Raw genomic sequence first — 87,327 nt, 5'->3', positions numbered from 1 at the left:
GCACCACCCCGTCAGTAGCTGAACAGGAGGGACAGCTGATAGAAACAGAAGCCACTGGAGCACCTCAAAAACACCATCATACACTAAATCAGTAAGTTGGCAGCATCACCTGTTTGTAAATTCATATTTCGTAATGCTTCTGAATTTTTCGTGTGATGGTTTTAAATACCATGTTGTTTACTCTTGGGGTTACTGCTTATTTGTAAAATACGGGCATTTCAATAGATGCCCGTATAAGCAGAGTATGATTCTGGCAGATTATTGAGTATCAATGTTGGACCGAATGTGAACGAATAAATAACTCGTTTATTTTACCACCCATTCTCTTTTCGATTCGTTGCTTGTACGCGTAGATGCTACGGATATCCATATCCAGAACTTCAGCAATCTGATATGGATTATAACCAGAAACCATATATCCCATTATGGTGAATTCCATCTGAGTTAATGTGTTCCCTCTGGTAAATGATAAATAACGACCAATAAATAGTTGTCTGATCTTTTCATTGGCAACATCAAGACCATCATCATTATATATGACAGCAGATATTGCAGAGTTGTGTTTTCGCCAGTAGTTAGCTAACGATTGCATATTGCGGTCGCTGACTAAAACAATCCCCATGTCAGTACTTGCAAGATAGTCAATCCAGTCTTTTTCAAGGAATAGACGTAAAAAACTTACTGAAAAATCGACAAAAATATATCCGCTTAATCTCGCATTGTGGTTTTTTGTTAAAATACCTTCCACCACACCACGATTAAAATATGAACTTTCTTCGGGCCACATACAAAAACACGAGTTTGCGCAATACTGCAAACGCGGTGACTCTTCTGGCATTATTTGGCAATGCATTGAGCAACTATTGCATGTAAGACTTTTATAACGACTACAAAGCCCCATGTTAAGAACCTCCCTATCCGTATATAATTGCATAATTTCATTGGTTATTGATGATGTCAATACACCATGATTTTGTAAATTTGCTGGGAAAAATTGCGATTAATCTGAATTTGCTATAATTCTGAGTAAAGCATTTAAAAATGCATTTCTCGTTATTAAATATGATTATGTTTCACTGATTTAATCTTACCTGGTTGATGGTGGTTCAGATAACTATCTCATGGTATGAGAATATCTATATCGCAAATTGTTTTTGAATGACCAGAAGATATCTTGCGAATCTAAGTTATGCATCTTAAATAGTCTTATTTAAGATGTTCAGATCTCTTTGTGTGTTTAACTAACTGATAATACTAGGATATGACGAGAGAAGTGATAGAGCGGAATTATAACAAATGAACATTATGAAAACTGGAATGGTTCAAAATTGTAGCAATTTTGAACCATTCACAATGGATATTAGCTAAAGAACATTACCGATACGCACAAGATACCCACGATCAGCGTAATCAGATTTCCGATGGAACGCCAGGGTTTAAGCGCCGGGATGAGATACGTTGACAGCGTAGGCATGATGAAAAGTATCATGGCAATGAGCGGGCCGCTGATCGCGTAAATCATCGAAATCGCGTTCGGGTTAATGCAACAAACAATGAAGGTAATCAGCGATACCAACATAATTGATAGTGCGCGGTTAAATGCACGACTTTTCTTTACACCAACCTGCTGTAGTGTTGTTTTGACGACCTCTGTGGCACCTTCAATAACGCCAAAGTACGTACCCAGGAATGATTTCGACATCGCAACTACTGCGACAATAATCCCGGAAATTGACAACCATGCTGGGGCGTTCGGCAGCATAGAAAGCGCCGATAAAATGGTAACCCCTTCTTCTTTAGCCGCTTCAATATACGAAGGTGGAATAGAAAGCAGGCAGCTAAAGACAAAGAACAGTACACTTATGCAGATGATGAGATAAGCGACTTTCATAATTTTTTTGCATTTATCCATAGCATGTTCGCCATATTTTTCACGTCTGTCTATGGCAAACGTAGAAATAATGGGCGTATGGCTAAAGGCGAAAACCATCACGGGAATCGATATCCATATCTGGTGAAGGGTATTCTGATTGAACTCTACCTGGGTAGTTAATAGATCAGGTTGCCAACTACCGACCAGGTAAATAGAAAGAAATAAGAAATAGGCAATCAATGGGAATACCAAAAATCCCATTACCCGAATAGTGGCATGGCGTCCCATCAGAAAAATGAGATTCAGGATTAATACAACACCCAGACTCACCAACATACGGATGCGAAGATCAATAACCATATGCTTTGCCAGCTGTTCCGTAAGTGAGTTGGTAATTGCCACGGCATATATCAACACGACGACAAAAAAGGCGATGAAGTACAGCGTGGTAATCAGATTACCAATCTTCTTGCCATAGTAGTGTGTTACCGCGCCCGTTATCCCTTCACCTGCTGATGTTTTTGATGAGAGGATGAACTGGCATAAGGCTTTATGTGGCCAATATGTTAAAGGCCAGGCGACCAGAGCAGTAATAAACAGGACCACAGCCCCTGCCGAACCTAACTGAATAGGAAGGAAGAGCGTGCCTGCACCAACGGCTGTGCCGTAGAGCGCGAAACTCCACAGAGTTTCTTCTTTTGACCAAATATTAGACATTATCTGAACGTATCATCTACAAATTAAACAAAATGGAGGGCAATTTACCATAAACCAGGTTAAGTATGGGAGATTAACGCCCTTTCTACCTCTCTATTGGTGGGTTAGTGGTTGCAAACCTTACGTGCCAGTTATGTCTCTGACCGCTGGTCAGGCGTATTTCCTTTGTGATAAAAATCACTTTTTTTTAAACAATTAAGATAACTGTTATTAACAATCATTTACTATTGCACTGTTAATTGGTGCGAGGTTGTGATGAAAGACGTTGTGATTGTCGGGGCGTTACGGACACCTATCGGCTGCTTTCGTGGTGCGTTAGCGGGTCATTCCGCCGTGGAACTTGGCAGCCTGGTCGTGAAAGCGTTAATAGAACGTACCGGTGTTCCTGCATATGCGGTGGATGAAGTGATTCTTGGTCAGGTGTTGACTGCAGGGGCAGGGCAGAATCCGGCAAGGCAATCGGCTATTAAAGGTGGTCTTCCTAACAGCGTTTCTGCAATCACTATTAATGACGTTTGCGGTTCCGGGCTTAAAGCACTGCATCTGGCTACTCAGGCGATACAGTGTGGCGAGGCTGATATTGTCATCGCCGGTGGCCAGGAAAACATGAGCCGCGCACCACATGTTCTGACTGATAGCCGCACCGGTGCACAGCTTGGCAATAGCCAGTTGGTTGATAGTCTTGTGCACGATGGGTTGTGGGATGCCTTCAATGATTATCATATTGGTGTCACCGCCGAAAATCTGGCTCGCGAATATGGCATCAGCCGTCAGTTGCAGGATGCTTACGCACTTAGCTCGCAACAAAAAGCGCGAGCGGCGATTGACGCCGGACGATTTAAAGATGAGATCGTCCCGGTAATGACCCAAAGTAACGGTCAGACGTTGGTTGTAGATACCGATGAACAGCCACGCACTGACGCCAGTGCAGAAGGCTTAGCCCGTTTAAATCCTTCATTTGATAGTCTCGGCTCTGTGACAGCGGGTAATGCATCATCCATAAACGATGGCGCAGCTGCAGTAATGATGATGAGCGAAGCCAAAGCACGAGCGTTGAATTTACCCGTGCTGGCCCGCATCCGCGCATTTGCCAGCGTTGGTGTAGATCCGGCATTGATGGGAATTGCGCCGGTGTATGCGACCCGCCGTTGCCTGGAGCGTGTTGGCTGGCAGTTGGCTGATGTCGATCTTATCGAGGCTAATGAAGCGTTTGCTGCACAGGCGCTTTCGGTTGGCAAGATGCTTGAATGGGATGAGCGTCGGGTCAATGTCAATGGTGGCGCGATCGCACTCGGTCATCCAATAGGCGCTTCCGGTTGCCGAATCCTCGTTTCTCTGGTTCATGAAATGGTGAAACGTAATGCCCGCAAAGGACTGGCTACGCTTTGTATCGGCGGGGGCCAGGGCGTGGCATTGACCATTGAACGTGACGAATAGCTCTGCATTTCCTCCTTACCGATAAATATCAGCCGTCATTAATCTGTTGAATAATGGTGGCTGGCGAGTCGACATACATTTTCAGGGCTCCCTGATTTTTCCATTCTCATGACATATTCGTGATCGACACTGCACTTTTTTCAGTCCTTAACTTAAAAATGAAACATTGTTTTATTTTTAATTGAAAACCCTATCCCGTGGGCATATCATCCCCTTATAGAGAAAACGAAACAGCGTTTCACTATCGTTTTCTATTTTCACGCTTCACTGATTATCGGAGGTTGATGTGGACGTAAGACAGAGCATCCACAGTGCGCATGCAAAAACGCTGGATACCCAGGGGCTGCGCAATGAATTTTTGGTTGAAAAGGTATTTGTCGCTGATGAGTACACCATGGTTTACAGCCACATTGACCGTATTATTGTTGGCGGCATTATGCCGGTAACTAAAACGGTTTCCGTTGGCGGGGAAGTTGGTAAACAACTCGGGGTAAGCTATTTCCTGGAACGTCGCGAGTTAGGTGTTATCAATATTGGCGGTGCCGGTACGATTACCGTCGATGGTCAATGCTATGAAATCGGTCACCGCGAAGCCCTGTATGTTGGTAAAGGCGCAAAAGAAGTTGTCTTTGCCAGTATTGATACCGCTACTCCGGCGAAGTTTTATTACAATTGCGCACCTGCGCATACGACGTATCCCACCAAAAAAGTCACACCGGACGAAGTATCTCCAGTCACGTTAGGCGATAACCTCACCAGTAACCGTCGCACGATTAACAAATATTTTGTCCCGGATGTACTGGAAACCTGCCAATTGAGTATGGGGCTGACGGAGCTGGCTCCGGGTAACTTGTGGAACACCATGCCGTGTCACACCCACGAGCGCCGGATGGAAGTTTATTTCTATTTCAATATGGATGATGACGCCTGCGTTTTCCACATGATGGGGCAGCCGCAAGAAACGCGTCATATTGTGATGCATAACGAGCAGGCGGTGATCTCCCCGAGCTGGTCGATTCATTCCGGTGTCGGAACCAAAGCTTATACCTTTATCTGGGGCATGGTCGGTGAAAACCAGGTCTTTGATGATATGGACCATGTGGCCGTTAAAGATTTGCGCTAGTTGTGGGCATAAACGAATAAGGTATTGTTATGATTTTAAGTGCATTTTCTCTCGAAGGTAAAGTTGCGGTCGTCACTGGTTGTGATACTGGACTGGGCCAGGGGATGGCGTTGGGGCTGGCGCAAGCGGGCTGTGACATTGTTGGCATTAACATCGTTGAACCGACTGAAACCATCAAGCAGGTCACGGCGCTGGGGCGTCGTTTTTTAAGCCTGACCGCCGATCTGCGAAAGATTGATGGCATTCCAGCACTGCTGGATCGCGCGGTAGCGGAGTTTGGTCATATTGATATCCTGGTGAATAACGCCGGATTGATTCGGCGCGAAGATGCTCTCGAGTTCAGCGAAAAAGACTGGGACGATGTCATGAACCTGAATATCAAGAGCGTATTCTTCATGTCTCAGGCAGCGGCGAAACACTTTATCGCGCAAGGCAATGGCGGCAAGATTATCAATATCGCGTCAATGCTCTCCTTCCAGGGCGGGATCCGTGTGCCTTCTTATACCGCATCAAAAAGCGGCGTGATGGGCGTGACACGATTGATGGCGAATGAATGGGCTAAACACAACATTAATGTTAATGCGATAGCTCCGGGTTACATGGCAACCAACAATACTCAACAACTACGGGCAGATGAACAACGTAGCGCGGAAATTCTCGACCGCATTCCAGCTGGCCGTTGGGGACTGCCGAGTGACCTGATGGGGCCGGTAGTGTTTCTTGCCTCCAGCGCTTCAGATTATGTAAATGGTTATACCATTGCTGTGGATGGTGGTTGGCTGGCGCGTTAATCCATTCTTCTTACTTTTATGACCCTGCCGCATGGCAGGGTTTTTTATACCTGTAGATCATCATAATCCATATCATGGTTATGAAATAATCCATATCAATTATCAATTAATGAACTTTATGAATTTTATCTGCTTTAAAATTAGGTGGTTAATAATAATCTCAATTATTCAACTTAATTTGAAAATTGGAATATCCATCACATAACGACATGTCGCAGCAATTTAATCCATATTTATGCTATTTCCGACCTGACACCTGTGTGAATTGTTCACGTATTTTTTCACTATGTCTTACTCTCTGCTGGCAGGAAAAAATGGTTACTATCAATACGGAATCTGCTTTAACGCCACGTTCTTTGCGGGATACGCGGCGTATGAATATGTTTGTTTCGGTAGCTGCTGCGGTCGCAGGATTGTTATTTGGTCTTGATATCGGCGTAATCGCCGGAGCCTTGCCGTTCATTACCGATCACTTTGTGCTGACCAGCCGTTTGCAGGAATGGGTGGTCAGTAGCATGATGCTCGGCGCAGCAATTGGTGCGCTGTTTAATGGTTGGCTGTCGTTCCGTCTGGGGCGTAAATACAGCCTAATGGCGGGGGCCATCCTGTTTGTGCTCGGCTCGATAGGGTCCGCTTTTGCGACCAGCGTAGAGATGTTAATCGCCGCTCGTGTGGTGCTGGGCATTGCTGTCGGGATCGCGTCTTACACCGCTCCTCTGTATCTTTCTGAAATGGCAAGTGAAAACGTTCGCGGTAAGATGATCAGTATGTACCAGTTGATGGTCACACTCGGCATCGTGCTGGCGTTTTTATCCGATACAGCGTTCAGTTATAGCGGTAACTGGCGCGCAATGTTGGGGGTTCTTGCTTTACCAGCAGTCCTGCTGATTATTCTGGTGGTCTTCCTGCCAAATAGCCCGCGCTGGCTCGCGGAAAAAGGGCGTCATATTGAGGCGGAAGAAGTGTTGCGTATGCTGCGCGATACGTCGGAAAAAGCGCGAGAAGAACTCAACGAAATTCGTGAAAGCCTGAAGTTAAAACAGGGCGGTTGGGCACTGTTTAAGATCAACCGTAACGTCCGTCGTGCTGTGTTTCTCGGTATGTTGTTGCAGGCGATGCAGCAGTTTACCGGTATGAACATCATCATGTACTACGCGCCGCGTATCTTCAAAATGGCGGGCTTTACGACCACAGAACAACAGATGATTGCGACTCTGGTCGTGGGGCTTACCTTTATGTTCGCCACCTTCATTGCGGTCTTTACGGTAGATAAAGCAGGGCGTAAACCGGCTCTGAAAATTGGTTTCAGCGTGATGGCGTTAGGCACTCTGGTGCTGGGCTATTGCCTGATGCAGTTTGATAACGGTACGGCTTCCAGTGGCTTGTCCTGGCTCTCTGTTGGCATGACGATGATGTGTATTGCCGGTTATGCGATGAGCGCCGCGCCAGTGGTGTGGATCCTGTGCTCTGAGATTCAGCCGCTGAAATGCCGCGATTTTGGCATCACCTGTTCGACGACGACAAACTGGGTGTCGAATATGATTATCGGCGCGACCTTCCTGACACTGCTTGATAGCATTGGCGCTGCCGGTACGTTCTGGCTCTACACTGGGCTGAACATTGCGTTTGTGGGCATTACTTTCTGGCTCATTCCGGAAACCAAAAATGTCACGCTGGAACATATCGAACGCAAACTGATGGCAGGCGAGAAGTTGAGAAATATCGGCGTCTGATTTCACGGGCCGGATGTGCTGTACATCCAGCCCTTTTTTCGTTAATAGAGATTGGGCACCTGGCCGTTGAGGCGTTTGTCTCGTTCCTTATTCAGCCTTGTTGCGGTAACACACATCAGGAGAGAGGAATGAAAACAATTGGTTTGCTGGGAGGAATGAGCTGGGAATCCACCATTCCTTACTATCGTTTGATAAATGAAGGTATTAAACAGCGGCTTGGTGGGCTTCACTCTGCGCAAGTGCTGCTACATAGCGTCGATTTTCATGAAATAGAAGAGTGCCAGCGTCGCGGTGAGTGGGACAAAACCGGGGATATTCTGGCTGAGGCGGCGCTTGGCTTACAGCGGGCGGGCGCAGAAGGTATTGTGTTATGTACCAATACGATGCACAAAGTGGCGGATGCCATTGAGTCTCGTTGCTCTCTGCCTTTCTTACACATAGCGGATGCCACTGGACGTGCAATTATCCGGGCTGGAATGACTCGTGTGGCGCTGCTGGGTACGCGTTACACCATGGAACAGGATTTTTATCGCGGGCGGCTGACGGAACAATTTTCCATCAACTGTCTCATTCCTGAAGCGGATGAACGGGCGAAAATTAATCAGATTATTTTTGAAGAACTGTGTCTGGGGCAATTTACCGAAGCGTCACGCACTTATTATGCGCAAGTGATTGCTCGCCTTGCAGAACAGGGCGCACAGGGCGTTATTTTTGGCTGCACAGAAATTGGTTTACTGGTGCCAGAAGAGCGCAGTGTTCTGCCTGTGTTTGATACCGCGGCGATCCATGCCGAGGATGCTGTCGCTTTTATGCTGTCGTAGCTGACGACAAAATAGCGTCAAGAGAAGTGACCAGTTTCGGTAATCCCGCTTGTAAATGCTCACTAAACGCCTGCACCAGCGCTGATGACGGGCGGTGCAGGGGGCGGATCAGGCTGACGGTGAACGGAACCGCAATACTGAACCGCCGCACCACTAAACCGCTTGCCGCATAATCCAGTGCGGTGAGCGGGTTAACCACCGAAACACCTACCCCCGCCCGTACCATTGCGCAGACTGACGCGGCGCTGTGGGTTTCTACGATCATGCGTCGTTTAACCTGATGTTCAGTAAACAATTGATCCAGCAACTGGCGATAGCTGTCAGTACGGGAAAGGCTGATGTAGTTCTCACTGTGAAAATCTTCTGGCGTTAATATCTCTTTTGCCGCCAGCGGATGACCCGGAGGTAACACACACACTTCATCTAAAGAGAGTAATTCGGTACGTTCTGTTCCCGCAGGCGTATGGAGTGTCTCAGTGAGTCCTAAATCATGACGCTGGGCCGAGAGCCACTCTTCAAGTAGCGGTGATTCCTGGGGCACGATATTTAAGCTGACATCGGGATAACGTGCCAGAAAGGGTTGCAGGAGCTGCGGTAAAAAAGATTGCGAAAAGACCGGCAGGCAGGCAATAGACAGTTCTCCCTGGCGAAACTCGCGCAGACTTTCTGCGGCGCTGACAATGCGATCCAGTCCGTACCAGGATCGTTGCACTTCTTCAAACAGACGCAGTCCTTGCACGGTAGGATGCAATCGTCCACGTACGCGCTCAAACAATTTCAGCCCGATCACCTTCTCAAAGCGCGCCAGTTCGCGGCTGACAGTTGGCTGTGAGGTGTGTAGCAGGTGTGCCGCCTCAGTCAGGCTTCCGGCGGTCATTACCGCATGAAAAATTTCAATATGACGTAAGTTAACGGCGGCCATTAGCGCTCTCTCGCAATCCGGTAATCCATATCATTTTTGCATAGACTCAACATAAATCGATATTTTTTATTCTTTTTATGATGTGGCGTAATCATAAAAAAGCACTTATCTGGAGTTTGTTATGCCACATTCACTGTTCAGCACTGATACCGATCTCACCGCCGAAAATCTGCTGCGTTTGCCCGCAGAATTTGGCTGCCCGGTGTGGGTCTACGATGCGCAAATTATTCGTCGGCAGATTGCAGCGCTGAAACAGTTTGATGTGGTGCGCTTCGCACAGAAAGCCTGTTCCAATATTCATATTTTGCGCTTAATGCGTGAGCAGGGCGTGAAAGTGGATTCCGTCTCGTTAGGCGAAATAGAGCGTGCGTTGGCGGCGGGTTACAATCCGCAAACGCACCCCGATGATATTGTTTTTACGGCAGATGTTATCGATCAGGCGACGCTTGAACGCGTCAGTGAATTGCAAATTCCGGTGAATGCGGGTTCTGTTGATATGCTCGACCAACTGGGTCAGGTTTCGCCAGGGCATCGGGTATGGCTGCGTGTTAATCCGGGGTTTGGTCACGGGCATAGCCAAAAAACCAATACTGGTGGCGAAAACAGCAAGCACGGTATCTGGTACACCGATCTGCCCGCCGCACTGGACGTGATACAACGTCATCATCTACAGCTGGTCGGCATTCACATGCACATTGGTTCTGGCGTTGATTATGCCCATCTGGAACAGGTATGTGGTGCTATGGTGCGTCAGGTCCTCGAATTCGGTCAGGATTTACAGGCTATTTCTGCGGGCGGTGGGCTTTCTATTCCTTATCAACAGGGTGAAGAGGCGGTTGATACCGAACATTATTATGGTCTGTGGAATGCCGCGCGTGAGCAAATCGCCCGCCATTTGGGCCACCCTGTGAAACTGGAAATTGAACCGGGTCGCTTCCTGGTAGCGCAGTCTGGCGTGTTAATTACTCAGGTGCGGAGCGTCAAACAAATGGGTAGCCGCCACTTTGTGCTGGTTGATGCCGGGTTCAACGATCTGATGCGTCCGGCAATGTACGGTAGTTACCACCATATCAGTGCCCTGGCAGCTGATGGTCGTTCACTGGAACACGCACCAACGGTGGAAACCGTCGTCGCCGGGCCGTTATGTGAATCGGGCGATGTCTTTACCCAGCAGGAAGGGGGAAATGTTGAAACCCGCGCCTTGCCGGAAGTGAAGGCAGGGGATTATCTGGTACTGCATGATACGGGGGCATATGGCGCGTCAATGTCATCCAACTACAATAGCCGTCCGCTGTTACCAGAAGTTCTGTTTGATAATGGTCAGGCGCGGTTAATTCGCCGTCGCCAGACCATCGAAGAATTACTGGCACTGGAATTGCTTTAACTGCGGTTAGTCGCTGGTTGCATGATGACTTGCCTCCAGCGACGGAGTTGACACTGAATGGCGACGTACCAGCGTCGGACTAAAGACATTAGTGATTTCCGGGAGAGGGCGATTATCCGCCAGTGCCAAAGCCAGTTCGGCAGCCTGCGTCGCCATCGTCACGATTGGGTAACGCACGGTGGTCAGGCGCGGACGCACATAGCGTGACACCAGCACATCATCAAAGCCAATTAACGAAATCTCACCCGGTACATCAATACCATTATCATTGAGAACGCCCATCGCACCCGCCGCCATTGAATCGTTATAACAGGCTACCGCAGTGAAATTTCTGCCTCGTCCCAAAAGCTCGGTCATTGCCTGTTCGCCGCCGCTTTCGTCTGGTTCGCCAAATGTCACCAGCCGGTCATTGGCCGCAATACCACTTTCAGCAAGGGCATCGTAATACCCTTGCAGACGATCTTCGGCGTCAGAAATAGAGTGGTTAGAACACAGATAACCAATGCGGGTATGACCTTGCTGAATTAAATGACGCGTTGCCAGCCAGGCACCGTAACGATCGTCCAGAGCAATACAACGGTTTTCAAAGCCAGGCAGGATACGGTTGATCAGCACCATACCGGGCATTTGTTTCATTAATGAGGCTAAATCGGCATCCGGTATCATTTTGGCATGGACGACCAACGCAGCACAGCGATGGCGGATCAGTTGCTCAATAGCCTGACGCTCTTTTTGTTCGTTGTGGTAACCGTTGCCAATCAATAAAAAATTACCAGTGTGATAAGCCACCTGTTCGACCGCTTTCACCATTGCACCGAAAAACGGATCGGAAACATCACCAACGACCAGACCGACCGTTTCAGTGGTCTGCTGCGCCAGCGCACGGGCGTTGGCGTTCGGGTGATAGCTAAGAGACTCCATTGCACTATGCACAGCAAGCCGTGAAGCTTCGCTGGCTTTGGGTGAATTATTAATGACGCGGGAAACGGTGGCGACTGAAACGCCTGCCAGTCGGGCTACATCCTTTATGGTCGCCATGAAAATACCTTAGTGGGTAAACGCTTACATTCTTTCAGTGTTACGGAAAACGCCCGTTGGTTCAAGGGGTGGCGTGTTTTCATCGTGGGAATGTGAGCCAAACGCAAATAAGTAAGACAAAAAAAGAGATTGCAAACCTTTGGTTACACTTTGCGAAACGCTGTTGCGATTGACCGCTGGTGGCGTTTGGCTTCAGGTTGCTAAAGTGGTGATCCCAGAGGTATTGATAGGTGAAGTCAACTTCGGGTTGAGCACATGAATTACACCAGCCTGCGCAGATGCGCAGGTTTTTTTTTGCCGGTCATCAATCTGTAACAGTAACCGACAATTTACACACCTCGTTGCATTTCCCTTCATTCCTTTGCGTTTTCTCACTGGCGAAGAGTCGTCGTGCAGACCACAATCAAGATCCCAGAGGTATTGATTGGTGAGATTATTCGGTACGCTCTTCGTACCCTGTCTCTTGCACCAACCTGCGCGGATGCGCAGGTTTTTTTTCGCACCTAATTTACTGTCGCTCGCGTTCTTTATCTCGTGTAATCTCCCTCCATTCGCTTTTACTGAATCAGAGCAAAGGGAGTTGGAATGCTTTTTAGCTTTTTTCGAAATTTGTGCCGTGTTTTGTATCGCGTTCGCGTTACGGGTGACACCCAGGCACTGAAGGGCGAGCGCGTTCTAATCACGCCTAATCACGTCTCTTTTATTGATGGCATACTGCTGGCATTGTTTTTACCCGTACGTCCGGTATTTGCCGTTTACACCTCAATAAGCCAACAGTGGTATATGCGTTGGCTGAAATCATTTATCGACTTTGTTCCTCTCGACCCGACGCAACCTATGGCGATTAAACATCTGGTACGTCTGGTGGAACAGGGCCGACCAGTGGTGATTTTCCCTGAAGGACGAATCACCACCACAGGCTCGCTGATGAAAATCTACGATGGTGCGGGTTTTGTCGCGGCGAAGTCTGGTGCAACGGTTATTCCTGTGCGTATTGAAGGGGCGGAACTTACGCACTTCAGCCGCCTGAAAGGCCTGGTTAAACGTCGCTTGTTCCCGCAAATTACTCTGCATATTTTGCCACCAACGCAGGTAGAGATGCCGGATGCGCCGCGTGCCCGTGACCGTCGCAAAATCGCTGGCGAAATGCTGCATCAAATAATGATGGAAGCGCGTATGGCGGTGCGCCCGCGTGAAACGCTGTACGAATCTTTACTGAGTGCAATGTACCGCTTCGGAGCCGGGAAGAAATGTGTCGAAGACGTCAACTTTACCCCAGACTCCTATCGCAAATTGCTTACGAAAACGCTGTTTGTTGGACGCATCCTTGAAAAATACAGTGTTGAAGGCGAACACATCGGCTTAATGCTGCCCAATGCAGGCATCAGTGCGGCAGTGATTTTTGGGGCCATCGCCCGTCGCCGCATTCCCGCAATGATGAACTACACCGCCGGGGTAAAAGGGCTGACCAGTGCTATTACGGCGGCTGAAATCAAAACCATCTTCACTTCCCGCCAGTTTCTCGATAAAGGCAAACTCTGGCATCTGCCGGAGCAACTTACTCAGGTGCGCTGGGTCTATCTGGAAGATTTAAAAGCAGATGTCACCACTGCCGACAAAGTGTGGATCTTCGCTCATTTGCTGATGCCGCGTCTGGCACAGGTAAAACAGCAGCCGGAAGAAGAGGCGCTGATCCTTTTTACCTCCGGTTCTGAAGGCCATCCGAAAGGCGTCGTCCATAGCCATAAAAGCATTCTGGCGAACGTCGAGCAGATTAAAACGATTGCCGACTTCACCACCAACGATCGCTTTATGTCGGCGTTACCGCTGTTTCACTCCTTTGGGCTGACGGTAGGCCTGTTTACGCCACTGCTCACAGGTGCAGAAGTGTTCCTTTATCCAAGCCCGCTGCATTACCGTATTGTGCCGGAGTTGGTGTATGACCGCAGTTGCACCGTGTTGTTCGGTACCTCCACTTTCCTCGGTCACTACGCGCGTTTCGCCAACCCGTATGACTTCTACCGTCTACGCTATGTGGTGGCAGGCGCAGAAAAACTACAAGAAAGTACCAAACAGCTTTGGCAGGATAAATTTGGCCTGCGGATCCTTGAAGGCTACGGTGTGACCGAGTGCGCGCCTGTCGTTTCCATCAACGTACCGATGGCGGCGAAACCCGGTACGGTAGGGCGTATTCTACCAGGAATGGATGCGCGCCTGTTGTCGGTTCCTGGTATCGAAGAGGGCGGACGCCTGCAACTGAAAGGGCCGAACATAATGAACGGCTATCTGCGGGTGGAGAAGCCAGGTGTACTGGAAGTGCCCACCGCCGAGAATGTTCGCGGCGAAATGGAGCGCGGCTGGTATGACACTGGCGATATTGTGCGTTTCGACGAGCAGGGCTTTGTGCAGATTCAGGGCCGCGCAAAACGCTTTGCCAAAATTGCAGGCGAAATGGTATCGCTGGAAATGGTGGAACAACTGGCACTTGGTGTTTCGCCAGATAAAGTCCATGCCACTGCGATTAAGAGCGATGCCAGCAAAGGCGAGGCGCTGGTGCTTTTCACCACAGATAACGAACTGACGCGCGATAAGTTGCAACAGTATGCCCGCGAGCACGGCGTGCCGGAGCTTGCTGTACCGCGCGATATTCGCTATCTGAAACAGATGCCATTACTTGGCAGCGGCAAACCTGACTTTGTCACGTTGAAAAGCTGGGTAGACGAAGCGGAACAACACGATGAGTGAGTCAGTGCACACTAACACTTCGTTGTGGTCGAAGGGGATGAAAGCGGTTATCGTGGCGCAGTTTCTCTCTGCGTTTGGCGATAATGCACTACTGTTTGCCACTCTAGCGCTACTGAAAGCGCAGTTCTATCCGGAGTGGAGCCAGCCCATCCTGCAAATGGTGTTTGTAGGTGCTTACATTCTTTTTGCGCCGTTTGTCGGGCAGGTGGCGGATAGCTTCGCCAAAGGCCGGGTGATGATGTTTGCCAACGGCCTGAAGCTGCTGGGCGCAGCCAGTATCTGCTTTGGTATCAATCCGTTTCTCGGCTATACGCTGGTGGGTGTTGGTGCTGCAGCCTATTCACCGGCGAAATACGGTATTCTCGGCGAATTAACCACGGGTAGTAAGTTAGTGAAAGCTAACGGTTTAATGGAAGCTTCTACCATAGCGGCGATTTTGCTCGGTTCCGTAGCCGGTGGTGTACTGGCTGACTGGCATGTCCTGGTCGCCCTGGCCGCATGCGCACTGGCCTACGGTGGTGCGGTCGTTGCCAATATCTACATTCCCAAACTGGCGGCGGCGCGTCCGGGGCAGTCCTGGAATCTCATCAACATGACCCGCAGTTTCCTGAATGCCTGCACCTCGCTATGGCGCAATGGTGAAACGCGTTTTTCGCTGGTGGGCACCAGTTTATTCTGGGGAGCAGGTGTCACGCTGCGTTTCCTGTTGGTGCTGTGGGTACCGGTGGCGCTGGGCATTACCGATAACGCTACGCCGACCTATCTCAACGCGATGGTAGCGATTGGTATCGTGGTTGGCGCTGGTGCGGCAGCGAAGTTAGTTACGCTGGAAACCGTGTCACGCTGTATGCCAGCCGGGATTTTGATTGGCGTGGTGGTACTGATTTTCTCCCTGCAACACGAGCTGCTGCCAGCCTATGCCTTGTTGATGCTGATTGGCGTGCTGGGGGGCTTTTTTGTCGTTCCGCTCAATGCGTTGCTACAGGAACGGGGTAAAAAAAGCGTCGGGGCGGGGAATGCAATTGCAGTACAAAACCTTGGCGAAAACAGCGCCATGTTGTTGATGCTGGGCATTTACTCGCTGGCGGTAATGGTAGGCATCCCGGTCGTGCCCATTGGCATTGGCTTCGGTGCGCTGTTTGCGCTGGCAATAACGGCGCTGTGGATCTGGCAGCGCCGTCATTAATATTTAACGCCGGTTTTAATCGGCGTTAATCTTATGGTGCCGGATAAGTATAAACCTGATGTACCGCTTCAATTTCAGCTAATACGTCTTCGCTTAACTCCAGATGCAAACTTTCGACGTTAGTTTTCAGCTGCTCCATCGTGGTTGCGCCCAGCAGAGTGCTGGCAACAAACGGTTGACGGCGTACAAAAGCGAGCGCCATCTGTGCAGGATCCAGGCCATGACGTCTGGCTATATCAACATACGCCGCGACGGCTTTTTGCGTTTGCTCACCGCTATAGCGTGTGAAGCGACTAAAGAGCGTATTACGTGCGCCAGCGGGTTTTGCACCGTTGAGATATTTCCCGGTCAGCGTGCCGAAACCCAGGCACGAATAGGCCAGCAGTTCGACCCCTTCATACTGGCTGACTTCTGCCAGACCTACTTCAAAACTGCGGTTTAACAGACTGTAAGGGTTCTGAATGGTGACAATACGCGGCAGATCGTGTTTGTCTGCCAGATGCAGGTAGCGCATTACGCCAAATGCAGTTTCGTTCGACACGCCGATATAACGAATTTTTCCCGCGCGTTGGTACTCTGCCAGTGCGTCCAGCGTATCCAGCAGCGAAACTGCAGGCGCAGAATCCGTCCAGCTATAACCGAGTTTGCCAAAGCAGTTGGTTGGGCGCTGCGGCCAGTGCACCTGATAAAGATCGAGGTAATCAGTCTGCAGACGCTTGAGGCTGTCATGCAACGCTTCGCGGATATTCTTCCGATCCAGCGCCTGATCCGGGCGGATGCCCTTGTCATTATTGCGCGACGGTCCGCTCACTTTGGAGGCGATAATTAACTTTTCGCGGCTGCCATGTTTCGCCAGCCAGTTGCCGACGTAGGTTTCGGTTAACCCTTGCGTTTCGGGGCGCGGAGGTACTGGGTACATTTCGGCAACGTCGATAAGGTTAATGCCCTGAGCGACGGCATAGTCGAGTTGTGCGTGGGCGTCGGCTTCGCTGTTCTGTTCACCAAACGTCATCGTGCCAAGCCCCAGCGTGCTGACTTCCAGCGAACTGTGGGGTATACGGTGATATTGCATAGCCGTTTCCTTTTTATAATCACGACATAAGGAATATAAAAATGGCAGAGGGAAGGGAAAAGGGAAAGAGAAAAATCTTAAGGCCAGCCGGATGCTGACCTTATTTGTTAACGTTCAATAATTTGCGAAACATCATCACGGTTAATTTGCATCGCGTTACCTTGCTGATCGTGATAACTCACCAGCCCGGTATCATCATCAATTTCAGGTTTTCCATCGGTCAAAATCATACGGCCATCTTTGGTCGCCATGACGTAATCACTGGAACACCCGGAAACAGCAAACGCCAGTCCGACTGCAGAAATTATTACTGCCCATTTTTTCATCCGGTTATCCTCATTTGGCCCACCCATGATAATAGTCTGTTTATAAACCGACGTTATATATCTTGAAAGCAGGAAAATCTTAAACTGTGAGGGTAACAGGAGCGAGTACGCCCTCCCGCAGGAGAGCGTACGGAGTATCAGAGCGGGTTCTTTTTGTTGCGAATCAGGTTGAGGCTTTCAACCGCAATAGAGAAGAACATCGCGAAGTAGATGTAACCTTTCGGTACGTGGATGTCGAAACTTTCCAGAATCAAGGTAAAGCCCACCAGAATCAGGAAAGAGAGCGCCAGCATTTTTACCGAAGGATGGCGTTCGACAAAATCACCAATCGAGCGTGCGGCGAACATCATCACGCCTACGGCAATCACCACGGCGGCCATCATAATAAACAGGTGATCTGACAGACCCACAGCGGTAATCACCGAGTCGAGGCTGAAGATAATATCCAGCAGCATAATCTGCACGATAGCGCCGAGGAATGATGAAACGCGTGTTTTCAGCCCTTCTTCTTCACCTTCAATGGATTCGTGGATTTCCTTGCTGGCTTTCCAGATAAGGAACAAGCCACCCAGAAGCAGAATCAAATCACGGGCGGAAATTTCCTGGCTGAATATTGTAAAAAGCGGATTTGTCAGGCGCGTAACCCAGGCGATGGATGCCAGCAGCGCCAGACGCATAACCATGGCTCCCGCCAACCCCAGACGGCGCGCATGAGCACGTTGTGCTGTGGGGAGCTTTGCCACCACCAGAGAAAGGAAAATAATATTGTCGATCCCAAGAACGATCTCCAGCAGCGTCAGCGTACCGAGCGCAAGCCAGGCGTTAGGATCGGTTATCCATGCAAATAACATCTAAAAAGCCCTGCCAAAAAAATGAAGCGGTAATTATATGCCCGGAAAGCGGCAGGTCAAAGCGATGGCTACTGGATCAGAAAATGACGGGCCAGTAGCGCACTGGTGAAATTCTTCTTCAAATAAAAGCCGCGCGGCAGCGTCAGAATCCGTTCGCCCCGGACACCAATGGCTTCGGTAAGCGCTTTCGCATTCGCTGCTTTCGGTCGTATCTGTAAATATTCCCCGTGACGAGCGGTGATCCGCTCAACCTGACCGAGAACAATCATATCCATTAATTCTTCCCAGTCTTCGCGCAGTTGCCGGTCTTCCTCTTCATTCGGGCTCCACAGTAACGGTGATCCTACGCGACGCTGCGCCAGCGGGATGCTGCGCTCGCCTTCAACCGGTATCCACAGTACGCGTTTGAGCTTGTGGCGCACGTGGCTGGTTTCCCAGGTCACCCCGCTATTACCCGTTAACGGGGCAACACAAACGAATGTTGTTTCCAGCGGACGACCAAGACTATCCACAGGGATAGTTTTAAGTTCCACGCCCAGAGCAGCAAAATCTTGCTCAGGTTTACTCCCTGCGCTGGCACCTAGCCAGATCTCCAGTAACACGCCAATCCAGCCCTTATCGCGTTTTAAATTCTCCGGCGTCACCAGCCCAGCAAGTGCCGCCAGTTCTCCCAATGTATAACCAGAAAGTTGTTGTGCTTGCGCTAACAATTGTTCTTCAGTTTCGGGAGGAGAGAGCAGTGGGCGAGGTTGGGACATGTCACGATACCTTGGTTAAAAAACAAACAGCAATTATGTGCCGAATATTCGCAGTGTAACTTTTTCCACAGGCGTTGTTCAATTCTCTGATTTATATTGCTTTTTAGGTTGCCGGTAATCGAGTTGCGCAACACTGCAATGGGTTTTCCAAATCTGGTCACTGAAAATAAACAGGATCTTACACCATGTTATCCACAGAAAGCTGGGATAACTGTGAAAAACCTCCACTACTGTTTCCATTTACAGCCTTGACGTGCGACGAAACTCCAGTTTTTAGTGGTTCAGTGCTTAACTTAGTGGCACATTCTGTGGATAAATACGGCATTGGTTGATCTTTCGCCAACCCGTAAATGAGAGGTGTGACCTGGGTCACGAATTACTCTTTTTTATTACTAAAATTACATGTAATGCATTGACTGATAATGAATATTTTAAAATGTCCATATCGGGCTTATTCAGAATGCTCCGGGTTTTCCCGTAGTAATTCCGTAGTTCTTCACAACTCTATCCACAGAAAAGGTGAATAAAAACGGCTATCCACCCCTTCCTCTGTTTATAACTCTGCACATAACTGTGAGTTATTCAATTGTTATTAGTGTGTAATGCCCTGCAGAGAGTGGTTTACCGTCTTCCTGGAGTATGAAACAATCATTCGTATATAAAGCTTTATTTTGAGGTAGTCCGGTGATTGATGACGATGGCTACCGCCCAAACGTAGGTATCGTGATTTGTAATCGCCAGGGGCAGGTAATGTGGGCCCGGCGATTTGGTCAGCACTCCTGGCAATTTCCGCAAGGCGGAATCAACCCCGGAGAATCCGCAGAGCAGGCGATGTACCGTGAATTGTTTGAAGAAGTAGGATTAAGCCGTAAAGACGTTCGAATCCTTGCTTCAACGCGTAACTGGTTGCGCTACAAATTACCGAAACGTTTGGTGCGTTGGGACACGAAGCCGGTTTGTATCGGCCAAAAACAAAAATGGTTTCTCTTGCAGCTGGTGAGCGGCGATGCAGAAATCAATATGCAAACCAGCAGTACACCAGAGTTTGACGGCTGGCGATGGGTAAGTTACTGGTATCCGGTCAGACAGGTGGTGTCATTTAAACGTGATGTCTACCGTAGAGTAATGAAAGAGTTCGCGAGTGTGGTGATGTCACTGCAGGAAAATACGCCAAAACCACAAAACGCATCTGCTTATCGACGTAAAAGAGGTTAAGTCACGCCAATTATGCTCACTCGCCTGCGCGAAATAGTCGAAAAGGTAGCCAGCGCACCACGCCTGAATGAGGCGTTAAATATTCTGGTTACCGACATCTGTCTTGCGATGGATACCGAGGTCTGTTCGGTTTACCTTGCCGATCATGATCGACGTTGTTACTACCTGATGGCGACCCGGGGGCTGAAAAAACCACGCGGTCGCACTGTAACGCTCGCGTTTGATGAAGGGATCGTCGGCCTGGTTGGCAGGCTGGCGGAACCGATAAACCTTGCAGATGCGCAAAAGCACCCCAGCTTCAAATACGTCCCCTCCGTAAAAGAAGAACGTTTCCGCGCATTTTTAGGCGTACCAATTATTCAACGTCGCCAGTTGCTTGGTGTACTGGTGGTACAGCAACGAGAGTTGCGCCAGTATGACGAAAGTGAAGAATCCTTCCTGGTGACGCTTGCCACCCAGATGGCAGCTATTCTTTCTCAGTCGCAGTTGACTGCCTTGTTTGGACAATATCGCCAGACGCGAATCCGCGCATTACCGGCAGCACCTGGTGTGGCGATTGCCGAAGGCTGGCAGGATGCCACGTTACCTTTAATGGAACAGGTGTATCAGGCATCAACGCTGGATCCAGCTCTGGAACGCGAACGACTGACCGGGGCGCTGGAAGAAGCGGCAAACGAGTTTCGCCGCTACAGCAAACGCTTTGCCGCCGGTGCACAAAAAGAAACGGCGGCTATTTTCGATCTTTACTCGCACCTGCTTTCGGACACCCGGCTGCGTCGCGAATTGTTTGCCGAGGTTGATAAAGGCTCGGTGGCAGAGTGGGCGGTAAAAACGGTCATTGAAAAATTTGCCGAACAGTTTGCCGCGCTAAGCGATAACTATCTCAAAGAGCGGGCTGGCGATTTACGTGCGCTGGGCCAGCGATTGCTGTTTCATCTTGATGACGCTAATCAAGGGCCGAACGCCTGGCCGGAACGTTTCATTCTGGTGGCAGATGAACTGTCAGCGACAACGCTTGCTGAGCTGCCCCAGGATCGCTTAGTCGGTGTTGTCGTGCGCGATGGCGCTGCCAACTCCCATGCTGCGATCATGGTACGTGCGCTGGGGATACCTACCGTGATGGGCGCGGATATTCAGCCTTCGGTACTGCATCGTCGGACGCTGATCGTCGATGGTTATCGCGGTGAATTGCTGGTCGATCCGGAGCCGGTACTGCTGCAAGAATATCAGCGGCTAATTAGTGAAGAGATCGAGCTTAGCCGTCTGGCGGAAGATGACGTCAATTTACCCGCCCAGTTAAAAAGCGGCGAACGCATTAAAGTCATGCTCAATGCCGGTTTAAGCCCGGAACATGAAGAAAAACTGGGCAGCCGTATTGATGGCATAGGACTTTATCGCACTGAAATCCCATTCATGCTGCAAAGTGGTTTTCCGTCGGAAGAAGAACAGGTGGCGCAGTATCAGGGGATGCTGCAAATGTTCAATGATAAACCCGTCACCTTGCGTACGCTGGATGTCGGAGCAGATAAGCAGCTGCCTTACATGCCGATCAGCGAAGAGAATCCATGCCTGGGTTGGCGTGGGATTCGCATTACGCTCGATCAGCCGGAGATCTTCTTGATCCAGGTGCGGGCGATGCTGCGTGCTAATGCCGCTACGGGCAACCTGAATATTCTGTTGCCGATGGTCACAAGCCTCGATGAAGTTGACGAAGCACGCCGCCTGATTGAACGTGCCGGACGTGAAGTCGAGGAGATGATCGGTTACGAAATTCCCAAACCACGTATCGGCATCATGCTGGAAGTGCCGTCAATGGTATTTATGCTGCCGCATCTGGCAAAGCGGGTCGATTTCATCTCTGTTGGCACCAACGATCTGACGCAATACATCCTGGCTGTTGATCGCAACAATACCCGGGTGGCGAACATTTATGACAGTCTTCATCCTGCAATGTTACGAGCTCTGGCGATGATCGCCCGGGAAGCGGAAATACATGGAATCGATCTCCGTTTGTGCGGTGAAATGGCGGGCGATCCCATGTGCGTGGCAATCCTCATTGGGCTTGGGTATCGCCATCTGTCTATGAACGGACGTTCTGTAGCGCGCGTAAAATACCTGCTGCGGCGCATTGATTTTGCTGAAGCAGAAAATCTTGCGCAGCGTAGTCTGGAAGCGCAACTGGCGACCGAAGTTCGCCATCAGGTTGCAGCCTTTATGGAGCGTCGCGGCATGGGCGGGCTGATTCGCGGAGGGTTATAGCGCGGATCATATACATATCTTTTAACGGTATCCGGCAACCAGCCTGGTCCCCTTGTGCTATTATTCGCACCTTTGGAGCGCCTGAAACCTGCGGCGCGCATTTCAATCGCTGTTCTCTTTCAGCGAAATAACAAGAACTTGTGGTGACAGATGACCAGTAGCTATCTGCATTTTCCGGAGTTTGATCCGGTCATTTTCTCAATAGGACCCGTAGCGCTTCACTGGTACGGCCTGATGTATCTGGTGGGTTTCATTTTTGCAATGTGGCTGGCAACACGTCGGGCGAATCGTCCGGGCAGCGGCTGGACCAAAAATGAAGTTGAAAACTTACTCTATGCGGGCTTCCTCGGCGTCTTCCTCGGTGGACGTATTGGTTATGTTCTGTTCTACAATTTCCCGCAGTTTATGGCCGATCCGCTGTATCTGTTCCGTGTCTGGGACGGCGGCATGTCCTTCCACGGCGGCCTGATTGGCGTTATCGTGGTGATGATTATCTTCGCCCGCCGTACTAAACGTTCCTTCTTCCAGGTTTCTGATTTTATCGCCCCACTCATTCCGTTTGGTCTTGGTGCCGGGCGTCTGGGCAACTTTATTAACGGTGAATTGTGGGGCCGCGTTGACCCAAACTTCCCGTTTGCCATGCTGTTCCCTGGCTCCCGTACAGAAGATATTTTGCTGCTGCAAACCAACCCGCAGTGGCAATCCATTTTCGACACTTACGGTGTGCTGCCGCGCCACCCATCACAGCTTTACGAGCTGCTGCTGGAAGGTGTGGTGCTGTTTATTATCCTCAACCTGTATATTCGTAAACCGCGCCCAATGGGAGCTGTCTCAGGTTTGTTCCTGATTGGTTACGGCGCGTTTCGCATCATTGTTGAGTTTTTCCGCCAGCCCGACGCGCAGTTTACCGGTGCCTGGGTGCAGTACATTAGCATGGGGCAAATTCTTTCCATCCCGATGATTGTCGCGGGTGTGATCATGATGGTCTGGGCATATCGTCGCAGCCCACAGCAACACGTTTCCTGAGGAACCATGAAACAGTATTTAGAACTGATGCAAAAAGTGCTCGACGAAGGCACACAGAAAAACGACCGTACCGGAACCGGAACGCTTTCCATTTTTGGTCATCAGATGCGTTTTAACCTGCAGGATGGATTCCCGCTGGTGACAACCAAACGTTGCCACCTGCGTTCCATCATCCACGAACTGCTGTGGTTCCTGCAGGGCGACACTAACATTGCTTATCTACACGAAAACAATGTCACCATCTGGGACGAATGGGCCGATGAAAACGGCGACCTCGGGCCAGTGTATGGTAAACAGTGGCGCGCCTGGCCAACGCCAGATGGTCGTCATATTGACCAGATCACTACGGTACTGAACCAGCTGAAAAACGACCCGGATTCGCGCCGCATTATTGTTTCAGCGTGGAACGTAGGCGAACTGGATAAAATGGCGCTGGCACCGTGCCATGCATTCTTCCAGTTCTATGTGGCAGACGGCAAACTCTCTTGCCAGCTTTATCAGCGCTCCTGTGACGTCTTCCTCGGCCTGCCGTTCAACATTGCCAGCTACGCGTTACTGGTGCATATGATGGCGCAGCAGTGCGATCTGGAAGTGGGTGATTTTGTCTGGACCGGTGGCGACACGCACCTGTACAGCAACCATATGGATCAAACTCATCTGCAATTAAGCCGCGAACCGCGTCCGCTGCCGAAGTTGATTATCAAACGTAAACCCGAATCCATCTTCGACTACCGTTTCGAAGACTTTGAGATTGAAGGCTACGATCCACATCCGGGCATTAAAGCGCCGGTGGCTATCTAATTACGAAACATCCTGCCAGAGCCGACGCCAGTGTGCGTCGGTTTTTTTTACCCTCCGTTAAATTCTTCGAGACGCCTTCCCGAAATTTTGCAATGTCCTGCAACGGCGTAAATAGTCCGGAAGATGCGCCGAAGAAATAGAAACTGGCCCTCGTCTTTTTTTCTCCTCGCTCCATACTGCCGGCATGAAAACACAACGTGGTTATACGCTGATTGAAACGCTGGTCGCGATGCTGATTCTGGTCATGCTAAGCGCAAGTGGGCTCTATGGCTGGCAATATTGGCAGCAGTCGCAACGGCTTTGGCAAACCGCCAGCCAGGCGCGGGACTATTTGCTCTATTTACGTGAAGATGCCAACTGGCATAACCGCGACCACAGTATCAGTGTTATCAGGGAGGGGACGTTATGGTGCCTTGTGAGTTCCGCTGCTGGGGCCAATACCTGTCATGGCAGTTCACCATTGGTCTTTGTGCCACGCTGGCCCGAAGTCGAAATGAGCGATCTGACACCTTCGCTTGCTTTCTTTGGCCTGCGCAATACCGCATGGGCCGGGCATATTCGCTTCAAAAACTCAACGGGCGAGTGGTGGCTGGTGGTTTCGCCGTGGGGAAGACTCCGGCTTTGTCAGCAAGGAGAAACAGAAGGATGCCTGTAAAAGAGCAAGGTTTTTCTCTGCTGGAAGTGTTGATTGCTATGGCGATCAGTAGCGTATTGTTGCTGGGGGCTGCACGCTTTCTGCCTGCGTTACAGCGTGAAAGTTTAACGAGCACCCGTAAGCTGGCGCTGGAAGATGAAATCTGGCTGCGGGTATTTACCGTCGCGAAGCATCTCCAGAGGGCGGGTTATTGTCATGGCAGCTGTACCGGCGAAGGGCTGGAAATTGTCGGACAGGGTGACTGTGTCATTGTGCAGTGGGATGCGAACAGTAACGGTATCTGGGATCGCGAACCGGTAAAAGAGTCCGACCAGATTGGATTTCGTCTGAAGGAGCATGTGCTGGAAACGCTACGCGGTGCGACATCCTGTGAAGGTAAGGGCTGGGATAAAGTGACTAATCCGGATGCCATCATTATCGACACTTTTCAGGTCGTACGTCAGGATGTCAGCGGCTTCTCGCCGGTGTTGACGGTTAATATGCGTGCTGCCAGTAAGTCTGAACCGCAAACCGTGGTGAATGCCAGCTATAGCGTGACAGGATTCAACCTGTGAACCGCGAAAAGGGGGGCTCGTCACTGGCTCTGGTCCTGATGCTGCTGATTTTGGGTAGCTTGCTATTACAAGGAATGAGTCAGCAGGATCGCAGTTTTGCCTCTCGCGTGAGCATGGAAAGTCAGTCATTGCGCCGCCAGGCCATCGTTCAGTCGACGCTGGAGTGGGGAAAAATGCACTCCTGGCAGACACAGCCCGCAGTTCAGTGCTTACTGTACGCTGCCACCGGTGCCCGGGTTTGTCTGCGTTTATTGGCAGATAATGAGGCTTTATTGATTGCCGGTTATGAAGGCGTTTCGTTGTGGCGAACAGGCGAAGTCATCGATGGAAACATTGTTTTTTCGCCACGCGGCTGGAGCGATTTTTGTCCGCTGAAAGAGAGGGCGTTATGTCAGCTTCCCTGAAGAATCAACAAGGCTTTAGTCTGCCGGAGGTAATGTTGGCGATGGTGTTGATGGTGATGATTGTCACTGCGTTATCGGGTTTCCAGCGAACATTAATGAACAGTCTTGCCAGCAGAAACCAGTACCAACAGCTCTGGCGGCATGGCTGGCAGCAAACGCAACTGCGTGCGATTTCGCCACCTGCCAACTGGCAGGTCAACCGAATGCAGACATCGCAGGCGGGATGTGTCAGCATCAACGTTACGCTAGTTTCACCCGGGGGCAGAGAAGGCGAGATGACCCGCCTGCATTGCCCGAATCGTCAGTAGTCAGGAGCCGCTATGTTAAGGGTCTACCATTCCAATCGTCTGGACGTGCTGGAAGCGTTGATGGAGTTTATTGTCGAACGCGAACGGCTGGACGATCCTTTCGAACCAGAGATGATTCTGGTGCAAAGTACCGGTATGGCGCAGTGGCTGCAAATGACCCTGTCGCAAAAGTTTGGTATTGCGGCAAACATTGATTTTCCGCTGCCAGCGAGCTTTATCTGGGATATGTTCGTCCGGGTGTTACCGGAAATCCCCAAAGAGAGCGCCTTTAACAAACAGAGCATGAGCTGGAAACTGATGACTCTGCTGCCGCAACTGTTGGAGCGCGAAGACTTTACCCTGTTGCGGCATTATCTGACTGACGATAGTGACAAGCGAAAACTGTTCCAGCTTTCTTCAAAAGCGGCGGACCTGTTTGACCAGTATCTGGTCTATCGTCTGGACTGGCTGGCACAGTGGGAAACAGGACATCTGGTAGAAGGGTTGGGAGAAGCACAGGCCTGGCAAGCGCCGTTGTGGAAGGCGTTGGTGGAATATACCGACGAACTCGGGCAACCGCGCTGGCACCGCGCCAATCTCTATCAGCGCTTTATCGAAACGCTGGAGTCCGCGACGACCTGCCCGCCGGGGCTACCTTCGCGCGTCTTTATATGCGGTATTTCCGCGTTACCGCCTGTTTATCTCCAGGCGCTACAGGCGCTGGGTAAACATATTGAAATCCATCTCCTGTTTACCAACCCCTGCCGTTATTACTGGGGCGACATTAAAGATCCTGCTTATCTGGCGAAACTGCTGACTCGCCAGCGCCGACACAGTTTTGAAGATCGCGAATTACCGTTATTTCGCGACAGCGAAAATGCCGGACAGCTCTTTAACAGCGATGGTGAACAGGATGTCGGTAACCCGCTGCTGGCCTCATGGGGCAAGCTTGGGCGCGACTACATTTATCTTCTTTCTGACCTGGAGGGCAGCCAGGAGCTGGACGCTTTTGTCGATGTGACGCCAGACAACCTGCTGCATAACATTCAGTCTGACATTCTGGAACTGGAAAACCGCGCCGTTGCGGGTGTGAACATCGAAGAGTTTTCCCGTAGCGATAACAAACGCCCGCTTGATCCACTGGATAGCAGTATCACCTTCCACGTTTGCCATAGCCCGCAGCGTGAAGTTGAAGTTTTACACGATCGCTTGCTGGCGATGCTGGAGGAAGACCCGACACTTACTCCGCGCGACATCATCGTGATGGTGGCCGACATCGACAGCTACAGTCCGTTTATTCAGGCAGTGTTTGGTAGCGCACCTGCGGATCGTTACCTGCCTTACGCCATTTCCGACCGTCGTGCGCGGCAGTCACATCCGGTACTGGAAGCGTTTATCAGCCTGTTATCACTGCCTGACAGTCGCTTTGTGTCAGAGGATGTGCTGGCGCTGCTGGATGTGCCGGTGCTGGCGGCGCGGTTTGACATCACCGAAGAAGGGCTGCGTTATTTACGTCAGTGGGTCAACGAATCTGGCATTCGTTGGGGGATAGATGACGACAACGTTCGCGAGCTGGAACTCCCCGCCACCGGACAACACACCTGGCGATTTGGCCTGACGCGTATGTTACTAGGCTACGCGATGGAGAGCGCGCAGGGCGAGTGGCAATCGGTTCTACCTTATGATGAATCGAGCGGCTTAATTGCAGAACTGGTGGGGCATCTGGCTTCACTGCTAATGCAGCTAAACATCTGGCGTCGCGGGCTGGCGCAGGAGCGTCCGCTGGAAGAGTGGTTGCCGGTTTGTCGCGATATGCTCAACGCCTTCTTCCTGCCGGATGCGGAAACCGAAGCGGCGATGACGCTGATCGAACAACAATGGCAGGCGATTATCGCCGAAGGTTTAGGTGCGCAGTATGGCGACGCGGTGCCGCTGTCACTATTGCGTGATGAACTGGCACAGCGCCTGGATCAGGAACGTATCAGCCAGCGTTTTCTCGCCGGACCGGTTAACATTTGTACTCTGATGCCAATGCGTTCCATCCCATTCAAAGTGGTTTGCCTGCTGGGAATGAACGACGGCGTTTATCCACGCCAGCTTGCGCCATTGGGCTTTGACCTGATGAGCCAGAAACCGAAGCGTGGCGACCGTAGCCGTCGCGATGACGACCGCTATCTGTTCCTGGAAGCGTTAATTTCCGCGCAGCAAAAACTCTATATCAGCTATATCGGGCGTTCTATTCAGGATAACAGTGAACGTTTCCCGTCGGTACTGGTGCAGGAACTGATCGACTACATCGGGCAAAGCCATTATCTACCGGGCGATGAAGCGCTCAACTGTGATGAAAGCGAGGCAAGGGTAAAAGCACATCTTACTTGCCTCCATACCCGAATGCCGTTTGATCCACAAAACTACCAGCCAGGCGAACGACAAAGCTATGCTCGTGAATGGCTACCCGCGGCCAGCCAGGCTGGTAAAGCACATTCTGAATTTGTTCAGCAGCTGCCGTTTACCTTACCGGAAACCGTGCCGCTGGAAACGCTACAACGATTCTGGGCACATCCGGTGCGGGCATTTTTCCAGATGCGTTTGCAGGTGAACTTCCGTACCGAAGACAGCGAAATCCCCGACACCGAGCCATTTATTCTGGAAGGACTTAGCCGTTATCAAATCAATCAGCAGTTATTGAATGCACTGGTTGAGCAGGATGATGCCGAACGCTTGTTCCGCCGCTTCCGGGCGGCAGGGGATTTACCGTATGGCGCTTTTGGTGAAATTTTCTGGGAAACACAGTGCCAGGAGATGCAGCAGCTTGCCGACAGAGTCATTGCCTGTCGCCAGCCGGGGCAGAGTATGGAAATTGACCTCGCCTGCAACGGTGTGCAGATAACTGGCTGGTTGCCGCAGGTGCAGTCGGATGGCCTGTTGCGCTGGCGTCCCTCTTTATTAAGTGTGGCGCAGGGAATGCAACTTTGGCTGGAACACCTTGTCTACTGTGCCAGCGGTGGTAATGGTGAAAGTCGCCTTTTTCTACGCAAAGACGGCGAGTGGCGTTTTCCGCCGCTTGCAGCCGAACAGGCTTTACATTACCTCTCACAGCTGATTGAAGGGTATCGTGAAGGAATGTCCGCGCCATTGCTGGTGTTACCTGAAAGTGGCGGCGCGTGGCTAAAAACCTGTTATGACGCGCAAAACGATGCCATGCTGGATGACGATTCCACGTTGCAAAAAGCCCGAACGAAATTCCTTCAGGCTTACGAAGGCAACATGATGGTGCGTGGCGAAGGTGATGATATCTGGTATCAACGGCTCTGGCGGCAATTAACACCAGAGACAATGGAGGCCATCGTTGAACAGTCGCAACGTTTCCTGTTACCGCTGTTTCGCTTTAATCAGTCATGAGTGCTGTATAAAAATTGCGCAATATATCTGCTTGCTTTATGATGCGCACCAGTCACGGACTGATGGATATATAGACATAGGCTGACTCGTGCAGCACAAGATTAAATTCTGGCAGATGATTTGCGTTAACCTGTTGAATCTGGCCAGAAAATAAAGTTGATTATGAGGTCCGTGAATGCCCCGCAGCATCTGGTTCAAAGCATTATTGTTGTTTGTTGCCCTTTGGGCACCCTTAAGTCAGGCAGAAACGGGATGGCAGCCGATTCAGGAAACCATCCGTAAAAGTGATAAAGATAACCGCCAGTATCAGGCTATACGTCTGGATAACGGTATGGTGGTCTTGCTGGTTTCTGATCCGCAGGCGGTTAAATCGCTCTCGGCGCTGGTGGTGCCCGTTGGGTCGCTGGAAGATCCCGAGGCGTATCAGGGGCTGGCGCATTACCTTGAACACATGAGTCTGATGGGGTCGAAAAAGTACCCGCAGGCTGACAGTCTGGCCGAATATCTCAAAATGCACGGCGGCAGTCACAATGCCAGCACGGCACCGTATCGCACGGCTTTCTATCTGGAAGTTGAGAACGACGCCTTGCCCGGTGCGGTAGACCGCCTGGCGGACGCTATTGCAGAACCCTTGCTCGACAAGAAATACGCCGAACGTGAACGTAATGCAGTGAATGCCGAATTAACCATGGCGCGTACGCGTGACGGGATGCGCATGGCACAGGTCAGCGCAGAAACCATTAACCCGGCACACCCCGGTTCAAAGTTTTCTGGTGGTAACCTCGAAACCTTAAGCGACAAACCAGGTAATCCGGTACAGCAGGCGCTGAAAGATTTCCACGAGAAGTACTATTCCGCCAATCTGATGAAGGCGGTTATTTACAGTAATAAACCGTTGCCGGAGTTGGCAAAAATGGCGGCGGACACCTTTGGTCGCGTGCCGAACAAAGAGAGCAAAAAACCGGAAATCACCGTGCCGGTAGTCACCGACGCGCAAAAGGGCATTATCATTCATTACGTCCCGGCGTTGCCGCGTAAAGTTCTGCGCGTTGAGTTTCGCATCGATAACAATTCAGCGAAGTTCCGTAGTAAAACGGATGAATTGATTACCTATCTGATTGGTAATCGCAGCCCAGGTACACTTTCTGACTGGCTGCAAAAGCAGGGATTAGTTGAGGGTATTAGCGCCAATTCCGATCCTATCGTCAACGGCAACAGCGGCGTATTAGCGATCTCTGCGTCTTTAACCGATAAAGGTCTGGCGAATCGCGATCAGGTTGTGGCGGCCATTTTTAGCTACCTCAATCTGTTACGCGAAAAAGGGATTGATAAACAATACTTCGATGAACTGGCGAATGTGCTGGATATCGACTTCCGTTATCCGTCAATCACCCGTGATATGGATTACGTCGAATGGCTGGCAGATACCATGATTCGCGTTCCTGTTGAGCATACGCTGGATGCAGTCAATATTGCCGATCGGTACGACGCTAAAGCAGTAAAAGAACGCCTGGCGATGATGACGCCGCAGAATGCGCGTATCTGGTATATCAGCCCGAAAGAGCCGCACAACAAAACGGCTTACTTTGTCGATGCGCCGTATCAGGTCGATAAAATTAGCGCACAAACTTTCGCTGACTGGCAGAAAAAAGCCGCCGACATTGCGCTCTCTTTGCCAGAGCTTAACCCCTATATTCCTGACGATTTCTCGCTGATTAAGTCAGAGAAGAAATATGACCATCCAGAGCTGATTGTTGATGAGTCGAATCTGCGTGTGGTGTATGCGCCAAGCCGTTATTTTTCCAGCGAACCCAAAGCTGATGTCAGCCTGATTTTGCGTAATCCAAAAGCCATGGATAGCGCCCGCAATCAGGTGATGTTTGCGCTCAATGATTATCTCGCAGGGCTGGCGCTTGATCAGTTAAGCAACCAGGCGTCGGTTGGTGGCATAAGTTTTTCCACCAATGCTAACAACGGCCTTATGGTTAATGCCAATGGTTACACCCAGCGCCTGCCGCAGCTGTTCCAGGCATTGCTCGAGGGGTACTTTAGCTATACCGCTACGGAAGATCAGCTTGAGCAGGCGAAGTCCTGGTATAACCAGATGATGGATTCTGCAGAAAAGGGCAAAGCGTTCGAGCAGGCGATTATGCCCGCGCAGATGCTCTCGCAAGTACCATACTTCTCGCGAGATGAACGGCGCAAAATTTTGCCCTCCATTACTTTGAAAGAGGTGATGGCCTATCGCGACGCCTTAAAATCAGGGGCTCGACCAGAGTTTATGGTTATCGGCAACATGACCGAGGCCCAGGCAACAACGCTGGCACGCGATGTGCAAAAACAGTTGGGCGCTGATGGTTCGGAGTGGTGTCGTAACAAAGATGTCGTGGTCGATAAAAAACAATCCGTCATCTTTGAAAAAGCCGGTAACAGCACCGACTCCGCACTGGCAGCGGTATTTGTACCGACTGGCTACGATGAATACACCAGTTCAGCGTATAGTTCTCTGTTGGGGCAGATCGTACAGCCGTGGTTCTACAATCAGTTGCGTACCGAAGAACAGTTGGGCTATGCCGTGTTTGCGTTTCCAATGAGCGTGGGGCGTCAGTGGGGCATGGGCTTCCTGTTGCAAAGCAATGATAAACAGCCTTCATTCTTGTGGGAGCGTTACAAGGCGTTTTTCCCGACCGCAGAAGCGAAACTGCGGGCGATGAAGCCAGAAGAGTTTGCGCAAATCCAGCAGGCGGTAATTACCCAGATGCTGCAGGCACCGCAAACGCTCGGCGAAGAAGCATCGAAGTTAAGTAAAGATTTCGATCGCGGCAATATGCGCTTCGATTCGCGTGATAAAATCGTGGCCCAGATAAAACTGCTGACGCCGCAAAAACTTGCTGATTTCTTCCATCAGGCGGTGGTCGAGCCGCAAGGTATGGCTATTCTGTCGCAGATTTCCGGCAGCCAGAACGGGAAAGCCGAATATGTGCATCCTGAAGGCTGGAAAGTGTGGGAGAACGTCAGCGCGTTGCAGCAAACAATGCCCCTGATGAGTGAAAAGAATGAGTGATGTCGCCGAGACACTAGATCCTTTGCGCTTGCCCTTACAGGGCGAGCGCCTGATTGAAGCCTCTGCCGGCACAGGCAAAACCTTTACGATTGCGGCGCTCTATTTGCGCCTGTTACTTGGACTAGGCGGTTCTGCCGCCTTTCCCCGCCCGCTGACCGTTGAAGAACTGCTGGTGGTCACCTTTACCGAGGCTGCCACGGCAGAATTGCGCGGTCGTATCCGTAGCAATATCCACGAGTTGCGCATCGCCTGTCTGCGTGAAACCACCGACAATCCACTGTACGAACGCCTGCTGGAAGAGATCGACGATAAAGCGCAAGCCGCGCAGTGGTTGTTGTTAGCCGAGCGGCAGATGGATGAAGCGGCAGTCTTTACTATTCACGGCTTTTGCCAGCGCATGCTCAACCTGAATGCCTTTGAATCCGGCATGCTGTTTGAGCAGCAGCTGATTGAAGATGAGTCTCTGCTACGCTACCAGGCCTGCGCCGATTTCTGGCGTCGCCACTGCTACCCGCTGCCGCGTGAAATTGCCCAGGTCGTCTTTGAAACCTGGAAAGGGCCGCAGGCGTTACTGCGCGATATTAATCGTTATCTGCAAGGCGAAGCGCCGGTTATCAAAGCGCCGCCGCCCGATGATGAAACGCTGGCTTCCCGCCACGCGCAAATTGTGGCGCGTATTGATACGGTAAAACAGCAGTGGCGCGACGCGGTGGGTGAACTGGATGCGCTGATCGAATCTTCTGGTATTGATCGACGCAAGTTTAACCGTAGCAATCAGGCTAAATGGATCGACAAGATCAGCGCCTGGGCAGAAGAAGAGACCAACAGCTATCAGTTGCCAGAGTCGCTGGAAAAATTCTCTCAGTGTTTCTTAGAAGATCGCACGAAAGCCGGGGGGGAAACCCCGCGACATCCACTGTTTGAGGCGATCGATCAACTGCTTGCAGAACCATTGTCGATCCGCGATCTGGTGATCACTCGCGCATTAGCTGAGATCCGCGAAACAGTAGCGCGTGAAAAACGCCGCCGTGGCGAATTGGGTTTTGATGACATGTTAAGTCGGCTCGATTCCGCGCTGCGTAGTGAAAGCGGCGAGGTATTGGCAGCGGCGATCCGTACGCGATTCCCGGTGGCAATGATCGATGAATTTCAGGATACCGACCCCCAGCAGTACCGAATTTTTCGCCGTATCTGGCACCATCAGCCGGAAACCGCATTGTTGCTGATTGGCGACCCGAAACAGGCCATTTATGCATTCCGGGGTGCGGATATCTTCACTTATATGAAGGCGCGTAGCGAAGTTCACGCCCACTACACCTTAGACACCAACTGGCGTTCCGCACCGGGAATGGTGAACAGCGTTAACAAACTTTTCAGCCAGACTGATGACGCGTTCATGTTTCGTGAAATACCGTTTATTCCTGTGAAATCTGCCGGGAAAAATCAGGCGTTACGTTTTGTGTTTAAAGGTGAAACGCAGCCTGCGATGAAAATGTGGCTGATGGAAGGCGAAAGCTGCGGCGTTGGCGACTATCAAAGTACCATGGCGCAGGTATGTGCTGCGCAAATCCGCGACTGGTTACAGGCTGGGCAGCGCGGGGAAGCGTTGCTGATGAACGGCGATGATGCACGTCCGGTACGTGCTTCGGACATCAGTGTGCTGGTGCGCAGCCGCCAGGAGGCCGCTCAGGTGCGCGATGCCTTAACGCTGCTGGAAATCCCTTCCGTTTACCTTTCGAACCGCGACAGTGTTTTTGAAACTCTGGAAGCACAGGAGATGCTTTGGCTGTTGCAGGCGGTGATGACACCCGAACGTGAGAACACCCTGCGCAGTGCGCTGGCAACGTCAATGATGGGGCTGAATGCGCTGGATATTGAAACGCTGAATAATGACGAACATGCGTGGGATGCGGTAGTCGAAGAGTTCGATGGTTATCGGCAAATCTGGCGCAAACGTGGCGTTATGCCGATGCTGCGGGCGCTGATGTCGGCGCGTAACATTGCAGAAAACTTGCTGGCAACAGCAGGCGGTGAGCGGCGTCTTACCGATATCTTGCATATCAGCGAATTGCTACAAGAAGCCGGCACGCAGCTGGAAAGTGAACATGCGCTGGTACGCTGGTTATCGCAACATATCCTCGAGCCAGACAGTAATGCCTCCAGCCAACAAATGCGTCTCGAAAGTGATAAACATCTCGTGCAGATTGTCACGATCCACAAATCGAAAGGGCTGGAATATCCATTGGTCTGGCTGCCGTTTATCACCAATTTCCGCGTCCAGGATCAGGCGTTTTATCACGATCGCCACTCGTTTGAGGCTGTTCTGGATCTTAATGCTGCGCCAGAAAGCGTCGACCTCGCGGAGGCCGAACGTCTGGCGGAAGATCTGCGTTTGCTTTACGTGGCGCTGACGCGTTCGGTTTGGCATTGCAGTCTCGGCGTTGCACCGCTGGTGCGCCGTCGTGGCGATAAAAAAGGTGATACCGACGTCCACCAAAGTGCGCTCGGGCGTTTGCTGCAAAAAGGGGAACCGCAAGATGCGGCAGGGCTTCGCACCTGTATTGAAGCGTTATGCGATGATGATATTGCCTGGCAAACGGCACAAACTGGTGATAACCAGCCCTGGCAGGTTAATGATGCATTAACTGCAGAACTGAATGCGAGGACGCTACAACGATTGCCCGGCGATAACTGGCGTGTCACCAGCTACTCCGGTTTGCAGCAGCGTGGTCACGGTATCGCTCAGGATCTGATGCCACGGTTGGATGTTGATGCCGCAGGCGTGGTCAGCGTCGTTGAAGAACCGACGTTAACACCGCATCAGTTCCCGCGCGGTGCGTCACCGGGGACATTCTTGCACAGTTTGTTTGAAGACCTCGATTTTACCCAGCCGGTTGACCCGAACTGGGTACAGGAAAAACTGGAGCTCGGTGGCTTTGAACCGCAGTGGGAACCGGTGTTGACTGAGTGGATCACGGCTGTCCTCCAGGCACCTCTCAATGAAACGGGTGTTAGCCTGAATCAGCTTTCCGATCGCGATAAACAGGTGGAGATGGAGTTTTACCTGCCGATTAGTGAACCGCTTATCGCCAGCCAGCTTGATGCACTAATTCGCCAGTTTGACCCGCTATCCGCTGGCTGCCCGCCGCTGGAGTTCATGCAGGTACGCGGCATGTTAAAAGGCTTTATCGACCTGGTATTCCGCCACGAAGGGCGTTATTACCTGCTCGACTATAAATCCAACTGGTTGGGTGAAGACAGTTCGGCTTACACCCAACAGGCTATGGCAGCGGCAATGCAGGCACACCGCTATGATCTGCAATATCAGCTTTATACCCTGGCGCTGCACCGTTATCTGCGCCATCGCATTGCTGATTATGACTATGAGCGCCACTTTGGCGGCGTTATTTATCTGTTCCTGCGTGGCGTTGATAAAGAACATCCGCAACAAGGGATCTACGCGACCCGACCCAACGCCGGGTTGATTGACCTGATGGATGAGATGTTTGCCGGTATGACCCTGGAGGAGGCGTAATGAAATTGCAAAAGCAATTACTGGAAGCTGTGGAGCACAAACAGCTACGCCCGCTGGACGTGCAGTTTGCCCTGACCGTGGCGGGAGATGAACATCCTGCCGTCACCCTCGCGGCGGCACTGTTAAGTCATGATGCCGGAGAGGGACACGTTTGTTTGCCGCTTTCACGACTGGAAAATAACGAGGCATCGCATCCGCTGTTGGCGACCTGTGTCAGTGAAATCGGTGAGCTACAAAATTGGGAAGAATGCTTGCTGGCTTCACAAGCGGTCAGCCGGGGAGATGAACCAACGCCGATGATCCTCTGTGGCGATCGTCTTTATTTGAATCGCATGTGGTGTAACGAGCGCACAGTGGCACGCTTTTTCAACGAAGTGAATCATGCCATTGAGGTTGATGAAGCTCTACTGGCGCAAACCCTGGACAAACTTTTTCCAGTAAGCGATGACATTAACTGGCAAAAAGTGGCGGCGGCAGTGGCGCTGACGCGGCGGATTTCGGTGATTTCCGGCGGTCCTGGCACCGGTAAAACGACCACCGTAGCGAAGTTGCTGGCAGCCTTAATTCAAATGGCCGACGGAGAACGCTGCCGTATCCGTCTGGCTGCACCAACGGGTAAAGCTGCCGCGCGCTTAACCGAATCTCTCGGCAAGGCTTTGCGCCAGTTACCGCTGACCGATGAACAAAAGAAACGCATTCCGGAAGATGCCAGTACTTTGCACCGATTGCTGGGCGCACAGCCGGGTAGCCAGCGTTTACGTCATCATGCCGGTAACCCGCTGCATCTTGATGTGCTGGTAGTAGATGAAGCGTCAATGATCGATCTGCCGATGATGTCGAGACTGATAGACGCCTTGCCCGATCATGCGCGAGTGATCTTTCTCGGCGATCGTGATCAACTGGCCTCGGTTGAGGCTGGGGCTGTGCTGGGCGATATTTGTGCTTATGCCAATGCCGGCTTTACCGCCGAGCGTGCCGGGCAGCTAAGCCGCCTGACGGGAACTCACATTCCGTCAGGAACTGGCACAGAAGCGGCATCTTTGCGCGACAGTCTCTGCCTGCTGCAAAAAAGCTATCGTTTCGGCAGCGATTCTGGCATTGGTCAGTTAGCTGCGGCGATTAACCGTGGTGATAAAATGGCAGTGAAAACCGTTTTTCAGCAGGATTTTACTGATATCGAAAAACGGCTTTTACAGAGCGGCGAAGATTATATTGCGATGCTTGAGGAAGCTCTTTCGGGTTACGGACGTTATCTGGATCTGCTGCAAGCGCGTGCCGAGCCGGATTTAATCATTCAGGCGTTCAATGAGTACCAGCTTTTGTGCGCCCTGCGGGAAGGGCCGTTTGGCGTGGCTGGACTGAATGAGCGAATTGAGCAGTTTATGCAACAGAAGCGCAAAATTCATCGTAATCCGCACTCTCGTTGGTACGAAGGCCGACCGGTGATGATTGCCCGTAATGACAGCGCGCTTGGGTTGTTTAATGGCGATATCGGTATTGCGCTGGATCGCGGGCAGGGGACGCGCGTCTGGTTTGCGATGCCGGACGGCAATATTAAGTCTGTGCAACCGAGTCGCTTGCCAGAGCACGAAACGACGTGGGCGATGACGGTACATAAATCGCAGGGATCGGAGTTCGACCATGCGGCGTTGATTTTACCGAGCCAACGCACGCCAGTAGTAACACGAGAGCTGGTTTACACTGCGGTGACCCGCGCGCGTCGCCGTCTGTCGCTGTATGCCGATGAGCGCATTTTAAGTGCGGCAATTGCCACGCGCACCGAGCGGCGCAGCGGTCTGGCGGCGTTGTTTAGTTCACGGGGATAAACGTAATTGCCGGATGCGACGCACGAGTGTTACGCATGTCGCATCCGGCGATTTTCATCGCTTACCCTAAATCCGCCATCAAAACTTTGGATTTACGCTGGTAGTTGTACAACTGCTTTTTGCTCTCGGGCAGTAAATCAATATCCACTGGGGTAAATCCACGTTCCTGGAACCAGTGAATACTGCGCGTGGTCAGCACAAACAATTTGCTTAAGCCGCTCTGCTTCGCCTGAGCGGCAATGCGTTCCAGCAGAACCTCGCCCCGTGATGAGCTGCGGTAATCCGGGTGAACTGCCACACAGGCCATTTCCCCAATCTTCTCTTCCGGGAACGGATAGAGCGCGGCGCAGGCAATAGTCGTGTTATCGCGCTGAATAATGGTGAATTTGTCGATTTCCATCTCCAGCTGCTCGCGAGAACGGCGTACCAGAATACCTTGCTGCTCCAGTGGGCGAATCAACTCCAGAATGCCGCCAATATCGTTGATTGTTGCGCGACGAATTTGCTCGGCGCTTTCCATCACAATCTGCGTACCGATACCGTCACGTGAGAACAACTCTTGCAACAGCGCGCCATCTTCCTGATAACTGATTAAATGACAGCGACGCACGCCGCTGCGGCAGGCTTTCACTGCGCCACGCAAAAAGCGCACCGTACCGGAGTTGTAATCGCCTTTCTCTTCCTGGGCTTCTACCCGCGCTTGCGCTTCGTTAGGGAAAAGTTCTGAGACAATATCACCGTCGTCATTAGTGACGCCCTGTGAAGAGCAAAAACCAATCATCTTCTCAGCTTTCAGTTTGATGGCCAGTTGAGTGGCAATCTCTTCCGAGGTCAGATTAAAGCTCTCGCCAGTGACTGAAACCGCGACCGGCCCCAGCAGCACTATCGCACCGCTGTCCAGTTGACGATGAATCGCATCTTCGTCAATCCGCCGGATACGCCCGCTATGGCAGTAATCCACACCGTCATCCACGCCCAGCGGCTGGGCAATAATAAAATTGCCACTGACGACGTTGATATGCGCGCCCTGCAGCGGCGTGTTATTGAGACTCATCGACAGGCGAGCAGTAATATCCAGTTGCAATGTTCCCGCAGCCTGCTTCACCAGTTCCAGTGTTTTGGCGTCGGTCACGCGTATATTTTTGTGATATAGCGGTTCGTGGTGATGCGCTGCCAGATTTGCATCGATCTGCGGGCGCGCTCCATAGACCACGACCAGACGGATGCCGAGGCTGTGCAGCAACCCGATATCATTAACGATACTGGAGAAATTCTCATGCTCAATGGCTTCACCGCCGAGCATTATGACAAACGTTTTTCCCCGGTGGGTATTGATATAGGGAACCGAATGGCGGAATCCCTCGACCAACTCGGTTTTACGTTCCTTTACCACGGCACACCTCTTTGCATGATTATTCGAAATTATTGTATTTTTATTCTGTTTTTTCGCAGGGTGCAAGTGTAAATTTTATGCGGGAGCGACTTTTTTATCAGTAATACCGTGAATATAAAAAGAATGTTTACCGTTTTATAGATGACAGATTATGCGTCTTTCGCTAAAGTTTCCGGTCAAATTGGTCGTTTACTTGTTACACAGCTTAGATTTCTTTTGCTCGGGAGAGGCATGTCAGGATCCAACACTGCAATCAGCCGTCGTCGTTTACTGCAAGGCGCGGGTGCCATGTGGCTATTGAGCGTAAGTCAGGTCAGCCTGGCTGCGGTCAGCCAGGTCGTGGCGGTGCGCGTCTGGCCTGCGTCCAGCTACACCCGCGTGACGGTAGAATCTAATCGTCAGCTGAAATATAAGCAGTTCGCGTTGAGTAATCCTGAACGCGTGGTGGTGGATATCGAAGATGTAAACCTGAACTCGGTGCTCAAGGGGATGGCTGCGCAAATCCGCGCTGACGACCCGTTCATCAAGTCGGCGCGCGTCGGGCAATTTGACCCGCAAACCGTACGTATGGTTTTTGAATTAAAGCAAAACGTAAAACCGCAGCTGTTTGCCCTTGCGCCGGTCGCCGGGTTTAAAGAGCGTCTGGTGATGGATCTCTATCCTGCCAATGCACAGGATATGCAGGACCCGCTGCTGGCGCTGCTGGAGGATTACAACAAAGGCGACCTCGAAAAGCAGGTGCCGCCAGCACAAAGTGGTCCACAACCGGGTAAAGCTGGGCGGGATCGTCCGATTGTCATTATGCTTGACCCTGGTCACGGTGGCGAAGACTCCGGTGCGGTGGGGAAATACAAAACACGCGAAAAAGACGTAGTATTGCAAATAGCTCGCCGTCTGCGCTCTCTGATCGAGAAAGAGGGCAATATGAAGGTGTACATGACGCGCAATGAAGACATCTTCATTCCGTTGCAAGTGCGCGTAGCAAAAGCCCAGAAACAGCGTGCTGACTTGTTTGTCTCTATCCATGCCGACGCCTTTACCAGTCGCCAGCCGAGCGGTTCCTCGGTGTTTGCGCTCTCAACCAAAGGCGCAACCAGTACTGCGGCAAAATATCTGGCACAAACCCAGAACGCCTCGGACTTGATTGGTGGCGTAAGCAAAAGCGGTGACCGCTATGTCGACCACACTATGTTCGATATGGTGCAGTCGCTGACCATTGCTGACAGCCTGAAGTTTGGTAAAGCGGTGCTGAATAAGCTCGGTAAAATCAACAAGCTGCATAAAAATCAAGTTGAACAGGCCGGGTTTGCCGTACTAAAGGCACCAGATATTCCCTCCATTCTGGTCGAAACGGCGTTTATCAGTAACGTTGAGGAAGAGCGTAAACTGAAAACGGCGACTTTCCAGCAGGAAGTTGCGGAGTCTATTCTTGCGGGAATTAAAGCGTATTTTGCCGATGGGGCGACGCTGGCGAGAAGGGGATAATGTTTTTATTTATTCAATGAATTTATATTTCGTTGAATAGATAACATTTACCTGAATATTAGACGCTGGTTTTGTGACTGATGTCGGATATTTGAATGTCGGCTTGAAAAATAAGCCGACCATCTCTTTAATTAAGCACAATTCCGTGTAATGTATACGCATTAGTTAATCATCTTGTAACTGTTAAATCAGGCAAGGCAATGTTTGAAGTAATCATTACTTCTGACGTGCCTTGCCTTTTTTTTTGGAGCCATGAAATGATCATCGAAAAAGTCATGAACAATAATTGTGTACAGGCATCGATGAATGGACAGGAGGTTATCATTTCTGGGCCTGGCGTCGGTTACAACAAAAAATATGGAATGTCGGTCCCTGAGCATCCGGCTAACCGGATTTTTTATGTCAGAAATGAACAAAAAAATAAACTCTACAAATTGATTGAACATGTGGATATTGAGTATGTTTTTGTTGCCGAAAAAATAGTGCAATATGCGGAGAACAATCTCGAAAAAAATCTCAATCCATCGCTACTATTGATTCTTGCTGATCACATTTCGAATGCAATATCCCGAGTCGCTTCAGGCATACAAATTAATAATGTTTTCCTTGATGAAATCAAAGCGTTGTACAAAGCAGAGTATGCGATAAGTCGCGATGCATTAACTATCATTAATGAGCAATTCAGCGTTCAACTTCCTGATGATGAGATTGGTTTTATAGCATTGCATATTTTAAATAATTATGAAAATTCAGTTGATTATGAATCAGTACGGATTATTGAGTTGTCGCAAATAATCACGGGGCTTATTGAAGTTGTTTATAACAGAAAGGTGGACAGAAGTTCATTTAATTATTCCAGGTTCATGATACACCTTAAATATTTTTCAAGTCGCGTATTATGTAATGAAAAGATAAAACAAAAAGATATTGGTGACATCTATGAGCAGTTTCTTGAGAAAGACATCCTGTTACAGCGCGCAATTCATGAAATTGAACGGTATCTGTATGCCACTTTTAAATATGAATTAATTTTAGAAGAAAAACTATATCTCTCAATTCGTACCAAAGTATTAATGGACTAATTATATATAACATTTATATGAGATAACCCACATGAAACAAAAGAAAGCCTGGAGTTTTTTTCAGAGCCTGGGAAAGGCATTCATGTATCCCATTGCTCTGCTAAGTGTATGTGGCATGATGCTAGGGCTGGGAAGTGGTTTAGCCAGTGATGATATGGCAAAGTTAATTCCATTTCTGGCTATTCCAATAATTAAAACCATACTTGATTTCATTGTTAGTCTTGGTTTGTTTGCCTTTGTTAATTTACCTGTATTGTTTGCGATAGCGATTCCCTTAGGATTATTAAAAGATAAAGAGGATAAAGCCTATGGTGCTTTTTCTGGCTTAATTGGTTTTATGGCGATGCATCTGGGAACGAACTTTTATCTTAAACAGCACGACTTATTGGTCGCTGCTGACCAAATGTCGACACATGGGCAAACCATCATTCTGGGGATCCAGTCCTACAATACCAGCGTGTTAGGGGGAATTGTTGCTGGGTTATTAGTCGCCAGCATGTATAAAAAGATCGTTAATTTACGCATTCCTGAATCATTAGGTTTTTATAGCGGCCCACGTCTGGTGCCTATCATTACACTGATTGTGATGAGTGGATTTGGTCTGATCATCCCTTTTATCTGGCCGCCGTTTTTCAATCTTTTCATGCTCATTGGCCACTGGATTTCAACTTCCGGTCCTGTTGGCTATTTTTTCTATGCAGTCGCCGAACGCGTGACGATACCTTTTGGTTTAAATCACCTGGTGACGTCAGTTTTCCGCTTTACCCCCATCGGCGGATCGGCAGTGATCGGCGGCGAAGAGTATTATGGCACCCTGAACATGTTTATGGCGTACGTCAAAGAGAATGCGGTCATTCCGCTGGATTTGGCGGGGAAAATGGAACAGGGCAAACTGATGATTCAGTATGGTCTGGCTGGTGCCGCGCTGGCGATGTATCGCACTGCTCATGCTCAAAACAGAAAAGCTATCAAAGCATTGCTTATTTCCGGGGTGCTTACAGTCATTATTGGCGGCGTCAGCGAACCGATTGAGTTTCTGTTCTTATTTGTCAGTCCACTGCTGTTTGTCTTCCATGCATTTATGAATGGATTCGCCAACATGGTCTTGCCATATATGGGCGTGAAGATGGGATTTACTGGCGATCTGATTCAATTTATTAGCTTTGGCGTATTGCGTGGCACAAGAACAGGTTGGCCAATAGCGGTGTGTGTCGAAGTGGCCTATTTCTTTATTTATTACTTTGTGTTCCGTTGGACTATTCTCAAATTTAACCTGATGACGGTAGGCCGTGAAGAGTCCAGTCCTGTCACGCTGAACGCTCATGAGGATACGGCTATAGCGGATATCCCAACTCCTGATAAATCAGAGCTGCAAGCGGCGGAGCAGATGGTTAAGGCACTTGGTGGTAAAGAGAATATTAAGTCACTGGATAATTGCGTAACTCGTTTACGTTTAACAATCGCAGATATGGGATTGCTTGACGAGGCTGCAATAAAAAGAGCCGGCGGAATTGCGGTTGTTAAACTTGATCAAAATACCCTACAAGTCATTATCGGTACTAAAGTCATCGCCTTGCGTCGGGATATGGATAACTACATGGGGATATGCTGATGGATGTTTTTAATACTCCTATTTCCCGCAAAGGAACATATTGTACCCAATGGGACTTTTGCGAGGACAGATTTGGTGTAAAAGATGTATTACCATTCTCTATTTCAGATATGGATCTTCCGATACCAGACGCTATCACCAGAGCATTAAAAAAACGTCTGGAACACCCGATTTTAGGGTACAGCCGTTGGCAGCATGATGACTATCTGAATGCGATAGTCAATTGGTATCATCAACAATATAAAACTGAAATCAAACCAGAATGGATCACCTATAGCCCAAGCGTGATGTACTCCATTGCTAAAGCAATAGAGTTATTGACATCGCATGGTGATAATATTCTCGTTTTTACACCTGTCTATAATGCATTTTTTGATATAATTAAACATAGCGAGAGAAATATTCTGACAGCCTCTTTGATTATAAAAAATGAGGGGGGCTACGCTATCAATTGGCAAGATTTTGATCTTAAGATTCAAAGCGCAAAGATGGTGTTATTATGTAATCCTCATAACCCGACAGGAACAGTCTGGTCGGAAGAAGAACTGCATAAAATCGCTGCAAGCTGTACAAGGCATAATGTCTGGTTATGTTCAGATGAAATCCATAGTGATTTTGTTTTTAATCGTAGCTTTACATCCGCGCTTAAAATAAAAAAAGAAAAAGTAGTAGTATTTAACTCGATATCGAAAACATTTAATGTTCCTGCACTAACAGGATCGTATATGATTTCAACTGACGATAATTTTAATCATAAGTTCAGAACGATATCGAGGTATCGCGATTTTGTAAACTCCCCATCAGTACTGAATATAATTGCAACTATTATTGCCTATAACGAATGTGAGGGATGGTTAAAGTCATTAAAGGCACATATTGCCTCTAACATTCAATTCACCCAGCAGTATCTGAACGAAAACACTCCAGAATTGATCGTAAGGCCAGCTGATGGTTGCTATTTTTCGTGGATAGATTGCTCTGCTATTGGTTATCCCTTTGATGAATTCTACAGTCGATTAATTCATGAAGGCAAAGTGGGCATTATGGCGGGGAATGTCTATGGAACGGAGGGGGAGGGCTACCTTCGTCTGAACCTGGCCTGCGGTCGAGAAAAATTATATATGGGGCTTACGCGTCTTGCGAGTGTAATTAAAAATATTAATCAAGGAAAATAAAAATGAACAGCACGGATCTTATCCATCTCATTAAACATTTTATGCGTAACGAACATAAAGCAGTTGAAGAAGTTATTGATTCCCCCCTTTCGGAGGTCGCAAATTTAATTAAAGTATTACAGTCTTGTCAGGGGAAAGTTGTTTTTATTGGTGTCGGTAAGTCCGGTATTATTGCCCGAAAACTCGCCGCAACATTTGCCAGCACTGGAACTCCCTCGTTTTTTGTTCACGGTACGGAAGCGGTACACGGCGACCTTGGAATGGTGGCGAAAGACGATGTTGTTATTCTTATTTCAAACAGTGGTGAGACGGCGGAAATCCTGGCGACACTGCCTAGTCTGAAAAAAATGGGTAATTATTTGATCTCTTTTACACGCAGTCATCACTCATCGCTTGCGATAAGTTGTGATTTATCCGTTGAAATTCCCGTAAAAAGTGAGGCGGATAATTTAGGTTTAGCGCCGTCATGCTCATCAACAGTCGTTCTGGTTGTTGGTGATGCGGTGGCGCTTGCGCTCTCCGAATTGAAAAAGTTTACTCGTGCTGATTTCGGCTTATATCATCCAGGAGGTGCGCTCGGTATTAAAGCAAACTCATAATTTCAAAATATAAATACAGTAACCGGTCACGCCATCTTTTGGGGTGGCGTTCTTTGAAGTGAGTGTCAGCTATGAAAAATGTTCTGGTCACCGTCCCCAGCTTTTCAGCACGCTGTGTTTCCGCCAGCAAGTTGCTAAGAGAGAATAATTTTAATCTTATTATTAAGAATAATGTGGAGCATCTGCTTAAATCAGAATCCACTGCATTACGAGAATCTATTTGCGCGGTCATCGCCGGAAAAGATTGTTATCAGGCGGACACGCTATCATTGCTGTCTGGTGTGAAAATAATATCGAGATTCGGGACGGGGATAGACAATATTGATCTTCGTGCGGCACAGCAATCCGGTATTGTTGTCAATAATGCGGTTGGGATTAATTCAAATGCGGTTGCGGAATTTATCATTGGACTTATCTTCGCGAGCATGAGAAATATCCCCGGTAGCTATCATGCGATGCAAAATGGTTATTGGGGCGAGTCGCATGGCTGCGAGTTACAAGGTAAACGTATTGGCCTGCTTGGCTACGGCAATATTGGCAAAACACTGGCGAAAAGGTTATCTGGTTTTGATGTTGAGCTTTTAGCTTTTGACAAACAACCCGATTTCCAGGCCGCAGGCAAAGATGGAGTTCAGTTCGTATCAATTGAAGATATCTTTATGCAGTCTCATGTCATCATCGTTCTTTTGCCATTTTCTCCGGAGCTGGAGAACTTCATTAGTCATAAATATTTGTCGATGATGCGCAATGGTGCTCTGATCATCAACGCCGCAAGGGGAAAGTTGCTGGATGAGGGTGCTTTACTTCAGGTAATTGAAGAACGAAATGTTTTTGCAGCACTGGATGTGTTTAGCTCTGAACCGCTAGCGCAATTTAGCCCATTGCTACATGCCAAGAATATCATTACAACGCCGCATATTGCGGCCGCCACCGTTGAGTCATACCAGCAAACCGGGATATACGTTGCCCAGTCGATAATTGATTACTTCGCAGGAAGGGAGATAAAAAACGTGCTGTGAGTTCAGCTAAGGAATATTTCAGGTACAAAAAAACCGCAATTTGTGAAACACATTGCGGTTTATCAGCATCATAAGTGTTGGTTGCGGGGGCCGGATTTGAACCGACGACCTTCGGGTTATGAGCCCGACGAGCTACCAGGCTGCTCCACCCCGCGTCACCGTACTGCTTTTACTTCATCAAATTTTGATTGGTTGCGGGGGCCGGATTTGAACCGACGACCTTCGGGTTATGAGCCCGACGAGCTACCAGGCTGCTCCACCCCGCGTCACCGTACTGCTTTACTTCATCAAATTTTAATTGGTTGCGGGGGCCGGATTTGAACCGACGACCTTCGGGTTATGAGCCCGACGAGCTACCAGGCTGCTCCACCCCGCGTCCGTGGATGCGCACTATACTCTGCTCGCGTTTTCATGCAACCTTTTTTTTACCCCGATCACGGATTTGGCATGATTTTGAACAAAAACAAATCACTAAAGCCTATTTTTTGTGCAAAATTTGCGTCGGGGAGAGGCTGCTCATTTCATTAAACGCGGCGGTTTGTTATCTTCGTTGCGCCTTATTTTTTAACCTGAAGAAGAGAACAATGAAAGGACGTTGGGTAAAGTACCTTCTTATGGGCACGGTTGTGGCAATGCTTGCCGCCTGCTCTTCCAAACCAACCGATCGCGGACAGCAATATAAAGACGGGAAATTTACCCAGCCTTTCTCTCTGGTGAACCAGCCAGATGCCGTTGGCGCGCCGATTAACGCCGGTGATTTTGCCGAGCAAATTAACCATATCCGTAATTCGTCACCGCGTCTGTATGGCAACCAGAGTAATGTTTATAACGCGGTGCAAGAGTGGCTGCGCGCAGGCGGTGATACCCGCAATATGCGCCAGTTCGGCATTGATGCCTGGCAGATGGAAGGTGCCGACAACTATGGTAACGTGCAGTTTACCGGTTATTACACGCCAGTAATTCAGGCGCGCCATACCCGCCAGGGCGAGTTTCAGTATCCGATTTACCGTATGCCGCCAAAACGTGGTCGTCTGCCGTCTCGTGCGGAGATCTACGCGGGGGCATTGAGCGATAAATACATCCTCGCTTACAGCAACTCTCTGATGGATAACTTCATTATGGATGTGCAGGGTAGTGGGTATATCGACTTTGGTGATGGCAGTCCGCTTAACTTTTTCAGCTATGCAGGGAAAAACGGTCATGCCTATCGCAGCATTGGTAAGGTGCTGATCGACCGTGGCGAAGTGAAAAAAGAAGATATGTCGATGCAGGCGATTCGTCACTGGGGTGAAACACACAGTGAAGCCGAGGTTCGCGAGCTGCTGGAACAGAACCCGTCTTTCGTCTTCTTTAAACCGCAATCTTTTGCTCCGGTGAAAGGGGCAAGTGCGGTGCCGCTGGTTGGTCGCGCTTCAGTTGCGTCCGATCGTTCCATTATCCCGCCTGGTACAACCTTACTGGCAGAAGTGCCGCTGCTGGATAATAACGGCAAATTTAACGGTCAGTACGAACTACGGCTGATGGTGGCGTTGGATGTCGGTGGTGCAATCAAAGGCCAACACTTCGATATTTATCAAGGTATCGGGCCGGAAGCCGGACACCGCGCAGGTTGGTACAACCACTATGGACGTGTTTGGGTGCTGAAAACCGCCCCGGGCGCAGGTAACGTCTTTAGCGGCTGATGTGTTATTCTGTATACCGTTTTGACGGATACGACAGGGTGAGGGATAACCTCGCCCTTTTTAATTCTGAGGTGCTATGTCTGTGGTAATTAGTGATGCATGGCGTCAGCGTTTTGGTGGCACAGCGCGTCTGTATGGTGAAAAAGCATTGCAACTGTTTGCTGACGCGCATATTTGTGTGGTTGGTATCGGTGGTGTCGGTTCCTGGGCGGCGGAAGCGCTGGCGCGCACGGGGATTGGCTCAATCACGCTTATCGATATGGATGATGTGTGCGTCACCAATACCAATCGGCAAATTCATGCCCTGCGCGATAACGTTGGGCTGGCAAAAGCGGAAGTTATGGCGGAGCGTATTCGCCAGATTAACCCGGAGTGCCGTGTAACGGTGGTGGATGATTTCGTGACGCCGGATAACGTAGCGCAGTATATGAGCGTGGGTTATTCGTACGTGATTGATGCCATTGATAGTGTACGGCCCAAAGCGGCGCTGATTGCTTATTGTCGGCGCAATAAAATCCCACTGGTCACAACCGGTGGCGCGGGTGGGCAGATTGACCCGACGCAGATTCAGGTTACCGATCTGGCGAAAACGATTCAGGACCCGCTGGCGGCGAAGTTGCGTGAGCGCCTGAAAAGCGATTTTGGCATAGTGAAAAACAGTAAAGGTAAGCTCGGCGTGGATTGCGTGTTCTCTACCGAAGCGCTGGTGTACCCGCAGTCAGATGGCACGGTCTGTGCAATGAAAGCTACGGCGGAAGGGCCAAAGCGGATGGATTGTGCATCTGGATTTGGTGCCGCGACGATGGTGACCGCCACCTTTGGTTTTGTTGCGGTTTCTCATGCGCTGAAGAAGATGATGGCGAAAGCGGCGCGTCAGGGGTAAACAATCAGGTCGGATGCGACGCAAACGTCCTTTCCGACCCGGTTCTGTGCTTAAACCTGCTTCGCCGCAGCGATAATCGCCTCGCTTAACGCATTCAACCCCTGGCTGCGTGAGGCGCTAAGTTGCGCACGCAATCCCAGCTCATCAAACAATGCCAGCGGCGACTGTGCCTGCAATTCGGCGGCGGTTTTGCCCTCAACGGCAGTCAACAACACCGCAAGCAGGCCGCGCACAATGCGTCCTTCGCTGTCGCCAAAGAAATGCATCTTGCCGTTTTCAGCCATGGTATATCCCAGCCAGACGCGGTTTTCGCATCCGGCAATCTCTTTAGCCTGCGCTTTTAACTCGTCTGGCAAAGCCGGCAGCTGTTTCCCCAGCATGATCAACTGGCGATATTTATCTTCCCATTGCGACAACGGTGCGAAGGTATTGCGTAACGTTTCTGCGGTTACGGTTGTGCCGAACGGATGTCCGGCGAATTGCGGGTTCGTCATTAATCCACCAATAATTCCAGCGCGCGGTCAACGGCATTCACCAGCGCATCCACATCACTCTTTGTATTATATGGCGCAAAAGAGGCGCGCAGTGTGCCGGTTACGCCTAATTCTGCCAGTAGCGGCTGAGCGCAATGCTGCCCGGCCCGCAGGGCAATACCGTACTCCGCCAGCAGTGTCACCATATCGCTGTGATGAACTCCAGCAAAATCAAAGGCCAGCAGGCTGGAATCCTGGCAGCGGAATGAACGAAAGCCTGGACGTTTCGCCAGCGCTTCTTCTGCAAGCGTTGCTAAGCTACGGCTCCAGCTTTCGGCCTGGTTGATATCGTAATCTGTCAGCCATTCCAGCGCCGCGCTTAATCCTATGACGCCAGCGACATTTGGCGTTCCTGCTTCCAGTTTCCACGGCGCAGATTGAGTCGTGAAGCCGTCAAAACTCACTTCGTGAACCATTTTGCCGCCGCCCAGCCAGGGCGACATCGCTTCCAGCAGTTCTGGTTTGCCATACAGCACGCCGATGCCTGTCGGGCCATACAGTTTGTGACCTGAAAAAGCATAGAAATCAATATCCAGTTGCTGAACATCCGCGGGGAAATGCACCGCCCCCTGAGCACCATCAACCATCACCACCATCCCGGCTGAATGAGCAAAAGTAATCGCTCTCGCCAGATCCGGGCAACCGCCAGTGACGTTCGACATCTGGCCCAACGCCAGAATCCGACTACGGGGAGTAATCAGTTCTGGCAACAAATCGACATCCGGCAGTCGCTGCGCATTAAGCGGCAATTTCACCACTTTGGCCCCCGTTTGTTGGGCGACCATCAGCCAGGGGACGAGGTTGGCGTGGTGTTCTGCCACACTGACAATAATTTCATCGCCCGGTTGCAGACGCGGACGCGCATAGCATTGTGCCACCATGTTGATGGATTCAGTGGTGCCGCGCGTCCAGACGATAGTTTTATCATCCGGTGCATTCAGTAATTGTGCCACTTTTTCCCGCGCAGCTTCGTAACGCGCGGTCAGGCGTTGGGCTTCGGCAAACTGGCTGCGATGGACGTTTCCGGCGCTCAGGCTATAAAACTGTCGGGTGGCTTCAACCACGGCTTCAGGTTTAAGCGCGGTCGCGGCGCTGTCGAGATAGACGCCCGCATCCTGTAGCGCGGGAAACTGGGCGCGAAACTGCGCGGGATTAAAAACGTTCATGGTACTCCTCGGCTTGATGCACCGATCGTGACGCAAAATTCACTTTGATACAAGGAGAGTGCTAACCATCAGAATTATCTGGATATCCTGGCGAAGCCGCGTCAGTAACATATGCTGAATAGTGTTAGGCGTTAATTTTAGCCTGTTAATCAATACTATTAAGATTTATTAATCGCTTTAAGGAGAAGATGATGAAAAAGACTGCCGCAATTATTTCTGCCTGTATGCTGACTTTTGCCCTGAGCGCCTGTTCCGGTTCGAACTATGTGATGCACACCAATGACGGACGTACCATCGTCTCTGACGGCAAACCACAGACTGATAACGATACCGGTATGATTTCGTATAAAGACGCTAATGGCAACAAACAGCAGATCAACCGTACTGACGTGAAAGAGATGGTCGAACTGGATCAGTAATTCGCGATCGCAAGGTAAAAAAAAAGCACCGCAATTAGGCGGTGCTACATTAATCACTATGGACAGACAGGGTAAATGTACAGGAAGTGAAAAAAGGTAGCTTTGCTACCATGGTCTGAATCGCAGACCAATTGCAAACACAACAACACAACATCACAACCGTAAGCCAAAAGTTCACCAGAACACGCATTCCGATAAAACTTTTCGTTCCGGCTCAGGAAGTGCCGCCACTATAGGTATTTGCTGGTAGAAGCTCAACGGACAATTTATAATGGCTCAGATTAAAAAAACTAATAGGTTACACAGTGTGATCTAATTGTTAAATTCATTTAACATCAAAGTTTAAAAGCCATGTCTAAACGATTACCACCGCTAAATGCCTTACGAGTTTTTGATGCCGCAGCACGCCATTTAAGTTTCACTCGCGCAGCAGAAGAGCTTTTTGTGACCCAGGCCGCAGTAAGTCATCAAATCAAGTCTCTTGAGGATTTTTTGGGGCTAAAACTGTTCCGCCGCCGTAATCGTTCACTCCTGCTGACCGAGGAAGGGCAAAGCTATTTCCTCGATATCAAAGAGATATTTTCGCAATTAACCGAAGCGACGCGTAAACTCCAGGCCCGTAGCGCTAAGGGGGCGTTGACGGTCAGTTTACTCCCCAGTTTCGCCATTCATTGGTTGGTTCCGCGACTTTCCAGCTTTAATTCAGCTTATCCGGGAATTGACGTTCGAATCCAGGCGGTTGATCGTCAGGAAGATAAGCTGGCGGATGATGTTGATGTGGCGATATTTTATGGTCGGGGCAACTGGCCGGGGCTACGGGTGGAAAAACTGTACGCCGAATATTTATTGCCGGTGTGCTCGCCGCTACTGCTGACTGGCGAAAAACCCTTGAAGACCCCGGAAGATCTGGCTAAACATACGTTATTACATGATGCGTCACGCCGTGACTGGCAGACATATACCCGACAGTTGGGGTTAAATCATATCAACGTTCAGCAAGGGCCAATTTTTAGCCATAGCGCCATGGTGCTGCAAGCGGCTATCCACGGGCAGGGAGTGGCGCTGGCAAATAACGTGATGGCGCAATCTGAAATTGAAGCCGGACGTCTTGTTTGCCCGTTTAATGATGTTCTGGTCAGTAAAAACGCTTTTTATCTGGTTTGTCATGACAGCCAGGCAGAACTGGGTAAAATAGCCGCCTTTCGCCAATGGATCCTGGCGAAAGCCGCTGCTGAACAAGAAAAATTCCGCTTTCGTTATGAACAATAATTTACGTAGGGTACGACCATGACCAGCCGTTTTATGCTGATTTTCGCCGCCATTAGCGGCTTCATTTTTGTGGCTCTGGGCGCTTTTGGCGCGCATGTGTTAAGTAAAACCATGGGGGCCGTTGAGATGGGCTGGATCCAGACCGGCCTCGAATACCAGGCGTTTCATACGCTGGCGATCTTAGGTCTGGCGGTGGCAATGCAGCGTCGCATCAGTATCTGGTTTTACTGGAGTAGCGTTTTCCTCGCGTTAGGCACGGTGCTGTTCAGCGGCAGCCTTTATTGCCTGGCGCTGTCCCATCTGCGTTTGTGGGCGTTTGTCACACCGGTTGGCGGTGTGAGCTTCCTTGCGGGCTGGGCGTTAATGTTAGTTGGTGCTATCCGTTTAAAGCGCAAGGGCGTAAGTCATGAATAAGGTTGTATTGCTGTGCCGTCCGGGCTTTGAAAAAGAGTGCGCCGCAGAAATTACCGATAAAGCCGGCCAGCGGGAAATTTTCGGTTTTGCCCGCGTGAAAGAGAATGCGGGTTATGTCATTTATGAATGTTATCAACCTGATGATGGCGATAAGTTAATCCGTGAGCTGCCGTTCAGTTCATTAATTTTTGCCCGCCAGTGGTTTGTGGTGGGGGAACTCCTGCAGCATTTGCCGCCTGAAGATCGTATTACCCCCATTGTCGGTATGTTACAGGGCGTAGTAGAGAAGGGCGGTGAACTGCGTGTTGAAGTTGCCGATACCAACGAAAGCAAAGAGTTGCTGAAATTCTGCCGTAAATTCACCGTGCCGCTACGCGCTGCCTTGCGTGATGCGGGTGTGCTGGCGAACTATGAAACGCCGAAGCGTCCGGTTGTGCATGTATTCTTTATTGCACCAGGCTGTTGCTATACCGGTTACTCATACAGCAACAATAATTCGCCGTTCTATATGGGCATTCCGCGCCTGAAATTTCCGGCAGATGCGCCGAGTCGTTCCACGCTCAAACTGGAAGAGGCATTTCATGTGTTTATTCCCGCGGATGAGTGGGATGAACGCCTGGCGAACGGGATGTGGGCGGTGGATTTGGGCGCTTGCCCAGGCGGCTGGACCTACCAACTGGTGAAGCGCAACATGTGGGTTTATTCCGTCGACAACGGCCCGATGGCGCAAAGTCTGATGGATACCGGGCAGGTAACGTGGCTGCGGGAAGACGGTTTCAAATTCCGTCCGACACGCAGCAATATCTCCTGGATGGTATGCGATATGGTTGAAAAACCGGCGAAAGTTGCGGCATTGATGGCGCAGTGGCTGGTTAATGGCTGGTGCCGTGAAACCATTTTCAACCTCAAACTGCCGATGAAAAAACGCTACGAAGAAGTGTCACACAATCTGGCGTATATTCAGGCACAGCTTGATGAACATGGCATAAATGCTCAGATCCAGGCGCGGCAGTTGTATCACGATCGCGAAGAAGTGACGGTGCACGTCCGCCGTATCTGGGCTGCGGTGGGTGGTCGTCGCGACGAGCGATAACAGGCAAGGCCGGGGCGTCGTCTCCGGCCTGCTACCCTTTCCGTCAGGCTGTTACCAAAGAAGCCGCAACCTGGCGCTCATCAGAAATAATGTGCGTGACCTCATCCAGATGCCCGATGCGGGCTTCCCCTGAACGATTAAATTTACTTTTATCAATCAATAACAACGATTGCGCGGCGCGTTTTAATAGCATTGATTTGTAATCAGCGTTGATGGCATTGGAGTCCCACAGTGCGCCGCTGCTATCGATCCCTTCACAAGAAAAAATAAACAGATCGATTTCCAGCGATTTAAGCTGGGAAATCAGCGAGGGATTGACGTAACAACCATATTTGCGCTCAAGTGTGCCGCCGGAACTGATCAGTTGAATGCGTTCACGTTTACCGAGTTCATGGCAAATCGGATGGCTATTGGTGAAGACCTGGATGTTGATGTCAGGCAACTGGCGTGCCAGATACCAGCAGGTTGAACTGGCGTCTAATGCTATTACCATCCCTTCTTCAATCCACGCGAGCGCCTCGCGCGCGATATCTGCTTTATGCGCATAATGGCTTTTCAACCGGATGTGAAAGGGATCGCCACTGTCTTGATTTTGACGGTGGATATATTTAGCGCGTCCATGATTGCGCAGAATTTTACCCTGCGTCTGTAATTCATTGAGATCGCGACGAATGGTTTCTTTACTGACCTTTAGCTGTTCAGAGAGAGCTTCCGTGGTCAGGCTGGTATGGTTCAGCAGCAGGTCGACTATCGCTTGCTGGCGTGCCGCTTTCATATTTTTCACCCCATCATTCGATAACCGCCCGCGTCATGCGGGCGTACCGGTATGAGATTACGGTGTTACCCCTTTTTTTAAAAGAATATTCCCGTACTTCGCTCGTTCGCCTGTGATAACGATCGCAAAGGCTTTTTGCGCCCGTTCATAAAACGCAAAACGATTGATGCGGATGATGTCAGGACAGGGGGCTTGTAGTGAAAGCGCATTACGATAACGTCGTTCTACTTCAGGATCGAGAGTGTCACCTTCTACCGCCGCCATCATCACCAGCGGCGGTGCATAACTGTCCAGTTCAAATAACGGGATAATCGCCTGGAGCAAGTCACTCACCAACAGGCCATCAGCGCGGATCACCTGCGGTCCCATCGAATGGGCGGGAAAGTGAGCATCGGAAAAAATAATTTCATCTCCATGTCCCATCTCTGCCAGCACTTTCAATAGTTCGGGAGAAATTAACGGCGAAATTGTTTTCAGCATTTCACACTTCCTCTATAAATTCAGGTTCAGTTTGCGGGTAGAAATAACGGTACTGATAATGAATCTGCGCGCGGGCTTCTTCCGGGCTGTTAAATTCCCCTACGCCATACCAACCGAACAGCGCAGCTCCTGCGACGGTCGTTTCTGCGTCGTCGAGAACTTTTACCGGAATATCAAGCATATTGGCTTTAATCTGATTCCACAATGTGTTGCGACTTCCTCCGCCAACTAACAATAATTCAGAGGCTTTAAAGTGCCCGATTTTTTCCAGCATCTGTAGATTGCGCTGTAATTGCGTGGTTAACCCTTCCAGCGCCGCGCGATAGAAATGCCCCCGCGTGGTATTAAGCGTCACTCCTTGCCAGCCAGCGTTCTGACACGACAATAAATCACACTGCATTTTCACTCCATCTGCGCCAGGAGCGATCAGACGAGCTTCTTCAATCAACATTTGCCAGGGAGTTTCAGCCGTCCAGAACAGTTTTCTCACCCATTCCAGCACGCCGGATGCCAGCCATTGCATACCTGGGTTATACAACCCTGCCTGGCTATCCAGTTCGCAGGTAGAACCGGCGTACTGACTTAACAGCGAAGTATCAACCTGGGCGCTGCGGACCATTAAAATTTCCCATGTACCGGAAGAGAGCACGGGTTCATTTTGTTCGGCACCAGCGCCAAAAAGGGCGAACTGGGTATCGTGACCTGCGGAAATCACCGGTATGCCAACGGGTAAGCCGAGCATTGCTGCGGCGCTGTTCTGTAGCGTACCAATCTGTTCACCCGCTTCCACCAGACGAGGGAAGAGTCGGCGTGGAATACCGGTGGCTTGTAAAATTTGCGGACTGAAATCGCGTTGCTGGATATCCAGCATCTGGCTGGTTCCGGCCATCGTAATATCAGTAGTGAATTCGCCGGTTAAACGGTGGTTAATCAGCGACGAAATAAAGAGCCAGGCGTGCGCGCGTTCCAGCAGTTGTGGATGATTTTCTTTCAACCACACCAACTTATATAACGTATTGAAACTAAAGGCTCCGACTCCAGAAATAGCCTGCAACTGCTGTGCGGAGATCAACCGTTCAATATTGTCCATTACCGCGGCTGTTCGCGGACATTTCCAGCTAATGATCGGATAGAGCAGATTGCCTTGCTTATCTACCAGAGCGCCATCCACACCAAAGGTGGTGACGGCGATACCGCGGATGTGGCAATCAGTCAGTTCACTATTGATTTGCCGACAGCAATCAGCAAAGCGTTGCAAAATGGCGTCTAAAGACCACTGGTGCCAGGTGTTGTTTTCCATCGCGATATCGCTGGCATTAGGCGTTGAGGCGCGGGCAACAATTTTTCCCTGCCGATTAACCGCGATGGCCCTGACATTGGTCGCGCCACAGTCGAGTACCAGGATAACTTCTTGTTTCATAATCGCTCCTGCAATATAGCCGGATAACATTGCTTATCCGGCTAACCACTCTTGCTTGTTCAGGCCCGGTAGCCGGAGCGACCGGGCATCACATCAGGGAGTAATGTATTAACGCTTGTACAACGGGCCGTAGTTCTGGCAAGCGCGGTAATCCTGGCCTTCAATATCCATGCCGTGCGCGGCCCAGGCAGAAGGACGATACACTTTGGTCTCTTCAACGTTGTGCATACATACCGGGATACGCAGCATGGAGGCAAGAGTGATAAAGTCTGCGCCAACGTGGCCGATGGTCAGAACCCCGTGGTTAGCGCCCCAGTTCGCCATTACCGAGTACACATCCGTAAACGGCCCTTTACCGGTGAGGCGCGGTGCAAACCAGGTGGTTGGCCAGGTTGAGTTGGTGCGTTTGTTGAGGATGTCATGCACATCCTTCGGCAATTCCACGCTCCAGCCTTCCGCGATTTGCAGTACCGGTCCCAGGCCTTTGATGATGTTGACACGAGTCATGGTGAACGGGACGCCGCCTTCGGTAAGGAAGCGGGAAGAGTAACCGCCGCCACGGAAGTATTCGTGGATCGCCGGGCACCATTCGGTAGCGGCGAGGCAAGCGTCAGCCTCTTGCTGAGAGATTTCCCAGTGCGGCTTCATCGTCGGGTTACCTTCGCTGTCGCGTTGTTTACAGGAACCGTCCAGCGCAGCAGAACCGGAGTTGATCAAATGGATGATGCCGTGTTCTGCCAGTCCATCGAGTTTATGCCCCGTTACACGCTCAATTGCTTCTGGTGACCAGTAGGTACGCACATCGGCAAATACCTGAGCGGTGCCGGTGAGTTGGTGACCCATTAGCATTGCCACGCCGTTAAGACTGTCGTTTTCGGTCGCCACGACAAAGGGTTCGCGCACGCCATTCCAGTCAAATGAACTGTTGAGGAGCGCTTCGGCGGTGTCACCATTGGGATATTGATCGGTCCAGTGGCGTTGTCCCTGGAAGCCCGCAGCGATGGCGTTGTAGCCAAGTGATTCTTCCACGCGACCAATATCGGCCAGTTTGCTGTTGCCTTGCATCATGTCGCGGATACACATCGCCATCAGTAAACTTTCGCGCAGAACTGCGCGGCTTTGCTCGGCATTGCGTTGATACTGTTTGTTATTTTCATCTTCGCCATAACGGAAGTTTTTATCAGCCCAGGCCAGCGCCATTTCCAGTTCGGCTTCGTCGTAAATCTTCTGATCGATACGGCGACGCAGTTCGGTCATATCCACCGCCTGGACTTTCATTCCCAGCCAGGATTCAAAGAAGTTGTGATCAACAATAGAACCGGCGATACCCATCGAAACGCCGCCCAGCGACAGATAGCTTTTACCTTTCATGCTGGCGACGGCCAAACCGGCGCGGGCAAAGCGCAGCAGTTTTTCTTCAACATCAGCAGGAATCGATGTGTCATCGGCATCCTGAACGTCATGACCGTAAATGGAGAATGCCGGGATGCCTTTCTGGCTGTGAGCTGCCAGAGCCGCTGCCAGGTAAACAGCGCCGGGACGTTCGGTGCCGTTAAAGCCCCAAATGGCTTTCGGGCGGGTTGGATCCATGTCGATGGTTTCACTGCCATAGCACCAGCAAGGGGTTACCGTAATGGTGAGGCCTACATTCTGACTGCTGAATTTTTCTTCGCAAGCAGCGGCTTCAGCCATACCCGCGATACAGGTATCGGAAATGACACACTCGACGGCAGCTCCACAGGCATGGCGCAGTTTCTCGGTCAGCAGTGCGGCCGTGGCTTTCGCCATATTCATTGTTTGTTCTTCAAGCGACTCACGAACACCCATGCGACGACCGTCAATAACCGGGCGGATACCAATTTTCGGTAAGCTGATTTTTTTCATTACAGATTCCTCACTTTATTCGGAAAATATGTTCAGTTAGTTGCCGTTTGAGAACGGAAACGGGCAAAGATAAAGATGACTGCGAAGCAGAGTGCGGGGATCAGTTCAGCTGTGGGGATGTTGCCCGCAGCGTCACTGACAAAACCCATGACCGGAGTGACAATACCGCCGCCAATAATGGTCATAACGATGAAGGACGAACCGTATTTGGTGTCCTGGCCGAGATTCTTAATGCCCAGCGAGAAGATTGTTGGGTACTGAATCGACATAAAGGCACTGCATAAAGTCAGGGCTATTAAACCCACATGACCGCCAGCGAAGGCTGAGATCAGGCACAGTGCCATAGCAATTAATGCGTAGGCTGCCAGGACTTTGTGTGGTGCGAAGCGACTGATGAGCCAGGTACCGGTGAAACGACCAATAAAGAAGCACACCATGGTTCCGGTTAAATAGTTAGCGGCAAAGCCTGCTGTCATACCTGGAATTTCTTCTACAGCGTAGCGAATTAAATAGCTCCAGCAGGCCGTTTGTGCGCCAACGTAGCAGAATTGCGCTAATACTGCCCAGCGCCAGTGGCGAATACGCGCCAGGCGAGAAAGCGATGCGGAGAACGATCCTTGTTTGGCGTCACTGTGATTATCACTCTGCAATGCCGGGAATTTCGTCAGCATGATCAGCAGGGCGACCAGTAACACGATAGCCACGATGATCATATAAGGTGTCTGTACCGATAATACCAGGCTGTGTTTATACGCACTCAATTGCTCTGGAGACATTTTATCGAGAACGTCTTGCGATTGATGTGGCACGTTAGACAAAATAAGACTTTGCCCAAAGACAACCGCGATAATTGCGCCAAATGAGTTAAATGTTTGCGCAAGATTTAAGCGGAAGTGACCACTGCTTTCCGGCCCTAATACCGTAACAAAAGGGTTTGCGGCAGTTTCCAGACAACCTAATCCGGCTGCAATAATAAATAGGCCAACTAAAAACAAGGTGTAGTTCATTATTTCTGCGGCGGGCCAGAATAATGCAGCGCCGAAGGCATATAAAAACAATCCGGTAATAATCCCTGCTTTATAACTGAGTTTTTTCATCAATATCCCGGCAGGGATTGGGATAATGAAATAACCAAAGTAAAAGGCCGATTGGATCAGGCCAGCCTGGAAATTTGTCAGCGTAAAAGCCTGCTGGAATTGAGGCAATAAAATGTCGTTAAGGTTATTGGCTACCGCCCAAAGAAAAAACAGTGAGCACAGCAGTGCAAATGGAATAATGTAACTTCTGCTTTGCCCTGCATCTTTATCTACCGCACGGTAACTCTGCGTTTGTATTGATGTGTTTCCCATAGCATCCTCTTAGGTTCAGAAGCTTAAGCACGTAATCGGTTATGTTTTCAAAAGTGCAAAACCAGCGAGTTCGGGCTTCATATCAGTAAATATTTGCCTGTCTGAAATGAACTCATGGATTCATTTTCAAATAAAAAACGCTCTGTAATATGACGGCGGTCACACTTATTAGCCGGAAGGTGACTTTATGTGACTACCATCACTTTAATAATCGAAATTTCATGCCCGTTTCAGAAAATAAATCATAAAAAACACAAACCAGATGACCGTATTAATTGTTTGTGCCGAAAACGGGCATTCCTGGCAGGGAAGAGTAGAAAAATGACCGTTTTGATAAATATTTTTAAGAGCGGTCATTTTTAATGGGGTTATAAAAAGAGAAATTGCAGTTATTTACTGTGATTAGTTGAACCAGGTCACAAAATATAAGCTTGTGAATTTCTTTCTGGTTAATCAGGAAGAATATGGTGAGTAATTAAACGGCTAATTCAATAGTGTGAAAGGAACAACATTATTGCCCTGTTTTGAATCAGAGAGAGGTAGCTAATGGAACGAAATAAACTTGCTCGTCAGATTATTGACACTTGCCTGGAAATGACTCGCCTGGGGCTGAACCAGGGGACAGCGGGTAACGTCAGTGTACGTTATCAGGATGGGATGCTGATTACGCCTACAGGTATTCCATATGAAAAACTGACGGAGTCGCATATTGTCTTTATTGATGGCAACGGCAAACATGAGGAAGGAAAACTCCCCTCAAGCGAGTGGCGTTTCCATATGGCGGCCTATCAAAGCAGACCGGATGCCAACGCGGTTGTTCACAATCATGCCGTTCATTGTACGGCAGTTTCCATTCTTAACCGACCGATCCCCGCTATTCACTACATGATTGCGGCGGCTGGCGGTAATTCTATTCCTTGCGCGCCTTATGCGACCTTTGGAACACGCGAACTTTCTGAACATGTTGCGCTGGCTCTCAAAATTCGTAAGGCAACTTTGTTACAACATCATGGGCTTATCGCTTGTGAGGCGAATCTGGAGAAAGCGTTATGGCTGGCGCATGAAGTTGAAGTGCTGGCACAACTTTACCTGACGACCCTGGCGATTACGGACCCGGTGCCAGTGCTGAGCGATGAAGAGATTGCCGTAGTGCTGGAGAAATTCAAAACCTACGGGTTACGGATTGAAGAGTAATTTCGTAAAGCAACAAGGAGAAGGATGATGGCTAACAGAATGATTCTGAACGAAACGGCATGGTTTGGTCGGGGTGCTGTTGGGGCTTTAACCGATGAGGTGAAACGCCGTGGTTATCAGAAGGCGCTGATCGTCACCGATAAAACGCTGGTGCAATGCGGCGTGGTGGCGAAAGTGACCGATAAGATGGATGCTGCAGGGCTGGCATGGGCGATTTACGACGGCGTAGTGCCCAACCCAACAATTACTGTCGTCAAAGAAGGGCTCGGTGTATTCCAGAATAGCGGCGCGGATTACCTGATCGCTATTGGTGGCGGTTCTCCACAGGATACGTGTAAAGCGATTGGCATTATCAGCAACAATCCGGAGTTTGCCGATGTGCGTAGCCTGGAAGGGCTTTCCCCGACCAATAAACCCAGTGTACCGATTCTGGCAATCCCCACCACAGCAGGTACTGCGGCAGAAGTGACCATTAACTACGTGATCACTGACGAAGAAAAACGGCGCAAGTTTGTTTGCGTTGATCCGCATGATATCCCGCAGGTGGCGTTTATTGACGCTGACATGATGGATGGTATGCCTCCAGCGCTGAAAGCCGCGACGGGTGTCGATGCGCTCACTCATGCTATTGAGGGGTATATTACCCGTGGCGCGTGGGCGCTAACCGATGCACTGCACATTAAAGCGATTGAAATCATTGCTGGGGCGCTGCGAGGATCGGTTGCTGGTGATAAGGATGCCGGAGAAGAAATGGCGCTCGGGCAGTATGTTGCGGGTATGGGCTTCTCGAATGTTGGGTTAGGGTTGGTGCATGGTATGGCGCATCCACTGGGCGCGTTTTACAACACGCCACACGGTGTTGCGAACGCCATCCTGTTACCGCATGTCATGCGCTATAACGCTGACTTTACCGGTGAGAAGTACCGCGATATCGCGCGCGTTATGGGCCTGAAAGTGGAAGGTATGAGCCTGGAAGAGGCGCGTAATGCCGCTGTTGAAGCGGTGTTTGCTCTCAACCGTGATGTCGGTATTCCGCCACATTTACGTGATGTTGGTGTACGCAAGGAAGACATTCCGGCACTGGCGCAGGCGGCACTGGATGATGTTTGTACCGGTGGCAACCCGCGTGAAGCAACGCTTGAGGATATTGTAGAGCTTTACCATACCGCCTGGTAAATGCGCTGATGTGATAATGCCGGATGCGACGCTAGCCGTGTCTTATCCGGCATATAAGTGCATTAAATTCAATGTGTTGATAATCGTTTGCATCCGGCACGCCGTTACCGTACCAACCGCAATTGCTGTAAATTGCCGTCGATATGCAAATCGGTTTGTAAGCGGGCAATATCGCGGCACAGAAACGCCATCTCTTTATGGGTTTCTAATTTTTTGCGCCACTTTTCGGCAACCGCATCCAGATTCTCATATATCCCTTCCAGACTCTGAAACTCGACCAGTAGCTGTGTGGCGCTTTTTGGTCCGATCCCCGCAACACCCGGTACCTTTGAACTGCTGATCCCCGCAAGCCCCCAGTAATCGGGCAACTGCTGCGGTTGAACGCCAAATTCTTTATCGATAAATGGCGCATCCAGCCAACGTTTCTGGAAGTAATCACGAATACGTAATGTCGGTGAAAGTAACTGACAGTAGCCTTTATCTGTCGAAACAATCGTTGCCTGATGCCCGGCCTGTGTCACTTTGACCGCCAGCGTGGCGGCTAAGTCATCGGCTTCGTTGCCGCTGGCGGACCAGCACGGGACGCCGCGTTGCTCAAAGGCGGCGCGTAATGCAGGTATCTCGTTGTGCAACTCTTCCGGCATTGGTGGTCGACCCGCTTTGTAATCTGGTAAACGCTGATGACGCCAGCCGCTACTGCGGTTTTCATCATCAAAAACGGCGACCGCGTGGGTTGGCTGGCTGTGCATAATGAGCTGATCGAGCGCGTGCTGGCAGGTTTCGACACAGGGCGAACCCTGAACGGCATGAATGCGACGAATAAGATTCAGTGCATCGACAATAAGCAAATGAACAGCCACGATAACCCCCTTAAAGATCAGGCGATAAGGGTAACATTCGATGCCAGAACAGGCTATGGCTGGATGAGAAAACGGGAAGAGGCCTCGCAAAACGAGGCCTCCGGGAGAGATTAATCGCAGGCAACGATCTTCATTGCCAGGCCACCGCGAGAGGTTTCGCGGTACTTGGCGTTCATATCTTTACCTGTTTCGTACATGGTCTCGATAACTTTATCGAGGCAGACGCGCGGCTCGCTGGTACGGCGCAGCGCCATACGTGCAGCATTTACCGCTTTCACTGCCGCAATGGCGTTACGCTCGATGCATGGCACCTGGACCTGTCCAGCAACCGGGTCACACGTCAGACCGAGGTTGTGCTCCATGGCGATTTCCGCCGCGATGCACACCTGCGCCGGGCTTGCGCCTAACAGTTCTGCCAGACCAGCCGCCGCCATTGAGCACGCCACGCCAACTTCACCCTGGCAACCCACTTCGGCACCAGAAATCGACGCGTTCATCTTATAAAGAGAACCAATGGCGCTGGCTACCAGCAGGTAACGAGCCAGTGAGTTAGCGTTCACTTCGCGGATAAACTTATCGTAGTACGCCAGCACAGCTGGGATAATCCCGCACGCACCGTTAGTCGGCGCAGTCACCACGCGACCGCCAGCAGCGTTCTCTTCGTTCACTGCCAGTGCAAACATGTTGATCCAGTCAACAACCGCCATCGGGTCAGTGGTGGTTTTATCCTGGCTGACCAGCATCCGGCGTAGTGCCGCAGCACGGCGTGGAACGCGCAGTTTGCCAGGTAACACGCCTTCGGTAGAAATACCGCGCTCAATACCGCCACGCATGACTTCCCAGACGTTCGCCAGGTGCTGTTCCAGCTCTTCTTTGCTGTGCAGCGCCAGCTCGTTTTTCATCATCAGGCCAGAGAGTGACAGCCCGGTTTCCTGACAATGTTTTTGCAGATCGGCTGCTGAACTGTACGGATAAGGAACTTCAACCGGTGCGCTATCCTGCTGACCAAAATGTTCTTCATCAACAATAAAGCCACCGCCGATAGAGTAATAAGTCTGGCTGTAAACGACTTTATCGCCCGCCAGCGCGGTAATGCGCATACCGTTTTCATGCAGAGAAAGGTTGTCGGCATGGAAGTTCATGCACTGATCAACCGGGAACTCCACTTCATGCTGACCGTTTGCCAGCATCAGGCGACCATGAGTATTCACATCCTGAATAAAACCAGGGATGGAATCGATATCCACGGTATCCGGCAGGTTACCCGCCAGACCCATAATTATGGCGATATCAGTGTGGTGGCCTTTACCGGTCAGAGAGAGCGAGCCGTACACGTCAACCACCACGCGGGTCACGTCTTTAAGCAGGTCACGGGCAATCAGATCGTCGGTAAATTGTTTACCCGCTTTCATTGGTCCAACGGTATGAGAACTGGAAGGGCCAATGCCGATTTTGAAAATATCGAATACGCTAATCATAGGAAATACATCGCGTTAAAACGGAGGAAGCGCCGCCCGAAAGCGGCGCGAAAGGACTTAGCTGAACAGAGAGTAGAAGATTGCGGAGATTGCAATCAGACCCATCACGACAACGAATACGTTGCTGATGTGACCGCTGTACTTACGCATTGCCGGTACTTTCTGAATTGCGTACATCGGCATCAGGAACAGGATCATCGCGATGATTGGGCCGCCCAGGGTTTCAATCATACCCAGGATGCTCGGGTTCAGGGTGGCAACAATCCAGGTCGTTACCAGCATGAACAGCGCAGTGATACGGTTCAGCTTGTTGATTTCGATAGACTTACCTTTACCACGCAGAGATTTAATCACCATACCGTTGAAGCCTTCACGTGCGCCCAGGTAGTGGCCGAGGAAGGATTTGGTGATAGCGATAATCGCGATAATCGGAGCCATCCACGCGATGATCGGCGCGTTAAAGTGGTTAGCCAGGTAAGACAGAATCGAGATGTTCTGCTCTTTAGCCGCAGCCAGGTCTGCCGGAGTCAGGCTCAGTACGCAGCTGAAGACGAAGAACATTACGGTCAGCACCATCATGATGTGTGCGAATGCCAGGATCTTAGAGCATTTCTGTTCTGCCATATCGCCGTACTCTTCACGCTTCGCAACGGCGAAAGAAGAGATGATCGGAGAGTGGTTGAACGAGAACACCATTACCGGAATTGCCAGCCACAGGGTCATCCACAGACCGTTTCCGGTTGCAGATGCAGTGTCCAGAGACAGTGTTTCCAGTGCTGCGCCGTTCCACTGCGGGATCAGGTACAGAGCCAGCAGCATCAGTACGCCAACAAACGGGAATACCAGAATGCTCATCGCTTTAACGATCATCTGCTCACCGAAGCGAACGATGGTCATCATACCCACGATCAGGATCAGCGACAGAATCGCACGCGGCGGTGGTGTCATACCCAGCTGGTGAGACATGAAGCTTTCAACTGTATTGGTGATTGCCACGCTATAAACCAGCAGGATCGGGTAGATAGCGAAGAAGTAGAGCAGGGTAATCAGTTTACCTGCGCCAATACCAAAGTGTTCTTCTACAACCTCGGTGATGTCTTCGCCTGGGTTTTTACCAGACAGTACGAAGCGAGTCAGGCCGCGGTGAGCAAAAAATGTCATCGGGAACGCAAGGATAGCCATGATGATCAGCGGGATCATACCGCCAACACCGGCGTTGATTGGCAGGAACAGCACGCCCGCGCCGATTGCCGTGCCGTAAAGGCCCAGCATCCACATGGTGTCTGTCTTGCGCCAGGCACTACGAGAGTCTTTCGACGCAATCGTGCTGGTTTGAGTCGTTTCCATCTATTTCTCCTGGAGGAATGCAAATAATTCAGCTTTTAGCCAGTTCAGCCCGGGAAGGTGCCTGACCGTAAAAATGAAATCTGTCTATCGGCGATGGCTTAATCATTTACCGCCGTAATAATTTGAGGGCGGAAAGATACACACAAGTTATGTATCTATCAGTGATCTTGATCCCAAATACAATAATCTACTTGGAAGATAGATTATCCCAACGCTTTACTCTGTAAATCAAAAGTAAAAGAGAATTTAAGGGCAATATTTGCCCATTAAACGACATCTGACTTCTTCCGGGGCGCGCAATATATGTAGGTTGAACTGAAAAAATCAATACTTTTAGTTAATCATGGCGATAATTTCTTTTTCATAGCGATAAAATGTGGTTTATGAAAATAGGGAAACGTTTGCGTTACAACATAAATTGTATGACATATTAACTATAATGATATTTATCGCGTGAGGGTGGTAAGAAACATTCATATAACAAATGAAATAAATTGATGGGTATGTGACCAAAAACGAGAAAACCCGGCAACAAACGTCACCGGGGGAGGGAGATTACGTGCAGATTTCGTAGCAAGGGATGTAGGCTGAGCCTGGCAACTTCATACGATGCTGGGCAACAAAACCCTGTAGCAGGTCATCCATACGACGCATAATCTCTTTATCGCCGTTGATTTTATAAGGACCAAACTCTTCAATGGCGCGAATACCGACTTCTTTTACGTTACCCGCCACAATACCGGAGAACGCACGGCGCAGGTCGGCAGCCAGCACTTCAACGGGTTGATCCGGGTAAAGCTTCAGATTAGCCATATTCTCGTGAGACGGCTCAAACGGCATTTGCAAATCTGGCGCAATGCGCATTGACCAGTTAAAGCTGTAGGCATCGCCTGTGTCGCGGCGATTTTCTTTCACCAGCGGCATCGATTTTTTCATCTGACGAGCGACTTCAGCGGCGTCATCAATGATGATGCGGTAATGGCGGCGCGCGTTTTCACCCAACGTATGCACGACAAACTCGTCCAGTACGCGGAAGTAGTCGGCGCTCTCTTTCGGGCCGGTGAGGAGCAATGGTAAAACCTGATCTTTGTTGGCCGGGTTCATTAAAATTCCCAGCAAATACAGCAACTCTTCTGCCGTACCCACACCGCCAGGGAAGATAATGATACCGTGAGCGATACGGACAAACGCTTCCAGACGTTTTTCGATATCCGGCATGATGATCAATTCGTTGACCAGCGGGTTAGGCGGTTCAGCGGCGATAATCGATGGCTCTGTCATACCAATAAAACGACTGTCTTTGTAACGCTGCTGTGCGTGTCCGACCGCAGCACCTTTCATTGGCGCTTCCATCGCTCCCGGACCACAGCCGGTGCAGATATTCAGCTCACGCAGGCCCAGCTGATTCCCGACGCGACGGGCATACAAATACTCGTTTTCGTTAATTGAGTGCCCGCCCCAGCAGACCACCATATTTGGCGCTTCACCAACATGCAGCGCGCGAGCGTTACGCAAGATGGAAAAGACCAGGTTAGTGATGTGGACGGAGTTGTCGAGATTCAGGTTGGGAAAACGAACGGTGTTATGGATTTGCCCGTAAACGAAGAGAATGTCGCGCAGAACCGCGAACAAGTTGGCCTGCAAAGCGCGAATAATTCGCCCATCGACAAAAGCCTCTTCCGGGGGATTAATCAGTTCCAGCTTTACGCCGCGTTCACGGCGCAGGACGTTAATATCGAAATTTTCAAAACGAGACAGCAATTCTTTGCTGTTATCGGTCAAACTACCGGAGTTCAGTACGGCAAGTGAACAGTTGCGAAACAGTTGATAGAGGTCGCTGCTGGCGGTGCGTTTAAGCATATCCACTTCCAGCTGCGACAACATATCCATGGAGCCAAGCGGGCTAATATGTGTAATCAAGAAAAACTCCTTATGGGACGAATATCGTCATTCCCTTTGATTACAATAGCCCTGCCTGATGACCTTTCACAACCTTCTGCGTGAATCCAGCACGCAAAATTGAGAAAAAATTTATTGCCGAACCAGTCTTGTGGTCGATGGGACAAAATCGCTATTACTGCGCCACGGGTTAATGTCCAGACCGCCACGACGGGTATAACGTGCGTAAACGCTCAATTTCTCTGGCTGGCAGAAGCGTAACAGGTCATTAAAGATGCGTTCCACGCACTGTTCGTGGAACTCGTTGTGATGGCGGAAAGAGACCAGGTAACGCAGCAGTTTTTCTCTGTCAATTTGGCGTCCACGATACTGAATTTGGATCGATCCCCAATCTGGTTGATGGGTGATCAGGCAGTTTGATTTCAGCAGGTGGCTGACGAGCGTCTCTTCTACTACTTTTTCGCCACTGGTGGCATTCTCCAGATAGTCAGTAGTGAATTCATAGTTATCGATAGTGATATCCTGGTCATCAATGCAAGTGCCATTGAAATGACCTATCGGTTGGCCTTCCAGTTCATCAAGACGATATAACGCCACGCTAACCTTACCCTGAGCGCAAGTGCTTAAGTCGCGCTCCAGCGTCTGGCGCACCTCATCCCAGTTATTAAAACGCGTCTGGTTAAAACTGTTGAGATAGAGCTTAAAACTCTTCGACTCAATCAGATTTGCGCTGGTGTAATCAAGTTCAACATGACCGACGGCGACCTGCGGCAAACCTTTCGCATTCAGCCAGGAAAGTTCATATAGCGTCCAGATATCCGTACCGTGAAAAGGCAGGTTATCCGCTTTCAGACCCAGCGGATCGCGATTCAGACTACGCGGAACGCCTTGCAGTAGGCTGGCGTCATAGGTATCCCGGTAATCGGTTGATTTTCCAAGAGTCAGGCCCGCAAGTGCCTGATGGTTTGCATAAGAAGACATGTTTCACCGTCATAAACCAGATAAACTAAACGACAAGTGTATCTGGTTTAAGTGAAGAGAGAAATTAGTGGACGATTTGACCGCACAAGCCCTGAAAGATTTTACTGCACGCTACTGCGATGCGTGGCATGAAGAGCATAAAAGCTGGCCGTTGAGTGAGGAACTGTACGGTGTTCCTTCACCGTGCATTATTTCAACTACCGAAGATGCCGTATACTGGCAACCCCAGCCGTTTACCGGGGAACAAAATGTAAACGCGGTTGAACGTGCTTTTGATATTGTGATACAACCCACAATTCATACCTTTTATACGACTCAGTTTGCCGGGGATATGCACGCGCAGTTTGGCGATATCAAACTGACATTGCTGCAAACCTGGAGTGAAGACGACTTCCGTCGGGTGCAGGAAAATCTGATTGGTCATCTGGTGACTCAGAAAAGGCTAAAACTGCCGCCCACGCTATTTATCGCGACGCTGGAAGAAGAGTTAGAGGTGATCTCGGTGTGTAATCTCTCCGGTGAAGTGTGCAAAGAGACGCTGGGAACACGTAAACGGACGCATTTAGCCTCAAATCTTGCGGAATTCCTTAATCAACTTAAGCCTCTTCTGTAATCCAAATACCCCATCTGGTTGTGAGAGATCTCTTACAGACTCTGTAGGAGATCGCCAGGAAATAAGCGAATACTTAAAAAGATAAGAATCGTTATTTTCATTTAAAATCAATATATTGCTTGTCAATTCTTAACTTTCATATGAAATTTTCCTTAAGGCATTGTCTGTAAGCGCCTTGTAAGACTTCGCGAAAAAGACGATTCTATCTTCGTCGACAGGGAGTCAGACAACGAAGTGAACATCAGGATGATGACACTTCTGAAGGACACACCAGGATGGTGTTTCAGGGAAAGGCTTCTGGATGAAGCGAAGAGGATGACGCAGGACGCGTTAAAGGACACCTCCAGGATGGAGAATGAGAACCGGTCAGGATGATTCGGTGGGTCAGGAAGGCCAGGAACACTTCAGGATGAAGTATCACATCGGGGTGGTGTGAGCAGGAAGCAATAGTTCAGGATGAACGATTGGTCGCAAGGCCAGAGGAAAAGTTGTCAAGGATGAGCAGGGAGCAACAAAAGTAGCTGGAATGCTGCGAAACGAACCGGGAGCACTGTGAATACAGTGCTCCCTTTTTTTATTCCTGCTATCCTTCGCGGCAGTTTTTCTTATTGAGGTTGCTTTATGACCACTCATGACCGCGTTCGTTTCCAGTTGCAGGCGCTTGAAGCGTTACTGCGTGAACATCAGCACTGGCGAAACGATGAACCCCAGCCGCATCAATTTAATAGTACCCAACCGTTCTTTATGGACACCATGGAACCACTGGAGTGGTTGCAGTGGGTGCTGATCCCGCGAATGCACGATTTGTTAGAAAACAACCAGCCGTTACCGGGCGCTTTTGCCGTTGCTCCCTATTATGAAATGGCGCTGGCGACGGACCACCCGCAACGCGCGCTTATTCTGGCTGAGCTGGAAAAACTGGATGCTCTTTTTGCGGATGATGCGAGCTAATGCTGGAAATACTCTATCAGGATGAATGGCTGGTTGCGGTAAATAAACCCTCCGGCTGGCTGGTTCACCGCAGCTGGCTGGATCGCGACGAGAAAGTAGTGGTCATGCAAACCGTGCGTGACCAGATAGGCCAGCATGTGTTTACTGCTCATCGTCTGGACCGACCCACTTCTGGTGTGTTGTTGATGGGATTATCCAGCGAGGCCGGACGGCTGCTGGCACAACAGTTTGAACAGCACCAAATCCAGAAACGTTACCATGCGATTGTGCGCGGCTGGTTGATGGAAGAAGCGGTGCTGGATTATCCACTGGTGGAAGAACTGGACAAAATCGCTGATAAATTTGCCCGCGAAGATAAAGGCCCGCAGCCAGCAGTGACGCATTATCGCGGTCTGGCGACCGTAGAAATGCCGGTAGCGACCGGACGTTACCCGACCACGCGCTACGGCCTGGTGGAACTGGAGCCGAAAACCGGACGTAAGCACCAGCTCCGTCGCCATCTTGCCCATTTGCGCCACCCGATTATTGGCGACAGCAAACATGGTGATTTACGCCAGAATCGCAGCGGTGCTGAACATTTTGGCCTTCAGCGGTTAATGCTGCATGCCAGTCAGTTGTCATTGACGCATCCTTTTACTGGCGAGCCGCTGACTATTCACGCGGGCCTGGACGACACCTGGATGCAGGCGTTATCACAATTTGGCTGGCGGGGTCTGCTTCCTGAAAATGAAAGGGTTGAGTTCAGTGCGCCATCGGGTCAGGATGGAGAGATAAGTTCCTAATCCAGGGAGAAAACGGTATGGCGGAAATTGGTATTTTTGTCGGCACTATGTACGGAAATTCGCTGTTAGTGGCGGAAGAAGCGGAAGCAATTCTGACCGCGCAGGGCCACAAAGCAACGGTATTTGAAGATCCTGAATTAAGCGACTGGCTGCCCTATCAGGATAAGTATGTTCTGGTGGTTACGTCCACGACCGGGCAGGGCGACCTTCCTGATTGCATTGTGCCGCTCTTTCAGGGAATTAAAGATACCCTGGGCTTCCAGCCGAATCTGCGTTATGGCGTGATTGCGCTCGGCGACAGTAGTTATGTGAATTTCTGCAATGGCGGCAAACAGTTCGATACCTTGTTGCAGGAACAGAGCGCTCAGCGAGTGGGAGAAATGCTGTTGATTGACGCCAGTGAGAACCCGGAACCGGAAACGGAATCAAATCCGTGGGTCGAACATTGGGGCACGCTGTTGTCCTGATACGTTCAGCGAGCGGTAAATGCCGTTTTAGCAGTGCTGAATCGAATCTTTTCAGGCAAATGCCAGTAAAAACTGCTTCATAGCGCGGATTTTTACTGGCGTTTGCCTGGAGTCAAGCGATCCATTTCATACTCTTCTTTATTTCTTCGATTTAACCCTTCCTTTCTTGTTTTTGTTTTCATTTCCGTGAAGTGGATTCCACCGTCCAGGGCTAATGCCAAAATCGGGCCTCATTGAACGCATTAATGTTGTGTTGTTGCACGGTGAGCCGCTATGGCGCGCTTTTTATACTGCTATTGCCAGATATAAACACGCGCCGTATTCGGCGAACGACCTATAAAAACGGCAAAAAACACCCTACGTCACCTCTGATTTCCTGGCGATGTCGCAGTCCAGAGTGAGCGTGGCTAACGCGAATTTTCAGGAGTGCAACAATGAGTTCTTTAAGTCAGGCTGCGAGCAGTGTGGAAAAACGCACGAATGCTCGTTACTGGATAGTGGTGATGTTGTTTATCGTCACATCCTTCAACTACGGCGACCGCGCTACGCTCTCTATCGCCGGTTCGGAAATGGCCAAAGATATCGGCCTTGATCCTGTGGGAATGGGCTATGTGTTCTCTGCTTTCTCATGGGCTTATGTTATCGGGCAGATCCCTGGTGGTTGGTTGCTGGATCGTTTTGGTTCAAAACGCGTCTACTTCTGGTCGATCTTTATCTGGTCGATGTTTACCTTGCTGCAAGGCTTCGTCGATATCTTTAGTGGATTCGGCATTATCGTTGCCCTGTTTACGCTGCGCTTCCTGGTCGGGCTTGCTGAAGCGCCCTCTTTCCCCGGCAACAGTCGCATTGTTGCGGCCTGGTTTCCGGCGCAGGAAAGGGGAACGGCGGTGTCGATTTTTAACTCCGCTCAATACTTCGCAACGGTGATCTTCGCGCCGATTATGGGCTGGCTGACGCATGAAGTGGGCTGGTCACACGTCTTTTTCTTTATGGGCGGTCTGGGCATTGTCATCAGCTTTATCTGGTTGAAAGTCATCCACGAGCCAAATCAACATCCGGGTGTAAATCAGAAAGAGCTGGAGTACATCGCCGCGGGTGGCGCGCTGATCAATATGGATCAGCAAAACACCAAAGTTAAAGTGCCGTTCAGCGTGAAGTGGGGGCAGATCAAACAGCTGCTCGGGTCACGGATGATGATCGGCGTTTATATCGGTCAGTACTGTATCAACGCCCTGACTTACTTCTTTATTACCTGGTTCCCGGTTTATCTGGTGCAGGCGCGTGGGATGTCGATTCTGAAAGCGGGCTTTGTGGCTTCCGTTCCGGCGGTTTGCGGTTTTATCGGCGGTGTGCTGGGTGGGATTATTTCCGACTGGCTGATGCGCCGCACGGGATCGCTGAACATTGCGCGTAAAACACCGATCGTAATGGGCATGTTGCTGTCGATGGTGATGGTGTTCTGCAACTACGTCAACGTTGAGTGGATGATCATCGGCTTTATGGCGCTGGCCTTCTTCGGTAAGGGCATCGGGGCGCTGGGTTGGGCAGTAATGGCAGATACCGCGCCAAAAGAGATCAGCGGTCTTTCCGGTGGCCTGTTCAACATGTTCGGTAACATTTCTGGCATCGTCACGCCAATCGCAATTGGTTATATCGTTGGCACGACTGGCTCCTTTAATGGGGCGCTGATTTATGTTGGTGTTCATGCCTTAATCGCGGTACTGAGCTACCTGGTGTTGGTGGGCGATATCAAGCGTATCGAGTTGAAACCTGTTGCGGGGCAATAAGATGGCGACACAATCCAGTCCTGTTATTACTGATATGAAAGTCATTCCGGTGGCCGGGCATGACAGCATGTTGCTTAATATTGGTGGTGCACATAACGCATATTTCACCCGCAATATTGTGGTACTCACCGATAACGCCGGGCATACCGGCATTGGTGAAGCGCCGGGCGGAGAGGTGATTTATCAGACACTGGTCGAGGCTATTCCGATGGTGCTGGGCCAGGAAGTTGCGCGCCTGAATAAAGTGGTTCAGCAGGTGCATAAAGGTAATCAGGCAGCCGATTTTGATACCTTCGGCAAAGGTGCCTGGACTTTTGAATTGCGCGTTAATGCCGTGGCGGCGCTGGAAGCCGCCTTGCTTGACCTGCTAGGTAAGGCGCTGAATGTTCCGGTCTGCGAACTGTTAGGGCCAGGCAAGCAACGTGATGCTATTACCGTTCTCGGTTATCTGTTTTATATCGGTGATCGGACCAAAACCGATCTTCCTTATCTGGAAAATACTCCGGGCAACCATGAGTGGTATCAATTGCGGCATCAGAAAGCGATGAACAGCGAAGCCGTTGTGCGTCTGGCGGACGCCTCACAGGATCGCTATGGCTTTAAAGATTTCAAACTTAAGGGCGGAGTGTTACCTGGCGAGCAAGAAATCGACACTGTTCGTGCATTGAAGAAACGCTTCCCGGATGCGCGGATTACCGTTGATCCCAACGGAGCATGGCTGCTTGATGAAGCTATTTCTCTGTGCAAAGGGCTGAATGATGTTCTCACCTATGCCGAAGATCCGTGTGGCGCAGAACAGGGTTTCTCCGGACGTGAAGTGATGGCGGAATTTCGGCGGGCGACCGGCTTGCCCGTCGCGACTAATATGATCGCCACCAACTGGCGCGAAATGGGCCATGCGGTGATGCTCAATGCGGTAGATATTCCACTTGCCGACCCGCACTTCTGGACGCTTTCCGGTGCAGTCCGCGTAGCGCAGCTTTGCGACGACTGGGGGCTGACCTGGGGCTGCCATTCCAATAACCACTTTGATATCTCTCTGGCGATGTTTACCCATGTGGGCGCGGCGGCACCGGGTAATCCTACCGCTATCGATACCCACTGGATTTGGCAGGAGGGCGATTGTCGCCTGACCAAAAATCCGCTGGAGATTAAAAATGGAAAAATTGCCGTTCCTGATGCGCCCGGTCTGGGCGTGGAACTGAACTGGGAGCAGGTACAAAAGGCGCATGAGGCCTATAAACGTCTGCCTGGCGGTGCGCGTAACGACGCGGGCCCGATGCAGTACCTGATCCCCGGCTGGACCTTTGACCGTAAACGTCCCGTTTTCGGCCGTCATTGATTTTGAAAAAGGACATAAAGATGAGTTCTCAATTTTCGACGCCTGTTGTTACTGAAATGCAGGTCATCCCGGTGGCGGGCCATGACAGTATGCTGATGAATCTGAGTGGTGCACACGCACCGTTCTTCACGCGTAATATTGTGATTATCAAAGATAATTCTGGTCACACTGGGGTAGGGGAAATTCCCGGCGGCGAGAAAATCCGTAAAACGCTGGAAGATGCGATTCCGCTGGTGGTGGGTAAAACGCTGGGTGAATACAAAAACGTTCTGACGCTGGTGCGTAATACATTTGCCGATCGTGATGCCGGCGGGCGCGGTTTGCAGACATTTGACCTGCGGACCACTATTCATGTGGTTACCGGGATAGAAGCGGCAATGCTGGATCTGCTGGGGCAGCATCTGGGGGTTAACGTGGCATCGCTGCTGGGCGATGGTCAACAGCGTAGCGAAGTCGAAATGCTCGGTTATCTGTTCTTCGTCGGTAATCGCAAAGCCACACCGCTGCCGTATCAAAGCCAGCCGGATGATCAATGTGACTGGTATCGCCTGCGTCACGAAGAAGCGATGACGCCGGATGCGGTGGTGCGCCTGGCGGAAGCGGCATATGAAAAATATGGCTTCAACGATTTCAAACTGAAGGGCGGTGTACTGGCCGGGGAAGAAGAAGCAGAGTCTATTGTGGCACTGGCGCAACGCTTCCCACAGGCGCGTATTACCCTCGATCCTAACGGTGCCTGGTCGCTGAACGAAGCGATTAAAATTGGTACATACCTGAAAGGTTCGCTGGCTTATGCAGAAGATCCGTGTGGTGCGGAGCAAGGTTTCTCCGGGCGTGAAGTGATGGCAGAGTTCCGTCGCGCGACTGGCCTGCCGACCGCAACCAATATGATCGCCACCGACTGGCGGCAGATGGGCCATACGCTCTCCCTGCAATCCGTTGATATCCCGCTGGCGGATCCGCATTTCTGGACGATGCAAGGTTCGGTACGTGTGGCGCAAATGTGCCATGAATTTGGCCTGACCTGGGGTTCACACTCTAACAACCACTTCGATATTTCTCTGGCGATGTTTACCCATGTAGCCGCTGCTGCACCGGGTAAAATTACTGCTATTGATACGCACTGGATCTGGCAGGAAGGCAATCAGCGTCTGACCAAAGAACCGTTTGAGATCAAAGGCGGGCTGGTACAGGTGCCGCAAAAACCAGGATTGGGCGTAGAAATCGATATGGATCAGGTGATGAAAGCCCACGAGCTGTATCAGAAACATGGGCTTGGTGCGCGTGACGATGCGATGGGAATGCAGTACCTGATTCCTGGCTGGACGTTTGATAACAAGCGCCCGTGCATGGTGCGTTAAGACTGAAAACAAAAACCGGCTCTGTCAGGAGCCGGTTTGAGACTGATGCCAAACGCAAAATTGCCTGTTGCGCTACGTATCAGGCCAACATACTTTTTAATTCATTGAATTTAATTGGTTTTGTAGGCAGGATAAGGCGTTAACGCCGCATCCGGCATAAACACAGGCACTTTGTCACCAGTCTGAAACCAGCTTCATAAAAAGCCGATTGCTACTCGACAAGACGTCCGTTACCCGAGAATTTTGCTGGCTTCGCGCGCTACATTATCCATCTCGTCTAACAGTTCCAGCAGCTCCGGCTCCAAATCTTCTTCTTTAGTACCGCTACGTAGCTGTTGTTCGATCAGTTGGCAGAGATTTTTCATACGCGGCACACCGCTATAGCCGCAACTGCCATGCAGTTTATGAATCAAATCAACCAGGCCTTCCGGGTTTTCTCCAACCAGCTGTTCCTCAACTTTGTTGCGAACTTCAGGCAGGAAATCGAGTAACATTTGCAGCATATCGCGCGCTAAATCGGTTTTTCCTGCTGCCTGGCGTAGTGCCAGTTGCCAGTCGAGGGTCGCATTCGGGTTCACCACAATTTCGTTGACTTCGGGCGTCACGACGCGAGAGGAAATACCGCTGCCAGGCTTATAGCGCAACAACAAATTATGCAATCGCTCTTCTTCAATCGGTTTCGCCAGATAATCGCTCATCCCTGCGCCAAGCAGCTTCTCTTTTTGCCCGGCCATTGCATGCGCCGTTACCGCGATAACCGGCGTTTGTTGCTGATGGGGGAGCTGGTGGATGAGTTCGCAGGCCCGAATGCCGTCCATGTCCGGCATTTGAATATCCATTAAGATCAAATCGAACGGCATCTGTTTCGCCCGTTCAACCGCCTGATGCCCGCTATCGCAAAGTTCCACATGTTGCACCATATCTTCCAGCAATGCGCCGATAAGTTTCAGGTTAGCGGGGTTGTCATCAACCGCCATGACTGTCATTGCCAGCTTACTTTCATCGGTTACAGGCAAAAGCGTGTTTTGTTTGTGATGACAAAATTCCGTCAGGGCAGGTAACAGGCGCGTAGGTGTTAATGGTTTCAGCAGACACGCGCCGATACCATCTTGCTTAAGTTTTTCAGCATTGACTTGTGCATGGCAAGGAAGTGCCAGCATCAGAAAATCGGTCATCGATACTGCTTTCGCTAATCGCTCATGTTGCATTGTTAGCGGCTCGCGGAAGGTCACCGCGATGCCTAACAACATCATGTCGTAATGCGCGGGAGGCAGCGCGGAGAACGTTGGGCTATAAACCACTTCCAGCGGCGTTTCACTTAAAATATCCAGCGTGCATTGCGCTGCTGCGGAGTTTGGTTCGACATAGGCCAGGCGCTTACCGGCGAGGCACTGGGTGGATGGCCCTTCGATAATAATGTTCGGGTTCAGATCGAGATTAATGTGGAACCAGAAAGTTGAACCACGATTCGGCTGGCTATGGAACGAAATATCACCGCCCATTTCATTAACCAGTTTTTGTGTAATCACCAGCCCCAGCCCGGTGCCACCATGACGGCGGGAAATACTGGCATCAGCCTGTCTGAAGGCCTGGAATAAGCGCGATTGGTCGCGTTCAGGAATACCAATGCCGGTATCCCGAATCTGCACTTCAATTTGCACTTTGGTATTACTCAGCGCACGTTTTTCTACCAGAATATCAATGTTGCCATTCTCGGTGAATTTAATTGCATTCCCCACCAGGTTAGTGATGATTTGCTGTAATCGTAGTGGGTCGCCGATAACGTTATCAGGCACGTCGCTTTTAATATTGAGCGTCAGTTCCAGCCCTTTATCGTGAGAAGAATGTGCCAGCAGGGTAACGACTTCATCCAGCGTGCTGCGTAGTGGGAATGGAATACTTTCCAGAATCAGCTTACCTGCTTCCAGTTTCGAGAAGTCGAGAACATCATTAATAATTGCCAGCAAATTATTTGCCGAACGTTCAATCGTATTCAGGTGATCGCGCTGCGTTGGTGTTAATTCTGTTTTCAGCGTCAGGCGGGTAAAGCCAATAACACCATTCAGTGGTGTACGCAGCTCGTGTGACATATTTGCCAGAAACTCGGATTTAATACGCGCCGCTTCCTGGGCGCGCTTTTTCGCCAGATCCAACTCAACGTTCTGAATTTCCATCTGCTCCAGCGTCTCACGCAGATCGGACGTCGCCTGGTCGATATTGTGTTGCATCTCTTCGTGATAAGCCGCCAGCGACATTGCCATCGAGTTGATACCGTTTTTCAGCATATCCAGCTCGCCGAGCATAAATCCTTCCACCCGGCTGTCGAGTTGCCCGCGACGGATGCGGTCGACGGTATTCACCATGTTGCGAATCGGGCCGGTAACATCGCGCATTAAGCGCCAGCCAAAAATAAGCGCAATACCGATACAAAACAGCATCATCACGCTGGAAATAAAGATCTCTTTATATTGCTGCAAGCGAACCGATTTAAGATCCAGCTCCAGCGCAATATATCCCAGCATATTTTGACTATTTTTGGCATCGCTACTGGGCGATTCGTCGGGGGAGTAACTTTCAGAAATAATCGGCGTGCGGAGGATCATTATATCGCCGTCACGAGTGACAGTGAGCTGGCGAGGAAACGGCACGTTGCTGCCGAGCTGCATTGATGAGGGATCAAGATGAAAATTGGAGGTGACAAAGAGTCGGTTATTTTCATCATAAACCGAAATCGCGCGAACAATATCAGAATGGCGACGATGCAGTACGCTTATTAACTGACCGATAGATTCGCGATTTTGCAGACTCATGCCATATTCAGTAGAAACTGCAAGCGGCTCAATAATGCTGGCACCGGCATCTTCCAGTTGACGCTGCAAGTCGTTATAGCGATGCACGACGAAAAAGATACTCAGCAATAAACCAATAAGGACGGTCGGTGCCAGGATCAGAATCATCATGCGTGCGCGCAGGCTGTAGTTGGTCATGGAGTTCCGTTATGGGACAATTAAGGTCACACTGTTAAATTGAGAAAGTCTCGCCAATGGCGCAATTCTACTCTGCAAAACGACGCACGACGACGCGTCAGATCATAACCGTTTCAGTCAATGACCTCGACTCTTTTGGTCAGGGCGTGGCGCGACATAACGGCAAAACGTTATTTATTCCTGGATTATTGCCACAGGAAAACGCGGAAGTTACTGTTACTGAAGATAAAAAACAGTACGCCCGCGCTAAAGTCGTACGCCGGTTAAGCGATAGCCCGGAACGCGAAACGCCACGCTGCCCTCATTTTGGCGTATGCGGTGGCTGTCAGCAACAACACGCCAGCGAGGATTTACAGCAGCGAAGCAAAAGTGCGGCACTCGCCCGATTAATGAAACACGAAGTCTCTGAAGTGATCGCCGATGTTCCCTGGGGCTATCGCCGTCGCGCGCGTTTAAGTTTGAACTACTTACCGAAAACACAGCAACTTCAGATGGGGTTTCGCAAAGCGGGCTCCAGTGACATTGTCGACGTTAAACAATGCCCCATTTTAGTGCCCCAACTTGAAGCATTGCTGCCCAAAGTCAGGGCATGCCTGGGCAGCTTACAAGCTATGCGCCATCTTGGTCATGTTGAACTGGTACAGGCAACCAGCGGCACGCTGATGATTTTGCGCCATACCGCACCGCTAAGTTCGGTAGATCGCGAAAAACTGGAACGCTTTTCGCATTCTGAAGGCCTGGATCTGTATCTCGCCCCCGATAGTGAGATACTCGAAACCGTCTCTGGTGAGATGCCCTGGTATGACTCAAACGGGTTGCGCTTAACTTTTAGCCCGCGCGATTTTATTCAGGTCAATGCGGGTGTGAACCAAAAAATGGTAGCGCGTGCGTTGGAATGGCTGGATGTACAACCTGAAGATCGCGTACTGGATCTGTTCTGCGGTATGGGCAACTTTACACTGCCATTGGCGACACAAGCTGCCAGTGTGGTGGGTGTAGAAGGCGTTCCGGCGCTGGTGGAAAAAGGCCAGCAGAATGCGCGTCTTAATGGCTTACACAATGTGACGTTTTATCACGAAAATCTTGAAGAAGATGTCACAAAGCAGCCGTGGGCGAAAAACGGCTTCGATAAAGTGTTGCTGGACCCGGCGCGAGCAGGTGCCGCAGGTGTTATGCAGCAAATTATAAAACTGGAACCTATTCGTATAGTTTATGTATCCTGTAATCCTGCAACGCTGGCTCGGGATAGCGAAGCGTTATTAAAAGCAGGATATACCATTGCGCGACTGGCGATGCTGGATATGTTCCCACACACGGGACATCTGGAATCGATGGTACTTTTCTCGCGCGTTAAATAGTTACGATTTGCCGATTTCGGCAGGTCTGGTCCCTAAAGGAGAGGACGATGGTTGCGGTAAGAAGTGCACATATCAATAAGGCTGGTGAATTTGATCCGGAAAAATGGATCGCAAGTCTGGGTATTACCAGCCAGAAGTCGTGTGAGTGCTTAGCCGAAACCTGGGCGTATTGTCTGCAACATACGCAGGGGCATCCGGATGCCAGTCTGTTATTGTGGCGTGGTGTTGAGATGGTGGAGATCCTCTCGACATTAAGTATGGACATTGACACGCTGCGGGCGGCGCTGCTGTTCCCTCTGGCTGATGCCAACGTAGTCAGCGAAGATGTGCTGCGTGAGAGCGTCGGTAAGTCGGTCGTTAACCTTATTCACGGCGTGCGTGATATGGCGGCGATCCGCCAGCTGAAAGCGACGCATACCGATTCTGTTTCCTCCGAACAGGTCGATAACGTTCGCCGGATGTTATTGGCGATGGTCGATGATTTCCGCTGCGTGGTCATCAAACTGGCAGAGCGTATTGCTCATCTGCGCGAAGTAAAAGACGCGCCGGAAGATGAACGCGTACTGGCGGCAAAAGAGTGCACCAATATCTACGCGCCGTTGGCGAACCGTCTTGGGATTGGGCAACTGAAATGGGAGCTGGAAGATTACTGCTTCCGTTATCTCCACCCGACCGAATACAAACGCATCGCAAAACTGCTGCATGAACGCCGTCTCGACCGCGAACACTATATCGAAGAGTTTGTCGGCCACCTGCGCGCTGAGATGAAAGCTGAAGGCGTTAAAGCTGAAGTGTATGGTCGTCCGAAACACATCTACAGCATCTGGCGCAAAATGCAGAAAAAGAACCTCGCCTTCGATGAGCTGTTTGATGTGCGTGCGGTACGTATTGTCGCCGAGCGTTTACAGGATTGTTATGCCGCACTGGGGATAGTGCACACTCACTATCGCCACCTGCCGGATGAGTTTGACGATTACGTCGCTAACCCGAAACCAAACGGTTATCAGTCTATTCATACCGTGGTTCTGGGACCAGGTGGCAAAACCGTTGAGATCCAAATCCGCACTAAACAGATGCATGAAGATGCAGAGTTGGGTGTTGCTGCGCACTGGAAATATAAAGAGGGCGCGGCAGCTGGCGGCGCACGTTCGGGACATGAAGACCGGATTGCCTGGCTGCGTAAACTGATTGCGTGGCAGGAAGAGATGGCTGATTCCGGCGAAATGCTCGACGAAGTACGTAGCCAGGTCTTTGACGACCGGGTGTACGTCTTTACGCCGAAAGGTGATGTCGTTGATTTGCCTGCGGGATCAACACCGCTGGACTTCGCGTACCACATCCACAGTGATGTCGGACACCGCTGCATCGGGGCAAAAATTGGCGGGCGCATTGTGCCGTTCACCTACCAGCTGCAGATGGGCGACCAGATTGAAATTATCACCCAGAAACAGCCGAACCCCAGCCGTGACTGGTTAAACCCAAATCTCGGTTACGTCACAACCAGTCGTGGGCGCTCGAAAATTCACGCCTGGTTCCGTAAACAGGATCGTGACAAAAACATTCTGGCTGGACGGCAAATCCTTGATGACGAGCTGGAACATCTGGGGATCAGCCTGAAAGAAGCAGAAAAACACCTGCTGCCGCGTTACAACTTCAATGATGTCGACGAGTTGCTGGCGGCGATTGGTGGCGGGGATATCCGTCTCAATCAGATGGTGAACTTCCTGCAATCGCAATTTAATAAGCCGAGTGCCGAAGAGCAGGATGCCGCCGCGCTGAAACAGCTTCAGCAAAAAAGCTACACGCCGCAAAACCGCAGTAAAGATAACGGTCGTGTGGTGGTAGAAGGTGTCGGTAACCTGATGCACCACATCGCGCGCTGCTGCCAGCCGATTCCTGGAGATGAGATTGTCGGCTTCATTACCCAGGGACGCGGTATTTCAGTACACCGCGCCGATTGCGAACAACTGGCGGAACTGCGCTCCCATGCGCCAGAACGCATTGTTGACGCGGTATGGGGCGAGAGCTACTCCGCCGGATATTCGCTGGTGGTCCGCGTGGTGGCTAATGATCGTAGTGGGTTGTTACGTGATATCACGACCATTCTCGCCAACGAGAAGGTGAACGTACTTGGCGTTGCCAGCCGTAGCGACACCAAACAGCAACTGGCGACCATCGACATGACCATTGAGATTTACAACCTGCAAGTGCTGGGCCGCGTGCTGGGTAAACTCAACCAGGTGCCGGATGTTATCGACGCGCGTCGGTTGCACGGGAGTTAGGCCGAAACTTGTTCGTATCTACAATGTAGATCGATATATACTGTATCTACATATGATAGCGGTTTGAGGAAAGGGTTATGATCCACAGTAGCGTAAAGCGTTGGGGAAATTCTCCTGCAGTGCGGATCCCGGCTACGTTAATGCAGGCGCTCAATCTGAATATTGATGATGAAGTGAAGATTGACCTGGTGGATGGAAAATTAATTATTGAGCCAGTGCGTAAAGAGCCCGTATTTACGCTTGCTGAACTGGTCAACGACATCACGCCGGAAAACCTCCACGAGAATATCGACTGGGGGGAGCCGAAAGATAAGGAAGTCTGGTAATGGTAAGCCGATACGTACCCGATACGGGCGATCTGATTTGGGTTGATTTTGACCCGACAAAAGGTAGCGAGCAAGCCGGACATCGTCCGGCTGTTGTCCTGAGTCCGTTCATGTACAACAACAAAACAGGTATGTGTCTGTGTGTTCCTTGTACAACGCAATCAAAAGGATATCCGTTCGAAGTTGTTCTATCCGGTCAGGAACGTGATGGCGTAGCGTTAGCTGATCAGGTAAAAAGTATCGCCTGGCGGGCAAGAGGAGCAACGAAGAAAGGAACAGTTGCCCCAGAGGAATTACAACTCATTAAAGCCAAAATTAACGTGCTGATTGGGTAGGTGTTACTAACTCACTTCTATTCTGGTCACAGGTTTCCACCTGACAGACCCGCAATTTTCAGGACAATTCAATGAATCAAATCGACCGTTTGCTCACTATTATGCAGCGCCTGCGCGATCCGGAAAACGGCTGCCCGTGGGATAAAGAGCAGACATTTGCCACCATTGCGCCTTACACCCTTGAAGAAACCTACGAGGTGCTGGACGCCATCGCCCGTGAAGATTTTGACGATCTGCGCGGTGAACTGGGCGATCTGCTGTTCCAGGTGGTGTTTTACGCACAAATGGCTCAGGAAGAAGGGCGCTTTGACTTTAATGATATTTGCGCTGCTATTAGCGATAAATTAGAGCGTCGCCATCCGCATGTTTTTGCTGACAGTTCTGCCGAAAACAGTAGTGAAGTGCTCGCCCGTTGGGAGCAAATCAAAACCGAAGAACGCGCGCAGAAAGCACAGCATTCGGCGCTGGATGATATTCCTCGTAGTTTACCGGCTTTAATGCGTGCGCAAAAAATCCAGAAACGTTGCGCCAACGTTGGCTTCGACTGGACGACGCTTGGTCCGGTAGTCGATAAAGTCTACGAAGAGATCGACGAGGTGATGTACGAGGCGCAGCAGGCTGTTGTCGACCAGGCTAAACTGGAGGAGGAAATGGGTGACCTGCTGTTTGCCACGGTCAATCTGGCTCGTCATTTAGGGACAAAAGCGGAAATCGCATTGCAAAAAGCGAACGAAAAATTCGAGCGTCGTTTTCGCGAAGTGGAGCGTATTGTTGCCGCGCGTGGACTGGAAATGACAGGTGTTGACCTCGAAACAATGGAAGAAGTCTGGCAACAGGTAAAACGGCAGGAAATTGATCTCTAAGGGAATTACGCGGTCAAGCGCCATTTGTGTCATTTTTTAAATGACAAGCGCTTGATTTGCGTCAAAAACATTTACCCCAAAGGGGCTATTTTCTCACTCCTGATTTCAATAGTGCGCTGGCGAAGAGGAGGGATAATGAAAGTTTGTGGCACAGGTCATGTTCGGGTATACTGCTTTCCCGTCCTGGTTATTCCATCGTCTTTTCAACCTAACTTCTCAGGTTCAGCATGACAACGAACTATATTTTTGTGACCGGCGGGGTCGTATCCTCTCTGGGTAAAGGCATTGCCGCAGCCTCCCTCGCAGCCATTCTTGAAGCCCGTGGCCTCAATGTGACCATCATGAAACTGGATCCGTACATCAACGTCGATCCAGGTACTATGAGCCCAATCCAACACGGGGAAGTGTTCGTTACTGAAGACGGCGCTGAAACCGACCTGGACCTGGGGCACTACGAGCGTTTCATTCGTACCAAAATGAGCCGCCGCAACAACTTCACCACGGGTCGTATCTACTCTGACGTTCTGCGTAAAGAACGCCGTGGCGACTACCTCGGCGCAACCGTACAGGTTATTCCGCACATCACTAACGCTATCAAAGAGCGCGTGCTGGAAGGCGGCGAAGGTCATGACGTGGTACTGGTAGAAATCGGCGGTACTGTAGGTGATATCGAATCCCTGCCGTTCCTTGAAGCGATTCGCCAGATGGCTGTTGAAATTGGCCGTGAGCACACCCTGTTTATGCACCTGACGCTGGTGCCGTACATGGCAGCGTCTGGTGAAGTCAAAACCAAACCGACTCAGCACTCTGTAAAAGAGCTGCTTTCAATCGGTATCCAGCCTGATATCCTGATTTGTCGTTCAGATCGCGCCGTTCCGGCGAACGAACGTGCGAAGATTGCATTGTTCTGTAATGTTCCGGAAAAAGCGGTTATTTCTCTGAAAGACGTCGATTCCATCTATAAAATTCCGGGCCTGTTGAAATCTCAGGGGCTGGACGATTATATTTGTAAACGATTCAGCTTAAACTGCCCGGAAGCGAATCTGTCCGAATGGGAACAGGTTATCTTCGAAGAAGCGAATCCGGTAAGTGAAGTCACCATTGGTATGGTCGGCAAATACATTGAGCTGCCGGATGCATACAAATCCGTGATCGAAGCACTGAAACACGGTGGGCTGAAGAATCGTGTCAGCGTCAACATCAAACTGATCGATTCACAAGATGTTGAAACGCGCGGCGTTGAAATCCTTAAAGGTCTGGACGCAATCCTCGTACCTGGCGGTTTCGGCTATCGTGGCGTAGAAGGCATGATTACGACCGCGCGTTTTGCGCGTGAGAACAATATTCCTTATCTGGGCATTTGCCTGGGTATGCAGGTGGCGTTAATTGATTACGCTCGCCATGTTGCCAACATGGAGAACGCCAACTCTACGGAATTTGTGCCAGACTGTAAGTACCCGGTTGTGGCGCTGATTACCGAGTGGCGCGATGAAAACGGCAACGTTGAAGTTCGTAGCGAGAAGAGCGATCTCGGCGGTACCATGCGTCTCGGCGCACAGCAGTGCCAGTTGGTTGACGATAGCCTGGTTCGCCAGCTGTACAATGCGCCGACAATTGTTGAGCGTCATCGTCACCGTTACGAAGTCAACAACATGCTGTTGAAACAGATTGAAGATGCAGGTCTGCGCGTTGCGGGCCGTTCCGGGGATGATCAGTTGGTCGAGATCATCGAAGTTCCGAATCACCCGTGGTTCGTGGCTTGCCAGTTCCATCCGGAGTTTACTTCTACTCCACGTGATGGTCACCCGCTGTTTGCAGGCTTTGTGAAAGCCGCCAGCGAGTTCCAGAAGCGTCAGGCGAAGTAAGAAAAAAGTTAGAACGGCAACGCGTACCCTGGGTACGCGTTGTTTGTCTGGAGTTTCAGTTTAACTAGTGACTTGAGGAAAACCTAATGTCCAAAATCGTAAAAATCATCGGTCGTGAAATCATCGACTCCCGTGGTAACCCGACTGTTGAAGCCGAAGTACATCTGGAGGGTGGTTTCGTCGGTATGGCAGCTGCTCCGTCAGGTGCTTCTACTGGTTCCCGTGAAGCTCTGGAACTGCGCGATGGCGACAAATCCCGTTTCCTGGGTAAAGGCGTAACCAAAGCTGTTGCTGCGGTAAACGGCCCGATCGCTCAGGCGCTGATTGGCAAAGATGCTAAAGATCAGGCTGGCATTGACAAGATCATGATCGACCTGGACGGCACCGAAAACAAATCCAAATTCGGCGCGAACGCAATCCTGGCTGTATCTCTGGCTAACGCCAAAGCTGCTGCAGCTGCTAAAGGTATGCCGCTGTACGAGCACATCGCTGAACTGAACGGCACTCCGGGCAAATACTCCATGCCGGTTCCGATGATGAACATCATCAACGGTGGTGAGCACGCTGACAACAACGTTGATATCCAGGAATTCATGATTCAGCCGGTTGGCGCGAAAACTGTGAAAGAAGCCATCCGCATGGGTTCTGAAGTTTTCCATCACCTGGCAAAAGTTCTGAAAGCGAAAGGTATGAACACTGCTGTTGGTGACGAAGGTGGCTATGCGCCGAACCTGGGTTCCAACGCTGAAGCTCTGGCTGTTATCGCTGAAGCTGTTAAAGCTGCTGGTTATGAACTGGGCAAAGACATCACTCTGGCGATGGACTGCGCAGCTTCTGAATTCTACAAAGACGGTAAATACGTTCTGGCTGGCGAAGGCAACAAAGCATTCACCTCTGAAGAATTCACTCACTTCCTGGAAGAACTGACCAAACAGTACCCGATCGTTTCTATCGAAGACGGTCTGGACGAATCTGACTGGGACGGTTTCGCATACCAGACCAAAGTTCTGGGCGACAAAATCCAGCTGGTTGGTGACGACCTGTTCGTAACCAACACCAAGATCCTGAAAGAAGGTATCGAAAAAGGTATCGCTAACTCCATCCTGATCAAATTCAACCAGATCGGTTCTCTGACCGAAACTCTGGCTGCAATCAAGATGGCGAAAGACGCTGGCTACACTGCAGTAATCTCTCACCGTTCTGGTGAAACTGAAGATGCTACCATCGCTGACCTGGCTGTTGGTACTGCTGCAGGCCAGATCAAAACGGGTTCTATGAGCCGTTCTGACCGTGTTGCTAAATACAACCAGCTGATTCGTATCGAAGAAGCTCTGGGCGAAAAAGCACCGTACAACGGTCGTAAAGAGATCAAAGGCCAGGCATAAGTCTGACTTTATCTGATTTAAAAATGCCAGCCTTCGGGCTGTAATGCCAGTCAGTTAAGCAACTGACTGGCTCTTTTTCGGGGCTGTGGGGTATTTCCAGGGCCTCTCCTTTACCACTCTCGGGAAGGCCCTTTCCCTTCTTGTCGGTAAT

Annotated in this window: 73 protein-coding genes and 3 tRNA genes; 49 read left to right on the top strand and 27 right to left on the bottom strand. The window is 50.4% G+C overall.

The window, feature by feature from the left end:
- From ACJHWR_RS20510 to ACJHWR_RS20500, 3 genes are all read right to left on the bottom strand, one after another.
- Positions 1-55: IS1 family transposase (locus ACJHWR_RS20510; protein WP_129692851.1), on the bottom strand; the 55-nt coding region annotated here is incomplete at its 3' end.
- A gap of 213 nt (positions 56-268) precedes the next feature.
- Positions 269-901, bottom strand: coding sequence for a helix-turn-helix transcriptional regulator (locus ACJHWR_RS20505; protein WP_001305805.1), 633 nt, complete (start codon positions 899-901; stop codon positions 269-271).
- Positions 902-1,360: 459 nt separating this feature from the next.
- Complete coding sequence (locus tag ACJHWR_RS20500; protein WP_000065950.1) at positions 1,361-2,590, bottom strand: amino acid permease; 1,230 nt, start codon at positions 2,588-2,590, stop codon at positions 1,361-1,363.
- Positions 2,591-2,845: 255 nt separating this feature from the next.
- Here ACJHWR_RS20500 and ACJHWR_RS20495 point away from each other — a divergent pair, with 255 nt between their 5' ends.
- The 5 genes from ACJHWR_RS20495 to ygeA all read left to right on the top strand — a co-directional run bounded on the left by ACJHWR_RS20495 (position 2,846) and on the right by ygeA (position 8,495).
- Complete coding sequence (locus ACJHWR_RS20495; RefSeq protein WP_000656029.1) at positions 2,846-4,027, top strand: acetyl-CoA C-acetyltransferase; 1,182 nt, start codon at positions 2,846-2,848, stop codon at positions 4,025-4,027.
- A gap of 286 nt (positions 4,028-4,313) precedes the next feature.
- Positions 4,314-5,150, top strand: coding sequence for a 5-dehydro-4-deoxy-D-glucuronate isomerase (kduI, locus tag ACJHWR_RS20490; protein WP_000383251.1), 837 nt, complete (start codon positions 4,314-4,316; stop codon positions 5,148-5,150).
- Between the two features lie 29 nt (positions 5,151-5,179).
- The gene (gene kduD / locus ACJHWR_RS20485) at positions 5,180-5,941 is read left to right on the top strand and encodes a 2-dehydro-3-deoxy-D-gluconate 5-dehydrogenase KduD (RefSeq protein WP_000603518.1); all 762 of its coding nucleotides are present in this window, start codon (positions 5,180-5,182) and stop codon (positions 5,939-5,941) included.
- 314 nt (positions 5,942-6,255) lie between these two features.
- Positions 6,256-7,674, top strand: coding sequence for an arabinose-proton symporter AraE (gene araE, locus ACJHWR_RS20480; RefSeq protein WP_001305804.1), 1,419 nt, complete (start codon positions 6,256-6,258; stop codon positions 7,672-7,674).
- Between the two features lie 128 nt (positions 7,675-7,802).
- Complete coding sequence (gene ygeA / locus ACJHWR_RS20475) at positions 7,803-8,495, top strand: amino acid racemase (protein WP_000848651.1); 693 nt, start codon at positions 7,803-7,805, stop codon at positions 8,493-8,495.
- On the opposite strand, the gene lysR is transcribed toward ygeA, so the two are convergent.
- The gene (gene lysR / locus ACJHWR_RS20470) at positions 8,482-9,417 is read right to left on the bottom strand and encodes a DNA-binding transcriptional regulator LysR (RefSeq protein WP_000741816.1); all 936 of its coding nucleotides are present in this window, start codon (positions 9,415-9,417) and stop codon (positions 8,482-8,484) included. The two genes, ygeA and lysR, sit on opposite strands and share 14 nt — an antisense overlap.
- A 121-nt stretch (positions 9,418-9,538) precedes the next feature.
- Here lysR and lysA point away from each other — a divergent pair, with 121 nt between their 5' ends.
- A complete protein-coding gene (gene lysA / locus ACJHWR_RS20465; protein WP_001120723.1) occupies positions 9,539-10,801 on the top strand; it encodes a diaminopimelate decarboxylase in 1,263 nt (420 codons plus the stop codon).
- Positions 10,802-10,807: 6 nt separating this feature from the next.
- Here lysA and galR read toward each other — a convergent pair whose 3' ends face one another.
- Complete coding sequence (gene galR, locus ACJHWR_RS20460; protein ID WP_000201063.1) at positions 10,808-11,839, bottom strand: HTH-type transcriptional regulator GalR; 1,032 nt, start codon at positions 11,837-11,839, stop codon at positions 10,808-10,810.
- Positions 11,840-12,424: 585 nt separating this feature from the next.
- Here galR and aas point away from each other — a divergent pair.
- Both aas and lplT read left to right on the top strand, forming a co-directional pair.
- A complete protein-coding gene (gene aas, locus ACJHWR_RS20455; RefSeq protein ID WP_000899036.1) occupies positions 12,425-14,584 on the top strand; it encodes a bifunctional acyl-ACP--phospholipid O-acyltransferase/long-chain-fatty-acid--ACP ligase in 2,160 nt (719 codons plus the stop codon).
- Positions 14,577-15,770, top strand: coding sequence for a lysophospholipid transporter LplT (gene lplT, locus ACJHWR_RS20450; RefSeq protein ID WP_000004610.1), 1,194 nt, complete (start codon positions 14,577-14,579; stop codon positions 15,768-15,770). Before aas ends, lplT begins: the two co-directional genes overlap by 8 nt.
- Before the next feature lie 31 nt (positions 15,771-15,801).
- On the opposite strand, the gene ACJHWR_RS20445 is transcribed toward lplT, so the two are convergent.
- The 4 genes from ACJHWR_RS20445 to mutH form a co-directional block, all read right to left on the bottom strand.
- Positions 15,802-16,842, bottom strand: a complete 1,041-nt coding sequence (locus ACJHWR_RS20445; RefSeq protein ID WP_001199299.1) for an NADP(H)-dependent aldo-keto reductase — start codon at positions 16,840-16,842, stop codon at positions 15,802-15,804.
- A gap of 107 nt (positions 16,843-16,949) precedes the next feature.
- The gene (gene ygdR, locus ACJHWR_RS20440; RefSeq protein WP_000758655.1) at positions 16,950-17,168 is read right to left on the bottom strand and encodes a lipoprotein YgdR; all 219 of its coding nucleotides are present in this window, start codon (positions 17,166-17,168) and stop codon (positions 16,950-16,952) included.
- A 137-nt stretch (positions 17,169-17,305) separates the two neighbouring features.
- A complete protein-coding gene (locus ACJHWR_RS20435) occupies positions 17,306-18,019 on the bottom strand; it encodes a TerC family protein (RefSeq protein ID WP_000895624.1) in 714 nt (237 codons plus the stop codon).
- 68 nt (positions 18,020-18,087) lie between these two features.
- On the bottom strand, positions 18,088-18,777 hold the full coding sequence (gene mutH, locus ACJHWR_RS20430; protein WP_000082192.1) for a DNA mismatch repair endonuclease MutH: 690 nt from the start codon (positions 18,775-18,777) through the stop codon (positions 18,088-18,090).
- Between the two features lie 185 nt (positions 18,778-18,962).
- Between mutH and ygdT the strand changes: the two genes are divergently transcribed.
- The 13 genes from ygdT (at position 18,963) to recD (ending at position 37,805) form a co-directional block, all read left to right on the top strand.
- Positions 18,963-19,109 carry a protein YgdT gene (gene ygdT, locus ACJHWR_RS20425; protein WP_000953278.1) on the top strand — a complete coding sequence of 49 codons (147 nt, stop codon included), beginning with the start codon at positions 18,963-18,965 and terminating at the stop codon, positions 19,107-19,109.
- A 352-nt stretch (positions 19,110-19,461) separates the two neighbouring features.
- Positions 19,462-19,992 (top strand): RNA pyrophosphohydrolase, encoded by a 531-nt coding sequence (gene rppH / locus ACJHWR_RS20420; RefSeq protein ID WP_000564489.1) that lies wholly within the window; start codon positions 19,462-19,464, stop codon positions 19,990-19,992.
- 12 nt (positions 19,993-20,004) lie between these two features.
- Complete coding sequence (ptsP, locus tag ACJHWR_RS20415) at positions 20,005-22,251, top strand: phosphoenolpyruvate--protein phosphotransferase (protein WP_000957936.1); 2,247 nt, start codon at positions 20,005-20,007, stop codon at positions 22,249-22,251.
- A gap of 150 nt (positions 22,252-22,401) precedes the next feature.
- Positions 22,402-23,277, top strand: coding sequence for a prolipoprotein diacylglyceryl transferase (lgt, locus tag ACJHWR_RS20410; RefSeq protein WP_000204658.1), 876 nt, complete (start codon positions 22,402-22,404; stop codon positions 23,275-23,277).
- A 6-nt stretch (positions 23,278-23,283) separates the two neighbouring features.
- Positions 23,284-24,078, top strand: coding sequence for a thymidylate synthase (gene thyA, locus ACJHWR_RS20405; protein WP_000816232.1), 795 nt, complete (start codon positions 23,284-23,286; stop codon positions 24,076-24,078).
- Between the two features lie 184 nt (positions 24,079-24,262).
- Positions 24,263-24,733, top strand: coding sequence for a prepilin peptidase-dependent protein (locus ACJHWR_RS20400; protein WP_000857051.1), 471 nt, complete (start codon positions 24,263-24,265; stop codon positions 24,731-24,733).
- Positions 24,724-25,287 carry a prepilin peptidase-dependent protein gene (locus ACJHWR_RS20395; RefSeq protein ID WP_001144332.1) on the top strand — a complete coding sequence of 188 codons (564 nt, stop codon included), beginning with the start codon at positions 24,724-24,726 and terminating at the stop codon, positions 25,285-25,287. Before ACJHWR_RS20400 ends, ACJHWR_RS20395 begins: the two co-directional genes overlap by 10 nt.
- Complete coding sequence (locus ACJHWR_RS20390) at positions 25,284-25,691, top strand: DUF2509 family protein (protein ID WP_001078365.1); 408 nt, start codon at positions 25,284-25,286, stop codon at positions 25,689-25,691. The genes ACJHWR_RS20395 and ACJHWR_RS20390 overlap by 4 nt, the downstream gene beginning before the upstream one ends.
- The gene (locus ACJHWR_RS20385; RefSeq protein WP_001276458.1) at positions 25,676-25,999 is read left to right on the top strand and encodes a prepilin-type N-terminal cleavage/methylation domain-containing protein; all 324 of its coding nucleotides are present in this window, start codon (positions 25,676-25,678) and stop codon (positions 25,997-25,999) included. The genes ACJHWR_RS20390 and ACJHWR_RS20385 overlap by 16 nt, the downstream gene beginning before the upstream one ends.
- A gap of 12 nt (positions 26,000-26,011) precedes the next feature.
- Positions 26,012-29,380 (top strand): exodeoxyribonuclease V subunit gamma, encoded by a 3,369-nt coding sequence (gene recC / locus ACJHWR_RS20380; protein ID WP_000946885.1) that lies wholly within the window; start codon positions 26,012-26,014, stop codon positions 29,378-29,380.
- Between the two features lie 175 nt (positions 29,381-29,555).
- Entirely contained in the window at positions 29,556-32,444 is a 2,889-nt protein-coding gene (gene ptrA / locus ACJHWR_RS20375; RefSeq protein WP_001138099.1) for a pitrilysin, read from the top strand.
- The gene (gene recB, locus ACJHWR_RS20370; RefSeq protein WP_023141697.1) at positions 32,437-35,979 is read left to right on the top strand and encodes an exodeoxyribonuclease V subunit beta; all 3,543 of its coding nucleotides are present in this window, start codon (positions 32,437-32,439) and stop codon (positions 35,977-35,979) included. Before ptrA ends, recB begins: the two co-directional genes overlap by 8 nt.
- Complete coding sequence (recD, locus tag ACJHWR_RS20365; protein ID WP_000775926.1) at positions 35,979-37,805, top strand: exodeoxyribonuclease V subunit alpha; 1,827 nt, start codon at positions 35,979-35,981, stop codon at positions 37,803-37,805. Before recB ends, recD begins: the two co-directional genes overlap by 1 nt.
- Positions 37,806-37,866: 61 nt before the next feature.
- Here the strand turns inward: recD and argA are convergent, their stop codons facing one another.
- On the bottom strand, positions 37,867-39,198 hold the full coding sequence (argA, locus tag ACJHWR_RS20360; RefSeq protein WP_000237940.1) for an amino-acid N-acetyltransferase: 1,332 nt from the start codon (positions 39,196-39,198) through the stop codon (positions 37,867-37,869).
- 231 nt (positions 39,199-39,429) lie between these two features.
- Between argA and amiC the strand changes: the two genes are divergently transcribed.
- The 6 genes from amiC (at position 39,430) to ACJHWR_RS20330 (ending at position 46,170) form a co-directional block, all read left to right on the top strand.
- Positions 39,430-40,683, top strand: coding sequence for an N-acetylmuramoyl-L-alanine amidase AmiC (gene amiC, locus ACJHWR_RS20355; protein ID WP_000016907.1), 1,254 nt, complete (start codon positions 39,430-39,432; stop codon positions 40,681-40,683).
- Positions 40,684-40,940: 257 nt separating this feature from the next.
- Positions 40,941-41,765: a PRD domain-containing protein gene (locus tag ACJHWR_RS20350; protein ID WP_001571832.1), complete on the top strand. Its 825-nt coding sequence runs from the start codon at positions 40,941-40,943 to the stop codon at positions 41,763-41,765.
- 31 nt (positions 41,766-41,796) lie between these two features.
- The gene (locus ACJHWR_RS20345) at positions 41,797-43,377 is read left to right on the top strand and encodes a PTS transporter subunit EIIC (RefSeq protein ID WP_000810549.1); all 1,581 of its coding nucleotides are present in this window, start codon (positions 41,797-41,799) and stop codon (positions 43,375-43,377) included.
- Positions 43,377-44,552: a MalY/PatB family protein gene (locus tag ACJHWR_RS20340; protein WP_000382399.1), complete on the top strand. Its 1,176-nt coding sequence runs from the start codon at positions 43,377-43,379 to the stop codon at positions 44,550-44,552. The genes ACJHWR_RS20345 and ACJHWR_RS20340 overlap by 1 nt, the downstream gene beginning before the upstream one ends.
- A gap of 2 nt (positions 44,553-44,554) precedes the next feature.
- Entirely contained in the window at positions 44,555-45,151 is a 597-nt protein-coding gene (locus ACJHWR_RS20335; protein ID WP_001089170.1) for an SIS domain-containing protein, read from the top strand.
- 71 nt (positions 45,152-45,222) lie between these two features.
- A complete protein-coding gene (locus tag ACJHWR_RS20330) occupies positions 45,223-46,170 on the top strand; it encodes a phosphoglycerate dehydrogenase (protein ID WP_012311982.1) in 948 nt (315 codons plus the stop codon).
- 78 nt (positions 46,171-46,248) lie between these two features.
- On the opposite strand, the gene ACJHWR_RS20325 is transcribed toward ACJHWR_RS20330, so the two are convergent.
- The 3 genes from ACJHWR_RS20325 to ACJHWR_RS20315 all read right to left on the bottom strand — a co-directional run bounded on the left by ACJHWR_RS20325 (position 46,249) and on the right by ACJHWR_RS20315 (position 46,546).
- Positions 46,249-46,325 (bottom strand) — tRNA-Met (locus ACJHWR_RS20325).
- A gap of 34 nt (positions 46,326-46,359) precedes the next feature.
- A tRNA-Met gene (locus tag ACJHWR_RS20320) sits at positions 46,360-46,436 on the bottom strand.
- Positions 46,437-46,469: 33 nt separating this feature from the next.
- Positions 46,470-46,546, bottom strand: a tRNA-Met gene (locus ACJHWR_RS20315).
- 208 nt (positions 46,547-46,754) lie between these two features.
- Here ACJHWR_RS20315 and mltA point away from each other — a divergent pair.
- Positions 46,755-47,852, top strand: a complete 1,098-nt coding sequence (mltA, locus tag ACJHWR_RS20310) for a murein transglycosylase A (protein WP_000678646.1) — start codon at positions 46,755-46,757, stop codon at positions 47,850-47,852.
- A 76-nt stretch (positions 47,853-47,928) separates the two neighbouring features.
- The gene (gene tcdA, locus ACJHWR_RS20305; protein WP_000117737.1) at positions 47,929-48,735 is read left to right on the top strand and encodes a tRNA cyclic N6-threonylcarbamoyladenosine(37) synthase TcdA; all 807 of its coding nucleotides are present in this window, start codon (positions 47,929-47,931) and stop codon (positions 48,733-48,735) included.
- Between the two features lie 50 nt (positions 48,736-48,785).
- Here tcdA and csdE read toward each other — a convergent pair whose 3' ends face one another.
- The gene (gene csdE / locus ACJHWR_RS20300; protein WP_000184244.1) at positions 48,786-49,229 is read right to left on the bottom strand and encodes a cysteine desulfurase sulfur acceptor subunit CsdE; all 444 of its coding nucleotides are present in this window, start codon (positions 49,227-49,229) and stop codon (positions 48,786-48,788) included.
- Entirely contained in the window at positions 49,229-50,434 is a 1,206-nt protein-coding gene (gene csdA / locus ACJHWR_RS20295) for a cysteine desulfurase CsdA (RefSeq protein ID WP_012311671.1), read from the bottom strand. Before csdA ends, csdE begins: the two co-directional genes overlap by 1 nt.
- Before the next feature lie 191 nt (positions 50,435-50,625).
- Here csdA and ACJHWR_RS20290 point away from each other — a divergent pair, with 191 nt between their 5' ends.
- From ACJHWR_RS20290 to rlmM, 4 genes are all read left to right on the top strand, one after another.
- Positions 50,626-50,853, top strand: a complete 228-nt coding sequence (locus tag ACJHWR_RS20290; RefSeq protein WP_000750398.1) for a YgdI/YgdR family lipoprotein — start codon at positions 50,626-50,628, stop codon at positions 50,851-50,853.
- A 351-nt stretch (positions 50,854-51,204) separates the two neighbouring features.
- Positions 51,205-52,122, top strand: coding sequence for a glycine cleavage system transcriptional regulator GcvA (gene gcvA, locus ACJHWR_RS20285; protein WP_000044401.1), 918 nt, complete (start codon positions 51,205-51,207; stop codon positions 52,120-52,122).
- A gap of 18 nt (positions 52,123-52,140) precedes the next feature.
- The gene (locus ACJHWR_RS20280; protein ID WP_000203905.1) at positions 52,141-52,536 is read left to right on the top strand and encodes a DUF423 domain-containing protein; all 396 of its coding nucleotides are present in this window, start codon (positions 52,141-52,143) and stop codon (positions 52,534-52,536) included.
- Entirely contained in the window at positions 52,529-53,629 is a 1,101-nt protein-coding gene (rlmM, locus tag ACJHWR_RS20275; protein ID WP_001045520.1) for a 23S rRNA (cytidine(2498)-2'-O)-methyltransferase RlmM, read from the top strand. The genes ACJHWR_RS20280 and rlmM overlap by 8 nt, the downstream gene beginning before the upstream one ends.
- Positions 53,630-53,672: 43 nt before the next feature.
- Here rlmM and fucR read toward each other — a convergent pair whose 3' ends face one another.
- From fucR to fucP, 5 genes are all read right to left on the bottom strand, one after another.
- Entirely contained in the window at positions 53,673-54,404 is a 732-nt protein-coding gene (fucR, locus tag ACJHWR_RS20270) for an L-fucose operon activator (RefSeq protein WP_001308912.1), read from the bottom strand.
- A gap of 57 nt (positions 54,405-54,461) precedes the next feature.
- On the bottom strand, positions 54,462-54,884 hold the full coding sequence (fucU, locus tag ACJHWR_RS20265; protein WP_000920840.1) for an L-fucose mutarotase: 423 nt from the start codon (positions 54,882-54,884) through the stop codon (positions 54,462-54,464).
- Position 54,885: 1 nt separating this feature from the next.
- Entirely contained in the window at positions 54,886-56,304 is a 1,419-nt protein-coding gene (gene fucK / locus ACJHWR_RS20260; protein ID WP_000808356.1) for an L-fuculokinase, read from the bottom strand.
- A gap of 108 nt (positions 56,305-56,412) precedes the next feature.
- The gene (fucI, locus tag ACJHWR_RS20255; RefSeq protein WP_000724164.1) at positions 56,413-58,188 is read right to left on the bottom strand and encodes an L-fucose isomerase; all 1,776 of its coding nucleotides are present in this window, start codon (positions 58,186-58,188) and stop codon (positions 56,413-56,415) included.
- Positions 58,189-58,220: 32 nt separating this feature from the next.
- Positions 58,221-59,537 carry an L-fucose:H+ symporter permease gene (gene fucP, locus ACJHWR_RS20250; protein WP_000528587.1) on the bottom strand — a complete coding sequence of 439 codons (1,317 nt, stop codon included), beginning with the start codon at positions 59,535-59,537 and terminating at the stop codon, positions 58,221-58,223.
- Between the two features lie 546 nt (positions 59,538-60,083).
- On the opposite strand from fucP, the gene fucA reads away from it, so the two are divergent.
- Both fucA and fucO read left to right on the top strand, forming a co-directional pair.
- Positions 60,084-60,731: an L-fuculose-phosphate aldolase gene (gene fucA / locus ACJHWR_RS20245; RefSeq protein WP_000440770.1), complete on the top strand. Its 648-nt coding sequence runs from the start codon at positions 60,084-60,086 to the stop codon at positions 60,729-60,731.
- Positions 60,732-60,758: 27 nt separating this feature from the next.
- Entirely contained in the window at positions 60,759-61,907 is a 1,149-nt protein-coding gene (gene fucO, locus ACJHWR_RS20240; RefSeq protein ID WP_000013586.1) for a lactaldehyde reductase, read from the top strand.
- A gap of 104 nt (positions 61,908-62,011) precedes the next feature.
- On the opposite strand, the gene xni is transcribed toward fucO, so the two are convergent.
- From xni to queF, 5 genes are all read right to left on the bottom strand, one after another.
- Entirely contained in the window at positions 62,012-62,767 is a 756-nt protein-coding gene (gene xni / locus ACJHWR_RS20235; RefSeq protein ID WP_012311754.1) for a flap endonuclease Xni, read from the bottom strand.
- Between the two features lie 110 nt (positions 62,768-62,877).
- Positions 62,878-64,245 carry an L-serine ammonia-lyase II gene (gene sdaB / locus ACJHWR_RS20230; protein ID WP_000626369.1) on the bottom strand — a complete coding sequence of 456 codons (1,368 nt, stop codon included), beginning with the start codon at positions 64,243-64,245 and terminating at the stop codon, positions 62,878-62,880.
- A 57-nt stretch (positions 64,246-64,302) separates the two neighbouring features.
- Entirely contained in the window at positions 64,303-65,592 is a 1,290-nt protein-coding gene (gene sdaC / locus ACJHWR_RS20225; protein ID WP_000450473.1) for an HAAAP family serine/threonine permease SdaC, read from the bottom strand.
- 555 nt (positions 65,593-66,147) lie between these two features.
- Positions 66,148-67,512: a nucleotide 5'-monophosphate nucleosidase PpnN gene (gene ppnN, locus ACJHWR_RS20220; protein ID WP_000628004.1), complete on the bottom strand. Its 1,365-nt coding sequence runs from the start codon at positions 67,510-67,512 to the stop codon at positions 66,148-66,150.
- 111 nt (positions 67,513-67,623) lie between these two features.
- A complete protein-coding gene (gene queF, locus ACJHWR_RS20215; RefSeq protein ID WP_000100411.1) occupies positions 67,624-68,472 on the bottom strand; it encodes an NADPH-dependent 7-cyano-7-deazaguanine reductase QueF in 849 nt (282 codons plus the stop codon).
- A gap of 67 nt (positions 68,473-68,539) precedes the next feature.
- On the opposite strand from queF, the gene syd reads away from it, so the two are divergent.
- From syd to gudD, 7 genes are all read left to right on the top strand, one after another.
- Positions 68,540-69,085, top strand: coding sequence for a SecY-interacting protein (gene syd, locus ACJHWR_RS20210; protein WP_000342431.1), 546 nt, complete (start codon positions 68,540-68,542; stop codon positions 69,083-69,085).
- A 621-nt stretch (positions 69,086-69,706) separates the two neighbouring features.
- Entirely contained in the window at positions 69,707-70,036 is a 330-nt protein-coding gene (locus tag ACJHWR_RS20205) for a YqcC family protein (RefSeq protein ID WP_000206975.1), read from the top strand.
- Complete coding sequence (gene truC / locus ACJHWR_RS20200) at positions 70,036-70,818, top strand: tRNA pseudouridine(65) synthase TruC (protein ID WP_000890001.1); 783 nt, start codon at positions 70,036-70,038, stop codon at positions 70,816-70,818. The genes ACJHWR_RS20205 and truC overlap by 1 nt, the downstream gene beginning before the upstream one ends.
- Positions 70,819-70,835: 17 nt before the next feature.
- Entirely contained in the window at positions 70,836-71,285 is a 450-nt protein-coding gene (locus ACJHWR_RS20195; RefSeq protein WP_000807748.1) for a flavodoxin, read from the top strand.
- 434 nt (positions 71,286-71,719) lie between these two features.
- Positions 71,720-73,072, top strand: coding sequence for a galactarate/glucarate/glycerate transporter GudP (gene gudP / locus ACJHWR_RS20190; RefSeq protein ID WP_000097082.1), 1,353 nt, complete (start codon positions 71,720-71,722; stop codon positions 73,070-73,072).
- Between the two features lies 1 nt (position 73,073).
- Positions 73,074-74,414, top strand: coding sequence for an enolase C-terminal domain-like protein (locus ACJHWR_RS20185; RefSeq protein WP_000235407.1), 1,341 nt, complete (start codon positions 73,074-73,076; stop codon positions 74,412-74,414).
- 20 nt (positions 74,415-74,434) lie between these two features.
- Positions 74,435-75,775 carry a glucarate dehydratase gene (gene gudD / locus ACJHWR_RS20180; protein ID WP_000098220.1) on the top strand — a complete coding sequence of 447 codons (1,341 nt, stop codon included), beginning with the start codon at positions 74,435-74,437 and terminating at the stop codon, positions 75,773-75,775.
- Between the two features lie 230 nt (positions 75,776-76,005).
- Here the strand turns inward: gudD and barA are convergent, their stop codons facing one another.
- Positions 76,006-78,762, bottom strand: coding sequence for a two-component sensor histidine kinase BarA (gene barA / locus ACJHWR_RS20175; RefSeq protein ID WP_000186450.1), 2,757 nt, complete (start codon positions 78,760-78,762; stop codon positions 76,006-76,008).
- Positions 78,763-78,818: 56 nt separating this feature from the next.
- Here barA and rlmD point away from each other — a divergent pair, with 56 nt between their 5' ends.
- From rlmD to eno, 7 genes are all read left to right on the top strand, one after another.
- Positions 78,819-80,120 (top strand): 23S rRNA (uracil(1939)-C(5))-methyltransferase RlmD, encoded by a 1,302-nt coding sequence (rlmD, locus tag ACJHWR_RS20170; RefSeq protein WP_000046808.1) that lies wholly within the window; start codon positions 78,819-78,821, stop codon positions 80,118-80,120.
- 47 nt (positions 80,121-80,167) lie between these two features.
- Positions 80,168-82,402, top strand: a complete 2,235-nt coding sequence (gene relA, locus ACJHWR_RS20165; protein WP_000226795.1) for a GTP diphosphokinase — start codon at positions 80,168-80,170, stop codon at positions 82,400-82,402.
- A gap of 77 nt (positions 82,403-82,479) precedes the next feature.
- Entirely contained in the window at positions 82,480-82,728 is a 249-nt protein-coding gene (gene mazE / locus ACJHWR_RS20160; protein ID WP_000581937.1) for a type II toxin-antitoxin system antitoxin MazE, read from the top strand.
- Positions 82,728-83,063, top strand: a complete 336-nt coding sequence (gene mazF / locus ACJHWR_RS20155; RefSeq protein ID WP_000254750.1) for an endoribonuclease MazF — start codon at positions 82,728-82,730, stop codon at positions 83,061-83,063. The genes mazE and mazF overlap by 1 nt, the downstream gene beginning before the upstream one ends.
- 71 nt (positions 83,064-83,134) lie before the next feature.
- Positions 83,135-83,926 (top strand): nucleoside triphosphate pyrophosphohydrolase, encoded by a 792-nt coding sequence (gene mazG, locus ACJHWR_RS20150; RefSeq protein ID WP_001071641.1) that lies wholly within the window; start codon positions 83,135-83,137, stop codon positions 83,924-83,926.
- A gap of 227 nt (positions 83,927-84,153) precedes the next feature.
- On the top strand, positions 84,154-85,791 hold the full coding sequence (gene pyrG, locus ACJHWR_RS20145) for a glutamine hydrolyzing CTP synthase (RefSeq protein WP_000210878.1): 1,638 nt from the start codon (positions 84,154-84,156) through the stop codon (positions 85,789-85,791).
- A gap of 86 nt (positions 85,792-85,877) precedes the next feature.
- Positions 85,878-87,176 carry a phosphopyruvate hydratase gene (gene eno / locus ACJHWR_RS20140; protein WP_000036723.1) on the top strand — a complete coding sequence of 433 codons (1,299 nt, stop codon included), beginning with the start codon at positions 85,878-85,880 and terminating at the stop codon, positions 87,174-87,176.
- A 54-nt stretch (positions 87,177-87,230) separates the two neighbouring features.
- Here eno and ACJHWR_RS20135 read toward each other — a convergent pair.
- Positions 87,231-87,327, bottom strand: a 97-nt coding sequence (locus ACJHWR_RS20135) for a hypothetical protein (RefSeq protein WP_223963258.1), incomplete at its 5' end; no start/stop codon positions are given.

Source organism: Escherichia sp. WS568, from assembly GCF_046486085.1.
GTDB classification, from domain to species: domain Bacteria; phylum Pseudomonadota; class Gammaproteobacteria; order Enterobacterales; family Enterobacteriaceae; genus Escherichia; species Escherichia coli.
Note: the sequence above shows the minus strand (reverse complement) of the source record. Positions and strands in the feature narration are given on the sequence as shown.

Excerpts from the sequence above, each read along its gene's own strand:
- lplT (WP_000004610.1), top strand. The coding sequence starts at position 14,577 with ATGAGTGAGTCAGTGCACACTAACACTTCGTTGTGGTCGAAGGGGATG.
- ACJHWR_RS20400 (WP_000857051.1), top strand. The coding sequence starts at position 24,263 with ATGAAAACACAACGTGGTTATACGCTGATTGAAACGCTGGTCGCGATG.
- ygeA (WP_000848651.1), top strand. The coding sequence starts at position 7,803 with ATGAAAACAATTGGTTTGCTGGGAGGAATGAGCTGGGAATCCACCATT.
- thyA (WP_000816232.1), top strand. The coding sequence starts at position 23,284 with ATGAAACAGTATTTAGAACTGATGCAAAAAGTGCTCGACGAAGGCACA.
- aas (WP_000899036.1), top strand. The coding sequence starts at position 12,425 with ATGCTTTTTAGCTTTTTTCGAAATTTGTGCCGTGTTTTGTATCGCGTT.
- mazG (WP_001071641.1), top strand. The coding sequence starts at position 83,135 with ATGAATCAAATCGACCGTTTGCTCACTATTATGCAGCGCCTGCGCGAT.
- ACJHWR_RS20185 (WP_000235407.1), top strand. The coding sequence starts at position 73,074 with ATGGCGACACAATCCAGTCCTGTTATTACTGATATGAAAGTCATTCCG.
- ptsP (WP_000957936.1), top strand. The coding sequence starts at position 20,005 with ATGCTCACTCGCCTGCGCGAAATAGTCGAAAAGGTAGCCAGCGCACCA.
- amiC (WP_000016907.1), top strand. The coding sequence starts at position 39,430 with ATGTCAGGATCCAACACTGCAATCAGCCGTCGTCGTTTACTGCAAGGC.
- mutH (WP_000082192.1), bottom strand. The coding sequence starts at position 18,777 with ATGTCCCAACCTCGCCCACTGCTCTCTCCTCCCGAAACTGAAGAACAA.
- ptrA (WP_001138099.1), top strand. The coding sequence starts at position 29,556 with ATGCCCCGCAGCATCTGGTTCAAAGCATTATTGTTGTTTGTTGCCCTT.
- ACJHWR_RS20345 (WP_000810549.1), top strand. The coding sequence starts at position 41,797 with ATGAAACAAAAGAAAGCCTGGAGTTTTTTTCAGAGCCTGGGAAAGGCA.
- lysA (WP_001120723.1), top strand. The coding sequence starts at position 9,539 with ATGCCACATTCACTGTTCAGCACTGATACCGATCTCACCGCCGAAAAT.
- ACJHWR_RS20505 (WP_001305805.1), bottom strand. The coding sequence starts at position 901 with ATGGGGCTTTGTAGTCGTTATAAAAGTCTTACATGCAATAGTTGCTCA.
- gcvA (WP_000044401.1), top strand. The coding sequence starts at position 51,205 with ATGTCTAAACGATTACCACCGCTAAATGCCTTACGAGTTTTTGATGCC.
- gudD (WP_000098220.1), top strand. The coding sequence starts at position 74,435 with ATGAGTTCTCAATTTTCGACGCCTGTTGTTACTGAAATGCAGGTCATC.
- ACJHWR_RS20205 (WP_000206975.1), top strand. The coding sequence starts at position 69,707 with ATGACCACTCATGACCGCGTTCGTTTCCAGTTGCAGGCGCTTGAAGCG.
- gudP (WP_000097082.1), top strand. The coding sequence starts at position 71,720 with ATGAGTTCTTTAAGTCAGGCTGCGAGCAGTGTGGAAAAACGCACGAAT.
- ACJHWR_RS20280 (WP_000203905.1), top strand. The coding sequence starts at position 52,141 with ATGACCAGCCGTTTTATGCTGATTTTCGCCGCCATTAGCGGCTTCATT.
- ACJHWR_RS20340 (WP_000382399.1), top strand. The coding sequence starts at position 43,377 with ATGGATGTTTTTAATACTCCTATTTCCCGCAAAGGAACATATTGTACC.
- galR (WP_000201063.1), bottom strand. The coding sequence starts at position 11,839 with ATGGCGACCATAAAGGATGTAGCCCGACTGGCAGGCGTTTCAGTCGCC.
- fucA (WP_000440770.1), top strand. The coding sequence starts at position 60,084 with ATGGAACGAAATAAACTTGCTCGTCAGATTATTGACACTTGCCTGGAA.
- mazE (WP_000581937.1), top strand. The coding sequence starts at position 82,480 with ATGATCCACAGTAGCGTAAAGCGTTGGGGAAATTCTCCTGCAGTGCGG.
- ACJHWR_RS20435 (WP_000895624.1), bottom strand. The coding sequence starts at position 18,019 with ATGTTATTTGCATGGATAACCGATCCTAACGCCTGGCTTGCGCTCGGT.
- recC (WP_000946885.1), top strand. The coding sequence starts at position 26,012 with ATGTTAAGGGTCTACCATTCCAATCGTCTGGACGTGCTGGAAGCGTTG.
- sdaB (WP_000626369.1), bottom strand. The coding sequence starts at position 64,245 with ATGATTAGCGTATTCGATATTTTCAAAATCGGCATTGGCCCTTCCAGT.
- fucI (WP_000724164.1), bottom strand. The coding sequence starts at position 58,188 with ATGAAAAAAATCAGCTTACCGAAAATTGGTATCCGCCCGGTTATTGAC.
- recB (WP_023141697.1), top strand. The coding sequence starts at position 32,437 with ATGAGTGATGTCGCCGAGACACTAGATCCTTTGCGCTTGCCCTTACAG.
- ACJHWR_RS20330 (WP_012311982.1), top strand. The coding sequence starts at position 45,223 with ATGAAAAATGTTCTGGTCACCGTCCCCAGCTTTTCAGCACGCTGTGTT.
- ACJHWR_RS20445 (WP_001199299.1), bottom strand. The coding sequence starts at position 16,842 with ATGCAATATCACCGTATACCCCACAGTTCGCTGGAAGTCAGCACGCTG.
- araE (WP_001305804.1), top strand. The coding sequence starts at position 6,256 with ATGGTTACTATCAATACGGAATCTGCTTTAACGCCACGTTCTTTGCGG.
- csdA (WP_012311671.1), bottom strand. The coding sequence starts at position 50,434 with ATGAACGTTTTTAATCCCGCGCAGTTTCGCGCCCAGTTTCCCGCGCTA.
- rlmM (WP_001045520.1), top strand. The coding sequence starts at position 52,529 with ATGAATAAGGTTGTATTGCTGTGCCGTCCGGGCTTTGAAAAAGAGTGC.
- sdaC (WP_000450473.1), bottom strand. The coding sequence starts at position 65,592 with ATGGAAACGACTCAAACCAGCACGATTGCGTCGAAAGACTCTCGTAGT.
- barA (WP_000186450.1), bottom strand. The coding sequence starts at position 78,762 with ATGACCAACTACAGCCTGCGCGCACGCATGATGATTCTGATCCTGGCA.
- queF (WP_000100411.1), bottom strand. The coding sequence starts at position 68,472 with ATGTCTTCTTATGCAAACCATCAGGCACTTGCGGGCCTGACTCTTGGA.
- tcdA (WP_000117737.1), top strand. The coding sequence starts at position 47,929 with ATGTCTGTGGTAATTAGTGATGCATGGCGTCAGCGTTTTGGTGGCACA.
- lgt (WP_000204658.1), top strand. The coding sequence starts at position 22,402 with ATGACCAGTAGCTATCTGCATTTTCCGGAGTTTGATCCGGTCATTTTC.
- eno (WP_000036723.1), top strand. The coding sequence starts at position 85,878 with ATGTCCAAAATCGTAAAAATCATCGGTCGTGAAATCATCGACTCCCGT.
- ACJHWR_RS20500 (WP_000065950.1), bottom strand. The coding sequence starts at position 2,590 with ATGTCTAATATTTGGTCAAAAGAAGAAACTCTGTGGAGTTTCGCGCTC.
- ygdT (WP_000953278.1), top strand. The coding sequence starts at position 18,963 with ATGTTATCCACAGAAAGCTGGGATAACTGTGAAAAACCTCCACTACTG.
- relA (WP_000226795.1), top strand. The coding sequence starts at position 80,168 with ATGGTTGCGGTAAGAAGTGCACATATCAATAAGGCTGGTGAATTTGAT.
- ACJHWR_RS20335 (WP_001089170.1), top strand. The coding sequence starts at position 44,555 with ATGAACAGCACGGATCTTATCCATCTCATTAAACATTTTATGCGTAAC.
- truC (WP_000890001.1), top strand. The coding sequence starts at position 70,036 with ATGCTGGAAATACTCTATCAGGATGAATGGCTGGTTGCGGTAAATAAA.
- ACJHWR_RS20385 (WP_001276458.1), top strand. The coding sequence starts at position 25,676 with ATGTCAGCTTCCCTGAAGAATCAACAAGGCTTTAGTCTGCCGGAGGTA.
- ACJHWR_RS20195 (WP_000807748.1), top strand. The coding sequence starts at position 70,836 with ATGGCGGAAATTGGTATTTTTGTCGGCACTATGTACGGAAATTCGCTG.
- recD (WP_000775926.1), top strand. The coding sequence starts at position 35,979 with ATGAAATTGCAAAAGCAATTACTGGAAGCTGTGGAGCACAAACAGCTA.
- mltA (WP_000678646.1), top strand. The coding sequence starts at position 46,755 with ATGAAAGGACGTTGGGTAAAGTACCTTCTTATGGGCACGGTTGTGGCA.
- pyrG (WP_000210878.1), top strand. The coding sequence starts at position 84,154 with ATGACAACGAACTATATTTTTGTGACCGGCGGGGTCGTATCCTCTCTG.
- kduD (WP_000603518.1), top strand. The coding sequence starts at position 5,180 with ATGATTTTAAGTGCATTTTCTCTCGAAGGTAAAGTTGCGGTCGTCACT.
- fucU (WP_000920840.1), bottom strand. The coding sequence starts at position 54,884 with ATGCTGAAAACAATTTCGCCGTTAATTTCTCCCGAACTATTGAAAGTG.
- fucR (WP_001308912.1), bottom strand. The coding sequence starts at position 54,404 with ATGAAAGCGGCACGCCAGCAAGCGATAGTCGACCTGCTGCTGAACCAT.
- ACJHWR_RS20290 (WP_000750398.1), top strand. The coding sequence starts at position 50,626 with ATGAAAAAGACTGCCGCAATTATTTCTGCCTGTATGCTGACTTTTGCC.
- fucP (WP_000528587.1), bottom strand. The coding sequence starts at position 59,537 with ATGGGAAACACATCAATACAAACGCAGAGTTACCGTGCGGTAGATAAA.
- fucO (WP_000013586.1), top strand. The coding sequence starts at position 60,759 with ATGGCTAACAGAATGATTCTGAACGAAACGGCATGGTTTGGTCGGGGT.
- mazF (WP_000254750.1), top strand. The coding sequence starts at position 82,728 with ATGGTAAGCCGATACGTACCCGATACGGGCGATCTGATTTGGGTTGAT.
- rlmD (WP_000046808.1), top strand. The coding sequence starts at position 78,819 with ATGGCGCAATTCTACTCTGCAAAACGACGCACGACGACGCGTCAGATC.
- ACJHWR_RS20395 (WP_001144332.1), top strand. The coding sequence starts at position 24,724 with ATGCCTGTAAAAGAGCAAGGTTTTTCTCTGCTGGAAGTGTTGATTGCT.
- ACJHWR_RS20350 (WP_001571832.1), top strand. The coding sequence starts at position 40,941 with ATGATCATCGAAAAAGTCATGAACAATAATTGTGTACAGGCATCGATG.
- ACJHWR_RS20495 (WP_000656029.1), top strand. The coding sequence starts at position 2,846 with ATGAAAGACGTTGTGATTGTCGGGGCGTTACGGACACCTATCGGCTGC.
- ygdR (WP_000758655.1), bottom strand. The coding sequence starts at position 17,168 with ATGAAAAAATGGGCAGTAATAATTTCTGCAGTCGGACTGGCGTTTGCT.
- csdE (WP_000184244.1), bottom strand. The coding sequence starts at position 49,229 with ATGACGAACCCGCAATTCGCCGGACATCCGTTCGGCACAACCGTAACC.
- lysR (WP_000741816.1), bottom strand. The coding sequence starts at position 9,417 with ATGGCCGCCGTTAACTTACGTCATATTGAAATTTTTCATGCGGTAATG.
- fucK (WP_000808356.1), bottom strand. The coding sequence starts at position 56,304 with ATGAAACAAGAAGTTATCCTGGTACTCGACTGTGGCGCGACCAATGTC.